This window comes from Limnothrix sp. FACHB-881, assembly GCF_014698135.1.
GTDB lineage: Bacteria > Cyanobacteriota > Cyanobacteriia > CACIAM-69d > CACIAM-69d > CACIAM-69d.
Genome location: NZ_JACJSN010000007.1, coordinates 57,672 through 173,014, shown reverse-complemented (window position 1 = coordinate 173,014; position 115,343 = coordinate 57,672). Strand labels below are relative to the sequence as shown.

Annotated in this window: 96 protein-coding genes, 2 tRNA genes and 1 pseudogene (2 of these 99 cut by a window edge); 56 read left to right on the top strand and 43 right to left on the bottom strand. The window is 55.7% G+C overall.

All coding sequences use genetic code 11. The features are described 5' to 3' along the window. Nucleotides 1-2,268, bottom strand: partial view of an excinuclease ABC subunit UvrA gene (gene uvrA / locus H6G52_RS09075; protein ID WP_190527847.1) — the 5' portion only. The gene continues 735 nt to the left of window position 1, outside the view; 2,268 of the gene's 3,003 nt are visible here — the first part of the coding sequence; the start codon lies at nucleotides 2,266-2,268; its stop codon lies off the left edge, out of view. On the opposite strand from uvrA, the gene H6G52_RS09070 reads away from it, so the two are divergent. The 10 genes from H6G52_RS09070 to H6G52_RS09025 all read left to right on the top strand — a co-directional run bounded on the left by H6G52_RS09070 (nucleotide 2,239) and on the right by H6G52_RS09025 (nucleotide 6,060). Further along, nucleotides 2,239-2,739 carry a hypothetical protein gene (locus tag H6G52_RS09070; RefSeq protein WP_190527845.1) on the top strand — a complete coding sequence of 167 codons (501 nt, stop codon included), beginning with the start codon at nucleotides 2,239-2,241 and terminating at the stop codon, nucleotides 2,737-2,739. The genes uvrA and H6G52_RS09070 overlap by 30 nt on opposite strands. Nucleotides 2,740-2,742: 3 nt before the next feature. Further along, on the top strand, nucleotides 2,743-3,156 hold the full coding sequence (locus H6G52_RS09065; protein WP_190353785.1) for a XisH family protein: 414 nt from the start codon (nucleotides 2,743-2,745) through the stop codon (nucleotides 3,154-3,156). Then, a complete protein-coding gene (locus tag H6G52_RS09060; protein ID WP_099532830.1) occupies nucleotides 3,144-3,479 on the top strand; it encodes a XisI protein in 336 nt (111 codons plus the stop codon). The genes H6G52_RS09065 and H6G52_RS09060 overlap by 13 nt, the downstream gene beginning before the upstream one ends. Nucleotides 3,480-3,578: 99 nt before the next feature. Continuing rightward, on the top strand, nucleotides 3,579-4,025 hold the full coding sequence (locus H6G52_RS09055; protein WP_190527843.1) for a hypothetical protein: 447 nt from the start codon (nucleotides 3,579-3,581) through the stop codon (nucleotides 4,023-4,025). Nucleotides 4,026-4,051: 26 nt separating this feature from the next. After that, nucleotides 4,052-4,375 (top strand): nucleotidyltransferase family protein, encoded by a 324-nt coding sequence (locus H6G52_RS09050; RefSeq protein ID WP_190527841.1) that lies wholly within the window; start codon nucleotides 4,052-4,054, stop codon nucleotides 4,373-4,375. Then, entirely contained in the window at nucleotides 4,372-4,719 is a 348-nt protein-coding gene (locus H6G52_RS09045) for a DUF86 domain-containing protein (protein WP_190527839.1), read from the top strand. Before H6G52_RS09050 ends, H6G52_RS09045 begins: the two co-directional genes overlap by 4 nt. A gap of 6 nt (nucleotides 4,720-4,725) precedes the next feature. Next, complete coding sequence (locus H6G52_RS09040; protein ID WP_190353781.1) at nucleotides 4,726-5,040, top strand: nucleotidyltransferase family protein; 315 nt, start codon at nucleotides 4,726-4,728, stop codon at nucleotides 5,038-5,040. Further along, on the top strand, nucleotides 5,033-5,380 hold the full coding sequence (locus tag H6G52_RS09035; protein WP_190527837.1) for a DUF86 domain-containing protein: 348 nt from the start codon (nucleotides 5,033-5,035) through the stop codon (nucleotides 5,378-5,380). Before H6G52_RS09040 ends, H6G52_RS09035 begins: the two co-directional genes overlap by 8 nt. Before the next feature lie 43 nt (nucleotides 5,381-5,423). Further along, on the top strand, nucleotides 5,424-5,756 hold the full coding sequence (locus H6G52_RS09030) for a nucleotidyltransferase family protein (protein ID WP_190527835.1): 333 nt from the start codon (nucleotides 5,424-5,426) through the stop codon (nucleotides 5,754-5,756). After that, nucleotides 5,740-6,060 (top strand): DUF86 domain-containing protein, encoded by a 321-nt coding sequence (locus H6G52_RS09025; protein WP_347343115.1) that lies wholly within the window; start codon nucleotides 5,740-5,742, stop codon nucleotides 6,058-6,060. The genes H6G52_RS09030 and H6G52_RS09025 overlap by 17 nt, the downstream gene beginning before the upstream one ends. A gap of 99 nt (nucleotides 6,061-6,159) precedes the next feature. Here H6G52_RS09025 and H6G52_RS09020 read toward each other — a convergent pair whose 3' ends face one another. After that, the gene (locus H6G52_RS09020) at nucleotides 6,160-6,351 is read right to left on the bottom strand and encodes a hypothetical protein (RefSeq protein ID WP_190527831.1); all 192 of its coding nucleotides are present in this window, start codon (nucleotides 6,349-6,351) and stop codon (nucleotides 6,160-6,162) included. On the opposite strand from H6G52_RS09020, the gene H6G52_RS09015 reads away from it, so the two are divergent. From H6G52_RS09015 to H6G52_RS09005, 3 genes are all read left to right on the top strand, one after another. Further along, entirely contained in the window at nucleotides 6,328-6,978 is a 651-nt protein-coding gene (locus H6G52_RS09015; RefSeq protein ID WP_190527830.1) for a Uma2 family endonuclease, read from the top strand. The two genes, H6G52_RS09020 and H6G52_RS09015, sit on opposite strands and share 24 nt — an antisense overlap. A 226-nt stretch (nucleotides 6,979-7,204) precedes the next feature. After that, complete coding sequence (locus H6G52_RS09010) at nucleotides 7,205-7,657, top strand: hypothetical protein (RefSeq protein WP_190527828.1); 453 nt, start codon at nucleotides 7,205-7,207, stop codon at nucleotides 7,655-7,657. Nucleotides 7,658-7,712: 55 nt separating this feature from the next. Next, complete coding sequence (locus H6G52_RS09005) at nucleotides 7,713-8,537, top strand: peroxiredoxin-like family protein (protein WP_190527826.1); 825 nt, start codon at nucleotides 7,713-7,715, stop codon at nucleotides 8,535-8,537. A 7-nt stretch (nucleotides 8,538-8,544) separates the two neighbouring features. On the opposite strand, the gene H6G52_RS09000 is transcribed toward H6G52_RS09005, so the two are convergent. Beyond that, entirely contained in the window at nucleotides 8,545-9,654 is a 1,110-nt protein-coding gene (locus H6G52_RS09000) for a lipopolysaccharide assembly protein LapB (RefSeq protein WP_099532818.1), read from the bottom strand. Between the two features lie 204 nt (nucleotides 9,655-9,858). Next, entirely contained in the window at nucleotides 9,859-11,307 is a 1,449-nt protein-coding gene (gene gltX / locus H6G52_RS08995; RefSeq protein WP_190527823.1) for a glutamate--tRNA ligase, read from the bottom strand. A 142-nt stretch (nucleotides 11,308-11,449) separates the two neighbouring features. Here gltX and H6G52_RS08990 point away from each other — a divergent pair, with 142 nt between their 5' ends. After that, nucleotides 11,450-12,091: a Uma2 family endonuclease gene (locus tag H6G52_RS08990; protein ID WP_190527822.1), complete on the top strand. Its 642-nt coding sequence runs from the start codon at nucleotides 11,450-11,452 to the stop codon at nucleotides 12,089-12,091. Between the two features lie 40 nt (nucleotides 12,092-12,131). On the opposite strand, the gene H6G52_RS08985 is transcribed toward H6G52_RS08990, so the two are convergent. From H6G52_RS08985 to H6G52_RS08970, 4 genes are all read right to left on the bottom strand, one after another. Next, nucleotides 12,132-12,890, bottom strand: a complete 759-nt coding sequence (locus H6G52_RS08985) for an energy-coupling factor ABC transporter ATP-binding protein (protein WP_190527820.1) — start codon at nucleotides 12,888-12,890, stop codon at nucleotides 12,132-12,134. Between the two features lie 130 nt (nucleotides 12,891-13,020). Further along, nucleotides 13,021-13,665 (bottom strand): energy-coupling factor transporter transmembrane protein EcfT, encoded by a 645-nt coding sequence (locus tag H6G52_RS08980; protein ID WP_099532869.1) that lies wholly within the window; start codon nucleotides 13,663-13,665, stop codon nucleotides 13,021-13,023. Between the two features lie 68 nt (nucleotides 13,666-13,733). Continuing rightward, nucleotides 13,734-14,666, bottom strand: coding sequence for an energy-coupling factor ABC transporter permease (locus H6G52_RS08975; RefSeq protein ID WP_099532812.1), 933 nt, complete (start codon nucleotides 14,664-14,666; stop codon nucleotides 13,734-13,736). Between the two features lie 471 nt (nucleotides 14,667-15,137). Further along, the gene (locus H6G52_RS08970; RefSeq protein ID WP_190527818.1) at nucleotides 15,138-16,046 is read right to left on the bottom strand and encodes a fructosamine kinase family protein; all 909 of its coding nucleotides are present in this window, start codon (nucleotides 16,044-16,046) and stop codon (nucleotides 15,138-15,140) included. Nucleotides 16,047-16,192: 146 nt separating this feature from the next. On the opposite strand from H6G52_RS08970, the gene H6G52_RS08965 reads away from it, so the two are divergent. Next, nucleotides 16,193-17,395: a DNA double-strand break repair nuclease NurA gene (locus tag H6G52_RS08965; protein WP_099532809.1), complete on the top strand. Its 1,203-nt coding sequence runs from the start codon at nucleotides 16,193-16,195 to the stop codon at nucleotides 17,393-17,395. A gap of 225 nt (nucleotides 17,396-17,620) precedes the next feature. Here the strand turns inward: H6G52_RS08965 and H6G52_RS18775 are convergent, their stop codons facing one another. Further along, the gene (locus H6G52_RS18775) at nucleotides 17,621-17,743 is read right to left on the bottom strand and encodes a hypothetical protein (protein WP_255508510.1); all 123 of its coding nucleotides are present in this window, start codon (nucleotides 17,741-17,743) and stop codon (nucleotides 17,621-17,623) included. 53 nt (nucleotides 17,744-17,796) lie between these two features. Between H6G52_RS18775 and H6G52_RS08960 the strand changes: the two genes are divergently transcribed. Beyond that, nucleotides 17,797-18,816 carry a DUF1565 domain-containing protein gene (locus tag H6G52_RS08960; protein WP_190527817.1) on the top strand — a complete coding sequence of 340 codons (1,020 nt, stop codon included), beginning with the start codon at nucleotides 17,797-17,799 and terminating at the stop codon, nucleotides 18,814-18,816. Between the two features lie 203 nt (nucleotides 18,817-19,019). Here the strand turns inward: H6G52_RS08960 and H6G52_RS08955 are convergent, their stop codons facing one another. Beyond that, on the bottom strand, nucleotides 19,020-20,129 hold the full coding sequence (locus H6G52_RS08955) for a RuBisCO accumulation factor 1 (RefSeq protein ID WP_190353763.1): 1,110 nt from the start codon (nucleotides 20,127-20,129) through the stop codon (nucleotides 19,020-19,022). A gap of 334 nt (nucleotides 20,130-20,463) precedes the next feature. Between H6G52_RS08955 and nuoH the strand changes: the two genes are divergently transcribed. From nuoH to nuoK, 4 genes are all read left to right on the top strand, one after another. After that, nucleotides 20,464-21,582, top strand: a complete 1,119-nt coding sequence (gene nuoH / locus H6G52_RS08950) for an NADH-quinone oxidoreductase subunit NuoH (protein ID WP_190527815.1) — start codon at nucleotides 20,464-20,466, stop codon at nucleotides 21,580-21,582. Between the two features lie 226 nt (nucleotides 21,583-21,808). Beyond that, a complete protein-coding gene (gene ndhI, locus H6G52_RS08945) occupies nucleotides 21,809-22,408 on the top strand; it encodes an NAD(P)H-quinone oxidoreductase subunit I (RefSeq protein WP_099532804.1) in 600 nt (199 codons plus the stop codon). A gap of 98 nt (nucleotides 22,409-22,506) precedes the next feature. Beyond that, complete coding sequence (locus tag H6G52_RS08940; protein ID WP_099532803.1) at nucleotides 22,507-23,106, top strand: NADH-quinone oxidoreductase subunit J; 600 nt, start codon at nucleotides 22,507-22,509, stop codon at nucleotides 23,104-23,106. 129 nt (nucleotides 23,107-23,235) lie between these two features. Further along, a complete protein-coding gene (nuoK, locus tag H6G52_RS08935; protein WP_099532802.1) occupies nucleotides 23,236-23,541 on the top strand; it encodes an NADH-quinone oxidoreductase subunit NuoK in 306 nt (101 codons plus the stop codon). Between the two features lie 149 nt (nucleotides 23,542-23,690). Here nuoK and H6G52_RS08930 read toward each other — a convergent pair whose 3' ends face one another. Then, nucleotides 23,691-24,806, bottom strand: a complete 1,116-nt coding sequence (locus H6G52_RS08930) for an RluA family pseudouridine synthase (protein ID WP_370567686.1) — start codon at nucleotides 24,804-24,806, stop codon at nucleotides 23,691-23,693. A gap of 236 nt (nucleotides 24,807-25,042) precedes the next feature. Between H6G52_RS08930 and H6G52_RS18905 the strand changes: the two genes are divergently transcribed. From H6G52_RS18905 to H6G52_RS19080, 4 genes and pseudogenes are all read left to right on the top strand, one after another. Beyond that, complete coding sequence (locus tag H6G52_RS18905) at nucleotides 25,043-25,726, top strand: phosphate-starvation-inducible PsiE family protein (protein WP_305068641.1); 684 nt, start codon at nucleotides 25,043-25,045, stop codon at nucleotides 25,724-25,726. Between the two features lie 168 nt (nucleotides 25,727-25,894). Further along, complete coding sequence (gene ffh / locus H6G52_RS08920; protein ID WP_099532867.1) at nucleotides 25,895-27,418, top strand: signal recognition particle protein; 1,524 nt, start codon at nucleotides 25,895-25,897, stop codon at nucleotides 27,416-27,418. 195 nt (nucleotides 27,419-27,613) lie between these two features. After that, a complete protein-coding gene (locus tag H6G52_RS08915; RefSeq protein ID WP_099532798.1) occupies nucleotides 27,614-28,090 on the top strand; it encodes a tellurite resistance TerB family protein in 477 nt (158 codons plus the stop codon). Between the two features lie 435 nt (nucleotides 28,091-28,525). Further along, nucleotides 28,526-28,615: pseudogene (locus H6G52_RS19080) on the top strand (transposase); the annotation flags it as partial. Nucleotides 28,616-28,800: 185 nt separating this feature from the next. Here H6G52_RS19080 and H6G52_RS08910 read toward each other — a convergent pair. After that, entirely contained in the window at nucleotides 28,801-32,121 is a 3,321-nt protein-coding gene (locus H6G52_RS08910) for a DEAD/DEAH box helicase (RefSeq protein ID WP_190527813.1), read from the bottom strand. Nucleotides 32,122-32,466: 345 nt separating this feature from the next. Between H6G52_RS08910 and H6G52_RS08905 the strand changes: the two genes are divergently transcribed. Then, nucleotides 32,467-32,538, top strand: a tRNA-Thr gene (locus H6G52_RS08905). Nucleotides 32,539-32,894: 356 nt separating this feature from the next. Here the strand turns inward: H6G52_RS08905 and H6G52_RS08900 are convergent. Next, complete coding sequence (locus H6G52_RS08900) at nucleotides 32,895-33,260, bottom strand: VOC family protein (RefSeq protein ID WP_099532796.1); 366 nt, start codon at nucleotides 33,258-33,260, stop codon at nucleotides 32,895-32,897. A gap of 1,045 nt (nucleotides 33,261-34,305) precedes the next feature. Between H6G52_RS08900 and H6G52_RS08895 the strand changes: the two genes are divergently transcribed. Then, entirely contained in the window at nucleotides 34,306-35,478 is a 1,173-nt protein-coding gene (locus tag H6G52_RS08895) for a response regulator (protein ID WP_190527811.1), read from the top strand. A 126-nt stretch (nucleotides 35,479-35,604) separates the two neighbouring features. On the opposite strand, the gene H6G52_RS08890 is transcribed toward H6G52_RS08895, so the two are convergent. Beyond that, nucleotides 35,605-35,691 (bottom strand) — tRNA-Ser (locus H6G52_RS08890). A 273-nt stretch (nucleotides 35,692-35,964) separates the two neighbouring features. Between H6G52_RS08890 and H6G52_RS08885 the strand changes: the two genes are divergently transcribed. After that, nucleotides 35,965-37,029 carry an ABC transporter permease gene (locus H6G52_RS08885; RefSeq protein ID WP_099532794.1) on the top strand — a complete coding sequence of 355 codons (1,065 nt, stop codon included), beginning with the start codon at nucleotides 35,965-35,967 and terminating at the stop codon, nucleotides 37,027-37,029. A 38-nt stretch (nucleotides 37,030-37,067) separates the two neighbouring features. On the opposite strand, the gene H6G52_RS08880 is transcribed toward H6G52_RS08885, so the two are convergent. Then, on the bottom strand, nucleotides 37,068-38,042 hold the full coding sequence (locus tag H6G52_RS08880) for a carboxylesterase (RefSeq protein ID WP_242026299.1): 975 nt from the start codon (nucleotides 38,040-38,042) through the stop codon (nucleotides 37,068-37,070). Between the two features lie 811 nt (nucleotides 38,043-38,853). Here H6G52_RS08880 and H6G52_RS08875 point away from each other — a divergent pair. After that, nucleotides 38,854-40,188: an ammonium transporter gene (locus tag H6G52_RS08875; RefSeq protein WP_190527903.1), complete on the top strand. Its 1,335-nt coding sequence runs from the start codon at nucleotides 38,854-38,856 to the stop codon at nucleotides 40,186-40,188. A 183-nt stretch (nucleotides 40,189-40,371) separates the two neighbouring features. Here the strand turns inward: H6G52_RS08875 and H6G52_RS08870 are convergent, their stop codons facing one another. Further along, nucleotides 40,372-42,633, bottom strand: a complete 2,262-nt coding sequence (locus H6G52_RS08870) for a transglycosylase domain-containing protein (protein ID WP_190527807.1) — start codon at nucleotides 42,631-42,633, stop codon at nucleotides 40,372-40,374. Nucleotides 42,634-42,669: 36 nt separating this feature from the next. Then, the gene (locus H6G52_RS08865; RefSeq protein ID WP_190527805.1) at nucleotides 42,670-42,975 is read right to left on the bottom strand and encodes a hypothetical protein; all 306 of its coding nucleotides are present in this window, start codon (nucleotides 42,973-42,975) and stop codon (nucleotides 42,670-42,672) included. Between the two features lie 81 nt (nucleotides 42,976-43,056). Here H6G52_RS08865 and H6G52_RS08860 point away from each other — a divergent pair, with 81 nt between their 5' ends. Together H6G52_RS08860 and H6G52_RS08855 are read left to right on the top strand one after the other, a co-directional pair. Next, the gene (locus tag H6G52_RS08860; RefSeq protein ID WP_099532790.1) at nucleotides 43,057-43,359 is read left to right on the top strand and encodes a hypothetical protein; all 303 of its coding nucleotides are present in this window, start codon (nucleotides 43,057-43,059) and stop codon (nucleotides 43,357-43,359) included. 20 nt (nucleotides 43,360-43,379) lie between these two features. After that, on the top strand, nucleotides 43,380-45,128 hold the full coding sequence (locus H6G52_RS08855) for a succinate dehydrogenase/fumarate reductase flavoprotein subunit (protein ID WP_190527803.1): 1,749 nt from the start codon (nucleotides 43,380-43,382) through the stop codon (nucleotides 45,126-45,128). Nucleotides 45,129-45,208: 80 nt separating this feature from the next. Here H6G52_RS08855 and H6G52_RS08850 read toward each other — a convergent pair whose 3' ends face one another. Further along, entirely contained in the window at nucleotides 45,209-47,737 is a 2,529-nt protein-coding gene (locus tag H6G52_RS08850; RefSeq protein ID WP_190527801.1) for an amino acid permease, read from the bottom strand. Nucleotides 47,738-49,027: 1,290 nt separating this feature from the next. On the opposite strand from H6G52_RS08850, the gene H6G52_RS08845 reads away from it, so the two are divergent. After that, on the top strand, nucleotides 49,028-49,990 hold the full coding sequence (locus H6G52_RS08845) for a histone deacetylase family protein (RefSeq protein WP_370567685.1): 963 nt from the start codon (nucleotides 49,028-49,030) through the stop codon (nucleotides 49,988-49,990). A gap of 331 nt (nucleotides 49,991-50,321) precedes the next feature. Next, on the top strand, nucleotides 50,322-50,639 hold the full coding sequence (locus tag H6G52_RS08840) for a DUF6679 family protein (RefSeq protein WP_190527797.1): 318 nt from the start codon (nucleotides 50,322-50,324) through the stop codon (nucleotides 50,637-50,639). 333 nt (nucleotides 50,640-50,972) lie between these two features. On the opposite strand, the gene H6G52_RS08835 is transcribed toward H6G52_RS08840, so the two are convergent. Continuing rightward, nucleotides 50,973-52,439, bottom strand: a complete 1,467-nt coding sequence (locus H6G52_RS08835; protein WP_190527795.1) for a DUF697 domain-containing protein — start codon at nucleotides 52,437-52,439, stop codon at nucleotides 50,973-50,975. A gap of 114 nt (nucleotides 52,440-52,553) precedes the next feature. Continuing rightward, nucleotides 52,554-53,348 carry a ComF family protein gene (locus H6G52_RS08830; RefSeq protein WP_190353752.1) on the bottom strand — a complete coding sequence of 265 codons (795 nt, stop codon included), beginning with the start codon at nucleotides 53,346-53,348 and terminating at the stop codon, nucleotides 52,554-52,556. Between the two features lie 370 nt (nucleotides 53,349-53,718). On the opposite strand from H6G52_RS08830, the gene H6G52_RS18770 reads away from it, so the two are divergent. Beyond that, nucleotides 53,719-56,028, top strand: coding sequence for a hypothetical protein (locus tag H6G52_RS18770; protein WP_190527793.1), 2,310 nt, complete (start codon nucleotides 53,719-53,721; stop codon nucleotides 56,026-56,028). 60 nt (nucleotides 56,029-56,088) lie between these two features. Here H6G52_RS18770 and H6G52_RS08820 read toward each other — a convergent pair whose 3' ends face one another. Beyond that, nucleotides 56,089-56,868: a photosystem II S4 domain protein gene (locus H6G52_RS08820; protein WP_190527791.1), complete on the bottom strand. Its 780-nt coding sequence runs from the start codon at nucleotides 56,866-56,868 to the stop codon at nucleotides 56,089-56,091. A 177-nt stretch (nucleotides 56,869-57,045) separates the two neighbouring features. On the opposite strand from H6G52_RS08820, the gene H6G52_RS08815 reads away from it, so the two are divergent. From H6G52_RS08815 to H6G52_RS08805, 3 genes are all read left to right on the top strand, one after another. Then, the gene (locus H6G52_RS08815; protein WP_099532763.1) at nucleotides 57,046-57,564 is read left to right on the top strand and encodes an Npun_F5560 family protein; all 519 of its coding nucleotides are present in this window, start codon (nucleotides 57,046-57,048) and stop codon (nucleotides 57,562-57,564) included. Beyond that, nucleotides 57,561-58,256 carry a hypothetical protein gene (locus tag H6G52_RS08810; RefSeq protein ID WP_099532762.1) on the top strand — a complete coding sequence of 232 codons (696 nt, stop codon included), beginning with the start codon at nucleotides 57,561-57,563 and terminating at the stop codon, nucleotides 58,254-58,256. The genes H6G52_RS08815 and H6G52_RS08810 overlap by 4 nt, the downstream gene beginning before the upstream one ends. 232 nt (nucleotides 58,257-58,488) lie before the next feature. Beyond that, nucleotides 58,489-59,667 carry a bifunctional sterol desaturase/short chain dehydrogenase gene (locus H6G52_RS08805; protein ID WP_190527789.1) on the top strand — a complete coding sequence of 393 codons (1,179 nt, stop codon included), beginning with the start codon at nucleotides 58,489-58,491 and terminating at the stop codon, nucleotides 59,665-59,667. 111 nt (nucleotides 59,668-59,778) lie between these two features. Here the strand turns inward: H6G52_RS08805 and H6G52_RS08800 are convergent, their stop codons facing one another. The 4 genes from H6G52_RS08800 to H6G52_RS08785 all read right to left on the bottom strand — a co-directional run bounded on the left by H6G52_RS08800 (nucleotide 59,779) and on the right by H6G52_RS08785 (nucleotide 64,721). Continuing rightward, entirely contained in the window at nucleotides 59,779-61,626 is a 1,848-nt protein-coding gene (locus tag H6G52_RS08800; protein ID WP_190527787.1) for a hypothetical protein, read from the bottom strand. Continuing rightward, complete coding sequence (locus H6G52_RS08795) at nucleotides 61,623-62,399, bottom strand: hypothetical protein (protein WP_190353748.1); 777 nt, start codon at nucleotides 62,397-62,399, stop codon at nucleotides 61,623-61,625. Before H6G52_RS08795 ends, H6G52_RS08800 begins: the two co-directional genes overlap by 4 nt. A gap of 55 nt (nucleotides 62,400-62,454) precedes the next feature. Beyond that, entirely contained in the window at nucleotides 62,455-63,429 is a 975-nt protein-coding gene (locus H6G52_RS08790; protein ID WP_190527785.1) for a hypothetical protein, read from the bottom strand. A gap of 215 nt (nucleotides 63,430-63,644) precedes the next feature. After that, nucleotides 63,645-64,721 (bottom strand): DMT family transporter, encoded by a 1,077-nt coding sequence (locus H6G52_RS08785; RefSeq protein ID WP_190527784.1) that lies wholly within the window; start codon nucleotides 64,719-64,721, stop codon nucleotides 63,645-63,647. 93 nt (nucleotides 64,722-64,814) lie between these two features. Here H6G52_RS08785 and sppA point away from each other — a divergent pair, with 93 nt between their 5' ends. Then, the gene (gene sppA / locus H6G52_RS08780; protein WP_190527782.1) at nucleotides 64,815-65,657 is read left to right on the top strand and encodes a signal peptide peptidase SppA; all 843 of its coding nucleotides are present in this window, start codon (nucleotides 64,815-64,817) and stop codon (nucleotides 65,655-65,657) included. 147 nt (nucleotides 65,658-65,804) lie between these two features. Here the strand turns inward: sppA and dxr are convergent, their stop codons facing one another. Beyond that, on the bottom strand, nucleotides 65,805-66,977 hold the full coding sequence (gene dxr, locus H6G52_RS08775) for a 1-deoxy-D-xylulose-5-phosphate reductoisomerase (protein ID WP_190527901.1): 1,173 nt from the start codon (nucleotides 66,975-66,977) through the stop codon (nucleotides 65,805-65,807). Between the two features lie 414 nt (nucleotides 66,978-67,391). Between dxr and H6G52_RS08770 the strand changes: the two genes are divergently transcribed. The 6 genes from H6G52_RS08770 to H6G52_RS08745 all read left to right on the top strand — a co-directional run bounded on the left by H6G52_RS08770 (nucleotide 67,392) and on the right by H6G52_RS08745 (nucleotide 75,401). Next, a complete protein-coding gene (locus H6G52_RS08770; RefSeq protein ID WP_190527780.1) occupies nucleotides 67,392-67,991 on the top strand; it encodes a DUF3611 family protein in 600 nt (199 codons plus the stop codon). 334 nt (nucleotides 67,992-68,325) lie between these two features. Further along, nucleotides 68,326-69,738 carry an aspartate ammonia-lyase gene (locus tag H6G52_RS08765; RefSeq protein WP_190527778.1) on the top strand — a complete coding sequence of 471 codons (1,413 nt, stop codon included), beginning with the start codon at nucleotides 68,326-68,328 and terminating at the stop codon, nucleotides 69,736-69,738. A 257-nt stretch (nucleotides 69,739-69,995) separates the two neighbouring features. Next, nucleotides 69,996-71,072, top strand: a complete 1,077-nt coding sequence (locus tag H6G52_RS19075) for a glycosyltransferase (protein ID WP_190527775.1) — start codon at nucleotides 69,996-69,998, stop codon at nucleotides 71,070-71,072. A gap of 79 nt (nucleotides 71,073-71,151) precedes the next feature. Beyond that, nucleotides 71,152-72,120 carry a DUF362 domain-containing protein gene (locus tag H6G52_RS08755; protein ID WP_190527773.1) on the top strand — a complete coding sequence of 323 codons (969 nt, stop codon included), beginning with the start codon at nucleotides 71,152-71,154 and terminating at the stop codon, nucleotides 72,118-72,120. Between the two features lie 221 nt (nucleotides 72,121-72,341). After that, nucleotides 72,342-73,997, top strand: coding sequence for a radical SAM protein (locus H6G52_RS08750; protein WP_190527771.1), 1,656 nt, complete (start codon nucleotides 72,342-72,344; stop codon nucleotides 73,995-73,997). A gap of 180 nt (nucleotides 73,998-74,177) precedes the next feature. Beyond that, nucleotides 74,178-75,401: a Coenzyme F420 hydrogenase/dehydrogenase, beta subunit C-terminal domain gene (locus H6G52_RS08745; protein WP_099535028.1), complete on the top strand. Its 1,224-nt coding sequence runs from the start codon at nucleotides 74,178-74,180 to the stop codon at nucleotides 75,399-75,401. A 63-nt stretch (nucleotides 75,402-75,464) separates the two neighbouring features. On the opposite strand, the gene H6G52_RS08740 is transcribed toward H6G52_RS08745, so the two are convergent. From H6G52_RS08740 to deoC, 6 genes are all read right to left on the bottom strand, one after another. Then, the gene (locus tag H6G52_RS08740) at nucleotides 75,465-76,010 is read right to left on the bottom strand and encodes a hypothetical protein (protein WP_190527769.1); all 546 of its coding nucleotides are present in this window, start codon (nucleotides 76,008-76,010) and stop codon (nucleotides 75,465-75,467) included. A gap of 28 nt (nucleotides 76,011-76,038) precedes the next feature. Then, the gene (locus H6G52_RS08735; RefSeq protein ID WP_099535027.1) at nucleotides 76,039-76,947 is read right to left on the bottom strand and encodes a carbohydrate ABC transporter permease; all 909 of its coding nucleotides are present in this window, start codon (nucleotides 76,945-76,947) and stop codon (nucleotides 76,039-76,041) included. A gap of 134 nt (nucleotides 76,948-77,081) precedes the next feature. Beyond that, the gene (locus tag H6G52_RS08730; RefSeq protein ID WP_190527767.1) at nucleotides 77,082-78,227 is read right to left on the bottom strand and encodes a glycosyltransferase family 4 protein; all 1,146 of its coding nucleotides are present in this window, start codon (nucleotides 78,225-78,227) and stop codon (nucleotides 77,082-77,084) included. Nucleotides 78,228-78,441: 214 nt separating this feature from the next. After that, entirely contained in the window at nucleotides 78,442-79,950 is a 1,509-nt protein-coding gene (locus tag H6G52_RS08725) for an MFS transporter (protein ID WP_190527764.1), read from the bottom strand. A 74-nt stretch (nucleotides 79,951-80,024) separates the two neighbouring features. Then, nucleotides 80,025-80,927, bottom strand: coding sequence for a DNA repair protein RecO (recO, locus tag H6G52_RS08720; protein WP_190527762.1), 903 nt, complete (start codon nucleotides 80,925-80,927; stop codon nucleotides 80,025-80,027). Further along, nucleotides 80,924-81,661, bottom strand: a complete 738-nt coding sequence (gene deoC / locus H6G52_RS08715) for a deoxyribose-phosphate aldolase (RefSeq protein WP_190527760.1) — start codon at nucleotides 81,659-81,661, stop codon at nucleotides 80,924-80,926. Before deoC ends, recO begins: the two co-directional genes overlap by 4 nt. Nucleotides 81,662-82,549: 888 nt before the next feature. On the opposite strand from deoC, the gene H6G52_RS08710 reads away from it, so the two are divergent. Then, a complete protein-coding gene (locus H6G52_RS08710) occupies nucleotides 82,550-84,313 on the top strand; it encodes an ATP-binding protein (protein ID WP_190527758.1) in 1,764 nt (587 codons plus the stop codon). Between the two features lie 76 nt (nucleotides 84,314-84,389). Here the strand turns inward: H6G52_RS08710 and H6G52_RS08705 are convergent, their stop codons facing one another. Beyond that, the gene (locus H6G52_RS08705; protein ID WP_190527756.1) at nucleotides 84,390-85,025 is read right to left on the bottom strand and encodes an ABC transporter ATP-binding protein; all 636 of its coding nucleotides are present in this window, start codon (nucleotides 85,023-85,025) and stop codon (nucleotides 84,390-84,392) included. 126 nt (nucleotides 85,026-85,151) lie between these two features. Here H6G52_RS08705 and H6G52_RS08700 point away from each other — a divergent pair, with 126 nt between their 5' ends. Beyond that, the gene (locus H6G52_RS08700; protein ID WP_190527755.1) at nucleotides 85,152-86,144 is read left to right on the top strand and encodes a Sll0314/Alr1548 family TPR repeat-containing protein; all 993 of its coding nucleotides are present in this window, start codon (nucleotides 85,152-85,154) and stop codon (nucleotides 86,142-86,144) included. A 342-nt stretch (nucleotides 86,145-86,486) separates the two neighbouring features. On the opposite strand, the gene H6G52_RS08695 is transcribed toward H6G52_RS08700, so the two are convergent. Then, nucleotides 86,487-86,885: a hypothetical protein gene (locus H6G52_RS08695; RefSeq protein WP_099535019.1), complete on the bottom strand. Its 399-nt coding sequence runs from the start codon at nucleotides 86,883-86,885 to the stop codon at nucleotides 86,487-86,489. A 372-nt stretch (nucleotides 86,886-87,257) separates the two neighbouring features. After that, on the bottom strand, nucleotides 87,258-88,745 hold the full coding sequence (pap, locus tag H6G52_RS08690; RefSeq protein ID WP_099535018.1) for a polyphosphate:AMP phosphotransferase: 1,488 nt from the start codon (nucleotides 88,743-88,745) through the stop codon (nucleotides 87,258-87,260). Between the two features lie 742 nt (nucleotides 88,746-89,487). Here pap and H6G52_RS08685 point away from each other — a divergent pair. Together H6G52_RS08685 and H6G52_RS08680 are read left to right on the top strand one after the other, a co-directional pair. After that, nucleotides 89,488-90,423, top strand: a complete 936-nt coding sequence (locus tag H6G52_RS08685) for a hypothetical protein (RefSeq protein ID WP_190527753.1) — start codon at nucleotides 89,488-89,490, stop codon at nucleotides 90,421-90,423. A gap of 491 nt (nucleotides 90,424-90,914) precedes the next feature. Then, on the top strand, nucleotides 90,915-92,804 hold the full coding sequence (locus H6G52_RS08680; protein WP_190527751.1) for a hypothetical protein: 1,890 nt from the start codon (nucleotides 90,915-90,917) through the stop codon (nucleotides 92,802-92,804). A 61-nt stretch (nucleotides 92,805-92,865) separates the two neighbouring features. Here the strand turns inward: H6G52_RS08680 and H6G52_RS08675 are convergent, their stop codons facing one another. The 3 genes from H6G52_RS08675 to H6G52_RS08665 all read right to left on the bottom strand — a co-directional run bounded on the left by H6G52_RS08675 (nucleotide 92,866) and on the right by H6G52_RS08665 (nucleotide 97,286). Then, nucleotides 92,866-94,797 (bottom strand): ABC transporter ATP-binding protein, encoded by a 1,932-nt coding sequence (locus tag H6G52_RS08675; protein WP_190527749.1) that lies wholly within the window; start codon nucleotides 94,795-94,797, stop codon nucleotides 92,866-92,868. A 134-nt stretch (nucleotides 94,798-94,931) separates the two neighbouring features. Beyond that, a complete protein-coding gene (locus H6G52_RS08670; protein ID WP_143473169.1) occupies nucleotides 94,932-96,032 on the bottom strand; it encodes a hypothetical protein in 1,101 nt (366 codons plus the stop codon). A gap of 486 nt (nucleotides 96,033-96,518) precedes the next feature. After that, complete coding sequence (locus tag H6G52_RS08665; RefSeq protein ID WP_190353727.1) at nucleotides 96,519-97,286, bottom strand: Crp/Fnr family transcriptional regulator; 768 nt, start codon at nucleotides 97,284-97,286, stop codon at nucleotides 96,519-96,521. Between the two features lie 445 nt (nucleotides 97,287-97,731). On the opposite strand from H6G52_RS08665, the gene H6G52_RS08660 reads away from it, so the two are divergent. Together H6G52_RS08660 and H6G52_RS08655 are read left to right on the top strand one after the other, a co-directional pair. Continuing rightward, the gene (locus H6G52_RS08660; RefSeq protein ID WP_190527747.1) at nucleotides 97,732-97,881 is read left to right on the top strand and encodes a hypothetical protein; all 150 of its coding nucleotides are present in this window, start codon (nucleotides 97,732-97,734) and stop codon (nucleotides 97,879-97,881) included. A 941-nt stretch (nucleotides 97,882-98,822) separates the two neighbouring features. Continuing rightward, entirely contained in the window at nucleotides 98,823-98,984 is a 162-nt protein-coding gene (locus H6G52_RS08655; RefSeq protein WP_190353726.1) for a hypothetical protein, read from the top strand. Nucleotides 98,985-99,321: 337 nt separating this feature from the next. Here H6G52_RS08655 and H6G52_RS08650 read toward each other — a convergent pair whose 3' ends face one another. Then, entirely contained in the window at nucleotides 99,322-100,104 is a 783-nt protein-coding gene (locus H6G52_RS08650; RefSeq protein ID WP_099535011.1) for a TerC family protein, read from the bottom strand. A gap of 146 nt (nucleotides 100,105-100,250) precedes the next feature. On the opposite strand from H6G52_RS08650, the gene psaM reads away from it, so the two are divergent. Further along, on the top strand, nucleotides 100,251-100,343 hold the full coding sequence (gene psaM / locus H6G52_RS08645) for a photosystem I reaction center subunit XII (protein WP_099535010.1): 93 nt from the start codon (nucleotides 100,251-100,253) through the stop codon (nucleotides 100,341-100,343). Nucleotides 100,344-100,709: 366 nt separating this feature from the next. Further along, a complete protein-coding gene (locus tag H6G52_RS08640; RefSeq protein WP_190527745.1) occupies nucleotides 100,710-101,345 on the top strand; it encodes a hypothetical protein in 636 nt (211 codons plus the stop codon). A gap of 72 nt (nucleotides 101,346-101,417) precedes the next feature. Here H6G52_RS08640 and H6G52_RS08635 read toward each other — a convergent pair whose 3' ends face one another. After that, entirely contained in the window at nucleotides 101,418-102,041 is a 624-nt protein-coding gene (locus tag H6G52_RS08635) for a TetR/AcrR family transcriptional regulator (protein WP_199312280.1), read from the bottom strand. Nucleotides 102,042-102,473: 432 nt separating this feature from the next. On the opposite strand from H6G52_RS08635, the gene H6G52_RS08630 reads away from it, so the two are divergent. Together H6G52_RS08630 and H6G52_RS08625 are read left to right on the top strand one after the other, a co-directional pair. Next, complete coding sequence (locus tag H6G52_RS08630; RefSeq protein WP_242026284.1) at nucleotides 102,474-104,279, top strand: pitrilysin family protein; 1,806 nt, start codon at nucleotides 102,474-102,476, stop codon at nucleotides 104,277-104,279. Nucleotides 104,280-104,523: 244 nt separating this feature from the next. After that, complete coding sequence (locus H6G52_RS08625; protein WP_190527743.1) at nucleotides 104,524-106,050, top strand: pitrilysin family protein; 1,527 nt, start codon at nucleotides 104,524-104,526, stop codon at nucleotides 106,048-106,050. Nucleotides 106,051-106,252: 202 nt separating this feature from the next. Here H6G52_RS08625 and H6G52_RS08620 read toward each other — a convergent pair whose 3' ends face one another. The 3 genes from H6G52_RS08620 to H6G52_RS08610 form a co-directional block, all read right to left on the bottom strand. Beyond that, nucleotides 106,253-107,074, bottom strand: a complete 822-nt coding sequence (locus H6G52_RS08620; protein WP_190527741.1) for an HAD family hydrolase — start codon at nucleotides 107,072-107,074, stop codon at nucleotides 106,253-106,255. 112 nt (nucleotides 107,075-107,186) lie between these two features. Continuing rightward, nucleotides 107,187-108,056: an ion transporter gene (locus tag H6G52_RS08615; RefSeq protein WP_242026283.1), complete on the bottom strand. Its 870-nt coding sequence runs from the start codon at nucleotides 108,054-108,056 to the stop codon at nucleotides 107,187-107,189. Beyond that, nucleotides 108,022-108,450: a hypothetical protein gene (locus tag H6G52_RS08610; protein WP_099533944.1), complete on the bottom strand. Its 429-nt coding sequence runs from the start codon at nucleotides 108,448-108,450 to the stop codon at nucleotides 108,022-108,024. The genes H6G52_RS08615 and H6G52_RS08610 overlap by 35 nt, the downstream gene beginning before the upstream one ends. Before the next feature lie 301 nt (nucleotides 108,451-108,751). On the opposite strand from H6G52_RS08610, the gene H6G52_RS08605 reads away from it, so the two are divergent. The 3 genes from H6G52_RS08605 to hpsA all read left to right on the top strand — a co-directional run. Continuing rightward, nucleotides 108,752-110,149, top strand: a complete 1,398-nt coding sequence (locus H6G52_RS08605) for a TldD/PmbA family protein (RefSeq protein WP_190527739.1) — start codon at nucleotides 108,752-108,754, stop codon at nucleotides 110,147-110,149. A 307-nt stretch (nucleotides 110,150-110,456) separates the two neighbouring features. Continuing rightward, complete coding sequence (locus H6G52_RS08600; RefSeq protein WP_190527895.1) at nucleotides 110,457-111,809, top strand: aminopeptidase P N-terminal domain-containing protein; 1,353 nt, start codon at nucleotides 110,457-110,459, stop codon at nucleotides 111,807-111,809. Nucleotides 111,810-112,281: 472 nt separating this feature from the next. Then, on the top strand, nucleotides 112,282-115,343 hold the 5' portion of the coding sequence (gene hpsA, locus H6G52_RS08595; RefSeq protein WP_190527737.1) for a hormogonium polysaccharide biosynthesis protein HpsA. Its footprint extends 2,131 nt past the window's final position; only the first 3,062 of its 5,193 coding nucleotides appear in the window; its start codon is at nucleotides 112,282-112,284; its stop codon lies off the right edge, out of view.

Below are 115,343 nucleotides of genomic sequence, written 5' to 3'. Positions count from 1 at the left end.
ATAGGTGGCGGGGTTGGAGCGGGGCGTGCGCCCGATCGGGGATTGGTCGATCGCGATCGCCTTGTCGATATGTTGCAGGCCGCGAATGTCGCCCAAATCCGCCGGAAACGGAATTTTGTGACCCAGGTGGTGATAAAGCGCAGGCAACAGCAGCTCATTTACCAAGGTGGACTTGCCGGAACCAGATACCCCCGTCACGCAAACAAATTTGCCCAGGGGCACTTCCACGCTCACGTGCTGCAAATTATTGCGGTAGGCATCCAAAATCTTCAGACTCAGGCCATTGCCCGATCGACGCTCGGCCGGGGTGCAAATTTGCCGCCGCCCGGACAGATAGGCCCCCGTTAAGGAGGTTTCCGCCTTCAGCAAATCCGCCAGGGAACCTTGGGCCACAATTTCGCCTCCATGGATGCCCGCGCCGGGGCCAATGTCCACCAAGTGATCCGCCGCCCGAATCGTGTCTTCATCGTGCTCCACCACAATCAGCGTGTTGCCCAAGTCCCGCAACCGGGTGAGGGTGGCCAACAGCCGATCGTTATCCCGCTGGTGCAGACCAATGCTCGGTTCATCCAACACATAGAGCACCCCCGTCAAACCTGCACCGATTTGGGTGGCTAGGCGGATCCGCTGGGCCTCGCCGCCGGAAAGGGTCGCCGCCGATCGATCCAAGGTCAAATAATCCAACCCCACATCGATCAAAAACTTCAACCGCGATTCCACCTCCTTCAGCGCCAAGGCCCCGATCGCCTGTTGCCGTTCTGACAGGAGCGATCGGCCATCAACGCTGCCCGTGAGTTGTTGCACCCGCGCCAAGGCTTCCCGTACCGACACATTGGTTAAATCAATAATTCGGTAGGGGCCCAAACGCACGGCCAGCGCCTCCGGTTTTAACCGTTGACCCTGGCAAACCTCGCAAGCTTGATCGACTAAATATTGCTCTAGCTTTTGTTTGTATTGATCAGAGGTGGATTCGCGATATTGTCGATCCAAAATCGGCAAAATCCCTTCATACTTTCGGTGATAGCCCTGGCGTTCTCGGAATCGGGAATCCGTTTCAATCCAAATTGGTTTATCCGTGCCGTACAGCAAGATTTGTTGCTGTTCTTCGCTGAGCTGGTTCCAAGGCGTTTGAATTTCAAACCCAAAGGCCTGCCCCACACTGTGCAGCAAGGATAGGTAATAGGTGCTGTCCTTATCCGACCAAGGGGCCACCGCCGCATAGACCGGCAACTTGGGATCAGGAATCACCAATTCTGGGGAAAAGGTGCGTAAAAATCCCAATCCATGACAAGCGGGACAAGCCCCATAGGGCGAATTAAACGAAAAGAGTCGCGGCGACAATTCCTCCATCACCGCGCCGTGTTCTGGGCAAGCAAAATTCTCAGAAAAAACCAAAGATTGGGGCAATTCTGTTGCCGTTTCGGAATTCGCTTCCCCATTGGTCGAATCCGCAGCCGTTGTGCCATTGGCTCCGGAATCCGGTGCATGGGCAGCGGGCAAAATATCCACCACAGCCACCCCGCCCGCATGTTTGAGGCAAGTTTGCAAGGAGTCAACTAGGCGCTCTTGGATGCCTTCTTTTTTAATTAGGCGATCGACCACAATTTCAATGTCGTGAAATTTGTTTTTATCCAGTTCGATCGCATCACTCAGTTCGCGCACTTCCCCATCAATTCGCACCCGCGCAAAGCCTTCGGATACCAAACTCGATAGCAATTTTTTGTGGGTTCCTTTTTTGCCGCGCACCACCGGGGCCAAAATCTGAAACCGAGTCCGATCGGGCAGTTCCATCACCCGATCGCACATTTGATCGATCGCTTGGGGCGCAATTCCTCGATCGCAAACGGGACAATGGGGTTCACCGGCCCGCCCATAGAGCAACCGCAAATAGTCATAGATTTCCGTCACCGTGCCCACGGTCGATCGGGGGTTGTGGCTGGTGGATTTTTGGTCGATCGAAATGGCCGGACTCAGCCCCTCGATCGCGTCCACATCGGGCTTATCCACCTGTCCCAAAAACTGCCTTGCATAGGCGCTCAGGGACTCCACATAGCGCCGCTGACCCTCTGCAAAAATCGTGTCAAACGCCAACGAAGATTTTCCCGATCCCGACACCCCCGTAAACACAATTAATTGGTTGCGGGGCAGCTCCAAATCAAGATTTTTCAGGTTGTGTTGCCTTGCGCCGCGCACATGGATCCGCTCGCGGACTTCGGGAGACTGCGGCTGGCGATCGGGATGGGGACGGGAATTAGCAGAACTAGCCATGGGGGCAACCACCGCAACAAACGCCAGCAAATCGAAAATAGCGCTCTTTATCCTAGCGTTCGATCGGGGTGGGCGGCGGCGCAACGGTCAAGGGGCGCGTGCAAAATTGAACGATGGGAAGCGGGATTCGTTGGCGCTGTCGCCGAAGCAGCTCAAGATTTTGGCTATTTTCCGAGCGATCGCCCCGGGGTGTGGGTGGAGTGTGAGCCGGACAGTCAGTTACGGGATCCGGAATCAATCCCGTTGGCGGATCCAATGCGCGGCTATGTTTTGCGGGAGGTGAAACCGCATGTGGAGGATACGTCGATCAATTTGAGCAAGACTACAATTGGCTATGGGATTAGCTTTAACAAGTATTTTTACAAGTGCCAGTCGTTGCGATCGTCGGCAGAGGCAATGGCGGAGATTCTCCAACTTGAGGCAGAAACGGAGGGCTTACTCAAAAATCTGGTGAATTTTGCGGGGTTATGAGGAATGGCTAGAGATATGTTTCATGATCTGGTCAGGGCTGGATTGGAGGCAGAGGGATGGGTGATTACGGCCGATCCGTTATATCTATCGTTTGGTCGCGTTAATTTTGAGGTGGATTTAGCGGCGGAGCGGGTTATCGCAGCGGAACGGGAAAATCGGAAAATCGCAGTCGAGATCAAAAGCTTTTTAAAGTCATCATTCGTAACCGATTTTTATGGTGCATTGGGTCAATTTCTAAGTTATCGCTTGGCACTTCAAAGAGTTCAGCCAGATCGAGAGTTATTCTTGGCAGTGCCGCTGGAAACTTACGAACGCTTTTTTTCATTGGAATTTACGCAATCAGCAATCCAAGAATATTCACTACGGCTAATTATTTATGATTCTGAGCAGGGAGGTTTAGTTCGATGGATCGATTAATCATGTATCGCAATGCAATTAAACAATTATTGTCTGAGTACCACTCTGGGGAGCGTGTGGGAAATGCATACGAGTCTCAGTTGATTTTGGATGAGGTTCGCGATCACTATCTTTGGTTAGATTTAGGTTGGGAGGGGTCGAAGCGTATTTACCATCCGATTATGCATTTCGATATCAAGGATGGGCGGGTCTGGATTCAGGAAAATATGACGGATCAAGATCCGGCGGAAGATTTGATCGAGTTGGGGGTTGAGCGATCGGATATTGTTCTGGGGCTACAGCCGCCGTTCAAGCGTCCATTTACTAATTATGGAGTGGCATAGTGATGAATTTTCTGAAACATAAGCGATCAGAAGAGCTGAATGAACTAAATTAAGTTTTGATTGTTGAAGCTGTAACCGGAAAAACCAAGGTCTAAAACCATGCCAAAATCAAGAAAATACCAATGGGTTTATTCTCCCTCGAAGCAAAACAAACCCAAAGTCCCCGAAGCCGAAAAACAAGCCATTACCCAACAGGTGCAAGCGCTAATCGACACTGACCTAGCCCCCCGCTATCTCCACCAAGACCAACACGCCTACTTCCAAATTGAAAGCCTATTCACCAAATGGCATCGCAGCTTTATTTATCTCTGCTATACCTGCCGCCTGAAAAACTCGGAAGCCGTTGAAGCTGCGATCGCAGAATTCAAAGACAGCGTGATCAGAGAGGCGATCGAAGAGCGATTCACCCGCCTCGAGTACGTCGCCCCCGATCAATTTAATCTCGCCTACTTCCGCCACACTGGTAAATGGTGGACAACCCACGAAAACATCACCCTTGATGCTGCCCTCACCACCATTCGCGAATACGAAATCTATCACCCCTAATCCGCGCCACCCAGGGCGATCGGCCCATGACCCAAGACACCAAAGCCCAACCCCTCACCGCCGAAACCGTCCTTGCAACCCTGCGCCAACTTTTCCCAACGCTTCAACAACAATACAACATCAAAAAACTCGGACTCTTTGGTTCCTACAGCCGCAACCAAGCCACCGCAGAAAGCGACATTGATCTACTTATCGAACTTGATTCCGACATCACCTTCGGTCTCATCACCTTTTGCCACATCGAAAATACCCTAAGCGAAAAACTCGGCAAAAAAGTTGATCTCGTGATTTCTGAAAACCTGAAACCCAGCCTGAAACAAAATATCTTAGACGACGTAATTTATCTATGACTCCCAGAAAAATTAGAGACTTTCTCAACGATATGATTTCCTCGATCGACCTTACTCAGGAATTTATAGCCGGTCTAACCTTTAAAACATTTGAGGATGATCAGAAGACCATTTTTGCCGTAAGTCGAGCCGTTGAAATCATTGGTGAAGCCTCCAAACAGATTCCAAAAGAGATTTGCGAACAATATCCAGCGATTCCATGGAAAGCGATCGCAGGCATGAGAGACAAAATGATTCATCACTACTTTGGTGTGAACTTAAAAATACTCTGGAATACTGTTAATAATGATCTACCAGTCCTCAAACCAGAATTACTCAAAATCCTCAACAACCTAAAAGACTAGAAAATTATGCTCAATGAACCAAAGCCAACAACCCTCACCGCTGAAACCGTTCTTGCAACCCTGCGCCAACAACCGAACCTTTTTGAACAATACAACATCAAAACCTTGGCCCTCTTCGGTTCCACTGCTCGCAACCAAGCTACCGAACACAGCGACCTCGATTTCTTAGTCGAATTTGTCGGAAATCCCACTTTTAAAGGATATATGAAACTAAAGTTCTATCTAGAAGAGTTGTTTCATAAGCCCGTCGATCTAGTGACTCAAAGATCAATCAAATTAATAATTCGAGACCAAATTCTAAGTGAAGCAATCTATGTCTAGAAATATTCGGCTTTATATTCAAGATATTCTCGAAAGCATCTCTAAAATCCAAAAAGCAACCAGGGAGTATCAAAAGGCAGATCTACTAAAAAACGATATCGTTTTTGATGGTGCTATCTTGAATCTGCAAATCATTGGAGAATCAGTCAAGCAAATTCCGCTATCTATTCGAGAAAAATATCCACAAATTGACTGGAACAGCATCATTGGCCTGCGAAATATCATCGCCCATACTTACTTTTCACTAGATCCAGAAATTATTTGGGACATCACTCAAACTGAACTTAATCCGCTCAAGAGCTGCATCGAAACCATTGAACAGAATGAAGCCCTCGGTTAAATTCAGTCTGACTTAAAAAGTACTATCATGATCAACACAAAAAATGACAAACCTCACCGCCGAAACCGTCCTTGAAACCCTACGCCAACAACCGAACCTCTTTGAGCAGTACAACATCAAAACCTTGGCCCTCTTCGGTTCCACTGCCCGCAACCAAGCCACCGAGCACAGCGACCTCGATTTCTTGGTTGAATTTGCTGGCGATCCAACCTTGAATTTATATATGAGTCTGAAATTTTTTCTCGAAGACTTATTTCAGAAAAAAATAGACTTAGTAATCCAAGAAGATATTAAACCCCAGATCAAAGAAAGCATTATCAAAAAGGCGATCTATGTCACGCAACCTCAAACTGTATCTAGTGGATATTCTCAATAGCATTGACAACATTCAAAGCGATACTACAAACATAAGCTATGAGGAATTTGTACAAGATCGACGGACAAAAGATGCAGTGATTCTCAACCTGCTCATTATTGGAGAAGCAACAAAACAAATTCCGCAAGACATTCGTGATCAACATCCAGAAATTCAATGGAAACAAATTGCAGGCATGAGAGATATGATCGCCCACGCCTATTTCAGTATCAACAATAAAATTGTCTGGAATATTATCGAAAATGATCTAGATTTTCTAAAAACCTGTATCAAAAATATTCAAAGTAATGAAGAAGACCGTTGAAATGTTAGAAATAAGGATACTTAGCATGGTCAGCCAAGCGAACACACATATTCTAACCGCCGAAATCGTCCTCGAAACCCTACGCCAACAATTAGTGGATTAGTCGATCGCAACTACCACCAAAGTGGTAACCCCAGTGACCATGATTCCAACCTCGCGATCGAGGCGGGCGGCGGCGCGGCTGAGACCGAAACGGTAGGATGGAAAGTGACGGGGCGATCGACTCAAGCCAATTTGCCCCAGTTCCCCGGCCAGGAGATTTTGCCCATGATCGCCCAACTGGACAAGCACCCCCAAAGCCTCGTTGTCTACAGCCCGGAAGCGTATCTTGATCGGGAAGTCAACAGCGATCAGCGTCACGAATACCGAGATGGAGTCATCATACCCATGACTGGCGGAACCCCGAATCACAACGACATTACAGGGAATCTCTATATTGTCCTCAAGCTGGCACTCCGACATCGGAACTATCGTGTTTTCCAGGCTGATCAGCGGCTGTGGATTCCTGAGCGGCGGATGTATACCTATCCCGATGTGATGGTGTTGCCCAAGCCGATCGAACTGCAAGCGGGTCGCAAAGATACGGTAACGAATCCCTTGCTGATTGCAGAAGTGTTGTCCAAATCTACTCGCAACTATGATGGGGGCGAAAAATTCGCCGCCTATCGCACCATTCCCAGCTTTCAGGAATATCTCCTAATTGACCAATACGAAATGCGCGTTGAGCAATTCATCAAATTAGAAGATTGTGAGTGGCGATTTTTGGAATATCGCAAGCCTGAATCTACCCTTCAGCTCAAAACCGTTGAATTAACTTTGCAATTAACTGATCTTTATAGCAACATTGATTTTTCGGAAATGGATTCATCGACTGATGAGCTGGCGATGAATCAGCCGGAAGATCAACAGAATATTTGAAACGTCAAAACTGAGAGGCTGCGGATTTTAACAATTGATGCGGACAAAATGCTTAAGCAGCTTGCGCCGCAATCGTCTTTACTTTGTTAGTCCCCAAAGATCTTTTTCAGATACCCTCTTAAGCACTGAGATTCAATTGAAAACCAAATTAACAGGCATGATTCAAAAATTCCAGAAAAACACTGCTCAAGAGCCAAGTGAGCAGCCCAAAGCCCAGCCCAAAATCTTGAAGAATAGGCTCATCAATCGTGGAGCTTGGCTCGGCTCTGGGGCGATCGCGATCGGGCTAATTCTGATGGCTAATCCTTTGCGGGCCCAGCTCCCCAGCAACAGCAATGATCCAAATAATGCGCCCGATCGACAGCCAACTATGGCCCTGATTTTGGAAAACCGCACCAAAGATGCTTTTATTCGGCGGTTTGTGATCCGAGAACGGCGCAATCGCCCTGGAACCGATTTATTAGCAGATTCCATTGGCATTTATCCCAACGAAGCTCGCCTCATGACCGGTAATTATCCGCGTCGGCTTTTGAGTTGTGTGGAAGTGGTTCCCGTCGGAGGGGGCGAGCCAGTTCGCCACATTGATATGGGACGGGTGCAAGTTGTAGGCAATCGAATTCGATTCAGCATTGAAGGAAATTGGAAAGAACCACCCTTTGCACCGGGCCCTTGCCCCTAGACAATGTCCGCAAAATTCTAGCCTTGCCAATAGTCTTGGAAAGATCTTGAATGCCATGGATTCTTGCTACCCAATTTTGCAAAATTGCCAGCGTGAACGTGTGAGCGATGGTGCGATCGTTCCTGTTTTGGATGGGTGCGATCGGGCAGCTAAAATTCTGTTTATCGCTCTGCCCCAATTGGGGGATTTTGATAGCTTGGAATATGCCTGGTGGTTGCGTCGGGAGGCCGATCGCCTGCGTGATCACGAAATTGTGCTGCGGGCTGTGGGGATTGGCGATCGCTCCTCGGGGGAAAAATTTTGTGATTACACGGGGTTTCCCGCCGAAGCGCTGTCGATCGATCCCACGGCGGATCTCCATCGAGAATTGGGGTTGTATGGCGGCTTGACCCGATCGTGGCTGGGTTTGCGATCGGGTCAAAGTGCTTGGGTGAATTTGATGTTGATGTGTGCGGGGCTGGGCAGTCCGGGCACGCTGGCGGAGGTGTTTCGGGGTTACCGGGGCGATCGCGCTGCGCCGCAGTTGATCGCTGACGACGAAACGATCGACACGAAATTACTGCCCCCGATCAAGGGTGAATTTTTTGCCCTGGCCGGTGGGCGCGGGTTTCAGCGTCCCTTTGAGCTGGCTACCTTGCGACTGCGAAATATGGTGGAAGTGTTGAGCCACTGGAATCGCTACGTTCCCGATGCTCAATACATGACCCAACGGGGGGGAACCTTTGTGTTCGATCGCGCCGGGACGTTGCTTTATGAACACCGCGATCGGGGAATTCTGGGCTTTGCCGCGAACATGGCTAATCCTTTGGCTTTCCTAGATCAGTTGGAACCGCCGAATTTGAACCCATCCCAGGCCGCGACGGTTGGCGACCCGGCTTAACCGCCCATCACTTGGGCAGAGCATCACGGGCGGCGATCGCATCGGGAACCCCCAAGGCGGCCGCGCGATCGAACGCTTCCCGGGCCTCAAAATTTCGCCCTTGCTTGGCCAACGCGCGACCTAATTTGAAGTGAGCCATGCCCGTGTTGGGCTGCAACTCCACCAGTCGCCGGTAGCCAATAATCGCCACCAGCACATCGCCCGATTCCAAACTCAGATCCGCCAGAGCCTCTTGGGCATCGTAGGAATCGCCATCGGCCGACACCGCCCGTTGATAGGCGGCGAGCGCTCCAGGAATATCGCCCTGTTCCCGCAGAATTTTGCCAATTTGCAGATGAACGGTCGGATTTCGTGGATTCAGTCGAGCTGCCTGGGCAAAAGCCGCCGTGGCCTCCGTGCTGTTGCCGGCCGCCAACCAGGCCACCCCGAGCGAAACATAGGTGCTGTCGCGGCGGGGGTTCAGCTTTTGGGCCGCTTGCAACGCCGCGATCGCCTGTTGCACTTCGCCGGTCTTCAGTAGAGTTAGCCCCACAAACTCCTGGGCGGTCGCATTCCGGGGATCCAGATTCAGAACTTGACGGTAGGCTTGCAGTGCGCCGCTGTAGTTGGCCTGGCGATAGAGCACGGCTCCCAGCCCCAAATGGGCATTCAGGTGGCGCTCATCCAACTGCACCGCACGGTAGTAGGCGGCTAAGGCTGGTTCCAGGTCGTTCGTGTTGGCGAAGCTGAACCCAAGGGCATAGAAAAATTCAGCATTACGCGGATCAAGTACCGTTGCCTGTTGATAGGCCCGGGCCGCTTCTGCGAAGTTGCCGCGCATGGCTTGCACATAGCCAATGCCGGAATAGATGCGGGCGTTGTCTCGATCGAGCTGGGCCGCCCGTTCATAGATCACCAGGGCCGATTCCCAATCGCGCCGCTGCACAAACTGCTCGCCCCGCTCGATCAGATCCTGAAGTTGGGGATTATTGCTGCTGTTGCTGACTTGGGCCAGGGTGAGGGGACTGGCTTGGGCTAACTCGGGGGCCAGCCCGATCGCCCCGAACCAAACCAGTAACCCCAGCGATCGCCCAATCAGCCGACGGTGGCGGGGTTGAAACAGGGATTGAATGGCCATAGTTGCGGTTTCGATCCTTGTGCGATCGAGCGAGTGGAAGCGTTGCAGGAGATCTCTTGCCAAAGATTTATTGCTGAAGATCTCTTGCCAAAGATTTATTGCCAAAAATCTCTTGCTGAAGATCTTAGGGCTTGCGGGGCCATCCCATCTGTGGACAGGCAACCAAAGACAAGGGGCTTCAGCCCCTTGCCATCCTGCTGGGATCTACCCTTGGGCGATCGCCTGGCCCGCCGCAATCCGGGCGCGATCGAACCCGCGTTGGTTCAGGATCTGCCAAGTGGGAACCATCTCCGGCCCCTGCATTGCCCCCATCAAGGTGGCCCGCAGAGTCCGCATCACCTGGCCCTTCTTCGTGCCCGTGGACTTCACCACCTGATTAATCAGTGCCATGGCCGCGTCGTGATCCAAGGGCTGGTCGCTCAAGCCGGCCGCCAGCGCCGCCAAAATCTCCGCGCCGCCGGACTGGGCCAGTTGTGCCTTGGCTTCGTCGGTATAGTCCACCGTTTCGCTAAAGAACAGCTTGGCCGCCTCAGGCGCTTGATCCAACCGGACGATCGCCGTGGCCAGCAGACCCGCCAAAGCCTCCAACCAGGGGCGATCGGCTACGGGGTCGAAGCTGTAGCCCGCGCCTTGCCAGTAGGGAATTAGGCGATCGAGCAGCTCGGCTGGCGGCATCTTGTGCAGATATTGGGCGTTCAGCCAGTTCAGCTTGTCCCAATCGAACTTCGCGCCCGCCTTGTTGACGCGATCGATCTCAAATTGGGCCGCCGCTTGCTCCAGCGAAAACACCTCATCCATCCCCTCCGGCGGGGCCCAGCCCAGCAGGGTCATGTAGTTGGCGATCGCCTCGGACAGATAGCCCATATTGCGGAATTCCGAGACCGAAGTGGCCCCGTCCCGCTTCGAGAGCTTGCGCCCTTCCCGGTTCAGGATCAGCGGCGTGTGGGCAAATTCGGGAACCGTTGCGCCCAGGGCTTCGTAGAGCAAAATTTGCTTGGCGGTGTTGGCGATGTGGTCTTCACCCCGGATCACGTGGGTGATTTGCATATCAATGTCATCGACCACCACGGCCAGGTTATAGAGCGGTTGCCCCACATCATTAGTGCCAGCCGCGCGGGCCACCACCATGTCGCCACCCAGGTCAAAGCCTTTCCACGTCACCGTGCCGCGCACCCGATCATTCCAGGCGATCGTCCGCTTGTCGTCAATTTTGAATCGAATCACCGGCTGGCGACCTTCGGCGATGAAGGCGGCTTCCTGCTCAGGGGTCAGGTTGCGGTGGCGGTTGTCGTAGCGGGGCGCTTCGTTGCGGGCTTTTTGACCCTCGCGCAGTTGCTCCAGTTCTTCCGGGGTGGTGTAGCAGCGGTAGGCCAAGCCCTTGTCGAGCAGAGTTTGAATCGCTTGCTTGTAAAACTCATTGCGCTTGGACTGGTAGAACGGGCCTTCATCCCAGTTCATGCCCAGCCATTGCAGGCCTTCGAGGATGTTGGCTTCAAATTCGGGGCGCGATCGCTCGGTGTCGGTGTCTTCAATCCGCAGCACAAAGGTGCCACCCGTGCGACGAGCATAAAGCCAGTTAAAAACGGCGGTGCGGGCCGTGCCGATGTGGAGATTTCCGGTGGGGCTAGGAGCGAGGCGAACGCGAACGGACACGATGGTGTTGGGGGCTAAAGGATTGTCATAAAGCGGCTTTGATTGTAGCGGGTTGCGGCCCTGACGGGGGGCGATCGGGTGACTGCCCTGGCTCGATCGATTGCGATAGTTTGGAAAGGTGTTCGATCTGAGGATCAACCCCATGACCCAAGTTTGCACGCCCATCGAACCGGCAATTCAACCCATTCAGCCAGAACCACCCCAGTCGATCGCCCTTAGTCAGCCCTATCGTTTCACGGTGACGGAATACCAGCGAATTTATGAGGCCGGTGCGCTCGCGCCGGACGCTCGCACGGAACTCATTGAAGGAATCATTGTCAAAATGTCGCCCATTGGATTTCGTCACCAGGCTTGTGTTAGTCGCCTGACTCGTAAGTTCTGTGCCTTGATCCAAAATCGGGCGATCGTCAGTGTGCAGAATTCCGTTGTCCTAGGTGATTCGCAGCCTCAGCCGGATCTGATGCTTTTGCAAGAAACGGAGAATTTCTACGAGGATCGATCGCCCACAACTGCCGAAGTTCTACTGCTGATTGAAGTGGCGGATAGCACGCTGAAATCTGATCGCGAGGTCAAAGGGCCGCTCTACGCACGATCGGGCATTGGCGAGTTTTGGTTGGTGGATTTGGAGCACGAAAAACTCGAGGTCTATCGCGATCCGAGTTCCGAGGGCTATCAAACCAAATTCACTCTCACCGCTGCCGATCGCGCCGCTTGCTTGGCCTTTCCCGACGAATCGATCACCCTGTCGGATCTGTTTGGCAACCCAGCAGAATCATCCGCATAATTCGAGATATTGGTTGCTCGCCATTGCGCCAAGAATTTTGCTAATAATCCAGCGGTAAATCGTAGGATTCCAACAGCGCCCGATCGCCCAATAATTCCGCCGTAGGTCGATCTTCTCGGATCCGCCCATGGGACAAAATCAAAGCTCGATGGGTGGTTTTGCCAATCCATTGCAAGTCATGGGAAGCCACAATCAGCGATTGAATGGGCAAGGTTTCCAAAACCTGAGCGAGCGATCGTCGCCACCGAGGATCGAGGCCCGTGGTTGGCTCATCCAACACCAAAATGGCCGGCTCCAGGGCCAGCACGGCCGCCAAGGCCGCCAACCGCCGCTGACCCCCCGAAAGTTCATGGGCCGATCGCCCCTCAAAGGCCAACAGATCAAAACGGGCTAGGAGTTCCCTGGCTTGGTTTTTGGCCTGGGCGATCGGGATGCCATAGTTCAGCGGCCCAAACATCACATCTTCCAAGATGGTCGGCATAAACAATTGGTCGTTGGCATCTTGGAAACAAAAGCCCAAGCGGCGGCGAATGGTGGGCAAGGTGCGCGGCTCCACCCGGGTTTCCCCAATCCACACAGCGCCTCGGCTCGGTTGCTTCAGGCCAATCAGTTGCTCCAAGAGGGTGCTTTTGCCACAACCGGTGGGCCCCAACAGGGCCACCCGATCGCCCGGCTCCAAAGCAAAGGAAATTCCCTGCAAAACCGGCGGCTGTTGGGGATAGGCAAAGTGCAAATCTTGCACCAAAACGGCGGCCGACACTTCAGCGCGATCAAGCTCGCATTTAGAAAAAAGGGTCATGAAACTGTTGCGGCGGCCATGCGATCGAACTTTATTCCTGCTTGCTCAACCTTAAAGGGATTAGGGCGACAGCGCCAAACCAGCACCCGTTGGCATCGTCCCAAAGGGGGGCAAACCTGCGCCAAAATCCCTACTCGAAACCGTAGGAGCCAATCGCCAGACCAGCAGCCCCCACCGCCGCCCCCCACAACCACCAGCGATGGTGTGGCGGGCTGGGGTGCAATAGGGGCAAGGCTCCCCCATAGCCCCGAACCACCATGGCCGCGTAGACCCGCTCAGCGCGATCGAGACTGCGCAAATACAGAGAGCCGATGGTGGCGGCGCTGACATAGCGCAACCAACTGCCCGGCCCCGACAGCCCCCGACAGGCGGCCGCCCGCTGCATCCGTTGCACCTCGTCGATCACAATTTCCAGGTATTGCCCCGCCAAGAGGGCCGTTTCTCGCAAAGCGGCCGGCAGCGGCAAACTTTTCAAGGCGATCGCCAAACTATGGGGCGGCAGGGTCAACAACACCCCATTCATCAGCAACAGGCAAACCAGCGATCGCGCCATCAGGAAGCTGGCCCGTTCCCAACCGTGGGGCAAGGCCGCCAGGCTCAGAAACACCAGTTCCGCTCCCAACAGGCCCAGGAGCGATCGCGCCGGAACCCGCAACCAGCAAACCCAGGCGATCGCCAAACTGCCATAGACCGCCAACGGGGCCCAAGCACCCACCCGCAAGCAAGCAGCCCCCAATACCCAAATCAGAGCCAACCGCAACCGCAACACCACCAGGGCCGGGCCCGGAGTCGATCGCTCCGAACCCCATGTTGATTGGCGATTGGCATTCAGGCTGATTTCAATCACGACTCTTCAGCTCGCTTGGGTTGCACCAACTTGGCGATCCCGAAGGCTGCACCAAAGGAAACCACACTGCCCAATAACCCCGTAATGGTCGTGCCCAAGGGCCCTAAGCCTTCAATGCCATAGTCCGCAAAGGGTGTAGGCACGGTAATTCGCACCTCTTCCGCCAGCCGAATAAAGCCCAAATCTTCTGCCACCTTTTCCAAGCCATCGGGCCAGGAAGATGCCAACAAAGACAGTACCCCCGCCACCAACAGCACGCCGATCACCGGCCCTTGCCACTGTTCCAAACGCGGCTTGGCTCCCGGCAGCAGGTCGGGGCGAGCCTTGGTCAAATAGCCAATGACACCAGCGGTGATGATCCCTTCGCCCAAGCCAATCAGGATATGGACTCCGGCCATGGCGGGCACGGCGAGCTGAAAGGCCGCCGTCCCGGATAACACCAGCTCGATCGCACAGGCGATCGCCGCCACCACCACACTCAACCCCGCTGCAATTCCGGCCGCGAGCGGTAACCGTCGCTGGGATCCCCCGAGTAGGCGCTGAATCACCTGGGTCAAAATCCAGCCCGTCCAGACCCCAAAGACGGCCATATTCAGAATGTTGGCTCCCAGGGCCGTGATGCCGCCATCGGCAAACAACACCGCCTGAATCAGCAGGACTGTGGCGATCGAGAGGGTTCCCGCCCAGGGGTTACCCATCAACACGGCTGCTAGCGTTCCCCCCAGCAGGTGGCCGCTTGTGCCGCCAGCGACGGGGAAGTTCACCATCTGAGCTGCAAAGACGAAGGCTGTGGTTAGCCCCAAAATTGGCCCCTGTTTGAGGCCATAGGTCGATCGGGTTCGCGCCAGGGATAGGGCGATCGCCCCGATTGTGGCCGCCGATGTGACCGTTGCCACGGGCACTGAAACAAAACCGTCAGGAATATGCATGAAACCAGCCAGCGTTAATCACACAACAGATTGCCATTCCAAAAAAACAAGTTCAGCCCCAAAAAACAATCCCTACCGAGGGGATATGAATCGCCCGATGAAGTGGTGGGGTTGCTGCCCTTGGAGTTCTCAAATACCCATCTTCCAAACTTGCTCAATTGGCTTTTCAGAGCGATGCAGAAATCGGTCAAAAACCATCTGCCAATTCAATTTTTCCTGACTGAACCGATTGATTCTCGCTATTGATTTCTCAGCGAAATTATCCTTCTGCTCGAAAAATGAAGCGTTGGGAGGATGCTCAATTCAATGCATTGAGTCTTGATCAAGTCGTGATTGAGCCTTGATTGGGGTTACCTAGCGTGAAGTGATCTGGGTTTAGATTTGTTCGCAATGCCGCTTGAGGATTGCCACTGATCCATAGTGATGGATTGCATCCCTATCATGGCCCAGATTTTTCAAACCCCTCAAGAATTAACAATCTTTTAAAAGCCGATGAATCATCCCATTGGCTTGGCTACCATAGCCGCCGCCAAATAGATTAAAGTGATTCAAGATATGGTAAAGATTGTAAAGGTCTTTGCGGATTTCATAACCTGATTCCAGGGGATTCACTTCACCATAACCTTGATAAAAGCTGTTGGGAAAGCCGCCAAATAATTCAGTCATGGCCAAATCTGCCTCCCGATCGCCCCAATAGGTTGCCGGGTCAAAGATCACGGGTGTGCCATCCACCATCACCGCCGCATTACCCGACCACAAATCCCCATGGAGCAGGGCGGGTTGGGGCCGATGTCCCTTCAGCAAGCTGGGAATGGCGGCCAACAGGCGATCGGCCTCGGGGAAATGGCCGCCACGCCGCTGAGCCAACTGCAACTGAAACCCAATGCGCCGCTCTGTCCAAAAGGTGACCCAATCATCGGCCCAATCGTTGGGTTGGGGGGTGGAGCCGATCGTGTTGCCTCGCCACCACCCAAAAGCCCGCTGACCGGAGGCCGGCTGCCAACGGTGCAACTGCGCTAAATTTCGCCCCAATTGGGCCCAGGCTTCATGGTTGCCACGGCCCAACTCCAGCCACTCCAAAACCAAATAGGCGCGATCGCCCGCTTGGCCATAGCAGAGGGGTTGGGGCACTTTTATGGCTTGGGCGGCGGCTAGGTCTCGGAGGGCTGCGGCCTCGGCCGCGAACATTTCCAGACCGCTGGCCTGATTCAGCTTGACAAAGTAAACGGGAGCGTTGGCAGCGTCGCCAAAACTCAGGCGATAGGTTTGGTTAATGCAACCGCCACCGACCGATCGGGCCGTGGGCGACTCCGCTGAACCACCGCCCTGTTCCCGAATGGCTCGGGCGATCGTTGACCATAGTGCTGACAGGTTTTCCATCACAATGACCTAATTTAATGACTCAATTTTTAATGACCCAATTTGTAGTGCGTCGCTTGATTTGTAATTTGCAATTCTTGCGGGATTCAACCATTGTTTAAATAGCATTCAAATCAATAGCATTCAAACGAAATTGAGAGCGGGCTGTGCTGGATCTGGTAAAGCTTTCAAAACAAATGCAGGGCATGGGCCAACAGCTCACCCAGGAGTCGCGGGCGGCGCGCCAACGGTTGACGATCGCCCAAGAATTGCTGGCTCAAGTGCAACCGGAACAGGACTATTGGGTGGGGCAGCTTCACCAATGGCGCGATCGCCTGGAGTTTGTGGCGGCCGAGCCGATCGAACCCTTGGACAAGCGCGAACCCATTGGCTCCGCCCCGATCGCCCACAGCTTGATCGCCACCGATGGTTCCCAAATTGCCCCCAGCCACCACGAAATCGCCTACTGCTATTTGATCAACACCGGGCGCGTGGCCCTGCACTACGGCCAAAAGCGCTATCCCATGCTGGATAGTTTGCCGGAAATTTTTTACAAACCCGAAGACCTCTACATTTCCCGCCAGTGGGGAATCAGCACCGAAGATTGGATGGGCCATCGGCGCACCGTGGCCGAGGCGGAAGCCCTGGCGGATTTGGGCACAGACTTAGCCCACAGCATCACCACTGGCAACAGCAAGGACGCACCGCCCACGCTGGCCATGGTGGATGGCTCGCTGATCTATTGGTTTCTCGATCGAATGCCGAGCACAGCAGTCGATCGGATTTTGCCGCCGATCTTGGCCGCCTGGGAACGGTTGCGGTTATCGGGCATTCCCCTGGTCAGCTATCTAAGCGCTCCCCGCAGTGGCGAGGCGGCTAACTTTTTTCGGCTCAAAACCTGCAACCAAATCACGCCCGATTGCAAAACCCACTGTCCTGGGCGAGCTGATGAGGCCCCTTGCAACCGGCTGAAACCGCTGCGGGATGCGGCCCTCTGGTCGGTGTTGCTGGAGTCGGGTGAGCGAGGGCCCCTGTGGCGATCGAATGCTCGTGTACTGGAGGACTATGGCCGCCACCGAATCTATTTCTGTTACCTGCATGTGGGAACTGAGGTGGCGCGGGTCGAAATGCCGGAGTGGGTGGCGACCGATCGCGCCTTGTTGAACCAGTCCTTGAGTTTGATTCTCAGTCAAGTACAAAAGGGCTATGGTTACCCGATCGCCCTGGCCGAGGCCCACAACCAGGCGGTGGTGCGTGGGAGCGATCGCAGCCGGTTTTTCTCGTTGCTGGAGCGGGAAATGGTGAAGGCCGGCCTCAGCAACATTGGCACTTCCTACAAAGAAGCCCGCAAACGCAACAGCATCGCCTGAGGAATCCAAGAGCGATCCAAGAATGATCCAAGGCTGTCGCTCCTTGGCCATCGATCAATTAATCTCTCTGGCGTTCTGGATTTGGCGATCTCTAGACTTGGCGATTTCTGGATTTGGCGATTTGTTGATTAACCCTCATCTTTCTGGATTGCCAGGGAAAATCCGGAACCGCTTGGGGCATTTTTTGAAGGGGCCGGGCGATCGGGCGGGGACGGGATTGCCCAATCACGCTGGCACGGGGATCGATCGCCGCGCCAATTGGGCGAGTGGAATAGGGGAACTGTGGCGATCGCACCACTGGCCAAGGGCTTCCGGAATTTGGCAATTGCTCAGGGAATCTGAACCCAAGAGACGAGATTCAAATCCAATCGCTCCTTTCACACCCCCATCAGAGACGACCTATGGCTATGCTGCGCCCCCAAGGTATCTACCAATCCCGTTCGGCTCAAACCATTCTGGCTCTGCTGTTGGCTCTGCCGATGGTGCAAGGTGTTGCAACTCCGCTGATGGCCGCTGAAGCGGTGCGAGCCGCCGGCCCCGAGCCGATCGCCAGCACCCTGCCCAGCAATGCCCGCATCTTGCATGTGAACCCTGCCATGGGCACGGACACGGCCCCCAGCGGTAGCCAGCGGGCCCCCTTCCGCACCATCGCCTACGCCCTCAGCCAAGCTCAGCCGGGTGATGTGGTGCAGTTGGCCCCGGGAACCTATAGCGCCGCCACGGGTGAAACGTTTCCGCTGATGGTTCCGGAAGGGGTGACTCTGCGGGGTGACGAAGCTGCCGAGGGCAAAAACACGGTCATTCAAGGGGGCGGTAGCTTCATTAGCCCCAGCTTTGCTCGCCAGAACGCAGCGGTGCGGGTGCAACGCAATACTGTGCTGAGTGGCATCACCGTCACCAATGGCAACACGCGCGGCACGGGCGTTTGGGTGGAGTCTGCCAACCCAGTGATTCGCCGCAGTGTGTTTAAGGGCAATCACCGCGATGGCATTTTTGTGACCGGGAACGCTGCGCCGACGATTCAAAACTGCCTGTTCCATGAGAACAAGGGGAATGGCATTGCGCTGACGCGGGCGGCCGGTGGGGAAATTCGTGATAGCTGGTTCCAAGCAACGGGCTTTGGCCTGGCGATTGGGGGAACGGCCAATCCGTTGGTGGTGAACAACACGATCGTCAATAACCAGGATGGCGTGGTGATTTCTGACCAAGCGCGGCCGGTGTTGCGCAATAACTCGATCGAGAACAACGGGCGGGACGGCATTGTGGCGATTTTGCGCGCTCGCCCCGATCTGGGAACCAGCGCGGCTCCGGGCAACAACCGAATTATGGGGAATGGTCGCTTTGCGGTGAATAACGCCACGGGGAACGCCTTCAGCTCGATCGGCAACCAAATGGGCCGTAGTCGTGTCTTTGGCCTCTAGGCGATCGCGGCAAGACCGTTAATGCACTGAATATCAGCGTTCTGTGCTCAGGGGGTCTGCACTTAGCATTCGCTTTCGTTGCTTCCTTACACCGAACTGAGTCCGTAGCATGGCTGTTGAGGCTGGCTACGGACTTTTTGCGTGAATTCTTGTGGCGTGTCTTTGTGAAACAACTGAACAAAATGAGTCGTTGCTAAAAACCGCTACTCATCCACTTGCCAGAGTTCTTTGGCGTAGTCCTGATCGAGACCCTTCTTGGGCCGCAAGACGAGAATCAGCTTACCCAGGAGCGATCGCTCGGGTTCCGCGTCAAACCATTCAAAGGCTAAGTTCTCGTCACCATCAGCCACCGCAAAAAAGGCATCATCCCGCCAGGTGCGATCGGCTCGATCGATCACCAGCATCACTGATTCCGGGCGATCGTCCGGTAGGGCGGCCGGCAACTGTTCTGGCAAGGCCAACAGGGCGATCGGGTCTTCGGCATTGCGCAACACCTGCCAATTGGGCAGCGCCACCCAAGCCCCCTCACCCGAAAACCGCACCATGCCGAAGGGCCCTTCCGACTCAATCAGGGGCACGGCTCGCAAGGCCGCCACGGGCATTGGCAACTGGCCCGCCACCGCCAGCAGGCGCGGCTCTTCTTCGTCGGAATCAATCCGATAAACCGGCATTCGGGGGGCACTCTTGGGAGCCACCACCGTGAAGTCCATCAACAGCTTTTCCAGTTGGGCCCGGGCTTCCGGCGTTTGGGCAAACCGCAACCCCTTGGCAATCAGGCGCGATCGACTTTGCAGATCCGTTTGCTGCCGGGCCGATCTCCAACATTGCCAGGCCAGCGCATCCCCCGGCAATTCCGCAAATCCTTCCGGCTGCTGTTTCAGGTAGGTCAATTCCTTGAAGGCTTTCACCACCTCGCGGGCCTCATCAAAATCCAACCCCCGCTCCACTACCAGGGCCGCCGTCGAAAGGCGATCGTCTTCGGACAAAACCCGCATTTCATACAGAATGTCGCTGCCCTTGCGCCCAAAGTGCTCTTGCACCGGCTCCGGCGCATCCAGTTTCAGCAGGGTTTGGTAAACCTGGGATCCGACAATCACTTGGTTTTGTTGGATTGGCTCAAAGCCCGTGTCTTCAAAGATTTTTTGGGGCCCCAGGCCGCTTTGTTGCAGCTTTTGGCAGGCTTGGCCCCACTCGACCCACGATCCTTCCTTGCGCCGCAGTTGCAACAACAGGCGATCAACCTCCTCTGGAGCCAGGCCTGCCTTGGCCGCTTGAAAGGGTTGGGAGGGGTTGCGATGAAACGAATCAGTCATTCTGGAAACCTACAAGACAAACCTGGCCCTATGGGCCAGGTGGCGAGCGTCGGGCGGCCATGGACAGGGCGATCGCGCTGATGCCCATGCTAGGCCAATCGGGCGTATCAGCAGAACCAATCAGCCCCAGCCGATCGAAGACGGGGCCCGTTCTCGTACAACGATATACTAGGCACGGAAAGCCCGCTGAACATCTATGCCTAGCCTCTATCACTAGCGTATTTCGGGTGATTTTGAGCAATTTCTCTTGGAAATTTTGGCTCAATTTCCCCCACTGGCTTGCCGCGATCGCGCGGCCCGGCTTTCCTCCAGACCCGCTCATCGCGCTGAAGCTATGAACCAAGGAATCGACCTCCAAAGCAGCTTCGTGCAAGCGCTCGCCGACTTCGGACTGCCTGGCGATTTCGCCCGCGCCGTGTGGATTCCGCTGCCGCTGCTCCTGATGCTGATTACTGCCACCGTCGGCGTGCTCGTCGTCGTGTGGCTTGAACGGAAAATTTCCGCCGCTGCCCAACAGCGGATTGGTCCCGAATATGCGGGGCCCCTCGGCGTGTTGCAACCGGCCGCCGATGGTCTGAAATTGCTATTTAAAGAAGACATCGTGCCGGCCAAGGCGGATCCTTGGCTGTTCACGATCGGGCCGGCGCTGGTGGTGGTTCCCGTCTTTTTGTCTTACATCATTGTGCCCTTTGGCCAAAACGTGAACATCACCGACCTGGGGTTGGGGGTGTTCCTGTGGATTGCCCTCTCCAGCATTGCCCCGATCGGGTTGTTGATGTCGGGCTATTCATCCAACAACAAGTACTCCCTGCTGGGGGGCTTGCGGGCCGCTGCCCAATCGATTAGCTACGAAATTCCCCTGGCCTTGGCCGTGTTGGCGATCGTGATGATGTCCAACTCCCTGAGCACCGTAGACATCGTGGATCAGCAATCGGGCTACGGCATCCTGGGTTGGAACGTCTGGCGGCAACCGCTGGGCTTCCTGATCTTCTGGATCGCCGCCTTGGCGGAATGCGAACGGTTGCCCTTCGACTTGCCAGAAGCAGAAGAAGAACTGGTGGCCGGCTACCAAACCGAATATGCCGGGATGCGATTTGCCCTGTTCTATTTGGGGTCTTACGTGAACCTCACCCTGTCGGCGCTGCTGGTGGCAGTGTTGTACCTGGGGGGTTGGGAATCGCCCGTCTCGATCGAATGGTTGGCCGGAACCCTGGGCTTGGATCTGAGTGCCGCTTGGGTGCAAATCATCGCCGCCGCCCTCGGCATCGTGATGGTGCTGTTCAAGACCTATCTGCTGGTGTTCTTGGCGGTGTTGCTGCGCTGGACGGTTCCCCGGGTGCGGATTGACCAACTGTTGAACCTGGGTTGGAAGTTCCTGCTGCCGGTCGCTCTGGCTAACTTGCTGCTGACGGCGGCCCTGAAACTCAGCTTCCCGGACTTCTTCGGCGGCTAACGGGGCCCAAAACCCCAGCCCCGTCCGCTTTGCTTCGCCCCTTGCACCCGAACCGTTCCGAGATCCCCGAAGGGTTCGGATGGGGGCGATCGGGAAGCACCGCGCAACCGCAAAACGCGCAACAGCGAAATGATCCGGCGGGCTCGCCGCCCGCCCCAAGGTTGGACTGACTGAACGCGAACCAACGTTTGTTACCCGCAATCTTGTTAACAGAGAGGCAAACACCATGCTGAACTTCCTCAAGAAAGTCAGCGACTATGCTGGCGAGGCAGTCCAAGCGGCCAAATACATCGGCCAAGGCCTGTCGGTGACGTTCGACCACATGCAGCGCCGCCCCGTGACGGTGCAATATCCCTACGAAAAGCTCGTGCCCTCGGAGCGTTACCGGGGTCGAATTCACTACGAATTTGACAAGTGCATTGCCTGCGAAGTTTGCGTGCGGGTTTGCCCAATTAACCTGCCCGTGGTGGACTACGAATTTAATAAAGCCACCAAGAAGAAAGAACTGAAGAGCTACAGCATTGATTTCGGGGTTTGCATTTTCTGCGGTAATTGCGTGGAATATTGCCCCACCAATTGCCTGTCGATGACGGAAGAATACGAACTGGCGAGTTTCGATCGCCACGATTTGAACTTCGACAGCGTGGCCCTGGGTCGCTTGCCCTACAAGGTGACGAACGATCCGATGGTTACGCCGCTACGGGAGTTTGCCTACTTGCCTTCTGGGGTGATTGATCCCCACGATTTGCCCGCCGGATCCCAACGGGCCGGCAGTCGCCCGGAAGAAATTCTGGCCACCCTGGAAAAGGACAAGCCCGAGTCGTAAGACCCATCCAGTAGGGGCGCAACGCTTGCGCCCTCAGCCTTGGGATAAGTCCATCGATCGCGATTGAGAAGTAGGGAAATTACGGAGCGGAGGTAACGGTGAATTTAGGCGAAAGCGTACAACTGGGGTCGTTCGCAATTTTGGCCCTGATGATGTTGGGTTCGGCCCTGGGTGTGGTGCTGGCTGGCAACATCGTCTACTCGGCCTTTTTGCTGGGGCTAACCTTCATCAGCATGGCCGGTTTGTATTTGCTGCTAAATGCGGATTTCGTGGCGGCGGCGCAAATTCTGGTCTATGTGGGTGCGGTGAACGTGCTGATCCTGTTTGGGGTGATGCTCGTGAACAAGCGCGAAGACTACGTACCGGCGGCCGGGGCCCTGCTGCGGCAGGTGGTGACGGCGCTGGTTTGCGCGGGGTTGTTTGCCCTGTTGGCGGCGGTGGTGCTGACCAGTCCTTGGCAGTTGGCCACGGATTTCCAAACGGTGGAATCCTCGATCGTCACCTTGGCCAAGCATTTCTTTAGCGATTATCTGTTGCCCTTTGAAGTGGCTTCGGTGTTGCTGCTGATGGCGATGATTGGGGCGATCGTCCTGGCGCGTCGCGATCTGCTGGTGGATGACCCCACCACGGGCCAACCGACTGAAACGGAATTGGCGTTGCCGGAGCGGCCGAAAGAATTGGCCGCCACCGATCGCTAGTTGCCCACCCCCATCAGGCAAGGGCTGCCAACAGATCGCTAATCGATCGCTAGTTGCCCACTCAAACTAGACAAGGGGCTTAAGCCCCTTGCCCCAGCACTTCAAGGCAGTTTTCAGCAGGAGCGAGCAATGCAACTGGAATATTTTTTGCTATTAGCGGCGGCGCTATTTTGCACCGGAATTTTTGGCCTGGTCACCAGCCGAAACGCAATTCGGGTGTTGATGTCGATCGAGCTGATGCTCAACGCCGTGAATTTGAACCTGATGGCCTTTTCTAACTATCTCGATCCCCAAGGGATCAAGGGTCAGGTGTTCGCGGTGTTTGTGATTACGATCGCGGCGGCCGAAGCGGCTGTGGGTTTGGCGATCGTCCTGTCGATTTACCGCAACCGCGACACGATCGACATGGAGCAATTCAACCTTTTGAAGTGGTAAATCCAGTTGAATTGGTCACGATTGGTCAGTATTTGCAAGTATTTTCAAGTATTTTCAAGGGCTTGCCAATACTGGCAAATTTGCAAAGCAGCAGGGGCGCGATCGAGTCGTGTCCCTGTTGTTGTATGGAGCATGGCCTCAGCAGAACTCTAAAACACCGGCCCCGATCGACGACGCAGCACCTCCAGCAGCGTTTGGAAATGTTCCGGTAAGGGCGCTTCCGTATCAATCCATTCGTAGTTCAAGGGATGCTGAAACCGGAGTTTCCAAGCATGGAGCGCCTGCCCCGGTAAATTAACCCCAATGCTGCGGCCCGAGCCATAGACCGGATCCCCGACGATCGGGTGGCCCAGTTCGGCACTGTGGACACGGATTTGGTGGGTGCGACCCGTTTGCAGCTCAAAGCGAATTAGGGTGTAGTTGCCCAAGCGTTCTTCGATAAACCAATGGGTAATCGCCTTGCGGCCGCCCTTTTCAACGGGGACGATCGCCTGTTTTTTGCGATCAACCGGATGCCGCCCGATCGGCAGATCCACCACCCCCCGATCGTCCCGAGGCGCACCATAGACAATCCCCAAATAGGTGCGTTGGGCCACCTTGTAGCGCAACTGGGCTTGTAGGTGTTGATTGGCCAAGTCGGTTTTGGCAAACATAATTGCACCCGTCGTGTCCCGATCGAGCCGATGCACCACCCCCGGCCGCTGCACGCCATTAATCGACGGCATTTCCATTCCCGGCAGGGTTTTGCAGTGGGCCAAGAGCGCATTCACCATCGTGCCGTCCGGATGCCCCGGAGCCGGATGCACCACCATGCCCGCCGGTTTGTTAATCACAATCACCTGCGAGTCTTCATACAAAATATCCAGCGGGATCGCCTGGGGTTCCAAGCTCAGGGGCCGATCGGGCGGAATGGTCACCACAATGCGATCGCCCGATTTCACCTCCCCATGCTTGTTGGTGCAGGACGCATCATTCACCTGCACTTGGCCCGCTTCAATCAGCTTTTGAAAGCGCGATCGAGACAAATTGGGCCACTGAGCCGCCAGGAAGCGATCGAGCCGCTCCGAGCGATCGGCTGTGCAAGCATAGGTCGCCAAGTTGCTTTCGTCCGCCGCTTCCAGTTCCGTGAAATCCATTCCAGGGTCTACTGACGGATCGAGCAACGGATCGAGCGATGAGTCTCGCGCTGGATTTCGCGCTGGATTTCGCGATAAATCCAGGGGATGATCCGTTTCGTCTGTTTCGTCCGTCCAAGGTTCACTCACCGGACTCGGAACGGGGGATGATGATTCTGATGGGCAGCCCAATGGTTCAACTCCGCAGCGCGATCGCGCTTGGCATTCTACTGCAAACGGTTGATCAAACAGTTTGCAAATCTATTTTTGGGTGATTGCCAGGTCATGACTGAGCCTGACATTTAACTCAACTTCTGAGCCATTGCCAGACGATTACTGAGCCTGACGCTCAACTTAACTTTCAACCTGACTTTTTGAGATTTCCCATGCGCCGTTCTGCTAAATCTTTTTCTCTCAATCGATTGGTACGTTGGATGATTCGGGCCAGCTATCACGATCGGGAATTTTTGAAACTGGCCGATGGCATTGAAGGGATCATCTCTCGGGCCCTGTCCCTAGCCACGATCATGGTGATCATCGTGGCAACAGTGGATTTAATTCTGTTGCTTTCTGGGCAATTATTCCGATCGCCCCTGGGCTTTTTTAACTCATCCCTGCAAGAGATCTTTGGCTCACTGCTCAGTATCCTCATTGCCCTAGAAATTCTAGAAAACATCACCGCCTATTTGCGCAAACATGTGGTGCAAGTGGAGTTGGTGGTGGCGACTTCTCTTACCGCCGTCGCCCGAAAAATCATCATCCTGGATCTATCCAAAATTGACGGTCTAGAGCTAATTGGGCTGGGTTTGGCCATCGTGGCCCTTTCCGCCAGCTATTGGCTCATTCGACAGGCCAACCAGCAACCGCCATCCATTAATCCCTATCATGCCGGCGATCACGATCCTGATGAATTCTTAGATGAACCAACCGATCGCCTACCCATCACAGATCGCCCCGCGCCGGCCGCCATGGTGGTAGATCAGATGGTTGCGGATCCGGTGACTCCCGACTTGGGCCCCGATGCACGTCCCGATCGCCCCGCAGACCCCTCCAGTCCGCCGCCGCCCTAGGTCTAAGGAGGCGTTTGATCGGTCGTGCCGGCCGCGAGCGATCGCCCACCGCGCTATCATCAATACGCATTAAATCCCTCGCTGAAAAACTCCGCGCCGATCGGGGCAGGTCTTGCCCATTTCCCGACCCGGCGCGATCGACCCGACTCACCCGAACGCGCCCTGCCCATGTTTGACGCTCTTGCCGAACGCTTTGAATCCGCCTGGAAAAAACTTCGTGGCCAGGACAAAATTTCCAGTGCCAACATCCAAGACGCGCTCAAGGACGTGCGGCGGGCACTGCTAGAAGCCGACGTGAACTTGCAAGTGGTCAAGCAGTTCATTGCCGATGTGGAAACCCGGGCCCAAGGGGCCGAAGTGGTTTCCGGCGTGAACCCCGGCCAGCAGTTCATCAAGGTGGTTTACGACGAACTAGCCGCTTTGATGGGTGAAAGCAACGAACCCCTCACCCAAGCGGAAACGGCCCCCACGATCGTGCTGATGGCTGGCTTGCAAGGGGCCGGGAAAACCACCGCCACCGCCAAGCTAGCCCTGCACCTGCGCAAGGAGAAGCGATCGACCCTGATGGTGGCCGCCGACGTGTACCGGCCCGCCGCGATCGACCAGCTCAAAACCCTCGGCAAACAAATCGACATCCCCGTTTTCGATCTGGGAGCCGAGATCAGCCCCGTGGAAATTGCCCGCCAAGGGGTCGAAAAAGCCAAGGCCGAAGGCTTTGACACCGTGTTGATTGACACCGCCGGTCGCCTGCAAATCGACGAGGCGATGATGGGCGAGCTGGTGCAAATCAAAGACACCGTGCAACCCCACGAAATCCTGTTGGTGGTGGATGCCATGATCGGTCAGGAAGCCGCCAACCTGACCAAAGCCTTTAATGATGCGGTGGGGATCACAGGTGCGATCCTGACCAAAATGGACGGCGACGCGCGGGGTGGGGCCGCCCTTTCGATTCGGCAAATTTCTGGCCAGCCGATCAAATTCATCGGAACCGGCGAGAAGGTCGAAGCCCTGCAACCGTTCTATCCCGATCGGATGGCCTCCCGCATTTTGGGCATGGGCGACGTGCTGACCCTGGTGGAAAAAGCCCAGGAAGCCGTGGACTTGTCCGATGCGGTCAAGATGCAGGAAAAAATCCTCACGGCCCAATTCGACTTTGACGATTTCCTGAAGCAAACCCGCCTAATGAAGAGCATGGGATCGCTCGCAGGCATGGTGAAGCTGATCCCCGGTTTGGGCGGCAAAATCAAAGCCGAACACCTGGAGGAAGGGGAGGCCCGCCTCAAGGTGGCCGAATCAGCCATTAAATCCATGACCTTGGAAGAGCGCCGCAACCCAGATTTGTTGGCCAGCACCCCCAGCCGCCGCCGCCGGATTGCTCGCGGTTCCGGCCTCAAGGAAGAGGACGTGAGCAGCCTGGTGTCCGACTTCCAAAAGATGCGCACCCTAATGCAGCAGTTGGGGTCGGGGCAAATGGGCTTCCCGGGCATGGGCGGCATGAACCCCTTTGGGGGCATGAATCCCTTTGGCGGTATGGGCGGTGGCATGGGCGGCATGGGTGGCGGTAACCCCATGGGCCTGGGTAATCCGATGGGGCAAATGCCTGCACCGGGTTTCCGAGGCTATAACAATCCCAATGCGGCCAAGAAAAAGAAAAAGCCCGGCAAGAAAAAGAAGGGGTTCTCGGATCTTTAGGCCTTGCCCGATCGGCCTAGGGCGATCGCCCCCCATTGCAACTGACCAAACCCCAACGGTGCTTACCTTCGGGGATGATTCACAATTTGCTTGACATCCCCAAGCAGAAAAATTAGCTTGGGGCTGTGGTTGCCGGCCAAAGCCGCTCGATTGCGCCTCAGTATTTCCAAACTTTTGAGAGACTAGGACGTTTTTATGCCTCGTCATCTGCCTGCGAAAGCGGATTCCGATCTGATTGATTTAACACCTGAAGAGGCAATCATTGCGATCGGGTTAATCACCATGATCGTTGATGAGTCCGTCGAAGACATCGAGGCCGAATTGCTGGCCGATGTTGCAGCGGAATTTGAACTGTTTGAAGACTATTCCGATGACGAACTCGTCGAGATAGTCGATAAAGTGGTTGCAGCCTCGGAAGCCTCCGATGTGCAGACCCTCCTGGGCAGTGCCTTAACAGTGGTCACCCAAAATGAAGATTTGGCAGAAATTGCCCTAATCACCGCCATTCTGATCGTGGCCGCCGATGGCGAAGTCCCCGAATCAGAAGAAGACTACTTGAACGAGTTGCAAACGGCGCTGGGCGTTTCTGACGAGCGTGCCAACGAAATCGTCGAGGCTCTCTTCAGCGATGAAGAGGACTTTGAGGAAGACGAGGAGGAAGAGGAAGCCTAGGGATTGGTTCCCCTCAGCTAGCCTTCCAACTCATCTCAACCCCTGCCTAGCAAAACTGGATGAACCGGGCCTGCTCTTCCCTCAGGGCAGGCTTTTTGCAATTTAGATGAAGACAAAGTTGATACCAGTTGCCTGAATTTCGGGAAATTCGCTGGGCTGAAGGGGTTGCCCCGAGGGCGGTTCAGGGAATTTTAAAGAAAAGTTGAGGAACTTCCCCAGTGACCCCACTTTATGGAAAACTGGTTTTCAGATAAAAAGGGGTCACCCAAATAAAGGCCCTTGTTCATTCAACCTGTGGGGATTTTGCCCCGTTAGGTATCAGCTCAATGGGGTTAATCGGCAGTAACCGGTTTGCTAACATTTGCCGATGTATGCTAGTACTCGCATGTAGCCTATTCAGCCCGAAAACCAAGGGGAATTGGCTTCATTGGACTCCGGTCAATGAATCGGGATCTAAATAGTGCTCGTGGGACTTTCCTGCGGGCATTGGTTGATACGCCTTGGTTGAGAGACCATCTCGACTGATGTATTTGTTAGCGTTTGCTAGCAAAAAAGTATCGGTCTAGCTCGTACTGTTTAAAGACCCTTCACCAATAGACTTCGCTCTCGGGCAAGCAGGGAATTATTCATACAAATAAATCCCGCCCTAAGTTTGAACAGGAGCGCTGCCCGGATGGGTGGCGCTCTCGTTTTGACTGGGATTTTGGAATTTAGCGATCTTCGATGATGGCCGCTCGATCGAGCAGCAGCAGATCCCGCAGGGCATCGGTGTCCAAATCTCCGAGCCAGGTTTCGCCGGTTCCCACAATCTGCTCCGCGAGGACTTTTTTGCTTTCGAGCAGGTCGTGAATTTTCTCTTCCAGTGTGCCGGTGCAGATGAATTTGTGAACCTGAACGTTGCGGGTTTGCCCAATCCGGAAGGCGCGATCGGTTGCTTGGTTTTCCACGGCGGGATTCCACCAGCGATCGAAGTGAAACACGTGGTTAGCCCGAGTCAGGTTCAAGCCCGTGCCGCCGGCCTTGAGAGACAGGATAAAGATGGGCGGTGATTGGGGATCGTTTTGGAAGCGTTCAACCATGGTGTCGCGCTGTTTTTGGGGAGTGCCACCATGCAGGAACAGCACGTCCCGTCCCAAATGCTGTTGCAAATAGGCTTGCATCCAATGGCCCCAACGGGCAAATTGGGTGAAAATCAAGGCCCGATCGCCCTCGGCCACCACTTCTTCGAGCATTTCGCCCAACCGCTGCAATTTGGGCGATTCGGTGGGAACCAGCTTCGGGGCCCGATCGCTCGGTTCCGGTTCCCCTTCGCCCCCCACCAGGGCGGGGTAGTTGCAGACCTGCTTCAGCTTCACCAACAGGGCCAAAATTTGCCCCCTTCGCTGGATCCCTTCGCTGGATTCGATCGCGGCTAGGGCTTCGTCCACCAAGGCTTGGTAGCGTTCCGCTTGGCTGGCGGAAAGGCCACAGAACAGGTTGAATTCTTGCTTTTCGGGCAGATCTTGAATGATGGTTTTGTCGGTTTTGAGGCGACGCAAAATAAAGGGCTGAACGAGCGATCGCAGGGTTTGCAGGGAAGCGCCATCCCCAAACCGCTCGATCGGGGTGGCAAACCGGCGCTGAAAGAAGGTCTGGGTTCCCAAATAGCCTGGATTCAGGAAGTCCATGATTGACCACAGTTCCGCCAGGCGGTTTTCCACGGGAGTTCCGGTCAGGGCAATGCGGAAGGGTACGGGACGCGGTTCCTCGCTGCTGTCGTCGTCGGCAACGGCCGCCAAGCGCTTCACGGCTTGGGATTGCTTGGATTCCGCATTCTTAATGTTTTGGGCTTCGTCCAGCACAATGCCACACCAAGGCACGGCCTGGAGGGTCATTTCATCCCGAAACACCAGGGAATAGCTGATCAGCACCACGTCCAGGTCTTCGGCGGCCCGTGCCAGGGCCTTGCCCTTCAAGCGGCGATCGCCATGGTGCAGCAACACACGCAAATCGGGGGCAAATTTCGCCAATTCCCGTTGCCAGTTCCCCAAAACGGAGGTGGGACAAACCAACAGGACGGGCCCAACCAGGGCCGCGCGATCGCGCAAATGCAACAGAAAGGCGATCGTGCTGGGGGTTTTACCCAAGCCCATGTCGTCCGCCAAACAGGCCCCCAGACCCCAACGCTCCAAAAAGGACAACCAAGCTACGCCGCGCTCTTGGTAGGGGCGCAGTTGACCTTGGAATTTCGGGGGCGTGATCACAGGTTCGATGGCCGCGCGATCGCCCAAGGCGTTCATTAACTCCGCCACTGCGCCCGAGGATTCAAATTGCACCACGGGCAACTTATCGATCGTGGCGTTCTCGCCGGTCGTGATCCGCAGGGCCTCATCTAGCGTGAGGTTTAGGTTTCCCTGGCGCTTGGCCAAAAAGTCCCGGGCAGCGCGTACTTCATGCGGCCGTAGTTCCACCCACTCGCCCCCAATTTCCACTAGGGGCATGGTGTCGAGGTCTGTCTTCGCCAGCAGGGTTTCAAAGTCCTGGGCACTGAGGGCCCGATCGCCCAAGGACAGTTCCCAGCGAAAGTTCAGCAAATTGCGCAGACCCAAGTTGGGGCGATCGGTGGCGAGGGGGTCGCCGGCCAGCAACCGCACTCCCAGGCGGTAACTGGTTTGATTCTGTAGGCTGGCGGGCAACAGGGCCCCCAAGCCGTTGTCTTGGAATCGTTGGGCATAGAGCCGCACGAATTGATAGGCTTCCACGGCCGATAGCTCGCAGCCGCTGGGCATGGGTAAATCCAAGGTGGCTTCCAGGGCAGGAAAAAGGCGCGCCGCCAACCCTAAACCCCGCAACAGGGTTTCCTGGGGCCGATTCACCACCCGATCGCCCGATCGCAGCCGCTCCACCGGGAATCGCCACACTTGCTGGGCTGGAATCCAAACCCCGGCTTGGTCGATCGACTGGAGGCCATATTCCAAATACCAGCGATCGGCCGAGGGTTGGGGCGGGTGCAACCGAAAAGCCGCACAGAACCCGGCAATGGTGGCCGGATCGATCGCCAGGGGAGTTAACCAGGTTTGCAAACTCCGCGCCAAGGGCACCAACTCTGTCAGGGCGCTTTGGCAAGTGCCATTGGCTTGGCCCAATGCGCTCAACCAATCGCGGGCCACGGGCGGCAACCCGATCGCGGTGGTCAGGCCACCTCGGGCCGCTCCCCGTCCCCCCACGCGCCGCTCACCGGGCAAGGGCAGCGTGGCCGCCGTGGCCCGCAGTCGAGCATCGACCATTTCGCCCAAAAAGTCCGACAGCAGCGCCGCTGGCACGGCCGGTAGTTGCATCGAAATGGGCTGAAACGTGCTGATCCGCACGGGGCCGCTAGAGCCTCGGAGCGATCGGGCATTACTGGCCGTGGCCCGCTGCTCCACCGGTCGCTCCAGGGTTTGGAAAAATCGGCAACTACTGGGCATCTGTTGCGTGAAGTGCTCCAGGCGCGATCGATCCACCGCCCCTTCCAACAGCGGTTGCCAGCGCGATCGGGCAACTCCCTCCGCCGTTGGTGCAAGGGTGGGCACTGCCTTGGCCCGGGCCACCAAATCCAGCCCCCAGCGGGCCGCATGGCTCCAAAAGCGCAAATCGCCCGCGATCGGCGTTTCATCGGCCGCCAAGGGCAACCCCTGCAACAAATCAGGCACCAGCGCCGCCGGAACCCAAAGCCCTTCCACCCACCAAAGATTAATTTCCAGGCGATCAAACTGTTCTGGCTCCACCGTCGCTCCCGCCAGCAGGGGAGTCCCATTGCCGCGCAATGTGGGCAGCCCGATCGCCCGCCACTTGGCAGACCAATCCTTCAACCGCTCGATCGCCCCCGGCTTCAAGCAACCGCTTTCCACCAATGTGGGCAACCAAGCTTTCAATTCCTTTGCCGAGAGCGATCGGGGGTGATCCGGCACCTGCCACTGGGTCGGCGGCTTCCCAACCGTCGGTTTCCAGGCCTCTGCCCACAGAAACAAAGCCTGCTCTCCCAGTTGCCAGCTACCATGTAAAACCGCCATGAGCGCCTCATCACCCCCGACTTAACAGAACAAAATCGCCATCAGCCCATTGCCTAACCCTCCCCGCTGAGCTGCAACAGGGAGTTCAAAACGTTAACGGAAAAGGCAGTGCTTAATTGTCGGATAAATTGGGGCCGATGCCGCATTTCGGGCGATCGGGAGTCTCATCGAGCGATCGGGCAATCGGGTTAATTCACCCCCACGACCCAACCCCTAGCACCGCGCGATCGCCCGGTTCACCAGAGCCGTTGCAGCCAGCACCCTGGGAAACCAGAAAAATTCTTCTTGCGATTTGTAGCCATTTGGGCCAATGCTGCTATACTCTTTAAGCGCCTTTTGGGGCAAGCCGGTGTAGCTCAGTGGTAGAGCACTCGATTCGTAATCGAGCGGTCAGGGGTTCAAATCCCCTCACCGGCTTTCAAATGTCAGCAAGCGTTAGGTTTAAAGAGTCTTTCAAGCAGTAGCTGAAATTTGCCGCTGTCCAAATCTTTGAGCTGTCAAGTTAGAGGAACCCTGCCCCGATCGCGCAGCTAGTAGCGTAGCTGCCTTAATTCGCTGGGTTAAATTATATGGCTGTTACCGCCACTATATGGCTGTTACCGCCACCAAATCGTTAGGCAGCAAGGGGCTTAAGCCCCTTGTTACTACGACTGGCTCCGCAACTTTGACCCAATGTATTAAGCCTGTCACGCAACTAGAAACACGGGAGAGATGGGCAGATTCAGTACAACGCCCATCTCCCCCGCCGCCATCACGATCGCGCAACCTGCGAACTAGACTGCCGCTGGCACTGGCGCTGGCTCATAGAGATACTCAAACCAGTTGCCGTCCAAATCACGACCGTAAAATGAAGCCGTGCCGTCCCGGTGTTCATGCACCTGCGTCACATAGACTCCCTTCGCTTGCAATTCCTCGTAGGCCGTTTCCATCTCAGCACGTTGGTCAAAAATGAAACCAAAGTGCGGCCCCGCTTGGTCATATTCCGGACTCAGCAGCGCCAACCCATCTTCACCCGCCTTCAGATAGGCCCAATCTCGATCTTGCCAGGCCACCTCCATTCCCAAGTCCTTGTAGAATTCCACGGCCTTGGCAATGTCCTGAACACAGATCGCCACATGTCCTAAGCGTTTCAGTTGCATCGTTCTGTTACCCACAATTTTTCAGGGGAAATTTTTTCAGTGAAATCACGCAAATCATCACGCAAATTAGGCCGCCACTGCTCCATAGCAGCCCATGACATCAGCACCAGGTTAATTTGACGTGGTGTTAATTTAGGGACGTTATTGAGCGAATTTGGCAACTTTGGGGCTGAATTAATTGAAAAATCCAAACCGCCACAATCACGGTTTGAATGACAGCCGTTTAGCATTTTGCTCTAGGATGGGGTGAGTCGTACCAACGCACCGATCGCTCATGAGATCATTCTCCAAAATACTCAGTGACTGCGAGGAATTTTCTTGGGCTGTGCTTTTTCCCCTGAAGCCAACCAGCCACCAGACAATTGACCTCAAGGGCTGGAAGTTTTGAGAGACAATCTCCAAGGTTGATAGGAAACTGGTAACGGATTCGGCGCAAGACATCAGGGAGTGCAAAGATTGATTAGTCATTGGTTACCCACAAGCCAGTTGCCCAATGGAGCATTGTTGTTGGGTTGATAAAAACCATGAGTAACGCAATCGTTCAGCCTGAATGAGCCAGCATGATCCAGAACTGGCTGAAATGATCTGGCTGAGGTTGAGGACTGAAACTTGGGATTGGAACAGTGTTGTTGATGGCTTTCACGACTAACTTAGTCTTCTGCTTTGCCATCTACAGACTATTGTAGCGGCGATCACTGGAGATGTTGTCAACCATGATCGACAACTCATTATGAGTATGACCAAAATCAAGATCTGAGTCATAACGAAATTAATGGATGAGTTGTGTAAGATTGCCCAGCGCCGTGAGCCAGATTGTGCCAATTGAAAGAAGAGGATCAGCCAAGATGGGGCTAATTCGCGGAGCTAATTCAAGGCTGTTCAGACTTACCCCTAGAGCAGGCTAGAAAATTCTCGAATGTTGTGAAATGATCATGATTTGATCATTTTCGTTTGATAACTTCAGTGTTTTTATAAGAGTACTCACTAAAAAGCTTGCCAGCGGGGTTTCCGTATTCACCAAGTTGGAGATTGATCCCTCAGGGCCATGCCAGAAAATTTCCTCAAGGCCATGCCAGAAAACTTCCATGACTCGCAATTGCGTTCATTTCTACTGCTGGCCTATCGACAACAGGCAACAGGTTACCTGAACGTGGAGCTGGATCACCATCGTTGGCAAATTTGGCTCTATCGTGGGCGGCTGGCCTGGTGTACGGGCAATCGCCATCGGTTGCGACGGTTGCAGCGGGCAATCAAGCTGCGCACGGAGTCGCAGGCGCGTGAGGGATGGAATGGGCTGGTGGCAGCCACAAAGCAGAATTTGAGTGATCCCCTTTGGGAGGTGCGCTGCCTGGAGCAGGCGCTGGTGGAGGAGTTGTTGGCGATCGAGCGGGCCCAAGCGATCGTGATGCAAGCGGCGATCGAGGTGTTTTTTGTGGTTGACCAACCCTCCGCGCGTTTTCAGTGGATTGCCCAGCCGATCGATCCCATTCACCCTAACCTGCCCCTCTCCTCTGCCTTGATGGGCGAAGCCCTCACCCGCGCCTACAATCTGCAGCGCCATTGGCAACGATTGCCCTTCAATCCACTGTGGGCCGATCGGGGCTGGATCTATCTCCCGGGCAATGAAACCGCCGCCGACACCTCCACCACCATGACCCTGGCTCCCCTGTTGGATGGTAAGCGCACCTTCTGGGACATTGTGGCCAAGCTGGATCCTAACTATGCCAACTTGGGGGGCGTGCTCAAGGTGTTTCAGCTCCTTTGGCAACGCAAACAGTTAGCCGTGATTGAGTTACCGGACTTGGAAATGAGCCACCAAGCGCCGCAGGCTAGTTTTTCCCTAAAGGTGGCTTGTGTGGATGATGATCCCAAAATCTGCGAAAAGATCGAAAAAATAGTGATTGGCAATGGTCACCAGTTTTTAGGCTGTTTTGAACCCTTGGCGGCGCTGCCCAAGGTGATTGAGGCCAAGCCCGATGTGGTGTTTTTGGATGTGGTGATGCCGGTGATCAATGGGCACGAGCTTTGTGCTCAGTTGCGGCGCGTGCAACAGCTTAGCCACACGTCGATCGTGATGCTGACGAGTGCGGATGGGTTGTTCGATCGGGCAAGGGCCAAACTTTCGGGCGCAAGCAGCTTTGTCAGCAAGCCGGTCACTCCTGACAAGGTGCTCGCCGCCCTCAAGCGCCATCAACACAACCAAGTGGTGGCCCACTAGCGCTCGACATGGCCGTTGGTTAACCCTTGGCTTCTGCCCAGAGTCAAGTTTCAGAATTGGGAAGCATTGGGAAACGACAAAAAAACGATCGCTCGGTCTTAATTTGCGATCGTTTCCTGTCTCCGACGGAGAGGGGGGGATTCGAACCCCCGTTGACGTTGCCGCCAAACTTGATTTCGAGTCAAGCGCATTCAACCGCTCTGCCACCTCTCCAGGTAAGCGAAGTTAATATTAGCAGCAATGCCGCAATTTGCAAATTGTTTTGCGCTGGTCTGCCGAAAGCTCTGATTGCGCTGGGGTTGGGTCTTTGGAAGATGTCGTTGATTAGCCCACGAACTCCCAGGCCCCAGCGGAGGACGGATCGTTGATTCTTGGGTATCCTGTTGTCCAGACCATCGATTGACAGCGATCGGGGTGGGCCCCAGGGCCGGCCCCTGTCGAGCCGTCATTGGGGCCACGCCACGGGGCTAATCCACCACAAATGCCATGCCGGTTTCAAAGCGGGTTTCACAACCAGACGATTACCTCGCACAGTTGCTTCAGCGGCTTTGGGCGATCGCCACAGGAGACACCAGCACCTACATTCTCAAGCGCACGTTGCAAGCCCTCTTAACCTTGCTGTTGGCTTCGGCCCTGTGCTTTGTGATTGTGGATCTGGCTCCCGGCAGCTATTTGGACACGATCGCCCAAAATCCGCAAATCAGCCGCGACACCCTCGCCCTCTACACCAAGCAATTTGGTTTGGATCGCCCCGCCCTTGAGCAATATTTGCGCTGGTTGGGTCAGGTGGTGTCCCAAGGGAACTTCGGCACGAGTTTTGTCTATCAACGATCGGTCACATCCCTGCTGGCGGAACGAATTCCCGCCACTCTCTACATGGCGGTGCTGTCGCTGCTGGCCACCTGGGCGATCGCCCTGCCGCTTGGGATTGTGGCCGCCATTCACCACAACCGCTGGGTCGATCGCGCCTTGCAGGTGATTAGCTATCTGGGGCAAGGCTTCCCCAGCTTCATCACGGCCCTGCTGTTGCTGTTTGTGGCCCAAAATCTCTCGCCCCTGTTGCCCGTGGGGGGCATGACCAGCCTGAATTTCAGTGAACTGTCCCCGATCGAGCAACTCTTAGACATTGGTTGGCATTCCATCTTGCCCACCATTGCCCTCAGCATCACTGGTTTTGCCGGTTTGCAGCGGTTGATGCGCGGTCAGCTTCTGGATGTGTTGCGCCAAGACTATATCCGCACTGCCCGGGCCAAGGGATTGCCCGAAGACCGCGTGATCTATGTCCATGCGCTGCGCAATGCGGTGAACCCGTTGATTACGCTCTTGGGCTTTGAATTTTCCAGCCTGCTGGGCGGTGCGTTCATCACGGAATATTTCTTCAACTGGCCGGGCTTGGGTCGGCTGATTTTGCAGGCGGTTCAAGTCCAAGACTTGTACTTAACGATGGCGAGTTTGATGATGGGTGCAGTGATGTTGATTTTGGGAAATTTGTTGGCGGATTTGTTGCTGAAATTTGTGGATCCACGGATCAATTTGCAATCCATGCAATAGGTTGGCAAACCATTGCCCAAAGCACGAATTGATTGCAGCTAGCTAAAAGCAAAATCAATGGCGGTGGTCTCCGGCCCGCCAGACCAAGGCCGATCGCCCAATCGGTATTTCGACTCAAGCTGTTTGAGCTTGGCGGTTATTAGGGATTGGGGGGTTGGGCTTTCGAGGGGGCGAAAAAACTGCTGCTGAAAAAATTGAGAAATGGCCGTTGCCACCGCTGGCCCCTCCACATCCAGGGGCAACACATGGCCCGATCGATCAAACCATTGCAATTCCACCGGGCCCGCCACCCGATCGCGCACCCACTCCGCCGCCTGGTAAGCAATGGTGCGATCGGCGTGGGAATGGGCCACAAACACCGGACAGGTGATCTGCTCCAGTCCTGCCTTGGCCCGTCGCGACAAGCGCCAGAGCACCCGCCCCGCCCGCGCATTTTCAAACTCATAGCAGGGGGCATAGAACCGGCGATTCAGACGCTTGGGAATTGAAAAATTAAGCCAGCCCAAATATCGCGCCAAGACGGCTCCTCGGAAGGGCAGTTGCAGCGCCGGAGCCGTTACCGCACAGGCATCGAGCAAACCTTCCGCCGCCAGAATCAGGGCGATCGCGCCGCCCATGGAATCACCGTACATGGCCACAAAGTCATATTGCTCCCGGGCCCGGCGCACTTCGTCTCGGGCCGCCGCCAACAGTCGATCGGGCGTGATCTTTGCAATTTCCCGTTCCTGAACGGGGCGATCGCGCCAGCCATGGCCCGGCAGCAAAGGCGCAACCACATCCAACCCCTGCTGGGCGATCGCCCGGGCCACAGGCCCCACCCCGTAGGGCATGGCAGTGAACCCATGGAGACAAATCACCACCCCGCGCGATCGGCCCTTGGTCGTCTCCTTGGCCGTGGTTAAAGCAGCCGCTAGCTGAAAAGGAACCGCATCCGGGTGCAATTGAGCGCGTTCTTGGGCCGACAGGGCCTCGAAACCGGAGAGGTAAGGACGGGCAGACAGGGGGGTGGCCATGGCAGTCACGGGCGATCAACAGCGGTTGAAAAACAGCGGTCAGCCATTGCACCAGCGGCGGGCAAGCCACCTTCAGCAAATTCACTGACTCTGGGTTCAACCTATCCTGTCCCTGCTCCCCGGCTCAAACCCCCACCAACCGCTTTCTGAAGCGCCCCGATCGCCCTCAACCAATCTTCCCCGCGCGATCGGGCAAATCACCCAGAATTCCTTTATTCACGGGCCATCGGACGGCGAGCGGCTAGCCCCCGCAGGCAAATACTCAAGGACAGTTTGGGAAATGGCACAGCTTCCTAGGATTGGGATCAGCCCAATTTTTCTAGGCCGATTATTGCCGCCTGCCACAAAAAACCGTTGCAAACCCGGTTGTTTGGCTGCCTTGGAGTCCACTGCCCATGGCTTTGGTTGCAACCCGTGAATATTAGTGGTGTTTCGTGAAAATCATCAAATATCGTTGCGAGATTGGGCAATTAGTGACTTTCTATACAGTTTCTAGGGTTTAGTCGCGCAATATGGTTTGAACCTTAAATAACTTCCCATCCAAGAAACGGATTCGAGGCCATTTTTTCTCGAATCCGCAGATTCGTTTATGGGTTTGTTGTGCATAAGGCAACGGCAACGAACAATAACGAACAATTCTGAATACCTTGCTATACCTATGGCTGACTTGTACTCACCTCGATCGGACGCAGACAAATCCCCCCATTCCCACTCCTGGTTAGCCAAGATTGGACGGCTTTCGCCCCCGCCGCGCCCCCATGTGCAGCGGGCAAGGCTGAAGTTGTTGGTGGCCTTTGGAATTCCTGTGTTGATGTCGATCGGGGCTGGCTTGTTGGTGGGCTGGTTTGCCGACCCGGCCGCGGCCCAAGGAGCCGCCGAAGCACCCAAAATCGACACGGGCGATACGGCTTGGATGCTGGTTTCCACGGCCTTGGTGCTGTTGATGACTCCGGGGCTAGCGTTTTTCTATGGGGGCTTGGTGCGATCGCGCAATGTGCTCAACACCATGATGATGAGCCTGATTGCGATGGCCGTGGTGGGCGTGACCTGGGTGCTGTGGGGATATAGCCTGAGTTTTGCACCCACGGTGATCAACCCCGGCGGGATACCTGCCTTTGAAGCTAATGCCTTGATTGGCAGCTTGAAATGGTTTGGCTTCCAAGGCGTGGGTCTCGATCCGGATCCGGTGGGCTACGGGGCAACGATCCCTCACCAGGTGTTTGCCCTCTATCAAATGATGTTCGCCATCATTACGGTGGCGCTGGTCTCTGGCTCGATCGCGGAGCGCTTGAGCTTCAAGGCCTATTTCTGGTTTGTGGTGTTGTGGTCAACGTTAATCTATTGCCCTTTGGCGCACTGGGTTTGGGGCAAAGGTTGGCTGGGCAACATGGGGGCCCTGGACTTCGCTGGGGGAACGGTGGTTCACATCAGCTCCGGTGTTTCGGCCCTGGTGGCGGCTTGGATGCTGGGTCCGCGTAAGGATTGGCAAATCAAGGCGATCGTGCCCCATAATGTGCCTTTTGTGCTGTTGGGAACAGGGTTGCTGTGGTTTGGTTGGTTTGGGTTTAATGCCGGCAGCGCCATTGCTGCTAACGGTCTCGCGGCGACGGCATTCACGGCCACCATGGTTTCCACGGCGGCGGCGGGGTTGACCTGGACGGTGGTGGAGTGGTTGTTGGGTCGCAAGCCAACGGCGATCGGGATTGCCAGTGGCTTTGTGGCAGGTTTGGTGGGTATTACGCCAGCGGCGGGTTTCGTTGATCCCCTGTCTGCCATGGCGATCGGGGTGATTACGGCCCTGTGCTGTTTAGGAGCCGTCACCCTGAAGGTGCGGCTGGGATTTGATGATGCTTTGGACACCTTCCCGGTGCATGGTGTGGGTGGCACGGTTGGAGCAATTCTGACGGGGGTGTTTGCCTCAAAGTCCGTGAACTCAGCCATCGACAGCGGATTGCTGTATGGCGGAACGAAAACCTTCACGGCTGGCGTGGTGGGAGTGCTGGCGGCCTATGCCACGGCTGCGATCGGGACATTTTTGATTCTGAAGGGCCTGTCTTGGGTGATGGATTTGCGGGTATCTCCAGAGGTGGAAGATCAGGGCTTGGATGTGCCTGAGCATGGCGAAGATGCCTACGGAGAGCCATAGGACGAGTGTTGAGCCAGCCCGACTGATATCAATGATCAATGGGCGATCGATCAGCATCGATCAGCGCAGAATCGATCAGCGCAGACAAGGGGCTTCAGCCCCTTGCCCCCGCGACGAGCTAGTAATGGGTGGAGGCTTCAAACCCCTTGGCAGATCCCCTCTTAAGTCTTGCGGTTCATTCAGTTATGGCAGCAGACGGCTGACGAAATTGCCCCAGACCGCTGCTGCTTGGCCGCTGTTGCCATCGGTGGGTTTGCGGGTGTCGTTGCCCAACCAAACCCCAGCCGTTAGGTTGCGGCCAGGCACATAGCCAATAAACCAAAGGTCGGCGCTGTCGTCCGTTGTGCCGGTTTTGCCCACGGCTCCGGGCACCTTGGCGGCCGATCGCCCCGTTCCTTGCACCACAACCCCCCGCAGCAGATCCGTCATGGTCTGGGCCACTTGGGGCGAGAGCACCGGTTGGTTAGCACCGGGCTGATCTGCTTGGGCATCGTACATGACGCGGCAGGTTTGTAGGTTTTGCGGGTCGGTGCAATCGCTGGTGTCCAGAACGCGAGTGATCGCCTTAGCGTGGTTAAAGCGGCCATTGTTGGCCACGGCCGCAAAGGCTCCGGTCATTTGCAGCAAGGTGGCTTCGCTTTCCCCCAGCACGAGGCCGGGAGTTTTGCGCAGGGGGCTGGTGACTCCCAAGCGCTGGGCCAAGCCAATCACCTCATCCAGCCCCACCGCTTCGGCCACCCGCAGGGCGATCGGGTTTTCGGACAGGGCCACGCCGCTGACCATGTTCAGGGAACCACTGCCCGATCGACAGCCTCGAAACCGTTGCCCCATCCAATTCACGGGGGCGCAACTGTAGGCGGTGTTGGGGCTGATGCCTTTTTCCAGGGCGGCCGCATAGGCAAATAGCTTGAAGGTGGAGCCGGGCTGGCGCAGGCCGTTGGCGGCGCGGTTAAATTGGCTGTCTTCAAAGCTGCGGCCGCCACTCATGGCCAGAATGGCCCCATCGGTGGGGTCGATCGCCACGATCGCCCCTTGACTGACTCCGGCCCGGCCGCCCTGGGTATCAATGAACTGTTGCAGGGCCCGATCGGCTTCGGTCTGGGCTGCTAAGTTCAAGCGGGTTTCAATTAAGAAATTGCCTTCGCGGGCCACGCCGGAACCAAAAAGCTGCTCCAATTCCTCAAAAACGTAGTTGAAAAAGTAGGGCGCACGGGTCGATCGCAAAATTTCCCGTGCTCGGGGACTCACCTCCACGCGCGATCGCCGGGCCCGCTTGAACTCCTCCAGGGTGACAGCGCCCTGATCCAACATCCGCTGCAAGACTAAATCTCGCCGTTGCACCGCTGTTTTGTAATTGCGGGCTGGGTTCCAGCGATTGGGGGCCGGCAAAATGCCCACCAACATCGCCGCTTCGCCCAGGTCTAGATCCCGCGCAGATTTTTCAAAATAAAATCGAGCGGCATCCTCAAAGCCGGCCAAGTTGCCGCCCAGGAACACTTGGTTCATGTAGGCCAGCAGCAGCCGATCTTTACCATAGAAACTTTCCAGCTTCAGGGCCACGATCGCCTCTTTGATTTTGCGACCGGCGGAATTATCTGACCCCACATAATCCCGGTAAAGGGTGCGGGCCAGTTGCTGGGAAAGGGTGCTGGCTCCCTGTTGCAATTCCCCTTCCCGCGCGTTCACCACCAAGGCCCGCAAAATCCCGATCGGGTCAACGCCAAAGTGCCAGTAGTAGCGTGCATCCTCCGAAGCCAGCAATGCTTTTTTGAGGTAGGGCGAAAATTCCCCCAGGTTCTTGGCTTCCTGGTGGGCCCGCCGCTCGATCGCCTGGAGCGGTTGCCCATCCCCCGCCACCACAATCACCGGGCCGCGCTGGGCCTGGGGCAGGGGCAAAATCTGAATGCCCTGCCATTGCCAAATCACCGCCAAACTCACCAGCCCGATCGCCCCGGCTAACCCCGACAGTCCATAGCGCAGGACTTGCACCAGCGGCGTTGGCGGATCCACATATTGCAGCCGCACCGAGTCCGCCAGCTCCGGCGGCCCCAACACGACCATTTCCCGGTGGCGCAAAATTTGCCCATTGATCCGTTTTTTGCCGCTGAATGTGCCGTTGGTGGAGTCGCGGTCTTCAATGGCAAAGGTGCTGCCCAAAAAACTGGGAACCCGCCGCAAGCCTGCGTGGGTGGTGCTGACCACGGGGCTGTTGAGGGGGATGTCGTTGGCCTTGCTCGATCGCCCCAAAAGGTAATAGTCCCCCAACAGGGGATAGTCTCGGGGGGCGCTGCCCGCCTCATAGATCACGATGCGGGGCGGGTTGGCATTAGCCGCCAATTTCAGCCGGGCCAATTGCACCCGCGAAAGCTGGGTCACCGTTTGGCGCAGGCGGCCCAGGATGGTTTTGGCGGGTTGAGGCGGAGGCGGCGTAGGATTTGGGCCCATAGGGCGATCGGGATCAAAACGACAGAATGGCCATCATTATTTCAACACGATCCTAGGAAAGCGCGTAGCGATCGCCGGCCACTGTTCACCCATCCTCGGGTCGATCGAGATCATTCCCAGCACCAACGTCCCAACACCCGATCCCAAACGCCAGATCCCAAACGCCAGATCCCAAACATTTCGGAAACTCTCAAAAACTTCCAAAGTTTTCAGAACATTCGGAATTTTCAGCTTTTCGAGAAATTCAAGGTTTTTTAGAGTTGCCGAAATCTTGTCAAGAGAACTTGAGAAACGCAAGGATTTGAAACGAATTCGAGAAAAATTGTTGAGAAACATCGACAACTATGGACGCTCCGATTTAGCCCCCCTTAGGCTGGGGAGATAGTGTTCAATCTGGCAATCCGCAGGCCATCGAATCGAACCATGAACCCACAACGCTATCAGTTTCGCTGCACCCTGACCTTTGGGGACATCTACGGCCAGATCATGGCTTGGTTGATCGTGATTTTCCTGAGCCTGGCCAGCGCGCTCGCCCTGTTGGGAGCCAGCAAGCCCCTGTACGCCCTGTCCATGGTTGGGTTGATTTTGGTGCTATCCTTGCCTTTCCTGTTGTTCGCCTTTGTCACCACCCTGCTGAACCACATTGAATTTGTGGCGGTGGACGCGGCGGCGGACTTGGCCACTGGTGGCGGCTACGAACCCACCCAACCGGCCCAGGCTCTTTAGGACAATTGGGGGGCCTGCCCATGAATGAGTCGCTAAACGAGTTAATTCACGATGTTCTGATCGTGGGGGGCGGGCTGGCCGGCTGTCGGGCAGCCCTGGAAATTGCCCGCCAAAATCCCAAACTCAGCATCGGATTGGTGGCCAAAACCCACCCGATTCGATCGCACTCGGTGGCCGCCCAAGGGGGAATGGCCGCCGTGTTGAACAACGTGGATCCCGAAGACACCTGGCAAGCCCACGCCTTCGATACGGTAAAGGGATCCGACTACCTCGCGGATCAAGACGCGGTGGCCATCCTCACCCAAGAAGCCCCGGAAGTGGTGGTGGACTTGGAACGTTTGGGGGTGTTGTTCTCGCGCCTGGAAGATGGGCGCGTTGCCCAGCGGGCCTTCGGGGGCCATTCCCACCGGCGCACTTGCTACGCGGCTGACAAAACGGGCCATGCCATCTTGCATGAGCTGGTAATGAATCTGAAGCGAATGGGGGTCACGCTCTACGAAGAGTGGTATGTGATGCGCCTGATCGTGGAAGAGGGCGAGGCCAAGGGCCTGGTGATGTTTAATCTGCGGGATTCCCAGCCAGTGCTGGCCCGGGCCCGGGCTGTGATGTTGGCCACGGGGGGCTATGGCCGCGCCTTCAACACCACCTCTAACGATTACGCCTCCACGGGAGACGGGCTGGCCATGGCTGCTCGGGCGGGCATTCCCCTGGAGGATATGGAGTTTGTGCAGTTTCACCCCACGGGGCTTTATCCGGTGGGGGTGTTGGTGTCGGAGGCGGTGCGGGGTGAGGGGGCTTACCTGCGCAATGCGGCGGGCGATCGATTCATGGCGGACTATGCCCCCAGCCGCATGGAGTTGGCTCCTCGGGATATCACTTCCCGGGCGATCGTTAAGGAACTGCTAGCGGGGCGAGGCATTCATCTCGATGGCAGCGCGGGTGGCCCCTTTGTGCATCTGGACTTGCGACATTTGGGCGAAGCAACGATCATGAGCCGCGTTCCCTTTTGTTGGGAAGAGGCCCATCGCCTGCTGGGGGTGAATGCGGTGGAGGAACCGATTCCGGTGCGCCCAACGATTCATTACTCCATGGGCGGTATTCCCACCGATGTGAATGGGCGGGTTCGCAGCAGTAGCACCGGGTTTGTGGAAGCTTGTTTTGCGGCGGGCGAGGCGGCCTGCGTATCGGTGCATGGGGCCAATCGCCTGGGCAGTAATTCCCTATTGGAATGCATTGTGTTTGGCCGGCGCACGGGCCGGGCGATCGCCCAATATTTAGACAGCGGGCGCAAGTTGCCATCCTTGGACGGATCGCGCTACCTGGCGGAAGCCCGGGCCCAACTCCAGACTCTGTTGGGGCATTCAGGGCCAGAGCGGATCGCCCAAGTGCGCCAAGATTTCCAAGACACCATGACCCAATATTGCGGGGTGTTTCGGACAGCGGACTTGATGCAAACGGGGCTGGAAAAGCTGCGGGAAATTGCCCAGCGCATCGAAAATACGAGGCTGGACGATCGGGGAACCTGTTGGAATACGGAACTGATTGAGGCGCTGGAGCTGCGATCGCTCTTTACGGTGGGGCAAACCATTTTGACCGCTGCTGAACGTCGCCAAGAAAGTCGTGGGGCCCACTGCCGTGAGGACTACCCCGATCGCAATGATCAGGACTATCTCAAACATACGCTGGCCTATTGGTCGCCCTCGGGCATTGATTTGCAATATATGCCGGTGACCTTAGGCCTGTTTGAACCCCAGGCTCGCCAGTATTAATCTCCCAATTCATCTCCCAACTCAACCCCTGCTGGGTTCAGTGGCCTTGAAATAATCTGGTTTTGGGTTGGAATTCGCCCCTAGGATTTACATTTGGCTCCTAGGTTGAGGGGAATTTGAATCAAAAACTCAGTTCCTTCACCCACCTGCGAAAAGCATTCCAGTCTGCCCTGGTGTTTTTCCACAACAATTTGGTAACTGATGGACATGCCCATCCCGGTTCCTTTCCCGATCGGCTTGGTGGTGAAAAAGGGGTCAAAAATGCGCCGTTGGATGTCTAGGGGAATGCCGGGGCCATTATCAGCAATGCCTACCACTAGCCATTTAGATCGAGTGCTGGACTTGCTATCACTTAGCGAAGATCCGGTGGGATTGGTGGAGGGCAGTTCTATTTCTTGAATTCGAGTCCGAATCCGAATCCACTGACGCTGGACTTGCAAGTCTTGATAATCGCGGTTAGCGGTGGCTTCCTCAAGGGCATCAATGGCATTGCTCAGAATGTTCATGATCACTTGATTGAATTGACCGGGATAGCACTCGATCGGGGGCAGGTTTCCATATTCGCGAAGGATATCGATCGCGGGGCGATTAGCCTTGGCTTTTAAACGGTGCTTAAGGATTGTGATTGTGCTGTCGATGCCTTCGTGCAAATCTACGGCCTTTAATTCCGCTTCATCCAACCGTGAAAAATTGCGCAGTGATAACACAATCTCGCGAATGCGATCGCTCCCCACTTTCATGGAAGCCAAAATTTTCGTCAAATCTTCCTCTAAAAAATCCAGTTCGATCGCCTCTTGTTCCTCCTGAATTTCTACAACTGGCTCGGGATAGTACTTCGCGTATAACTGCAATAGTCTCAACAAATCCTGAGCGTAGGTACGTACATGCTCCAGATTGCCGTAGATAAAATTCACCGGGTTATTAATTTCATGGGCAACCCCCGCCACTAATTGACCCAAACTGGACATTTTTTCGGACTGCACCAGTTGCAATTGGGTTCTTTGTAATTCACTCAGAGTGCGTTCCAGGCGATCGCGGGCTTCTGTCATGGCGGCCATTTGGGACAGGCTCGTCCAACAGGCGATCGCCACCCCCAAAAATGCCACCGTAATTAACACAATGCTGAACACGGCTCCGTGGCTGCCGAAGGAAAATCGATCCAACCCAGCCCGCGCGAACCAACCAATGCTGACCGCGCCACAAAGCAGCAGAATCAGCACCGTGACCTGAAACACCACCCAATCGCGTTGGATGTTGATGGGCCTTGGGCGGTAGCGGTGACTCCACCAGGCCGGCTGACAGAGGGCGATCGGGCAATTTCCCACCCCCTGGGCCGCCACGCCGACCGCTATGGGCAACAGCAAGCCAATCAGCCAATCTTGCCAGCCCCAAGCCAAGCCACCCACCACAAACACGATCGCCTCCATGACCAAAAACAGCAGCGACCATCGGGGCCAGCGCACTTCCGGGCGTTTCCGTTGCAGCCACAGCCCCAAATGGATGCCCATCATGGCGCTGAGGTAACCCGTCCCGGTAACCATCACCACCCGCGACACATTGCCCCAAGCCAAACAGAGCAAACTCACCCCCAAGGTGAACAACAGGCCCGGCTCCAAAACTCCGCGCGGCGAAACCACCGAAAACAGGGCCGGGAGATGGCGGTCTTGGGCTAACTGGTAAAGCACCCGGGGACAGTTGGAAACGGCCGTGGCGGAACTCAGCAGGCAACCGGAAGCAATCAAAAACGTCACCAGCCCGGGCGTGAGGCTGCCCCAAAATGGCCCCGCCGCCGCCATTAGGTGCAAATAGGCGCTGTCACCTAGCCGGGGAGAAATGGCCAACCGCGCCAACAACCACGACCCCAGGACATAAACAATGGGTAGCGCGATCGCAGCGGCCACCAAGCAATCCAGAGTGCGGCGGGGTTTGCGACTGTCAGCCACAAAAGAGGAAGCCGTTTCACAGCCATAGACCGCATAAATGGCCACAAAAAACCATTTGGCCCAATCTGTGAAATCTAGGTTGAAAGGAATCGGTGCAAACAGCCCTGGACTTTGAGGCGAAAAACTCAACCAACTAAAGCCTTGAAGGCAAAAAACTAATAAGCAGCTAATAGCAGGAATGACAAAAAAGGCATGTAAAATTCCGACGGTTCGGGAGTTGCTGAAGGTGACAATATAAGGCAGCAGGGTGAATAAAATCCGGAAAGCGGTGACTGGACAATCCACCCCCAGCGGTTCCAAGCTGACCTGAATTAGGTCAGTCAAAATGATGGCATTCATGGGCGGAACCGAGACCCAACCCAGCCAATAGCCGATCGCGCTGTAGCGGGCTAAAAATGGGAACTTATGGAGTAACTGAGTGGCATAGTTTGGCGTTCCGCCCGATCGATCTTGGTCATGAACTCCGAGTTGCCTGACTTGCAAATTCAGCAAAGTACCAATCACGGCTCCCGGAATCCAAACCCACAGGGAGCCAATCCCCAAGGCCGCATTCATTGCCGGTGCGGTTCCCAGCCAAAGCAACAAACCGCTGAAACCAAAACCCCAAGTTTCAATGGAACCCAAAGTGCGGGGCAATTTAAATGCAAACCGGGAGGACTGAGACATGGATCACAAAAATTCCGTAGACACTGAAAGTTTTCGCCATTGCAAAAACTGACAAAAGTGAATAAAAGGCGATTTTTAATGCCCTAAATGAAGAATAGTTTATGAACTAATGTGAGCCTTGTGATGTCCCTTTAATGGTAATTAAAAATTAAAAGTGGCTAAAAAATTGTGACTATGGTAACCAAAAAGGTTTATCCAACAGTTCATAAAATAATTTAACTACTCCTTAGTTTAACGCTAATAGATGATTTACTGACAATCAAAGTTTAAACAAAGCTCCAAAATCAGGCCTTAAGTTGATTGAAATCCTCAGCCTTCAAGAGCTTGCTTTGAATCTCCGTATTTTTTGAGACCTGTTTGGTGGTAAAACGCACCTGAATCAGAGAACTGAATTTGAAATGAAGCATTGGTTGAAAGACTGATTAATGGTTCAGTGGTAGTGATGGATAAATGCAAGGGCGCTAGATGTCAACATAAAAAAATGAGGATGAATATCAAAATCACCAATTCTCTACGTTGATGTTTTGGAGCTAATCGCAATCTGTAAAACCTCAATTATTTTAGATATAAATATGATTAGAAGTTGTTTTCTGAAAAATGATTAGTGAGCTGAACATGATCTTAAGATTAGTCAAAATTCATTTTGATTGATGCTTAAGCTGATTGATGTCTTGAGACTCGCTATCAAAACAAAGATTGATTAAAGAAAGAGCTAAATGGGGGGCAACTTGACCTGCCAAGGGAGTTAATCGGCTTAAGACCTCGTAATCAATCGAAAATTGATCACTAATTCGTGATTTGGATTGAATATTCCTAAAAATCTCTGAATTTGTTGAATTTTTGATAGATTTTTGAGAATTTCTATGGATCAATCATCTTGAAAACTCAGTAGCCTTGACTGGGTAACGTCAAAATGATTGTCTGATCGAGGCTATTAGAAAACAAATATTGAGTATCAACCTGCTGGAGCGAGCTGTGCGGCTGAGATGTTGAAACTTTGATATGAGAAATAGAGCTGTGAAATTAGTTAATGATGAAATAGGGTATTGAAAATCTGATCGGTCTGACCTTGTTTTGGGTATTTTTAAGTCAAGTTAACGTAGCGAGTGAATGGTGTTTGAGCCACGACCAATTGCGTTGGCTAGGCTGTGAGAAAAATAGGCATGGAAAACCAAAAGGTTGCCGTGAAATTACTGGGTTATGGGGAGATGGTGAATGCTGAATGAGCAAACCCCAAATACTGAGGTTCGGGCCGAGGGGCGCACAGAAGCAGGCGCGGAGGCACAACCAGTGACAGCAGGGCCGATCGACAATGGGACGGTCACGATCGTGTACAGCGATGAGTTTTTGCTACATGACACGGGCTGGGGCCACCCGGAACGGCCCGATCGCCTGAGGGCAATTGTGGCGGCCTTGCAAACGGCTCCCTTTGCCGATCGGCTCCGTTGGCACAGTCCCCAGTTAGTGCCCGCCAGCGATGCTCCGATCGACCCGCTCACCCAAGCCCTGCGCCGGGCCCACGAACCGGACTATATCAATCACGTGCGATTGCTGGCCAATCGGGGGGGTGGGCAACTGGAGGTTGACACGCCCATTTCTGCCCGGAGCTACGAGGTGGCTCGCTTGGCTGTGCAGGCTTGGTTGGATGGCATGGACGAGGCGATCGCAACGGGACAACCCGTGTTTGTGGCGGCGCGACCACCGGGTCACCATGCCCTGCGCCATCGGGGGATGGGGTTTTGCTTGTTTGCGAATGCGGCGATCACGGCCTTGACGGCCTTGGAGGCGGGCCAGGCACAGCGGGTGGCGATCGTGGATTGGGATGTGCATCACGGCAACGGCACTGAGGCGATCGTGCGAGACCATTCCCAAATTGCCTACTGTTCCATTCACCAATCACCGGCCTATCCGGGCACGGGTCGCCCCGGAGTTGCCGATCAAGATCATCAACTGTTGAATTTGCCCGTGCCCCCGGGAGCCGACGGCAGCACCTATCAGGCCTTGGTTGAGGCGCAATTGTTGCCGTTCTTGCGGAACTTTGATCCCGATTTGTTGATCATTAGCGCGGGGTACGATGCCAATCGAGACGATCCGTTGGCGCAAATCCATCTCCAACCGGAGGATTATGGATGGCTGACGCGATCGCTCCTGGGTATTAGCCGCCGAACGGTGCTGGGGTTGGAGGGTGGCTACGATCTCAACAGTCTGGCGCGATCGGTCTATGAAACGATCCTGGCCTGTCTCTCGTCCTAACGAACAGCCAAGCGCTAGGATATGGCGTAGGGATGCTTGGCCACCCGGAGCGCTGAAAGCTAACCCCGTAGCCTAGAATGGGGGAAGCAGTCGAGCAATCTTGACCCGCTTGCTCGATCGTCAGCCGACAACTCAAGCAAATTGCCATCATGGCCAGCATGGAAGTTGGATTGGGGATCGACTGGGCCAAATTCCCCCGATCCTGTGGTTGTCATTAGCGCTGAATGGTTGCTTGGCAGCGCCAGTGAAGCCACTGCCCCCCAATCAAACTTTGAAACTGCAACTCCACTCAATTGCAGGGGCCAGTTCACCACCTTAGAAGAGGCAAGCTATGCTACACCGCAAGATTTATCAGCTCTGCTGTGACGGACAGGAAGTGTGCATATTCCTGCGCGATCAGCAGCGCTGGATCGAGCGCGCACAAATCCTTGACATTGAAGGCGACCTCGTGACCCTGCGCTACGAAACCGAAGAGGACGACGAAACCTGTGCTTGGGAAGAAATGGTGCGCCTCGAAAGTATCGGTTCGGTGACGCGCAAGCTTGCTTCGGTGTCTCGGCGCAGTGTCTTAGATCTGCCCGTAGCGGAAGAATGCCCGGAAGCGGAGCAAATTCGCAATCACTTGGATAAGAAGGACGCGGACAAGTAGCAGGGCGGGGAGGAAATTGTCTGGGAAATTTCCCGGTTTTTCTGTCCACAGCTAGCCCTAACAATGGGGTTCGATTCCGGTAATTGAATCCAGCCCAATCAAGCTGAGTATCAAGCTGAATAACGAAATGGGAACGGCTGCTAACCAGTCGTTCCCATTTTTTGGGCCCCTCAATTGGTCAGCAAATGGGGGCCTAGTGGGCCGGGCGGGTTTCAGCCGGTGTTTTTGAATGCTGATTTCTGAATGCTGATTTCTGAATGCTGGTTTCTGGTCTGCTCAGTTTCCAGGTCGTGCGGTCAAAAAGACTCTAAGCAAAGGTCATCGGCCTAGGTGTTAGTTGGGAGCAGCACTGGTTGCAGCATTGGGAAACAGTCGATCGCGCCCTTGGTCGATCAGGGTTTGGATGATGGTGCTTTGGCGGGTTTGCTCGAAGACGCGCCGCAGAATGGTGCTCAGGCGATCGGGACTGAGCCAGTTTTCGCCCTCCGGTTGGCCGGCCCATTCCGCTTCCACATGGGCTTGAAACAGTTCCACTAGGCTCAGACCCGCCACTCGGGTTAGGTAGGCCGCACTGAGACCCTGAATTGCACCGCCGGCCAGGTAGGTGAGGGCGCTGGTTTTGAGGGCGGTGGCGATCGCCTGGCTGCCCAGTTCCACCAACCCGAGCTTGAGCATGACTTCCCCGAGGGTTTGGGCGATCGCCTGGGCCCGATCGAGGGAAAACCGTTGCTGATAAATCTGGCCCAAGTCCATCACCAATTGGCCATTAATTGCCGCCGTGGCCAGCAAGTCTAGGCCGGGCAGCGGATTGGCAAAGGCCGTGGCAGCGGCAATCCATTGACTTTGCTCGATCGCTCCGATGGCGCGATCGCGTCGATCGGCTTTGAGGGTGGTTTGCCACTGCTGCGTCATTTGCCGAGTTCGCCGCAGGGTGGTGCGCCACCGCCAGTGATCGCCCTCTGCCATGAGCGTGTTTTGCAAGCCGGTGACCAAGGCTCCCAAGTCCGGCTCCGGCTGCTCCAAGAATTCTTGCACCGTACCATCGGCCGCATGTTTCCGGACTTTGATCGCGGCTGGTGCGGCGGCGGTGGGGATGATGGCGGTGGGGGCTAGTTGCCCATGGAGCCGATGTTGAATGGTGGTTAACACGGTGTCGCGATCGGCGGGCAGGTAGCGATCGGCCTTGTTGAAGACCACGATCGGGGCCTGCTCGTGGGCCAACAGCCATTCCAAAATTTCGTATTCCGTTTCGGTAATGTCGCCCGCTGTCACAAACAGGGCCCGATCGGCCTGGAGGGCCAAGTCCAGCGTGATCGGATCTTGGGTTTCGCCCCCCACAAACAGGCTGGGCAGTTCTCGGTAGTCGATCGCCAGGGCCGCCGCGCCCAAGCTGTTGGCCAACGCCGATTTGCCAACGGCGGGGCCCCCCAGAATCGCCAGGGCCAGGCGCGATCGATCTAAATCTTGGGTCAGGCGATCGAGTTGGGCTTGCCAATCTTGAGCTGCAAAAGTGGGTAGTTCTGCCGCCACCAAATTCAATAGACCCTGGGCCCGCGCGATCGCCCGTTCCGCAGCAGCTCGATCAAGGGTGCTCGGCTCCGTCACCGGGGCCACCGGGAGCGGTCGTCGTCGCGTTAACCACAGGCCCGCGCCCACGGCCACGGCTCCGGCCGGCAGCCAACTGCCCAGCCCATGGAGCGCTTGGTTCAGCACCTCCAGCGCCAACCACACCCCGGCAACCCCCGCACCCAGCAGCCAAAGGGGTTTATCAGTCAGGGATTTGGAGAGGGGCAGCGCCATGAATCTGGCTCCTTTGAAGAAGTAGGCAAGGGGGGAAGGACGGCGGCCATGGCGATCGCGCGGCGGCCGTGCAACCGAATTTTAGCGGACGAGTTTTCCGGTCGTTGCGATCAATTAAGAATCTCTACGTTTCGGGCGCGTTGGGGCCGATCGGGTCGGTGGGTGGGTTCCGGGAGCGGGACGCTGGGCCGATCGGGCCACCACCACCACCGCCGCCACCGTCCAGCCGCCCGCCCGCAGGCTGTTGCTGGCCGCTTGAACCGTGGCCCCGGAGGTGTAGATATCATCCAGCAAAATCACCGATCGGGGGCGTTGTTGCCCCAAACCCGGCCCCAAGGCAAAGGCCCCCTGCACATTGGCTGCCCGATCGCCCTGGCCTAAGCCAAATTGCGCTTGGGTATCCCGAATCCGTTGCAGGCCATTGGGGATCAGACGATGGCCGGTTACATCACAAAAGTGCTTGGCCAACAATTCCGCCTGATTAAAGCCGCGTTTTTGCAGTCGAGCTTCATGGAGCGGAATCGGGATCACCCAAGGGGCCGCTCGATCGAGCTGTTGCCAAGGGGTTGCCATTGCCCGATCGGTTCCTGGTTCCAACCACAGACGACCCAAACCCTGGCCCAAGGTTGCGGCCAGCTTGGGATGACCTTCGTATTTCAGGGCCGCGATCGCCCGTTTTAGGGAGCCGTCATAAAGCCCCCAAGCCAGGAACAGGGGAGCCGACGAAACAAGGGCAGAGGGCAAGCGGCCCCACCGTTGCTCAAGGGGCAGTTGACTGGTGAGCAGGCGACGATCGCAGGCGAGACAGAGGCCTTGATGCTTGGCCGGGCGATCGCATAGCTCACAGGATTGCTGCCAAACCAAATCCGACAGGGCTTCAATCGATCGGCTCACCCAAGATTTCGCCACAGACCACCCCAAACGTTACCCTTGAAATCGGTTTTGAAATCGGTTAATGAATCCATCATCTCGCATAAACATGAAAAGCGTTAATTTCATGATGATCCCAGCCCTTGAATCGATAGCCATCCCGTAGCGATTTCGATCGTTTTCCAGAGCGCCGGACGGCCGTGATATGGTTTGGGCAACTTTTTCGATGGGTTCGATCGCTTGGCTTGGGTTCTGCCCTCGAGCAAAATGCTCTCAAGATGTGCTCAACATCCGGGGCGACGGAATTCGGGGCGGCAAAATTGAAGACAATTCAAGACGATCGAGCAGGGCCACAACAACCAGCCCAACCCAAGCACAGTAGACAAACGCATTGCACGAAGGGGTTTTGATGGTGACGAGTTCCAGTGCAACCCAGGGCAAAACCCACTGGGCGATCGCGATCGGGATTGGTCAATATCCTCTGTTGCCGCCGCTGCCCGAAGCGGAGACCCGTGTGGTCACCGTGGCCCAGGCTTGGCAGAGCCAAACGAGCGGCTCGGCGGGAACCCAATATCGAACCGTGATCTTGAGCGATCGCTCCTTGCCCCTGCTCGATCGCCCCACCTATCCCAATCGCGAAAATCTGGAATATTGGCTGGATTTTGCCGCCACGGAATTGGTGAACCCCGGTGATACCCTTTGGTGTTTGTTCAGTGGCTATGGGGCGAGCCATCGCGATCGGGATTATTTGCTACCCATCGAAGCCAGCCTTGATCGGACGGCAACGGCGGGGATTCCCCTGCGGCGAGTTTGTGAATATTTGAAATTGGCCAGCGATCGGGTTGGCCCTGGTGGGCAAGTGCTGCTGGTTTTGGACTTGAGCCGGCCACCCACCGAAAACCTGGCTCCGGTGGGCGGTGAAATTCCTCTCTTGGCCCAAGAAATGGGGTTGTCGATTTTGTTGGCAGAACCGGGGGCGGGTCGCCAAAGCAGTGGCCTGTTGGCTCCGGCCCTGGCGGCGGCCCTGGGCCAATCCCAGGGGATGAATCTCTATGCCCTCTCGCGGTTTTTGCGGGAAACGACCCGCGCCTTAGCCCAGGAGCAGGGCCAGGTTGCGCCCCAGGTGCAGGTATTTGCCCATCCCCACGAGCGGCTCTATGAAACGGTGGTGGGGCGGATGATGCCAGAGCCGCCGCTCCCGATCGAGTCCTTTGTGGTGTTTCCGGCCAGCGCGCCGGCCTTGGCTGTGGAACCTCCGATCGCCCCCTTGGGAAATGGGTTGCCCAGTGATTCACCGCTTGATCCCCAGCTCGATTACCCAGTCAATCAACCCAACTCACAGCCCAATTCGCAACCTAATTCACAACCCGACCAACCGCCAGAACTGGGCGTGTTTGGGTCAGATCAGGTGCAAAGTCCGGCTTTGGATGATGAGGCGCTCGATCGATTCGCGTCCGCCGCCAATTTGCCTGATGCTTGGGCCACGGAACCCAGTGCCTTTGAGGCGCTGTTTGCCAATGATTGGGTTCCAACGGAAGAGGCACAACCGGGACTGGCCACGCCGAATCCCTTCACATCGGCTGTGGGCGATCGCCCGGCGGAGTCGGCCAACTTGCGGCCCCCAAGTGCGATCGCGCCCGTGCTCCCGATCGAGGCGACGCATTCCAACAGTTCCCCCCCGCCCAACGCCCTGCCGCCGGAACCGATTCCCGAGTCCCAGCGAGATTTGGCCCTGATTGGCCCGCTCACGGCTGGTCTTAGCGCCAGTGACTTGGCCTTTGCACGCCAGTTGGTGACTTGGTTGGGAATTTTGGGAATTGTGCTGTTGGCGGCCGTGGTGGCCCGCAACTATGCGGCCCTGTTTGGAGCCAGCATCACGGCCCCAACGCCCAGCCCGGCCGCCCCTTTTGGAGCGAATATACCCCCCGCTACCCCGCTGCCCGCGCCGGCCAATGGGGCATCGCCCCCCACCGGCTCCCGGACGTTGCCGCCGCCGGAACCTAGCCCTTTGGCGAGTCCCCAGCCCACTCCCGTTGCTCAGTCGGGGTTGCCTAGCCCCAAACCCAGCCCCCCAGTCAGTCCTAGCCCCAGTCCCGCGCCGCCGGCCGCCAGCCCTGCCGGGGTGAACCAATTGAACTTGGCACGGATCCCGATCGGGACGAATCAGGCTTCGGAATTTGGCAAAGCAATTTTGCGGGCCCGAGAAATCAAACCGGGAGATCCGGGCTACGGTCAAGCCCAGCAGGCGATCGACCGCTGGAGCCGGGTCATTTTGGATTTGGCCAAGGGGCGGGCCCTCAATGGCGACTTTGGCGGGGCGATCGCGGCGGCCAAAATTGTTGCGCCCGATCGGGGTGAGGTGTACCAAGAGGCGCGTAGCTCGATCGCCCAATGGCAAACCCTCCAGCAGCAACAGGCCAACAACCGCGCAATTTTGCAAAAAGCCGCCGGCCAAATTCAGCTTAATCAAGCCTCCAGCTATAATCGGGCGATCGACCTGGCCCGCAGCGTGCCCGTGAACCAGCCGGGATATCCCGCCGCCCGCGACCAAATCAATCTTTGGAGCCAAGAAATTCTCAAAATTGCCCAAGGTCGCGCCAATGCCAACCAACTGCCCGCCGCCATCCAAACGGCCAGCCTAGTGCCGCCCAACACGGCGGCCTATGCCAGCGCCCAACAGGCGATCGCCCAATGGAAAAAACGCGCTCCCGCACGCTAATGGATGTTTGGAAGATGCCCTAAAAATATGAAATCGGGAAGGCAGCGATCGCGATACCCCCTAAACAAATCGCGTGAGCTGTACCCGATAGCGATCTTTCTTGGTGGTGGCAATTTCCCCGATCGAGAGGCGGCCCTTGCCCGCCAACACCACCAAATCCCCCGATTTCAGCAAATGGCTGGGACTGGTGATGTCTTTCCAGTTCACCCGCACATCGCCCCCGGAAATTGCTTCCGCCATTTTGCTGCGGGAGATGCCAAACCCGGCGGAGGCGATCGCGTCTAGGCGTAAAGAAGCCTCCACCGTCGTCATTTCCTTTCTCTTGGGTTCACGAACCTTCAGTTCACTGAGGGGAATGGCGCGGGTTTTTACCGGCACTGATCGCACCTGAGTGAGGTTCAGTTCCAAAAACTCCACCACCTCCGGCGCAACCAGGGCTTGGGCCCCGCGTTCCCCCTGCACCAACAAATCGCCCACCTTGTCGCGCACCAGCCCCGTCCCCAACAGGGCCCCCAAAAAGTCCCGATGGGTGGCCGGGTCAAACAAAAAATTCCCGGCAATTTCCAAGGCCGCCACCTCGATCGCGTCTGTGATCAGCGGCAGTTCCGATCGGGCAAAGGCCACCCGCTGCCGTTCCGCTTGGGGATAGCCCCCCCAAGGCATGAACACCACTTCCGCCAAGCCACTGAAGACGGTTTGGATATCGGCAATTTCCGGCGGTGACAGAAAATCGCTCACGGCCGGTTCCCAGGTTTTTAGGCTCTGGTCTGCCAGGTCGATCGCCCGGGCGATCGTTTCTCGGTGGGTTGCACGTTTCAGCAGAGTTTCGCGAGGTAGCACGGTCTTTTTGAAGTCAGCGTTGGAGTCAGCGGATGCGGCAAAAACAGCAAAAACAGCGAATCAAAACCAGCGCAGCCAAGACCGCCTGTTGATTAGCCCTAGCTGTTCAAGCCAATCTTGGGTTAAAAAATACGGTAGCGTTGTCCATACGATTATTAACCCCATCCCATTGCCGTGATGCAAGCCGACGGATTGAACGGTCAAGCAGCCCCAGCGGAAATTGCCCGCTTGCGTGATGAACTGCAAATGCGCGATCGCTTGGTACAGCAGCTTTCGCAGGAACTGTTCCGCTTGGTGAAGGGCAATGCGGGCCTGGTGCCCACCTCCGACCAGCCAGAGCGCCATCAGGCGGAATTGCAGGCCCTGCGCGATCGGGTGCGGGAAGTGGAAGAACAGGTGGGTTTTTATCAAGATCAATTGGCCGATCGAGACGCGGAAATCTACCAATTACGCCAGTCAGTGCAAGAACTGGGCGATCGCAGCCGAATGCTGGAGCAAACGATTCAGGAATTGCCCAACGTCTATCGCTCCAAGTTTGAAGACCGCCTGAGCGCCATCAAAGAGCGCGTGAGCCAACTGCAACAGGAAAACCGCAACCTACAGGCAGAATTGCAAAGCGTCAGCTATCGACTCGCGGTCAGCAGTCGTCGCCCCGGCAGTCTTGACCTCCCCGAATTTGCTGGCGAAACTCCATGACCTGTTTAAGAGTTTGGATCGATCGGGCGGATTTGCTGGCCGCTGGGGATTGGTTGTCGGTGGCGCTCGATCGATTGAAGTCCGTGGCGGTTGACCTACGGCTTGACCCGCAGATCGTTGTGGTGGGTGATGAAACTCCTTTGCCCGGCGGCCCGGGGGCGATCGATTGTCCCCTAACGTTACGAATCCTGGAGGACGATCGCTTTCCGGCGGACTGGGTTCACCGTTCCACCTGGGTGACCTGTGCGGCGGCCGAGAGCTTGCGATCGCGGGTGACGGCGGAATTAGATTGGCCCAACGGCGAGGGTCAGTTGTGGCTACCCCTGATCGTGACCGCCAAGGGGCCTCTGTATGGTGAAGCGATCGCCCTCGATGCGGAATCTGGCTCAGCGGAATCTGGCTCAACGGGTCAGTTCCTTCAGCCCCATCACCTGTCCGATCGCGATCGACAGGCGGCCTATCGGCTGGGCTTTGAGCTAATGAATTGGCTCCGGCTTCCGCCCGGTTTGTATTTGATGCAATTTGGGTTCGATCGCCCGGACAAAGATCCAAATCCCGTCTATTTTGATCGGCTGTTACCTTTCCCGGCGGCCCCCGCGATCGCCAGCATTGGAGTCCAAACGCCCGACCTGTTTGAGTGCCATCTCCGTTGTTTGCTGCATCAGCCGCTCCGGGAAGTCGCTATTCTATAGCCATTGTCGTTAGCTGATTGACGCTTGGGCTGATTGACGATTGGTGCAATTCAGTTCAATTCAATGCAGCTCAATTCAACTCAATTCAACAAACTGCGTCCTAGCCCCGCGAACTGGGCGATCGAGTCCTTCCCAATTCTGGGCAATCGATCGCCAGGTTGAACCTGATCCCATGGCAATTCAACTTTGAACCGTTTTGAGCATCTGTAGCTGGGCTAAGTAGAAACAAATCATGAACGCAGAGGGATTCGTACAACTGAGTTGGGCGATCGGCTCGATCGTCCTGGCCGAAATCGTGCGCGATTTTTATCATGTGGCCGGCCACTATTGGGAACCGCTCCAACGGGCCCACAACATGCACCACAAGGTCTATCGCCGTGACCTAACCATCAGCAGCCTTGATGCCTATTACAAAGCTCAATTGGCCAACGATGCGCCCGAAGCGGCCACCATGGCTTCGGTGGTGGGGCTAACGGCGGCGGTGTCGGGTCAGTGGGGAATGTGGCTGGGTTGCATCTATTCCCTGGGTTTTTTGGCCACGGCGATCGCCCGATCGCGTGGCTACCTGATGGAAACCGACCTAACCCACAAGGCAGGCGACCTGGATAGCAACCCCTCCGTCTGGACGGTGAATCGCACCTACCATTGGCGACACCATTTTGATTCGGGCAATGCCTATTACTGTGGGTCTTTGACGTTTGTGGATAAGCTGCTGGGCACAGCCCTGTCCCTGAAGGGCAAAACAATCGCGATTACCGGGGCATCGGGCAGCATGGGCCGGGCCCTAATTGCCGTGTTGCAAAGCCGAGGGGCGAGGTTGGTGGCCCTGACAACGCGCGAGGGAACCACCTTTGAGGGCAATGTGCGGGTGGTTACTTGGCGATTGGGCGAAGAGGCGGCCCTGCGCGAAACCCTGGCCAATGTGGATATTTTGATCATCAACCATGGGGTGAATCAAGGCGATCGCTCGGCGGCGGCCGTGGCCCAAGCGCTGGAGGTGAACACCCTGTCCGCTTGGCGGTTGATGGAACTATTTTTTGAGACGGTCACCAAGTCGGAACACCGGGCCCTGAAGGAAGTTTGGGTCAACACCTCCGAAGCGGAAGTGAACCCGGCGTTTAGCCCCCTGTATGAGCTATCGAAACGGGCGATCGGGGATTTGATCACCCTGCGGCGCTTGGATGCGCCCTGTGTGGTGCGGAAGCTGATTCTTGGCCCGTTCAAGAGCGATCTCAACCCGATCGGGATTATGTCGGCGGGGTGGGTTGCACGGGCGATCGTGGCCCTGGCGGAACGGGATGTGCGCAACATCATCGTGACGATCAATCCCTTGACCTATCTGCTCTTTCCGATCAAAGAGTTGGCAAAATCGCTCTACTTCCGTGCCTTCGCCAAGCCCGATCGCGCCTAGGTTGCTGCTTGAAAACCCCCATCTAGCCTGATCGCCAACTGATGGCCAAATGCTGGCCGGGTCGATCGCCCCCGTTCACCCAATCGGCATGATTGGGGCTAAAGGGTAGGGTCAGGAAGCCGCTTTGGTGCATTGGTAGTGGCGTAAACGATAGCCTGTGGGTCGGCGGCGTTCCTTCGCTCGCTTGCACCCATAGGCTTCCAAGTCCAAGGCGGGCGACAGGTCAACTGTCCACAGGTCGAAGGGGCGGGCCTGCTGCTGAATCACTTGGGCTAAGGGAGCCTGGGCATCGGCCCGATCGCTCGCCTCTTGCAGCATTAAAAATTGCGGGGCGAATTTGGGCGAATTTGGGGACTGGGCCGGGCGCTGATGGGTTGGTGGAGCTTGTCGTCGTTGCCACTCGTAGGCGATCGCCACCGTGCCGCGAATTTCGGCATAGGTTTCAATGTGACTGACGAGCAAGGGGGTATGGGTCGATCGCCCTTCGATTTGATCCCACAGCCGATCGACCTGCCGCGACTTCAAAAAGCCCCAATTGTTGGCCACCGCCAAGCTCCCCAACAGACTGACGACCAGGATCGCGACCATGGCCGATCGCCCCGACCCCTGCCACCGCCCGATCGAAAGGGGAGCGCGATCGGCCGATCGCTGACCCAGGGCCAACCCCACCCCCAAAACCACCAGTGGGAAATGCACGAACTGGTATCGGGGAGCAACGCTGAGGTCACCCCGATCGCTGTAAATCGACAGCAGCATGAGCACCAACGGCCCCACGATCCCAATGCTGATTGCCCACCACAGCGGCGCAGGACGGGCCAAACCCGATCGCCAAATGGGCCCAATCATCCGCAGCAGCAATCCCAAAACGGCCAACAGGGCGATCGCGCTGCCCAGGATTACCGGCAGGGGCTGCTGTTCCACCGGCAGCAACACCACCATGGTTGCCAACCAAGCCAGTAACCGCAGGGGCGGCAAGAACCATTCCGCCGGACTCAGATCCTCCCGAATCCAAGCGGTGAGTTCACTTTCGGAGGCTCCCGCCATGGCCGGCAACCAAGCGGCCGCCAGGGCGATTTGGGCCAGCGCAATCACCCCCATCACCCGCCAGGGCCGTCCCCGAAGGATTGACCACCCCTGTGATCGCCCTTGGCTCCAAGCTAACCAACCGATCGCCAGCCCCTGGGCCGCAATCCCCAACAGACAAAAATAGTGAGTGGCCAGGCTGAGGCCATTCCCCAGCACCCAGGCAATTCCCAAGCCCCAACCGGGCGATCGCCCCTGCTGCAACCGATGAACGGCTCCGAAGGTGGCGGCCCAAGTGCCGATCGCCCACAGAATCGCTAGGGTGTAGTGCCGGGCCTCTTGGGCCATGGCCACCCCATAGGGCGACAGGGCTAACAGGGCCGCCACCCCGTGGGCCATCCAAAGGGCAGACACAGGCCGATCGGTGGGCTGTGGGGTTGCTGCGCCGTCTTGGGGGGGAACCAGGTGACCCGCCAGCCATTGGGCAAGCCAGAATCCGGCGGGAATTGCCAAACAACCCAACAGGGCACTGAGCGATCGCGCCGTGGCCAAGTCCACCAAACCACCTGCCGGGGTGAGCGCCCTCAGCCAGCCATGCATCAACCCAAAAAAGAGGGGCGGATGGGTGCTTTGGGCCGCTAAACGGGCGATCGTTTCATCCAGCCCCACGGTGGGCTGCACTCGCAAGGGTTCCAAGAGTTCCGCCAAGCTGACCAGCCGATCGAGCGGCAAATGATCAAACCCGTTGCCCAGCCCGAACCCGATCGAGGCCACTTCAATGCTGGATGGCGGTTTGCCCCCCAAATTCCAAAACCGCACCAGGGCCCCCAGCAATGTCCATCCCAGGACGGCCCAACCCGATCGCCAAAAAGCAACCTGTCCGATCGCCCCGAGCCTGGTTGAGGAGCCTTGCGGGCCGCGCCATTTGCCAATCATGGCTGCTGAGGATCCTGGGGATCCCGTCGATCGCTCAAGTTTTGATTGCTCAGGGTTCGATCGCCCAGAGTTCGATCGCCCAAATCGAGCAGCAAGGAAAATTTCCCCGACCAGGATCCCAAATGCACCAACAACGCCCACAAAAACAGGGTGGTTCCCAGCATTTCCGCCACCTCTTCCACCACCGTCAGTAGGGCATAGGTCAGGTTTTGTTGCCCCTGATCGGCGGAATAGGCTCCGCCCACCATCTCCATCAGCAACGCCCCCGAAACATACAAACAGCCCGCCAACAGCGATCGACCGCGTAACTTGGGGGGGAGCTGTCGCCAAAAGGGCCAAAATCGCCAAGCCCCCCAACCCACGGCGATCGCCGCCGGAATCACCCAAATTTGCTTCAAAAAGCCCGGTAACCCTGCCCATTTCGCCAAATCGGGCAAGATCAAAATTTCATGGATGCTGAACCACTCATCCAGGGCCAAAAAGGTGAAAATGCCACCCAACAGCCGCCAGGAGGGGGCCCAGCGATCGCCCAAGGCGGCCGCTCGCTGGCCGATCGCCCGGAGCAACAGGGCACAGCCCCCTAACAAACCCGTGGAAAACAACGAGGGCAGGTTGTATTCCCGATCGAGGTTAAACAGCCTTGTCCAGCCTTCGCGATAGCCAAAGGCATATTTCGCCACCTGCACCGCCGTTCCCGCCAGGGTCAACAGCACCACCGCGACCAACAACCAACCCAGCACCCGCCGCGCCGACAGGGCAACTTTCAACTCCATTACCGCATATCGCCCGATCGCGACCAGAGAGGGCCCCCAATTATAGGCAAGTGCGTTATGGTTGCGGCTCCAGGGTCATTTCTAAGTTACCGGTCATCAGGGCCGTGCCCACGCCGGGTAACCCTTCCATTTCCGATCGCACCTTCAGGGACAAATTCGATTGGGTGGGAACCACGCGGTTGAAGTTCATCTGAATTTGACCCGAACCATTGGCCTGATACGACCGTAGGGAAGGGGCTTGCTCCGGGGCCAGGCCGGGAATGGTGAGTTTTTGGGGTGGAGCCGTCTGCTCAGCGGTCACGTTCAACACCACCCGATCGGGCGTGATTTCCACCACCTGATAAACCGCTCGCTGCTGAATTCGCAGCCCCCCGGATTCAATTTCCGTGACACTTTGCCAGCGCCCTCCCACCCCGATCGGTTCGGCGGGAAATTCGATGTTGCTGTTGCGAATCGATTCGGTCATTTGGCCAAGGCTGGCCTGCAAAGGGGCCGAAAGCTCGCCGTCCGCCAGCACATTCACCTTCGACAGTTTTCCCCGATCGTCCCCCTCCACCTGAATTTGAATTCGCTCCAGTTCTCGGGCGGTGCTGTCCATGGCCTGCTGCACGAAGGACATTTCCGGCGGCGCAATCATTTCGATCTTGGGATAGCGCAGGGTGTAGCTCACTTGGCCATCGCTGGCCACCTGGTTGATGGTGATTTCCGTCAGCAGGCGCATTTCCGGTACGGGCATCGGCATCGGCTGTTGGCCCGCCAGGGTCAGTTGCATTTGGCTTTTCATCACCAATAACGATCGCTGCTGATCGCCCTGTTGAAGGCGCAATCGCAAGGACTGCCGATCGCCCTGACCCGTTTCTAGCAGGGTGATTTGCGGTGGGGCAATTTGTGTTTGCAGCGTCATTTCCGAGCGAGCGGAGCCGGTGCTCTCTGGGGCGGTGGGGGTGTTTGCCCAGGTGGCGGGAGCGGTGATCGGCGCGATCGCCATCAACAATCCCAGCGCACGTCCTTGCCAGCGCGATCGAGCCATGGTGTTTTTCCTGGTGTGAAATTTTGATTGGAATGATTTGAAGTCAGGGCGCGAGATTTCGATCTCAACGGCGGGGATGGGCACGACTCTGAAACCCGTTTCCACCATAGCAACCGACTTCAGGGAACAGTTGGCGGTTCCGGTGGCTCGCTATTCTTTGTCTATTCGTGGCGTTGATTTTCCTGAATGCTTGGATTCTTGTTGATTCGAGGCGATCAAGGGGACTCTTTGGACGAAACCTCGATCGGGATGGGAGCCAACTTGGGATGAATTGATCGCAATTTCTGGGCAATCACCGCCCGCTGATTCACCAGGTAAATGCTAACCAGCGTCAGCAAAACACTCGCCGTTTGCACCGTGCTGAGCACTTCCCCCAAAAACCAATTGCCAAACAGGAGGGCAAACACCGGCGTGAGAAAGGTCAAAGCGCTGAGGCTGGTGAGGTTCCCCTTGGAGGCAAAAAAGAAAAAGACCCCATAGGAAACCGCGCTGCCAAAGAGGGTGGAATAGCCGATCGACCCCCAATCGGCCAGGGTCAAGCCTTGCCATTGGTTCACCTCAAATGCTGCCGACAGCCCAAACAGGGGCATTCCGCCAAAGACCATGTGCCAACCCGTGGCCACCACCGGATCCACATACTGGCTCATCGGCCGCACCATCACCGTCCCGATCGCCATGGACAGGGCCGCCAACAGCATCCACCAAAAGCCACTGCCCCAGAGGTTATTCAGCAAGGCCGCTAGCCCCTGCCCGATCGCCCCGGAATCCCAGCCGATCGCCCCGTTTTGCCAGAGCGCTTGCCAGGCCGTGCCGTTCAACAACTGCAAAATCCATTCATCGGGCAGCCCCACACCGGCAATGCCCACCACCCCCAACAGCAGCCCCAACCAACCGAGGGGCCCGATCTGCTCCCGATAGAGCCAGCGGGCCATTAGGGCCACCGCCAGGGGCTGTGAGTCAATGGTCACCGAGCCTAGCCCAGCTCCCGTGCGGGCCAGCCCTTGGGCCAAGAATCCTTGGAACAGGGCCCCATCCACCAGGGCAAAGGCCGCCACCCAGGCCCACCCGACCCAACTGATCGGTTTGAGGCGATCGGTCAGGGCCGCCACCCCCAAAATCAACAACCCCGCTGGCACCAGCCGCAACCCCGCCAGGAAGAAGGGTGTGGTGTGGTCAAGGGTGCCTTTCATGGCCACCATGGCTGTGCCCCAAAAGAAAAAGGGCGAAATCAGCAGCAGCCACCCCCACCAGGATTGCAGCGATGATTGGGGATTGACGGGTTGGGCGGTCATGGCTGGGATCAATCACTTGATCAATAACTTTAAGAAATATTAACTAAACCCTAGAATTGTATCCACTCCTTTGGTGTCGAGACGGCAATTCCCATGTGGCCTTTCAAGCCCAATACTCGTAAACAACTCGCGCGCATTGAAATCTCCGGGGCGATCGCCGGGGGCACTCGTCAACGGGTGCTGAAGGCCCTGAAGGTGGTGAAAGAGCGCAAATATCCCGGTTTGCTGCTGCGGATCGATAGCCCTGGCGGTACGGTGGGAGATTCTCAGGAAATCTACAGCGCTCTGAAAGAATTGGGCGAAACCACCAAGATCGTGGCCAGTTTTGGCAATATTTCCGCGTCCGGTGGGGTCTACATCGGCATGGGGGCGCACCAGATTGTGGCGAACCCCGGCACTATCACCGGCAGCATCGGCGTAATTATCCGAGGCAACAACATTGAATCCTTGCTGGATAAGGTGGGGGTTTCCTTCAAGGTGATTAAGTCCGGGCCCTATAAGGACATCCTGGCGTTCGATCGCCCCATGAGCGACGAAGAACGCCAAATCCTGCAATCCCTGATTGACAGTAGCTATCACCAGTTTGTGCAGACCGTGGCCCAATCGCGAAATTTGCCGCCGGAAACGGTGCGCAGCTTTGCCGATGGGCGAATTTTTACCGGAGAGCAGGCGAAGGAATTGGGCTTAATCGATCGCCTGGGCACGGAAGAGGATGCCCGCCGCTGGTTGGCAGACTTGACCAAGCTGGATCCGGAGAAGGTGGTGGTGCAAACGATCGAGGAGCGCAAACCCCCCTTAGCCCGGTTGCTGAATTCCGATGGCCGGGCCCAGGGGCCGATCGGCCCCTGGGCCCGGCCTCAGGTTGATCGGGCCCTCAGCACCCTGGACTTTGAGCTGGCCACGAACGGTGTTCCCCTCTGGCTCTATCGCCCCTAGACGCACGGCATCCTGGGCGCACAATCGTGCATCCTCCATGCCAAATCGCAATCCGGGTATGGGCGCACCCGCACCGCCTTGCGCCCTCCGGTTACGTCCCAATTACGCCCCAAGTCATTACCGAAAGTCATTACCGAAAAAAGCGGGTTAGGCGATCGCCGCCGTTTGCAAATCCAACACCGTTTGGCGGGCCCAGCGATCGGCCTCCAGGATGTCTTCCAAGGTCGGCTGGGTTCGATTGTCCGCCCGGTGGCGATCGCAAGCCTTTTCAATCAGCTTCGGAATATCCAGGAAATGCACCTTTTCCTCCAGGAACAGGGCCACCGCCTGTTCATTGGCCGCATTCAACACCGCTGGCATGGATCCCCCGGCTCGACCCGCCGCATAGGCCAAATCCATGCAGGGATATTTCGCGCGATCGGGCGCACGGAACGTTAAATCGCCCGCCTTCACCAAATCCAACGTTTCCCAATCCGTATAAATCCGCTCCGGGTAGGACAAGGCATAGAGCAACGGCAGCCGCATATCTGGCCAACCCAACTGAGCCAACACCGATGTATCTTGCAGCTCAATCAGCGAGTGAATAATGCTTTGGGGATGAATCACGATGTCAATGCCGTCATAGTCCATCCCAAACAGGAAATGGGCCTCAATCACCTCCAAGCCCTTGTTCATCAGGGTGGCTGAATCCACCGTGATCTTGCGGCCCATCGACCAGTTGGGATGCTTCAGCGCATCGGCCACCGTCACTTGCGCCAGCCGCTCCACCGGCCAATCCCGGAAGGCCCCACCCGAAGCCGTCAGCAAAATGCGACGGAGGCCCCCCTGAGGTACGCCTTGCAGGCATTGGAAAATGGCGGAATGCTCAGAATCGGCCGGCAACAACTTCACCCCGTGCTTTTGCACCAGGGGCAACACCACCGGGCCACCCGCAATCAGGGTTTCCTTATTCGCCAAGGCGATATCTTTCCCCGCTTCGATCGCCGCGATCGTGGGCAACAGCCCGGCACAGCCCACAATCCCCGTGACCACCACCTCCGAATCCCCGTAGCCTGCCACCTCCACGATGCCCGCTTCTCCGGTCACCAGTTGGGGTTGGGGATCTAAATCCGCGATCGCCCCTTGCAGTTCCGCCAACTTGCTCCCATCCCGCAACGCCACAATTTCGGGCCGAAACTGTCGCACCTGTTCCGCCAATAGGGTCACATTGCTGCCCGCCGCCAGACCCACCACCCGGAATCGATCGGGATATTGGGACACAATATCCAGGGTTTGGGTTCCAATCGAGCCGGTGGAACCCAGAAGAGTAATTGCTTTCACGGTTTCTAAACCCATTTCTTTGAAACTCATTTCTTTGAAACTCATTGATTTTGGAATGGCCCGTTGCGGTGGATGGCTGTTATTTTGAATGGCTGCGGGTGGGTTACTGTGGGGGCTGCTGTGGCGTTGAGCAGATTCCTCCCAATATTAGGATGGTGTGCGCCAGGGGCGATCGCTCGTGTTCTCACGCCCGATAGATGTCCCCGATCTATGTCAAAAAAGGGGGGAATCGATCGCAAAATTCATCCCTCTGTGATCCATCCTCAACGGCGCGAGAGGCTCGGCAATATGCCACTCTTTAGGGGCAAGCCCAACCCGTAACCTCGATGCTGGGCCTTGCTGTTTTTGTGCCATTGCCCGCCTTGTCGCTCGTTTTATCAAACTCCGCATCTTCACAACCCTGCCCTTGTTGCCATGTTGAGCCGTCCCGATTCCAACCCCACGCCCCCACCCCCACCATCAAGGGGGCCGCGGCCATCCCTCCAGCGCATTGCCGCCACCCTGCAACTGGGCGGTTGGATTGGGTTTTGGGTGCAATTAGCCCTCGGGTTAGCCGCCATTTTGTTGTTGCTGATTGCCGTGCCGGGGCTGGCGGGTCAAGGGGCGGCCCAAGGGGTCAGCATCGGCATTTTTTGGGCCACCTGTGGCGTAATTGTGGCGGCATTCAACACGGTTTTATCCTTTCGATATACCCGAATTGCCAAGGGATTAATTCATAAAACCAACGAACCGCAACCCCGCAAAACCGAAACCGTTCAATTGTTGAGAATGGGCATTTATGCGGGCATGATCGGGGTGGTTTTAACCCTGATTGGCTCCGGTGTGGCAGTCTATGTTTTGGTCTCGAAGGCAGTATCCCAGCCGGCCGGGGTAGCCATTACCGACCCCACTAAAATTGTCCGGCCCTTGGATGTGTTTGTGGTGGTGGCTAATTTGGCGGGAATTTCTGCCAACTTTATGGGCATGGTGATTTCCCTGTGGCTCTATGACCGAATTGATCGCCCTTCCAGCTAAGAAACTGATCCATCGAGTAGACGAACAAAAACACTGATTTCATTGAGAAGATTTTTATGGAAAGTGGCATGAATTTGGATTGGCTGTTGGGTGCTTTGGCCGGTGGAATTGTTTTGGGTGGGCTTTGGATGTTGGCCAGTGGAATGAAAGCGATGAATGATGAGCAAAATAAAAAATCCAAATAATCAAGAAGAGTGATCAAGAAGAGTGATCAAGAGGAACGGTTGAGAACAGCAATTCTGAGAAATTGCTGAAAAGTATCCATTTCAATCAATCATTCACTCTAGTCATCAATCTCAGTAAAATTAACACTGACAATCAACAACCCAAAACCATGAGCAACGCTGACAACTTTCGGATTGAGAAGGATTCGATGGGGGAATGGCAAATCCCCGATACGGTCTATTACGGGATTCAAACTTGCCGGGCGATCGAGAATTTCCCCATTAGCGGCCTTAAACCGTTGCCCACCTATGTTGATGCCTGCTTGCTGATCAAAAAAGCCACCGCGATCGCCAATGCAGAGTTGGGCTGTATTTCGGAAGAATTAGGCCAAGCGATCGTGCAAGCGGCCGATGAAATTTTGCAAGGTCAATTGCGCGATCAATTTGTGGTGGATGTTTACCAAGCGGGGGCCGGCACTTCCCATCACATGAATGTGAATGAAGTTTTGGCCAATCGAGCCTTGGAACTGTTGGGCGATCGCAAGGGCAACTATAGCCGCGTCAGTCCTAATGATCATGTGAATTATGGGCAGTCAACCAATGATGTGATTCCGACAGCCATTCGGATTGGGGGGCTGTTAGCGCTCGATCGCACCTTGTTTCCAGCCCTCAAAAAGGCGATCGCTGCCATGGAAGCCAAGGCGATCGCTTTCCAAGAAATTGTTAAATCTGGCCGCACCCACTTGCAGGACGCAGTGCCCGTGCGATTGGGCGAAAGCTTCCGGGCTTGGGCTTATATTTTGCGCGATCATGAGCGACGAATTACCACAGCAGCGGAAGATTTGCGCGTCTTGGGATTGGGCGGCAGCGCTGCGGGAACCGGGATGAACACCCATCCGCAATATCGCTTCCGAGTCGCTGAATTACTCTCAGAATTGATTGGGCAACCCTTGCGATCGGCTCCCCATTTGATGGCGGCCATGCAAAGTATGGCTCCTTTTGTGAATGTGTCCGGTTCGATTCGGAATTTGGCTCAGGATTTGGCCAAGATTTCCCATGATTTGCGCTTGATGGATTCGGGGCCCAAAACCGGATTTAAGGAAATTCAATTGCCGCCTGTGCAGCCAGGATCGTCAATCATGCCGGGTAAATATAATCCGGTGATGGCGGAGATGACTTCAATGGTTTGTTTCCAAGTGATGGGCTACGACCAGGCGATCGCCCTAGCAGCCCAGGCGGGGCAACTGGAATTGAATGTGATGATGCCGTTGATTGCCTACAATCTGATTCAAAGTATTGAGATTTTGGGCAACACGATCGCCGCTTTGAGCGATCGCTGTTTGGTGGGCATTGAAGCCAATCCCGATCGCTGTTTGCACTATGCCGAGGGAAGCTTGGCCCTGGTGACGGCGCTGAATACGCACATTGGCTATTTGAATGCCGCTGCGATCGCCAAAGAATCCCTAGAAACGGGTAAATCTCTGCGCCAATTGGTTTTGGAAAAAGGGCTAATGGATGAGGCCCAGTTGGCGGAAGTGTTGGATTTGGAAACCATGAGCCAAATGCCGAATCCAACGGCCTAGGGTTTGAACGGCTCGATCGCCCAAATTGTGCTAATTGTGCTTTGGGTGGCACAATTGGCAGCCCAGTTTTGAGCAAAGTTGCTAGCGGTGCGATCGAGCCGTTTAGATGATTATCCTGGATGATTACCAAGGCTAAGTTACCTCGGCCCTGATTGACAAATTCTGGTGATTCCGGTGATCAACTGCGGTGATCAACTTCGGTGATCAATGTAGGTTTTGAGTCATGCTTCTAGTTTCTAAAATTAGGTAGATTAACCGTGGATCCAAAGGCGATCGAGATTTATTTTCCCTGCCGACAATTTACAAAACCAACCGGCGGCGTACAGATGATCTATCGCCAGGTAGATTTGTTGAATCAGTCGGGATTTTCCGCAGCGGTTTTGCACAGAGAAGCGGAATTTCGTTGTCAGTGGTTTCCCAATGAAACACGCATCCTCGGTGGAATTTTGACCATTAACCCCGATCGCAGCATTGTGGTTGTGCCCGAGGTCTATGAACAGGCGGAATATGCCAAGCTGCCCAAAGATATTCCCTTTGTGATTTTTAATCAAAATGTCTATTACACATTTGATAAATTTTCAGTGAATTTTGAAGAAGAATATTTGCCCTATGCTGATCCGAATTTATTAGGCGTGATTGTTGTTTCTGAAGACAGCAAAAACTATATTCAAACGGCTTTCCCGCAAGTTAAGGTTTACCGAGTTCGGTGTAGCGTTGATCCGGAGCTGTTTTATTTTCCTGAGCGAAAGACCAATCAAATTTGCTTCCTGGCGCGCAAAAATTTCATGGATGTTCAGCAGGTTTGCCAAATCTTGCGCCATCGCGATCGGCTCCAGGGATTTCAATTGGTGCGAGTGTTGGATTTGCCGCAGGCGAAATTAGCAGAAATGATGCGAAATTCGGCAATTTTTATGAGTTTTGGTGATCCAGAAGGGTTCGGCTTACCGGCGGCGGAAGCGATGGCGGCGGGCTGTCTCACGGTGGGTTATCACGGCCGCGGCGGGCGGGAATTTTTCAAGCCGGAGTTTTCTTACCCGATCGAGCGGGGCGATATTTTAGGATTTGTCCAGGCGGTTGAGCAGGCGATCGATGATTGGGTTAACCGTCCCGAGGCCACAATCGCCAAGGTCAAACAAGCATCGGCCTATATTCGCAACACCTATTCTTTGGCTAATCAAACGGATGATGTGGTGGCAGCTTGGTCAGCCATCCTAGGGCGTTTTCCGGGGCAATCTTTACCCAAGCCCCCTAATGTCAGTCAACCAACCCAGGATTCCAGTCAACCAACCTATGATTTAAATCAGGCGATTGCTCCGCCCTCGATTATTTTCTAACCCCATTTCGACCCTTAATTTCGATCATTTCGATCCCTCTTTTCAACCATTGCCCCCCAAAACACCAGGAGAAACGCCGATGGTTCCCGTTAGCTTGCTCAGTGCCACTAGCTATGATTTGGATCTGTTGCGCGAAAAAGTTGTGGCCCTGTTGGAACCCTTGGGCGGGATGGCGGCCTTTGTGCAGCCGGGCGATCGGGTGCTGTTGAAACCCAACCTCCTGACCGGATCGCGACCCGCCAAAGAATGCACGACCCGCCCCGAGTTGGTGCAGGTGGTGGCGGAGTTGGTGTTGGCGGCCGGTGGGCAACCCTTTTTGGGCGACAGTCCCGCCTTTGGCAGCGCGGCCGGCGTGGCCAAGGCCAACGGCCTGGCCCCGATCGCCCAACGCTTGAACATCCCGATCGTGGAATTTCGGGGCCAACGCTACGACAGCCTCAGCGGCGAATTTGGTCACTTGCGCTTGAGCAAGGAAGCGATGGATGCAGATGTGGTGATTAATTTGCCCAAGGTGAAATCCCACTGCCAATTGACGATTACGCTGGGGGTGAAGAATCTGTTTGGCTGCGTGCCGGGCAAGCTGAAGGCCTGGTGGCATTTGGACGCGGGGAAAGACGTGGCTCGGTTTGGGCGCATGTTGGTGGAAACGGCGCGGACAATCGACCCCGACTTGACGATCATGGATGGAATCATTGGCCATGAGGGCGACGGCCCCAGCAACGGTGAACCGCGCCTGTTGGGGGTGTTGGGTGCATCGGCTAATGTGTTTGCGCTCGATCGAGCCTTGGCGGACATCTTGCAGGTGGATCCGGCAACCGTGCCCACCTTGGCGGCGGCGGGAGCCTTGGGTGTTTGTCCGGCCCCGGAACAGGTGACCTATCCTTTGCAGCGGCCGGCGGACTTGGCGATCGAAGATTGGCGCTTATCCAGCTTCCTGATGCCGATCGATTTTGGGTTGCCTCGGGTGATTCGTTCTACCTTCAAGCACCTTTACATCAAGCTGTTTAAGGAACGCTTTGCCCCGGCGGAAACTTCGGTGCGATCCTAAGCTATTCCTAGTAGCCTGGCTGCCTTAATTCGCTGGGTTAAATGACATGGCTGTCACCGCCACCTGATCGTTAAGCAGCAAGATGCTCAAGCCCCTTGTTACCACGACTGACTCCGCAACTTTGACCCAATGTATTAAGCCTGTCATGCTACTAGCCGTCCTTTAACACCGCTAGTTTTTGGTTGTTTTCTGGTTTTTCTCTGGTCTTTGCCAGTTGTTGCATGGCTCCTTTTGCTGACGAAACCCTGCTGTTTGAACCCGCTGAACCGTTGCCCCAGGCCCTGCCCACGGTGTTTGCCTTTCCGAACACCTATTCCGTCGGCATCACCAGCTTGGGCTATCAGGTGGTCTGGGCGATGTTGGCGGCGCGGCCAGAGTTGGCCGTGGCACGGTTGTTTACGGATGCACGGGAGCCATTGCCCCGATCGCCCGCCCTGGTGGGGTTTTCCATGTCCTGGGAACTGGATTACGTCAATGTGATGGCGTTGCTGGAGGATTTGGACTTGCCGCTCCATGCGGTCGATCGCACCGACGAGCACCCGATCGTGTTTGGGGGCGGGCCGGTGCTGACGGCGAATCCCGAACCCTTTGCGGCCTATTTTGACGTGGTGCTGTTGGGTGATGGAGAAATTTTGATCGATGCCCTGGTGAATAGGCTGCTGGAACAGCGCGATCGCCCCCGGGCCGATCGATTGGAAGCCCTGGCCCAAGTGCCGGGTCTGTATGTGCCGCAACTGTACGCCGTGGAGTATCACGACCCCACGGGCCCGATCGCCGCCATTCGCCCCCTGAGCGATCGGATTCCCGCCACCGTCAGCAAGCAAACCTATCGCGGCAACGCCCTTTCGGTGTCCACGGTGGTGACTCCGCGTGCCGCCTGGGAAAACATCTTCATGGTGGAAACGGTGCGCAGTTGCCCGGAACTGTGCCGGTTTTGCTTGGCCAGCTATCTCACCCTGCCCTTTCGGACGGCGGACTTGGAAGGCTCCTTGCTGCCGGCCATCGATCGGGGACTGCAAGCCACCAACCGAATCGGTCTGCTTGGCGCTTCGGTGACCCAACATCCTGAATTTGACAGTCTGCTCGATCGCCTGGCCGGAACCGCCTACGAACAAGTGCGGCTCAGTGTGGCTTCGGTGCGCACCAACACGGTCACGGAAAAGCTGGCCCGCGTTTTGGCCAGCCGCGATTGCAAATCGATCACCGTGGCCGTGGAAAGCGGTTCGGAAACGGTGCGACAAATCATCAACAAAAAGTTGGCCACTGAAGCGATCGAACAGGCCGCCGTGAACGCCAAAGCGGGCGGCCTCAGCGCCCTCAAGCTTTATGGCATGGCCGGCATTCCCGGAGAAATCCCCGACGACATCGAAGCCACCGCGGCCATGATGCTGCGGCTCAAAAAAGCTGCCCCGGGCCTGAAATTAACCCTTGGTTGCAGTACCTTTGTGCCCAAAGCCCACACTCCCTTTCAGTGGTTTGGGGTGAATCGGGATGCGGAAAAGCGATTGAAATTGCTGCAAAAGCGCCTGCGTTCCAATGGCATTGACTTCCGCCCCGAGAGCTATAACTGGTCAATTATTCAGACGCTGATTTCCCGGGGCGATCGCCGGTTAACCCCCCTGTTGGAACTGGTGCGAGCCTATGGGGCGGGCGACACGGACAACCCCGATCGGGTATCCCTGGGCAGTTACCGGCGAGCCTTCAAGGAACTGCGCGATCGAGTGCCCCCGCTGGATCATTATGTGTTTCGCAACTGGGATTTAGGGGAAGTGCTGCCCTGGGAACATCTCCATGGGCCCTTGCCCGCCGCCACCCTGAAAAAACACCGAGCGGAAGCCGTGGCCCTAATGCCCGATGCTGCCGTGATTTCGCCGTGATTTCGCCGTGATCGTCCTTGCCTGGATTTTGTTTGGACTAGCGATCAATCAACGATGGGATCACGACTCCCTTGCTGCTTCGTTGCCGAACATTGCGGGTTGTTGATTTTCCGTTACCGGGAGCGATCGCCCATGAAACAATAAAAACCGCACGTCAATGCTCAACGCCCGCCTGTTGCCATGACCCTCGCCTCATCACCCTCCGAATCCGGTCAAGCACCCCTCGGCCACAAAAAAGCTCGCGCCCTCAAGCCCGGTAGCCGTCGCCCCGCCAAGGATTTGTGCAGTGAATGCGGTCTGTGCGACACCTACTATGTGCATTACGTCAAAGAGGCCTGCGCCTTCATTAATCAACAGATTGCCGAGCTGGAAACCCAGGCCCACGGCCGCAGCCGCAATCTGGAAGTCGAAGATGACATCTACTTCGGCGTGCATCAGGAAATGATGGCCGCGCGCAAAACCGAGCCGATCGAGGGGGCCCAATGGACTGGCATTGTTAGCTCGATCGCGATCGCCATGCTCACCAGCGGCAAAGTGGAGGGGGTCGTCTGTGTGCAAAACACCCCGGAAGACCGCTTCCAACCCCAACCGGTGATTGCCACCACCCCCGAAGAAATCTTGGCCGCCCGGGTGAACAAACCCACCCTTTCGCCCAACCTGTCCGTTTTGGAACAGATTGAACAATCGGGCATGAAGCGGTTGTTGGTGATTGGGGTGGGCTGCCAAATCCAAGCCCTGCGAGCTGTCCAAGACAAGCTAGGCCTCGAAAAGCTCTATGTGCTCGGCACGCCCTGCGTGGACAACGTGACCCGGGCCGGCCTGCAAAAATTCCTCGACACCACCAGCCGATCGCCCGACACCGTGGTCTATTACGAGTTCATGCAGGATTTCCGCGTGCATTTCAAGCACGAAGACGGTTCCACGGAAACAGTGCCCTTTTTTGGCCTGAAAACCGATCAATTAAAGGACGTGTTTGCCCCCTCCTGCATGACCTGTTTTGATTACGTCAACTCCCTCGCGGATTTGGTGGTGGGCTATATGGGTGCGCCCTTTGGTTGGCAGTGGCTGGTGGTGCGCAATGAAACGGGCCGCGAACTGTTGGAAATGGTGCGCGACCAAATTGAAACCCAACCGGTGATGTCCCAAGGGGAGCGTCGGGCCGCCGTCCAAAACAGCATTCCCGCCTACGACAAGGGGGTCACGATTCCCATGTGGGCGGCTAAGTTGATGGGTTTGGTGATTGAGCGGGTGGGGCCCAAGGGTCTGGAATATGCTCGTTTCTCGATCGACTCCCACTTCACGCGCAACTATCTCTATGTCAAGCGCCACTACCCTGAAAAGCTAGCGGAGCATGTGCCCGCCTATGCCCAAAAAATTGTGGAGCAATACCAATTACCGGACTAGAACCGATCATCGGATAGTCTGAAATCCTGATTCCACCCTGACGTGATCGCGAGAACAAGGGACTTAAGAGCCGGTGCGCAAATTTCTATCCAACTTGGGGGATGGAGACGACGAACCCGTGTTGTGGGCAGCTCTGCTTCGATATGGAGACGACGAACCCGTGTGTTTCTGGGTTGTGGGCAGCTCTGCTTCGATGCGGTGGATCGATCGCCTGAACCAGCGCCACTTGGGAGCCACCAACACCCGATAGCGATTGCCCACCTTCAGCCGATCGAACGGGGTTTCGAGCGGCAGCCAATCCCCACGCTTGGGCCCCTCAACCCACAGCTTTTCGCCCGTCTCGATCGTCACCCGATATCGATATCGGTATTCAGTCACCCGGCGCGATCGCTTCACGGTTTTGCCGTTTTCTTCAACGGTTTCCTGCTTCGAGGTGCGATACCGCTTCAGCAATCGTTCTTTGGCCACCACGGCGATCGGGATGGTTTCCCCGGCCAGTGCGAAATAGCTGAACTGCAACCCCCCCAGCAGCACACTGAGCAGGATAAGCGCGATCATGCCGCGCCCATATTTGCGAATGAAGGGATGGTCGGTCAGCCAGGCGATCATGGTTAATCCCAGAGTGAGGGGGACTGGCTCAGGGGTTGGTGGGTGCTTGGTTCGGAATCAACAGCCGCAGGGTTGAAAAGCCCAAAACCAGCAGGAATAACACTAGCCCGATCGCGCAGGCATAGCTCATTTCTAGGTTTTCAAAGGCCTGTTCATAGAGGTAATAGACCACGGTTTTGGAGCTGCTGCGGGGGCCGCCTTGGGTCATGATGAACACCTCTTCAAAGACCTTGGTGGCGGAAATGGCGGAAATGGTGGCCACCAACAGCCAGTAAGGGCGCATCAACGGAACTGTAATATCCCAATGTTTGCGCCAACCATCGGAGCCATCGAGGGCGGCAGCTTCGTAAAGGTCGGCGGGAATGGCTTGCAGTCCGGCTAAATAAACCACCATGTAATAGCCGAGGCCTTTCCAGACCGTGACGGCCATCACGCTCCAAAGGGCCCATTGGGGACTGGTCAGCCAGGGAATGGGACGAGAAACAAGGCCAAGGCCGGTGAGCAGTTGGTTCAGCAGGCCATTTTCCGCATACATCCAATTCCAGGCAATGCCGGCCACCACGCTCGACACAATCACGGGCACATAATAGGCGGCACGAAACCAACGGATCCCCGCTAATTTTTGGTTCACCAAAATGGCCAAACCCAAGGGGGCGATCGTCAGGATGGGGACGACGGTTAATAGGTAGACGATCGTTTGGCCCAGGGTTTTCCAAAACAGCCGATCGCCCCACAGGCGCAGGAAGTTAGCCCCGCCCACCCAGCGCGGCGCTTCGGTCAGGTCGTAGTCATAGCGCGTGAAGCTGAGGTAAAAGGCTTGCAAGGCCGGGTAGAAGGTGGTGATGGTCAAGACGACCAAGGCCGGCAGCAGGAATAGATAGGGCGTGAGCAGGGCCCATTGGCGATCGCTCAGGGATTTGCGGGGTAACTGGAACATGGGCAAGGTTCCCAGTATGTGGACTGTTGAATTGAACTGAATTGAACTTCTAATTTTTCGTTTTTACCAACTGCTTGCCTTTTACCTTTTGCCTTTTACCTTGTGTTCTTTGCCTTGTGTTCTTCGCTTGTTAACTAACGCACCAAAGGCGATCGCTTCCGTTTCAAAATTTCCCCATAGAGGGCTTCGAGTTGGTTGAGGTTGCGATCGAGGGTGTAGCGTTCCAAAACACGCTCCCGGGCCCGCTGGCCCAGCAAGGCGGTGATTTCCTCATGTTCTGCCAGCATGGGCAGCAAGGTTCGCAATTGTCCATAGACTTTTTGCGGATTGAGGCGAATTCCGGCTCCCTGTTCGATCGCCTCGCCATCGGCCCCCACCTCCGTGGCCAGGCAAGCAACCCCGCAGGCCATCGCCTCCAACAACGAGAGGGACAACCCTTCCACTAACGAGGGCAGCACAAACACATCGGCGGCCCGCAAGATGTCGATCCGGCGACTTTCGTTAGCCACATAGCCCATCCATTCCACCCCATGCTCGGGGCCGTAGAACGTTTGGAGGGAGGCTTTCAGGGGGCCGCTGCCAACAATCGCCAGTTTGCAATGGCTGGGCATTTTCGCTTTTTTCCAAGCCTTCAGCAGGGGTTCAACGTTTTTCTCTTGCGCCAGACGGCCCACATAAACAAACAGGCGATCGCACCCCAATTCCCGTTTCACAGGCGAGGGGCCGGGGGCATATTTGAGCACATCAACTCCATTGGGAATCACCGCCACTCGATCGCCCTCAACCCCCAACTTAATCAGCATGTCGCGCTGAATTTGAGAGAAGACGATCGTGCAGTCATAGCTAGCTAAAAAGGGTGCATAGAGTTGATAGGTTAATTGTTGAGTGCCGGAGGTGAAATTACGCAGTTTTTGATCGAAAGCAGGGTGAAAGGTGGAAATTAGCGGCAATTGTAATTCGTCGCAAATTTCTGGCAACACAAAATCCAACGGCGAAAGGGTCAAGGATGCATGGAGCAAATGGGGACGCAACCGGCTGAGAGATTGCGTCAAAACTTTGCTGGCCCCAAAGGTGGGCAACGTATAAATTTGGGATTTATAGAGATAGGGAAGCGGGACTTCTTTCACATCCCGCTGCGCTTCGTCTTCGGTTTCTTCTTCTTGGGCAAAGTGTAAAAAGCTCACCTCATGGCCCCGATCGCGTAATGCGTTCGTGATCTCTCGGCTGTAGGTGACGTTGCCGCAAAATGGAGATCGTTTACCCAACCAAGCGACGTGCATGGAATCCGAAAACCTGAATTAGCGAAAATGATTGGGCTAATGAATTGGTGAATTCACCCAATCAAGAGGAACTCAACAACGGAAATTTAACAGCAGAGATTTAAAAACAAGAGTTCAACAGCAAGAATTCAGCAACACAAATTCAACAACACAAATTCAACAACACAAACTCAGCAACACAAATTCAACAACAAGATGCATACCGGGAGAATGCTTAGGTCGATCGCGGCAAACTCGTAACGGAAATATACCAGGTTGCTACGCCGCCTGCGATTGCCAGAACGGCCAACAACAGCAACACCGCAGGCAACCCCCAATAGGCTTCGGCCACGCTGGAGAGGGCCAGGGGCAAACTGAGGGCCACGTTCACGGCGTTGTTTTGTAAGCCAAAGACTTTGCCGCGCATTTCCTCGGGGGTTTCGTGCTGGATGGTGGTTTGCATGGGGATGCCCACGAAGGCGGCGGCGGCTCCCAAACAGACGATCGCGGTCACTGCGCCCCAAAGATGGGTGGTGGTGCTGGCGAGGGCTACGAGGGCCGCTCCCATGCCAAAGGAACCGAAGAGGGCCGATCGGGTGTAGGGCCAGCGGCTGCCAAATTGACCCAGCAGCAAGGCTCCCACCCCCAAGCCCGCACTCCCAGCCGCCAACAGCAGCCCAAATTGGGAGGCTTTGATGTTGGGGATCACTTCCGCCATCCGCACGGCCAAAACCGCCAGGGCCGCGAAGATCGAAAACAGGATCGTGAGTTGAATCAGGGCGTTGCGGATCACGGGGCGATCGAGCAGGTAGCGAAACCCATCGCGCAAATCTTCCAGGACGTGGGGACGTTCGATCGTGTGGTCTTCGGGGGCTTCGCCGGTTTTCATCCACAGCAACAGAGCACCCGCGATCGCGTAGCTGCCGCCAATTAGCAGTTCTTGGCCCAGGTTTTCCCCCAGCCCCCAACGGGCAACCAGATGATTAGCCAGGGCCAGCAGCGGTTCCCCCACGGCAAACCCGACGATCGTGGAGGCCATCATGGTGGTGGTGTAGAGGGAGTTGGCCGACAGCAGGTGTTGCGGCGGCACGATCAGGGGAATGGTGGCTTGCTCGGCGGGGGCAAAGTATTGGGTGAGGGTGGAAACGCAAAAGGTCATGGCCAACAGGGCCCCAAAGCCGATCGGGATGCCCATCACCTCCGGGCCGTCGGCCGTCAGGGCCAACACCACCGGCAAGGCCAACACCAACAGCCCGCGCACCACATTGGTGACCACCAGCACGGTTTGTTTTTGCCATCGATCGACATAAATTCCCGCCAGGGAACCGAACAACACCGCCGGAATCGTGAAGGCGATCGTGATGGCGGAAACCCAGCCGCTGATGGTTTGGCCGGGTTCTTGGAACCGGGCAGCCACGATCGCGATCGCCATGATCAGATAAACCTTATCCGCCAGTTGCGAAAACACCTGCCCACTCCACAGGGCCAGGAAGTTGCGATTTTTCAGCACCGGCAAGAATCCCGTTTCTTCGGAATCGGCGGGGGCGGGTTCGAGTCCTTTTTCCTTGGCCAGGCGAGCTGCCTCGATCGCTGCCTGGTCATGGCCCGCCCCATGCAGCACCAGTTCAGCCAACTCGTCCACCTCTTCCGTGAGCCGTTTTTTCAGGGGCAACGGTTGGGGGGCCGGCTGGCTCTTGTGCAGTTCCGCTGGGGGCGTGTCGGGTTGGGACGAAGTGGGGGACATGGGCGATCGGGGAAAAGATGGCAAGCGATGGAATCGAGTCGGCAACGGGCCCTAAACCGGTGGTTTGTGGAGAGTTACACCAAAGCAGGCGGGGCCAGGGCCGTGTTCAGGTAGGTTTCCAGGGATTTGGCCGATCGAATCCCCTGTCCAAAATGATATTGGGCATAGTGCCGTAACAGACGCTCCAGCCGCTGCCAATGGCGCAGGGGATCGGCCAAGGTTGTCCGATCGCCCGGTGGTGACGCTGCAAATAAATCATTTAGGCTTTGCCACTCGGTGGCCGTTAAGCGCAAGGGCGAAAACTTGACCGAGACTCCCGAACTGGGCAGCACTCGTGTGGGTTGTCGCGCCGCCAACCAGGCCATCGCCTCCGGATTGTCCAGGGCTGCCAGGTCGATCGCCCCGCCCGCAGCGGCACTGAATCCCACCCGCCAATGGGGATCTGTCCAATCGGGGGCGATCGGGCGTTCCGTTAGATTGCATTGGCCCAACTGCGGAGCCACCCCCGCCACCGCCAACAGGCGACCAATCCCGGCGCAGAGGATTGGCAACAACTGACCCAAGGCCACCACCCGATCGCTCGGTAAAGGCAGCGCCTCCAATGCATGAAGATCCTCATTCAGGGTGGTGAACAGATCCGGTTGGGGATGGCCATCCAACGCCTGAGCCAAGGCCAACTCGGCCCAATATTGAGCCGTCATCAGCTTCCCCAAATCCCTTGTTAGGCCCGCATAGGCCGTGATCGATTGGGCTTGGGCAATGCGATCGAGACTGCGCCCTCGGCCCACCAACAGCTCATTCACCACAAACAAATTGCTGCGGCCCCCAATTTTCGATTTTGGCTTGCGTGCGCCGGGGGCCACCGCCCGAATTAACCCAAATTCCAAGGTCAAAATTGTGAGCAACAGATCCGACTCCCCCAAAGGCACGCCCTTGAGGTTAATGCCCGTCGCCTGGTAGGTGCGGGAATGGTTCATGCGGTGGGCGGCTCCTCCGTTTCAGCAGCCCAACCGGCCGAGCGATCGCGTCGCAAGAAGTCCACCCCGCGTGATGTGCCCAAACGAGTGGCCCCGGCTTCAATTAGGGCGATCGCCTGATCCGTGGTGTGGATGCCGCCGGCCGCCTTAATCCCAATCCGGCCCCGGGTCCAATCCTTCAGCAACCGCACATCCTCGATCGACACGCCCCCATTCCAGCCCGTGTGGGTTTTCAGGAATGCCGCCCCCGCATCCATGGCAATTTCCACCGCCAATTGTCGCTCTGCCGACTCCAGCAGCGACCACTCCAAAATTACCTTCACCAACGCGCTGGCGCTGGCCATCTCCACAATTTCCGCAATTTCCCGATGCACCGCGTCAGCCGCACCGGCCTTCAGCCAACCCAAATTCAGCATCACCTCCAACTCCCGCGCCCCCTGCTCCAGGGCTTCTTCCGCCTCTGTGCATTTGGTTCGGGTGGTGGTGGCTCCGGATGGAAACCCGATCGGGCAAATCACCACCGGTCGCCGATTGTGCAACAACGACACCGCCTGGCGCACGTGGGTGGGCATCACACAAACGCCCGCAAAACCGAAGCGATCGGCCTCTGCGCACCACTGCTCCACATGCTGCGGCCCCGCCGCCGGGTGCAACAGCGCATGGTCAATGTGTTGGGCCAGGTCAATGGTTTCAGCCAGACGCTGATTCGTCTGTTCGTCAAAAGCGAGGGTCATCAAGGTTAATCCACGTTAATCCACTGGATCCACCGATCCAAAGGTAGGGCCACAACGGTCAGGATTTCCCTATTTTGTCGCAGATTTGGTGCGATCGGGCCGCCCCAGCCCCATCACCCGCTGGCCTCATCCTGATCGGGCGATCATTCAACCTACATTTCGGATTCAGTTGGTTTGCTCCTCAGCAAGGGGTTAAATCCCAATCGATAAGGTCACAATTCCTAGTGATCTCGATCAATATCCCAAGCGGTCGCAATTCCCTATACTTCTCAGACCTCATTAAAACTCGAAGTTGACGCGTGAATCGGCACTCAAAAATATCAACACTGACAATGACTTGACCGTTCACTAATCAGCCTTGTCAACTGCTCGATCGCGCTTATCCTCTTGGCCAGATCAGTCCAAGATTGACTGATCAATCATTCACAGATCAGCAATTCACGGATCAATCGCCACGGATCATCCTGAATTCTCATGCTAGCTGATGAACAACCAAGAAACCCAAGGTAGCTTTCGATCACAGCCCTGGCTGGCTGCTGAATGATCGCTCAAGTTATCGTTGCCCAAAAAATAATTTGAACCCAGAATTCAAATCATTAACAACAGCAACTCTAATGATTGCCAAAATATTAGTCTAGGTTTAATTCGAGATAAAAATCTTAAAAATTTTCTTGTAGATTTTTATTGCTTCGCTTTTTGTGCAAGAAGGTCGATTTTTATACATTGTCCGTGTATTCTTGTATATTGAATATGTTTCTACACGTAGTTTGTGATCTGCATCTCTTCTCATTCTGGATATTGACTGACAAATTTTTGCTGCCTGTTGAAGTGAATTGGCTACGGACGTTGATTGTTTAAGCCCCTACCGACAGAATCAAGCCCCTAACCATGATTCATCTGTCAACGCTTTTTCGAGTTTCCCAGGCGATCGCTCGCACCATTGAAATCAACGAGCTGCTACAAGTGTTGTCCAGCCATGTTCTGGAATATTCAGGAGCAGAAAAATGCGCTCTCCTTCTATTGCAAGACGGTGAGTGGGAACTGCGAGCCTTGGCAGATTCTCGAGGGGTGCAGCTAACAACGCTGCCTCTTGTATATAGTCAAGATGTGCCCAGTAAGCTCATTCAATACGCAGAAACGCACCTAAAACCAATTGCCATTGAAAACCTTTGCACTGATTTGCCTGTAATTGGCAATTATTTAAAAATTCATCGCCCTCAAAGTTTGCTTTGCTTGCCATTGCTGAACCAAGAGACTCTGTTGGGCATTTTATATCTGGAACATCGATCGGCTCAGGGACTCTTTACGGACGATCGGTTCATGGTTTTGGATTGCTTGGCGAACCAAGCCGCGATTGCCCTAGATCATGCAAGGCTTTACCAAACCGTGCAACGCAATGAATCTCGTTTGCGTGCCGTGTATGAGTCTAATAATGATGCAATTATGCTCCTGAGCGAAAAGTGCTTTGTGGATTGTAATTCGGCAACATTGGCTATCTTTAAGTGCCCAGCAAAATCAGAATTTTGTGGTAAGCATCCTTCGCAAATTTCTCCGGAATATCAACCCAACGGGCGCTTATCGAGCGAGGCCGCGACTGATCATATTGTGACGGCACTCACCCGGGGCTATGACCGTTTTGAGTGGCAACATTGCCGCTGGGATGGCTCGGAATTTATTGCCGAAGTGCAGCTCTGCCGAATGGAAATAGATGATCAGGCAATTTTGCAAGCGATCGTCCGGGATATTAGCGATCGAAAGGCCGTGGAGGCGGCCATTCGCCAAAAATCTGCAGAACTGGAGCAGGCACTCTTGCAACTGCAAAAGACACAATTGCAACTGGTGCAAATTGAAAAAATGTCGGTTTTGGGAAATTTGGTAGCAGGGGTAGCCCACGAGATTAATAACCCGATCGGGTGCATTGTGGGCAATGTTAGCGTTATGCAGAATTACGTCATCGACTTGATGGAAACTTTGAATCTCTATCAAACGAATTTCCCTGAGCCGGGCATCACGATTGAACAGCAATTAGATGCGATCGACCTGGACTATTTGCGGCAAGACGCGCCGGATGTGATGCAAGCCATTAAGGATTCGGGCGATCGAATTGCTGCCATTAGCCAGAGTTTGAGAATATTTTCGCGGACAGATGGGGCTGAAAAGCAACCTTTTAATGTGCATGATGGGCTTGATAGTACGGTCTTGATCTTGCGACATCGGCTCAAGTCCAATGAGCAACGACCGAAAATTGAAGTAGTGACCCACTATGGCCAATTGCCGGAAATTAACTGCTTTCCGGGGCAGCTCAACCAGGTTTTTATGAATATTTTGGCCAATGCAATTGACGCGATCGATGAATTGAGCGAAGGCAAAAGTTTTCAAGAATTAGCCCAATCGCCGCACCAAATTACGATTAGCACAAGGGCGATCGAGTCGGGGATTCAAATTATGATTGCGGATGATGGGCCGGGGATGCCCCCTGAGGTTCAACGGCGCATTTTTGACTATATGTTCACCACCAAAGAAGTGGGCAAAGGAACCGGCCTAGGGTTGGCTATTGCCCATCAAATTGTGGTGGAAACCCATGGCGGGGCGATCGATTTGCAATCCCAAGTGGGCGAAGGCAGCACATTCACGCTCACTTTGCCCTGTTGAACGCCGGGCAAAAGGCTCGATCGAGAACTGAAGAGAATGCCTGAATGGGTCTGAGCTGCGGGGCGATCGGCAGAGGCTAAGCCGCAGGGGCGGGGGTGAGTTGCCCTTGCTGAAGCTGCCAACAGCGATCAGCCACATCCAAAAGATCACTGGGATCATGGGTGACCACCAACAAAGTCCAATGGGCCTTCAATCGCGACAGCAAACCGGCCAACTGTTGTCGCATGGACCAATCCAACCCGGCGGTGGGTTCGTCCAACAGCAAAATGCTGGGTTGGCGAATCAGTTGCACCGCCAGAGCCAAGCGCCGTTGCTGGCCACCACTGAGGGTGTAGGGCGAGATATTCAGGGCCAACTGTTCCAACCCCACAGCGATCAGAGCCTCGTGAATTTGCTCTGAATTAATTTCCGGGTGACCTAGCCGCAATTCTTCGAGCACGGTGGAGCCGCAAAAATGCCGCTCAGGAAATTGAAACACCAACCCCGCTAACTGTTGCAGGGACTCGGGAAATAGGGGGCGATCGCGCCACAGCACTTGTCCGCTGGTTTGGCTGGCCAAGCCGGCCAAGATTTCCAACAGGGTGCTCTTGCCGGAACCGCTGGGGCCAATCACCAGGGTCAGTTGTTGGGGAACCAATTCCAGATTCACTTGGTGCAAAATGGCCTTGGCGGCGGCGGCGGGGTGATAGCTAACGGAGTCCAAACGCAGCATGGAAGAAAGGGGGCGCGGAGGTGGATCGGGCCCTATTGTAGGGGGCTAATCAACGGCTCGAATGAATGATTCAACGCATGTTCGATTGTTCGATCCGATATTTCGATACGTTCAGGAGTGATGGTTATGGATCTCGGCCGCTTTGTTGCTCAAGGGCGATCTCCTGTGGTGGCCGATCGCGCTCGAAAGCGATCGACTCGGCCCCGCCTGTCCCGATCGCTGTCAATATCAATGGCTTGGCTGGCTGGGGCGATCGGGCTGTTCTGGGGCTGGTGGGCTTTGCCGGCCGGGGCGGATCCGTTCCGATCCCAGAATCCTCGCCCCGTGGGCGATCGGGCTGAGGCGGCCTTCGTCATGCTGTTCAAAAATGGTAATTACCCCGCGGCCCGCCGTTTAGCCCAAGAGGCGATCGCCCAAGAACCCCAAGAGCCTTTGGGCTATGCCTTAGCCGGTGCATTGGCCTATCTCGATGGCCAGTGGGATCAGGTGCAAACCGCCGCCAATCAGACCCTTGCCGCTGCCAACACCCTCAAAACCACTGATGCCCTGCGCGGTAACCTCTACATCGGCGTGGGACATTTTCTGGAAGGGGCGTTTATTGTGTCCGAAGGTGGTCGCGGCCCCCTCCAAGGTGCACCAGAAGCCTTGGCCAAACTGTCCCAGGTTAACGAAGCTTTGGATGCAGCGGCGGCCATCAGTCCCAACGATCCGGAACTGAACTTGATTCGGGGATCGCTGGATGTGTTGTTGGCGGATAATTTGCCCTTTGGCAATGTGGATGGGGCTGTGAACTCCCTCCAGCGGGGCAGCCCTGACTATGTGGTCGATCGCCTGTTGGCGGCCATTTACCGCCGTCGCAAAAACTTTTCCCAGGCGATCGCCTCAGTCGATCGCGCCTTGGCCAAGAGTCCCCAAAATCCCGACCTTTGGCATTTAAAAGGGCAAATTCTCTACGAACAAGGACGCAGCAGCCAAAATCTTGATTTGCTGAAGCAATCGGAAGCCCTGTTTTTGCAGGTGTTGGCCCAGCGGGAGCAAATGCCCCGCGCCGTGATTCGGCACTTGGAAAAAAACGAGTTGCGGCGAGTGCAGCGGGAAATTCGCAACCTGCGCGGCTAATTTGGGCCCCTGATTGGAATCAGTAAACCTCTTTCACGAAAACCCCTTTCTTCCAGATCGGCTGATCAACGATCATCTTGTAGGTTGAGTTGAGGCACGAAACCCAACAGCAACAAGGCTTGCAGTGATCGAGTTGGGTTTCGCAAAGCTCAACCCAACCTACTGGAGAACTTCGGTGGTTTGGTTAGGGCTGGAATCCCCATGCCTTTAGAGAGGATGTCAAAAAAAGAAGGGGCCGAAGCCCCCTGCTGAATGGGTACTGAAGCCTGAATCTTGCTGAAATCTTGCTGAATTGATGATTTGCACCAGATCGATCGACCTGTTTGGGCGATCGAATCAGCCTTAGCGGCGACCCATATCCCTGGCCATATCTTTGAAGCCATTCAGGCTGGGGCCCGGACGACGACGCGGCGTGTTGCTGGGCACAAACTTCGATGCAAAAGCCGTTTCCGGCGGCAGGGTTACCGGGGCCGGAGCGGGCTTAGGTGGCTCGGGCGGCTTGGCCGGGGCTGCGGGGGCTGCGGCCTTGGCTGCTTTAATGCTGGTTTTGGTGCTCTTGGGAGCTGGGGCCGGAGCTTCCGGAGCGGCGGCCACGGGGGCTGCCGGTTCCGCAACCACAGCGGGGGCTTGGGGAGCCGGGGCGGCCGGGGTGCTGTCCCCCGTACCTTGTGCATCACCAATTTCCAAGAAGAAAGCGTCTTTTTGGGAACCGAAGAGGTTCTTCAGGGGGCCGATCGGCATGGTTTCGTCGTCAGGTGAGTGGTGGGGTTTTAGCCGTTGCGAGAACCGTTGCGGGATTGATGAGGCGATCTCAAGTGAGACCTCGCCCTGACGCTCCACACAGGAAGTGGCTCTGGGGCAAGGTTCAGGGTTGATCGCCAAGACAGCAATTGGGCCGGCTGCTCATTCACCGGTAAAGGCGGTCTTTACAGACTAGGTACAATTGCTTACAAAATGCAATGTTTCGCAACACTTGTTCTCAGCATTGTATCTGTCCTCGGTTCGATCGACGAGGGGCCGTGGATGATTGTCTGGAATTGATGTTTTGATCGCTGGTGTTTTTACGTTTCGGATCTTTTGGATTTTTGGGATCTCGACGTTCACGGAGCGTCGCTAGCGAGTGAGGCGACGTTCGATCGCGTCGGCCACCGCCGTGGCCACCGCAACCCGCGCAAAGTACTTATCCTCTGCGGCAATCAAAGTCCAAGGGGCCAAGGGCGTGTGGGTTCGTTGCACCATTTGGTTCACTGCCACCGAATACAGGGGCCACCGCTCCCGATTGCGCCAATCCTCGTCAGTGAGTTTGTATTGCTTGAAGGGATTGTCTTTGCGTTCCTGGAACCGGCGCAGTTGTTCTTCTGGGCTGATGTGCAACCAAACTTTCACCAGCACCATGCCACTGGACATTAGTTGGCTTTCAAATTCATTAATTTCCTGATAGGCCCGTCGCCACTCCGTTTCGGTGGCAAATCCTTCAATTCGTTCCACCAAAACCCGCCCGTACCACGATCGATCAAAAATCCCGATCGTGCCCGCCGCCGGTAACCAGCGCCAAAATCGCCATAGGTAGTGGTGCGCGCGTTCCTCCGCCGTGGGGGCCGCAAAGGCATGAACCCCATAGCTGCGGGGATCCAACATGCCCGTTAACCGCGAGATGGCTCCCCCCTTGCCCGCCGCGTCCCAACCTTCAAACAACACCAACACGGGTAACCGTTGGCGATGGATTTGCATTTGCAGCGATCGCAGCCGGGCCTGCTGTTCCGCCAGTTTCCGTTCATATTTACTGCGAGACAGGGCTTGACTGAGGTTCACCCGTGCCAGCAAGTCCGGTTCACCGGGATGCAACTCCGCTTGGGCCGGCAGGGCGGGCGGGGGAGAAGCCTGGCTGCGTTGGCGATCGAGTGCTCCGGCAATGGTGGCAATGGTTTCGCTCAACACTTTGATCACCGCCCAGCGGCGGCTGTTGCCTTCCACCAAAGTCCAAGGAGCTGCTCCCGTGCTGGTTTCCGCCAGCATCGCTTCCGCCAAGTCCCGATATTGGCGATAGTGCTTGGCCTGTTGCCAATCTTCCGGTCGCACCCGCCAAGCCTGAAAAGGATCCGCTTGGTATTTTTTCAGGCGCTTTTTCAGCTCATCACGGCCGAGATGAATAAAAAATTTGGCGATCGCCGCGCCTTCATCCGCCAACTGTCGCTCAAAGGCATTCACTTCCCGGGTGGCTTCGGGAAACTGTGGATCCGGCAGCCGGCCAAACAGGCGATCTTCCAGCAGGTGGCTATACCAACTGTGATAGAACAGCCCGATCGTGCCCGCTTCCGGCAACCGCAACCAAAAACGCCGCAACCAGGGAAATCCCAGCTCATGGGGTTCTGGCGGAAAAATTGGATGTACTTGAAAGCCGCGTGGATCCAAGGAGTCGCGCAATTCCTTGACGATCGCCCCCTTGCCCGCCGCCGCCCAGCCTTCCAGGGCAATAATCACCGGTAATTGGGCTTCCCGACAGTCCGCTTGGAGCGATCGCAACTGAAGAGCCAAGCGATCGCGCTCTGCGACATAGGTGGCCTTATCCAGCTTCAGGCTGAGATCCAACATGTCCAGCATGGCTTGTCCTCCAGGCGAGCAGTGGCACGAAGCAACGGCAGCAATCACGGTGCATGGCGGGCAGTAACGGAGCCTGATGCACAATCACCTCCATCGCCAACCCCAGCAGCGCGGCCTTGCGCTTACGGCCATCAATTGCCACAACCTTAGCGATTGCTGTTCCGGTCTGCTGCAAAACGTAAAGAAGACTTTAGTCGAGCAACTCCTCAGCCCGATTGTCATCCATCCAAATTGCCGCGAAAACGGCCGCAATTTGCCGAAAACAGCCCGATCGACAAGAGTTCGATCGGCCCACTTGGCAGGGTGTGATTGACGAAATTTGGAGGTCTTGCCCGCAGGTTCCATTAAGTTTCAATCAAGTTTCAAAGGAGTTTTGCTGAATTGCGATTCAAAAAATATTAAATCTTGATCAATGTTTTTGATTATTGGGAATTTGGTCATTTTCGATTTCGATTTCGATTTCGATTTTGATTTTGATTTTGATCAATACCCTATGAATGCTTGATGTTGGTCAGGATTTAATGATTTTGCTTGTAATCTATGCTCTATCTACGCCTTGAAACCTTGATTGAAATTTCTTAGCTGGACAATTCAGACCATCCAACTCACTCTTAGCCAGTTTAATCAAAGCTGTTGCCTTTGATTATTCGTTGCTTGGATTTGAGATCAAGGATTTCCAAATCGAAATTCAGGGCTAGGGGGGTGCTCATTGCGATTATTACTCCCTGAGTTGGTAATGGGTATGACTGATTCTTGGCGCGATCAGATGCAGTCGGTGGTTTTGGAGCTAGGGCAAATCTCGCTACGGACAGCAGAAGCGGTTCAATGCCTCTCCAGTCAGCTCGATCGGCTGAGTCAATGCTTGGAACAGCAGGGTGAATTTTTGCAAAAAACTTTGCAGCAACAGGGACAACAAATCGAAGAAAAGATCGAGCGCCAGATCGAACAACAACTTGAATTGCAAAGTTGGCAAATTCAGCAACAATCGAAAGAGATTCATCAACAGGTGAATCAGCAAGTTAATCAGCAAATTGGAAAACAAATCGAACAGCAGATTAGCCAGCAAATTGAGCGACAAATTCAGCAGCAAATTGTGCTGCAAAATCAGCAGATGCAGCAAATTCAGCAACAGGGGCAACAATTGCAACAGGTTCTAGAGCAATTCTGCCAACGCAATCTTGAACAACAGGCCCAACATTGGGAACAGCAGGGGCAGTTATTGGCCCAACAGAATCAACATTTGCAACAGCAAGGACAGCAAATTAAACAGCAGGAATATCAGGTATTTGCCCTTTGCGATGTGTTGCAAGCTCTGGTGAGTCAGCAAACGGCTACGCATCAAGCGATGGCTCAACTGATAGACCGGTGGGCGATCGATCTGCCATCGCCCGCACCGACTGAGCCATTGCGTACCCTGTCGCCCTGGGTAACGGCCGGAACAACGGGGGATGATGGATTGGCCAAGGTCGATCGCGCCGATCGACTGGACAACGCCCAAGGAGCCGCGAATTCCGGTCACCCTGCGGAATCTGATCGCTCCGTGGCCCTTGCTGCTCCGCCAGGTCTCTGGCCCATTTCAGAGTCGATCGCCCCTCAGACCTTTGGGGAGAGTCCGCCTTTAGGGCCAACCCTCCCCTATGAAGATGTATCCTTTGCTACTGGCTACTCGGTTGGATAGTTCGCTGCGATATGATGGGCACAAAAGCGCTCAAGGTGTTCTTAATTCGCCGTTTGAACCGAATATTTCCCGGATTGTTCACTGCCTTGAGGAATAGTGGATTTTACGGTGGGCCTTTTTTGATGGAGGCCGATCGCGCCTGAAGACCCTCGCGCCTGAAGACCCTCGCGCCTGAAGATCACAGCCATGGACTGAGAAGTGGAATTCAGACGCTGCGATTCAGACATTGCGATCCAGACATTGCGATCCAGACGTTACGATTCAAACGTTCGGAAGTACGGTATCCCTAACCCCCTGGCAGAGCGATCGCGCCATGTGTTCTGAAGTTGCTGCCGTAGTTGCCGCCGTACAATGGCCATGGGGTTTTTCGGCCCCATGGGGTTCATCCAAGGCGATCGACATCCTGCGCCATTCGGTGGCAGGCCGTTGATCCATGTCAATGGTTGTCGTGAAATATCGATGTTTTGTATTGCCTGAGGTTAGCACCGCCGGTGTCTGCCCAAGAGTCGTTACCATCCCCGATCGATCCCCTCGTTCAGCCCGACCCTGAGCGAGTCTTTGCGCTGATCGATCGCATCTTGCCGTTTGAAGTTTGCCTCTATCACCAAGTCTTGCCCCTAGACCGGCAAGACAATCAAATCATTTTGGGCGTGGTGAATCGCGACGCGGACTTGAGCTATGTCCAGCGGATGCTCGCTCACCTGAATGATCAGTTGGTCTACCGCCCGATCGCCCTGGAAACCCAACAGGAGCTGCTTTCCGCATTTTTGAGCTACGACTGTCAGCGAAAGTCTGAGGGTTATGTAGAACCCAGCCATTCTGAATCCTGGCAACCCTCCTTGGGCAACTCCCAACCGAACGCCGCTCCAGATTCGCCAGCGGCCTCGTTGGGCCATGGCACCTTGGGCGCGGGAACGGATTCCGGGCCGTTGGATCCGGAGCTGCGTCCCCTGGTGGAAGTCAGCGATTGTCTGTCGGATTTGCAACCGGCCTTGCCACCGATCGAGCATGGTTTTGTTGTCGATGATTTGATGGACGATTGGGACGATGAGGAGCTAGATGAGTTGGGAGAAACCATCAGCGCTCCCGCAGACTTTGCGCACTGGAATCAGCTTGGTGCTCTGTCGCCCCCAGGCGAGCCAGATCCAGACGAAGACATGGAAACCCAACCGGTTGGTCGGTTTCAAAACCATGACAACCCCGAACCATTTGACCCTTGGGCCAGTCCCCAGAATTGGTTAAGCGCTGGCAGTTCCGAGGAACATCAGTTGCATCACCTGGCGGCACATCCCTCGCTGCTGGATCCTGGGTCATTGGATCCCGGATCAATGGATTTGGGAGCGGTGGATTTGGGAGCGGTGGATGTGACCGAAACCCTGGTGACGGCGGCCCAAAGTACCCCAGATCCTGATTGGCAACAATTGCACCGGAAGGGGGAGTTAGCGGAAGCCTGCGGCTCCCCTTCGCTGACACCGGATGATATTCCGGATCTACCTATGGATACCCTTACAAACCATGCAGTGGTGACTGCCAGTGACCTAGGCACAGGGCAGGGCGCGGCCCCTTCCCTGTTGCCCGTCGATTTATCAACTGAGCGACCGATCAATGGCCCCGTAGATTTACCGGCGGAGTTGGCGGAGTTGGAGCAAGCTTTGGTGCAGGCGTTGGAGCGATCGACTCCGCCGGCCCAAACCGCTGTTCCGAGTGCTTCGGAGGTGGAGGCCGCTTGGATTCATCCCACGGTGTCCGTCCCGATCGAGTGGGCCGACTTAAATCCCAGTCCTCTGGTGTTGCACACTCGCTATGCCGATCGCCCGCTGTCGGAATTGGGAGATTTGCCGCCTCGGGCCCTGATGCAGGAGTTATTGCAACGGGCGATTGAAGGAGGGATTGGCCGGCTATATTTTGATCGCCCTGAGATCGATCGCACCCGAATTCTCTGTAGCCGCGATGGGATTATGCAAGCGGCCCTGGATCCGTTGCTCCCTTCCACCTTTCAAGGGGTGATCGATGAGCTAAAGTTGCTGGCTAATTTGCCCCTGTTGCCTCCCGTGGGGAAACCGCGCCAGGTCGAGATCGAGCGCATCTATCGCAGTGAGTTATTGCTCCTGCGGTTGCGAATTGCGCCGGGCCGGTTGGGCGAAGAAGCCACGTTGCAGGTTTTGCGAGGAGCGGCCTTGAAGTTTCATCAGCGCCAACAGCTCTCGAAACTGAGCCAAGACGCGATCGACCTGACCCGCCAACTGCAAAAGAAGCTGGCGGAGATGCAGGTGCGGGCTTCCCTGTCTCAAGACTTCAACCCCCGATCGCAGGAGTTGACGCAACTGATGGGAGTGGTGCAGCGGTTAATTGAGCGGCTGGGCAACTGGCGATCGATTTAGCGGCTTGTTAGCCGCTGGCCGCCTTGTTGGTCTTTTCAGGCTGGTTTTGTTTGGTATCGGCTCAAGAAGCCTGGCGATCGGGTTGGGGTTGCGCCATGGCGCGATCGAACCGGCCCTTGGGAATGGCCGCGATCAGTTGGCGCGTGTAATCTTCCCGAGGGTGGTCATAGACCTGATCAGCGGGGCCCAATTCCTCAAACCGGCCTTGGTTCATCACGGCGATGCGATCGCTCATGAACTTCACCACGCCCAAGTCATGGGAGATGAAAATGTAAGTCAAACTAAATTCGCTCTGCAATTCCTTCAGCAAATTCAGCACCTGCGCTTGCACCGACACATCCAACGCCGACACGGACTCATCACAGATGAGAAACTTGGGATTCAAGGCCAGCGCCCGGGCAATGCAAATCCGTTGGCGCTGACCGCCAGAGAACTCGTGGGGATAGCGGTTCATCCAGTCGGGCTTGAGACCCACCCGCTCCAGGAGGTAGGCCGCCTGCTCGCGATACATTTTGCGGGCGGGTAGGGGGTGGTTGGTTTTGCCTTGGGCATGGATCAGCATCGGTTCCATGACCGCGGCCCCGATGGTCATTCGCGGATTCAGGGAACTGAAGGGATCTTGGAAAATAATTTGCATTTCGCGCCGCAGGGCCCGTAGCGCTTTGCCCTTGAGCTGCAAAATATTTTGGTCATCAAAGCGAATTTGGCCACCCATGGGTTCAATCAACCGCAGGAGCGATCGCGCCAGGGTGCTTTTGCCGCAACCACTTTCACCCACCAGGCCCAAGGTCTCCCCAGGAAACACCTCAAAGGACACACCATTCACAGCCAAGGCGTGCCGTTGGGCCATGCCCAGCCAGCCCTTGACCGCGTAGGCCACGCGCAAATCCCGCACGGACAGCAGGGGCGGCAATGCTTGGAGTTTGGTGAGTCGATCGCTCGTTTCGTCCGGTGGAATGGCCAGGGTGATCGGGGCCTGGGGCGCAAGGGATGTGGCAGATGAGCCGGCAGATGAACCCGGTTCGATCGGGGCTGAATCTCGCGCTGCTGCACTCAAAAAGTCCGCCACCGTGGGCAAATAGCGCAGCCGCAATTCTGGCCGCGGCCGGCAGGCCAGCAGCCCTTGGGTATAGGGATGTTGGGGGGCGGTAAAAATTTGCTCCACGGATCCCTGCTCCACCAACTGCCCCTGGTACATGACCGCCACATCGTCCGCCAGTTCGGCAATTAGCCCCAAATCGTGGGTGATGAACAGGATGGACATGGCGCGGTGGCGTTGCAACTCCCGCAGCAGTTCCAAGATCCGCGCCTGCACGGTCACATCCAAGGCGGTGGTGGGTTCGTCGGCAATCAAAATCGCCGGGTCGCCGGCCAGGGCGATCGCGATCGTCACCCGCTGGAGCTGACCACCGGACATTTGGTGGGGGTAGCGATCGAGCATGGCCTGTTGGCGTTGGGTCACAGCCTGTTGCAATTCCCGATCGCTGGGGTTGCCGTTGCGCCACTGATCGCGAATTTGGGCCCGCAGTTCCAGCTCCGGCGGCAATAACTTGACCTCCTGCAACAGGGCGATCGCCTGTTGTCGGGCCGCTGCCTCCGACAGGCCCCGGTGCAATCGAATCGCCTCAATAATCTGAAACCCACAGGTATAGACCGGATTCAGGGCGCTCATGGGTTCCTGAAAAATCATGCCAATCCGTCGCCCTCGGTAACGCCGCAGAGCTTCCGGTGAAAGCTTCAGCAAATTCACCGCCTCCTCGGCATTGGGTTCTCGATACCAAATGCCATCCCCCCTGACGCAACCCAATTCGGGCAGCAACCCCGTGATCGCCAAGGCCGTGACGGATTTTCCCGAGCCGGATTCCCCCACCAGTCCCAGGGTTTGACCGGGCTGTAACTGCAAGGACAACCCATCCACCGCTCGCATGGCCGACTCACCGGCACCAAATTCCACTTGCAAATTGCGAATGTCAAGGACGGGGGAGAGGGTCATAGGTTGCCAAAGGGTGCGTTGCCAAAGGGTGCGATCGAGCGGGCGACAGTGAGACTATCCACCCAGGAAATTTGCCCTGATTCTACCAACTGAATTTCTGAATCTCTTTCCGAACGATTGATCGGCTGATCGGCCTAGCGCCAGCCAAACCAACGCCACCCGTAGCGCAAGCCCTGTTGGAAGTGGGTCAAGGTGGTGAGCACGGCCAACAGGAGATAAAAACCCCGCACGCCCCAAGTGCAACCTTCCAACAGTTGCTCAATGGATTTGGTTTGCCAGCGCAGCAAATTGGCCAGGGTGGCTTTCACCTGTCGATCGATGGTGGGAATTTCCCGCATGGCATCCGGAGCCAAGGGCAATTCTGGATAGCGAGCTGAGTAGGTATAAAACCCCCAAAGGCCGCTTTGTCCCACCTGCTTGCTCAAAAAGCGCTCAACTTGAATTTTGGCTTGCTCGGGCGTGATCCGTTGATGGTCGGCGGCGCGGTTAATCCAGGCCTGTTGCCGCACGGCCGGAGCAATGGCAAACAGACCGGGCACGGCCACGGCCAACACGAGTGCGGTGAGTTGTTGGCCCCGAGGAGGCGGCAACACACCGGCCGCGATGCCTGCGCCCATGCCCAACACGGCAAACACCAATAGATTCAGCAGTTCCAAAATTTCCAAACTGCGGAGGAAATGGCCCACGTAGGCCACTTCGTAAATGTTGGTTTCTCCGAGCCAAGCGATGGCCCAGCGGGCCGCCGCCGTGGCCCCGATCGCCAGGGCTAGAATGCTCACCCAACCGATGACCCGTGGTGTGGACAGGGTGGCATCCGTGGCGGCCACGGTATGAACAACCGATCGCTCCGAGGGTTGCCCAGAACGTGCCCCTCCGGCCCGGCGCGATCGACTCGAAGGCTGGGTCACCAATGGGCGAGGCGCGATCGTCCCGGCCTCTTGCAGATCAATGCCCATTTGCCAACTGGGAGCCGCCGCCCCGGGCGCATAGCCCTGCACCACCACCCGCCGCACCACGGGCGCAGCCAGCCCCAGCATTCCCCGCCGCACAAAATCCACCAAAAAGTCCTGATCCGGCGGCCCCAACTCGCCCGCCGCCATCACCGTCAGGCAATCCTGGATCAGATCCGTGCGGACTTGTACCCCGGCAGGCTCAAGGGATTGATTCATCAACCGGGCGATCGCCATGGGATCTCCCTGGCGAGCAAGATCAAGAACCGAAGATTGCGCCGTCATAGGCCCTGGTGCAGCAGTACCAAAAAAGAGCAACAGCAATCGTCCTGGTTTGGCATTTCCCCCCTCCCAGCGACGATGCGAACCAAAGTTCTGAACCGAAAGCGAACTCACGGGAAAGCGATCGAAACCGGACCCTGAATCCATGGTTCAGAATCCGGCCCATTGATTTTCGTTTCCGTCACTTTCAACCAGAACCGTCTCTATTTTGCTTCAGCGGTGTAGGTTTGCCGTAGGCTGCTGCTCCCTCAACCGAGGATCCTTGGGAATGACCAACAGTTAGGGCAGTGAATGAGACAGTGAATAGGGCAGTGATGAGAACAGCGAAAATGCCCACATGGCCTCGCCATAGCCCCGCTATCGTCCCGATCGGGTCATCTCTCCTACACAGCCGCAGCCAGGGGCAGAGACTCGGTAATCAGGGTTGCTTTGAAAATGCCCACATGGCCTCGCCATAGCCCCGCTATCGTCCCGATCGGGTCATCTCTCCTACACAGCCGCAGCCAGGGGCAGAGACTCGGTAATCAGGGTTGCTTTGGGGCTGACATCTCGCAAGGATTTACCCATCACTTCCGCTGGCAAGCAAATCAAACCATCGCCGTGGGTGCTAATCAGACCGCGCTTCCGCAGTTTCCCCATCAGGCGGGTCACGGTCACTCGCGTTGAGCCGATCGCGCTGCCAATCTGGGCATGGGTCAGTGTCCAGGGCAAGTAATAGCCATCGTCACAGGTTTGACCAAACTCCTCAATCAGGAGGGTCAGATAACCCAACAGGCGATCGATCGTGCGGCGTTGGCCCAAGGTGCTCAACCAAAGCAGCTTCCGTTGGTGCTGTTGACGGAACGCATCCAGCACTTCGCGGCGGAAGTGGGGCCAGTTTTCCAAGTCGTTCCAATACATCCACAGCACACTGGTGCGATCCACATGGGCGTAGCTTTGGAGCGCGAAGGGCGACTGGGCAATGATTTCAAAGGGCTGCCCAGGCCCCACAAACCCCAGAAAAGCCTCATCCATTGCGGGATCGAGTCCGTCCTCGTCTTCATCTTGATCCTGAATGGCAGCCGTGGCGGTCATGACCGACGAGCCAACCAGTCGCACCGCACCGCGCTCTACGAGATACAAGAGGCCCGGGCGAGTGGGAATCTTTTCATCTTTGCCGAAAGTGCGGCAGCGGTAGTGATCCTGGGCCCAATCCAGCACACGCTGCCAAGTCAGGAAGGGGCGATCAAATTCGGACTGCGTCAGAGGCGAATACATGACAGGAAACCCAGTGCAAAAGGGACAGCGATCGAACGTAGATAGCCCAAGGGATCACCCGTATCATAACCGTGAAAATACGGAGGGCCCATTCCTGAAACAGCTCGTTTACAGTGCACCCAAAATCTCATGGGTTCTAGTTTCGGGCTGCTGGTTTCGATTTGGGATGGAGGATGTATCAAAGTTCCATTGCTGCCCAGTATATTCAAAACTCGGGAAAAACTCGGGTAGATATCTGCCCAATTTTTTCACAGTTTTCCTGGGCTTGGTCAAACAAGCCACAATCCCTGATCTGGGTGGCATGAACTGCTCGATCGGCCGGTTGGGTTTGCTGATTTGACATTGACTTGGCCAATTTCATCTCGATTTATTTCATCGGTTTATATCGATGAGTAGATGTTTTGGGTAATATTTTGAGAAAACCGCCTTAGTTCAGTTGGTTCCTTTGGTTCCTTGGATCGATACAACGCGATCGGGGGGCGATCCACAGGATTTGCGCCGACTCAGCCCCAAAATCATGACGCGCGAAAAAATTTCTCAAATGCCCCAACCCTTGATGGGGAAGGGTTTCCATGACAAGGACGTGAATTTCTGATGGATTTTGGGTGGCGATGGGGTGACAGATTCAAATTCCTCGGCTATCATTCTGGTGGTGTGTGAGGAGCGAACCAGTAAGAGTGCCGAGACGAAACACGGACAGTCGTCGGCACTCTTTCTGATCAAGGGGTATGTTCAACCCACCGAAGCCGGCCACCAAAACCGATCGAGATGCAGTCGATCGAGACAAAATTAATCGAAAAAAATCAATAATGCTGATTTTGTCGTCTCAGCCTTCAGCACTTCAGGAAAAAGGCGGTTTGCGACAAAGCACTTTGACGGCTGATCCATCGTGATTCAGCCTCTGAAGATTGATTTCCTGAAAATCATTTTCCTGAGCGTACTTTTCCTGCGAATAATTTCCTGAAAACGCTGAATGCCTGGAGGCTTCGGCGATTTTCTGTGGCGATCTTTCAACGGGGCGATCGGCTTAATCAGGCAATTGGTTTAGATCACTATAACCCTTGCTGTTGTTGGGTTTTGTGCCTCAATCCAATCTACAAGGTGATCGTTGATCAGTCGATCTGGAGGAAAGGGGTTTTCGTGAACGAGGTCTGGTGAATTCAATTAGGCAATTGGTCTAGCGATTAGCTGATCTTGACTATTCGATTAGTTGATCAAATTAAGCAATGGGTTGAGGACGTGGAGTTGAGCCACAGAATGAGAAACCGGCCCGTGCAAAATGACCGCGGCCCCTGGCAACAGGTTAACGATCCCCCGAGGACTTGGTGGGGGTGAGGTTCCGGATCGGAAACCCACACCCGAAGCACGGGAAATGGGGCGATCGGCCCGCACTGTGGGTCATAGAGTCTCGATCGGGGTCTGTCTCAGACGGGGTTAATTCGTAACGAGGGGTGGACAATTGTAAACTTCGCGTTAGAATTGCGCCAAAATACTTGCTTCAAACCACCACGATCTTCATTTTTCTTCAATAAACCTATGGCTAGTGCGTCTTCTGTGGTAAGTAAACCGGCGGCGGCAGAGGCAGTGCAGTTGCCCTTCGATGTCAAGCAACAAATTGAGTTCCTGCACCTGCAAGCGGATATCGAGTCCCTGTTGCAACAGTTGCAAGCCCTTTCGCGGCAGCGTCTCGACTCCTAAGGTTCTTTAGCTCCGTTAGGTTGGTTATCCGCCTAGTTCAGTCCATCCTGCGATCGCGGCTTTGGTTCGTTCAATACCCAACTGTGGGTCTGCCATGCCTGCTCAACGCTTGAGCGATCGCCCTGGAATACTGTGCTAGGCGGTTTATTTTTTCACCTATGCAAATTGGAGTCCACCTCCAAACAGCAAATCCGAAAGATCCGGCGGAGCAGCTCGGAATCCTTCGGATTTTGGGAATGATTTTGGATCTGTTTAGATCTCTATTTGGATCTAAATAGATCTATTTAGATCTGTCCAGATTTGCTTGGCTCTACTGAGAATTTCTGAGCCAGAAGCCCTAGCGCTGGTCGATCGGCTCTGGCGCTGGTTGGTCTGGGGCTTCGGAGTTGGGGGCGATCGACTCTGCGGTAACCGTTTCCGTTTGCACGGACTCCTTGCGCACCGAGAATCCCCAAATGAAGGTGATGGCGATGAAACTGATCGTCATCCAATCGGGTGGAACCCAAAGATCGACCCCCAAAGCTCCCTCGATCGCCTTCAAAAACAGACGCGCACCGACAAACCCAACGGTGACGTAGCCAGCGGCCGCCAGGTTTTCATACTCATCCAACCAACGGATAAACAGCCCTGCCATGAAGCGCAGGGTGATGATTCCCAGGGTTCCCCCCGTCAGCACCAGCCAGGTGTGGTCAGAAATGGCGATCGCGGTGGTGACGCTATCCAGGGAAAAGGCCAGGTCGGTGAAGGCAATGGTGGGAACGGCTTGCCAAAGATTTTGGAACCGAAATGCCTTGTGGCCCTCGCCATCGTCGTCATTTTCCCCCGTGAAAAACTTGAAGCTGAGCCACAGGAGATAGAGGGCCCCCACCATTTCAATTTGCCAATAGCGGATCACCCAAGTGGCGAGCAAAATCAGGGCAATGCGCAGAATGAAAGCTGCCACTAGCCCAAAATTTAAGGCCCGGGTGCGTTGTTGGGGATCCTGCAATCCTTGGGCGATCGCAGCGAGGGCGATTGCGTTGTCTGCCGAGAGCACGGCCTCCAACGCCACCAACACCAATAACAACAGCGCGGTGTCAACGCCAAAGCTGGGGTAAAAGTCGAGGAACTGATCGAGCATTTCGGGCCAATGGTCTGATGGCAAATTTTGCAACTCCTACTAGCCTAACGCTGTTATTACGCCTTGTAACGAACCTATTCCTGAATTGAGCCGGGTGGTTGAAAGTAGTGAAGTCAGTCCCTTTAACATCTGGAGTCTTTAGAGCGATGCTTTCGGATACGCAAGTTTACGTCGCCCTAGTTATTGCCATCATCCCCGGCATTCTGGCTTTCCGCCTTTCGACCGAACTGTACAAGTAAGTTCGAGTCCGTTCGAGTCCGTTCGAGTCTGTTGATCGGCAGCTAATCGACAGCTCTCGATCATTGAGTTCTTGGTCTTGGGGGGTCGCGATCGCGAGCCTGTTCAAGATCGGTTGAGCAAACCCCCAGTGGCGATCGCGACCGGGGGTTTATCATGTTTGGCGGTTGATCCCTGGCGGGCGATTGGGTGGCTGATGGGTTCTGAGCAAAACGTTTTTGAAGAAAGCACTCATCAAGAAAGCGCCCATGAACAAACCGCCCATGAACAAACCGCTAGTGGGGTGAAAATACTGAGGGCGATCGAGCCAGCGCGTTACCCTAGAGGCGAAAACCATCAAGAATCGTGAAGCCTGAGGAGTTTGCTGGATGTCTTCGCCACCTCCGAACTCGATCGCCCCGTCCTCGTCCGCAGCGGATCCCCAACCCCCGATCGCCCCAGAACTCCCCCTCCCCAAAACCTACCGAATTTCAATTTTGATTCGGCTCACCCTGGTTTTGCTTTACGGGGCCCTAACCCTTCCGCTGCCTTTTCTGACCCAGGTGAATGGGGCAGCTAACGATCCGAGCATTTCCCCAAGCATTTCGCCCTCGACACTGTGGGTTGGCCTGGCGATCGGGCTGGTGTTGTTGTGGGGGGCCTTGTCTGAGCAGGTGGAGCTAACCACAGAAGGGATCCGCGTCACCTATCCCGTTTGGTTTCGCTGGCTGATTCGCAAGGGTTGGTTTTTGCCCTGGAGCGATATCCAAGCGCTGAAACCCAAAACGACCGGTCAAGGTGGCTTGGTTTACTACTTCCTGAGTCGATCGGGCGAAGGCTATTTGCTGCCCATGCGGGTTGCGGGCTTTTCCCGTTTGGTGAAGCAAGTGCAAGGACAAACGGGCCTTGATATGCGTGATGTCAGGCCCTTAGCGCAACCTTGGATGTACATTGCCCTGCTGGGTTGTGCCCTGTTGCTATTGCTATGCGATGTGTGGGTGATTGCCACCTTGCACCAAGCCTAGGGGCACGGCAGGTCAAAAGGGCCAAGTCAAATTTTCTTTAACTTTTGCCCTGCTGAGCTACTCGCTGAGCTACTAAGTGTTGGTTTTGTCGAGCACCCCGTTGAGGAAAATATCAGCAATGCCTTCAGCCATTTCCTGAAGTTCTCGGGGGGAAATATTCGGCTCCATAATTGTCAACTCGCTGAAGCCGGCGATCGCGAACATGCCCAAAAAGACCCGCGCAATGATGCGGGGATTCATGGGGCGATAAATTCCCCGATCGATCGCAGTTTGGAAAAAGGCTTCGGTCACATCCATCATTTTGGCAATCACCTCCACCTGGATCCGATCGCGCAATTCTGGGTGAAATTGAGCTTCCATGAAACAAACCCGCATCATGTCGGCGTTTTGCTTCAAGTTGCTCATTCGCTTGTGCATCACTTGCGAGATGGCTCGATAGCTGGCCATTTCGCTGAGTTCCATCAACAGGTCTGTTAGGATTTCGACCCAACCTTGGGTGGCAATTTCCACCAAAATCGATTTTTTGTGATCAAAATGCCGAAACAGGGTTCCTTCGGCCACGCCAGCCGCCCGGGCCAGGTCGCGGGTGGTGGTGGCATCGTAACCCTGGCGGGCAAATAGCTGCTGAGCCGCTTGCAGAATGCGGGTGCGGGTTTCAGTTTCAGAAGGGGATGGGCGGTGAGCGATACGCAGCATGGCTAGGACTCCTTGGACGCAAGCCAGTGGGATTAGGGGTGCAAAAAGGGGTGATCGACCATTAGGAAAAAAGATGGGTGAACAACAGAAGGTCAAGAGAAAATGGCAAGGGGCTAATTGATCGCTATTGTCAACGGGGCCAGGGGCTACTGGGTCTGGGATTAAGGGAACGTTATAAAACTGATCCTTTGCCTACCGAAGTTCATGATTCCGTAAGTTTCGGCCGATGGCTTTGAATTACCCATGAAATCCGGCGGCTCGACTATGCTGGAAGCTGCTCGCCAGCTTGGGTCACCAGGCTGGTGTTTCAATCAAGGCAATATTTCTTTAAATTTGCCTGAGGCGGGTGCTGCTGTTCTCCACCTTTAAACGCTCTTTGAACGCGATCGGCACTGTAATTCTCACTTCAACATATACCCACGATTGGCAGGCATGTTGTCAGGCATAAATCACGGCAAATGGCAGCAGTTAGGGCGATCGGGCGATCGCTTGGCATTGGTGCATCATCTGGGACAAGTCCTGCGGGATCAGGGTTTGGGCCTTGTCCGGGCGATCGGGCTGGTGGCCGGTTTGGCGGGTCTCACGGGATCCCTGTGGTTGGGTTCCGGTGTGGTTTCGGCGGCCTGGGCCCTGGACACATCGCCATGGCTCTCTGCGCCATCCATGGCGACTGTTGCCCCCGATGCTGCTGCTAACGTCATTTCTACTTCCCCCACGTCTGAGCCGACGAGCGGCCCGGTGGTTAGCAACGTGATCAGCAAAGACGTAACGACGGCGGGGCTGAATGGCCACTCGGCCACAGCCAAGGCCGCATCGATTAAGCCCTACCTCGATCGGGTGCAACAGCAAATCACTGAATTCACCCTCAAGAACGGGATGAAATTCATTGTGCTGGAGCGTCACCAGGCTCCGGTGGTGTCCTTCATGACCTATGCCAATGTGGGCGGTGCGGAAGAGCCGGACGGCAAAACAGGCGTGGCCCACTTTCTGGAGCATTTGGCTTTCAAGGGATCCAGCCGGATTGGCACAACGGATTTTGAGTCAGAAAAGGCGATTCTCGATCGAATGGATGCCTTGATGGCCCAATACGAAACGGTGCGCGACCAGGGCAAAACCGCCGAAGCCCAACAACTGCGCCAACAGTTGCTGGCCTTGGAACAGCAGGCCCAACCCTTCGTGAAACAAAACGAGTTTGGGCGGTTGGTGGAACAGGCGGGCGGCGTGGGGTTAAATGCCACCACTTCTGCGGATGCCACGCGCTATTTCTATAGCTTTCCAGCCAATAAGCTGGAGTTGTGGATGTCGCTGGAGTCAGAACGCTTCCTGGATCCGGTGTTTCGGGAGTTTTATAAGGAACAGGATGTGATCCTGGAAGAGCGCCGGATGCGCACGGATAACTCCCCGATCGGGAAGGCCGTGGAAGTGTTTTTGGAATCAGCCTTTAAGGTTCATCCCTACCATCGGCCGGTGATTGGCTATGACGAAGACATCCGCAACCTGACCCGGTTGGATGTGCGCCGTTTCTATGAGGCCCATTACCCGCCCAATAATCTGACGGCGGTGGTGGTGGGGGATGTGGTGCCGACGGAGGTGAAGCGGCTGGCGGAAATTTATTTCGGTCGATTCCAACGGCGACCCCTGCCGAATTTGCCAATTCCGGTGGAGCCGCGCCAAACAGCCACTCGATCGGTCAATTTGCAGCTTGAATCTCAGCCTTGGTACTTGGAGGGCTATCACGCACCGGCCAAGACGGATCCCGATTATGTGGTCTATGAGGCGATCGCGAGTTTGCTGTCGGATGGGCGCACTTCTCGCCTTTATCAGTCAGTGGTGCAGGAGAAGCAATTGGCCCTCTCGATCGCGGGTTTATACGGGTTTCCGGGCGATCGCTACCCGACGCTGATGCTGTTTTATGCCCTGAGTGCGCCGGATCATTCTGTGGATGAAATTGCGGTGGAACTGCATCGCCAACTTGATCGCCTGAAAAATGAGCCGGTGAGCGAGGCGGAACTAGAGCGCGTGAAAACCCAAGCCAGGGCCAACCAACTGCGGGCGATCGACTCCAACAGCACCATGGCGGCCCTGCTGGCGGAATATCAAGCCAAAACGGGCAATTGGCGCAATTTGTTTGCGGAGCTAGATCGAATTGGTTCGATCTCGCCGGCCGATGTGCAACGGGTGGCTCGCAAGACCTTCACCCCTGAAAATCGCACGGTGCTGAAGCTATTGCCCAAATAGCCTTTGGGGCGATCGGTTGAGGAGGCTGAATGGCGCAAAAGTTGCCCATTCAGTCACGATTCAAGAGCGCCTAGCCAGCAGCGGCGATTCAACAAGTGGCGATCTACAAAGCGGCGATCCAAACGCTGTCGCCCAATAGCCAGCATTCCAACATCCAGGATCCAGAATTCAAGATCCAGAATTCAAGATCCAGAATCGAGAACAAAACGCAAGGCGCAAGGTTCATTGAGGGTACAGAGTAGCCATGAAGGTTTTTCGTTCGATCGGAGCGCGCCGTTCCCCGCACCAGTTCGCAGCCCAGCCTCGGCGTGATCGGCGTTGGCGCTGGCTAGCCATTGCCCTTTTGGTGGGGGTGTTGGTGTTGGGAGTGCGACAGCCGGCCGTGGCTGATACCCCCAGGCACTACACGGAGTTGCAATTACCGCCGCCGCCGGAGGTGAAGCTGCCGGATTACGATCGCTTCCAATTGCCCAACGGCCTGACGGTCTATCTGGTGGAAGACCATGAACTGCCCTTGGTTGGGGGCCGGGCCATTGTGCGGACGGGATCCCGGTGGGAACCGGAAGACCTGGCCGGCTTGGCCGACGTGGTGGGAGATGTGTTGCGATCGGGGGGTACTCAGCAGCATGATGCCGCCACGTTGGATCAACTCCTGGAAGACCGGGCCGCCTCGATCGAGTCCGGCATTGGCATTGCTTCCGGTAGTGTCAGCTTCAGCGCCCTCAGCGAGGATCTGGAATCGGTCTTCGGCTGGTTCACGGAAGTGTTGCGATCGCCCGCCTTTGCCCCGGAAAAAATTGCCCTCGCCAAAACCCAACTGCGGGGGAACATTGCCCGGCGCAACGACGACCCCGACAGCATCGCCAGCCGTGAATTTGACAAATTGCTCTACGGAGCCAACAGCCCCTACGCCCGCACGGTGGAATATGCCACGCTCGATCGGATCGATCGCCCGGCCGTGGAGTCGTTCTATCGGCGCTATTTCGTTCCCCAGAACATCATCTTGGGCATTTCCGGGGACTTCGATCGCACAGCCATGCGCCGCCTGATCGAAGCCCGCCTGGGCGACTGGCAGCCGGGCCCCAACCGTGAAAATCCGCTACCCGCCGTCAGCCAAGTGCAGACCAGCGGCGTGTTTGTGGTCGATCGGCCCCAGCTCACCCAAAGCTCCGTTGTTCTGGGTCACCTGGGCGGCCTCGTCAGCAACACCGATTACCCCGCCATGGCCGTCCTCAATGATGTGCTGAATGGCTTTGGGGGTCGCCTGTTTAACGAACTGCGATCGCGCCAGGGTCTTGCTTACTCGGTCTATGGCTACTGGAGTCCGAATTATGACTTTCCTGGCACTTTCCAAGCCGGTGGCCAAACTCGCTCCGAAGGAACTGTGCCCCTAATTCAAGGCTTAAAGGCAGAAATTGCCAAAGTTCGTAGCCAACCAATTAGTAATCAAGAGTTGAATTTTGCCAAGGAATCAGCCCTCAATTCCTTCATTTTCAACTTTGCTGACCCGTCTCAAACCCTCGGCCGATTGATGACCTACGATTACTACGGCTATCCTTCTGATTTTATTTTCCGCTACCAAAAAGCCGTTCAAGCTACCACCATTGAGGATGTGCAGCGGGCAGCACAGACTTATCTAAAACCTGATCAATTGGTGACCTTGGTGGTGGGAAATCAGAAGTCAATTCAGCCACCACTCAATCAATTAGGACAGCCGGTAACCGCTTTGGATGTCGCAATTCCCGGTGTACCAACTGGCCGCAATTCTTGACCTATTTAGTACCGCAGGGACAAGGGGCTTAAGCCCCTTGTCTGGTTAGGTCGATCTGGCCGCAATTCTTGACCTATTTAGTACCACAGGGGCAAGGGGCTTAAGCCCCTTGTTTGGTTAGGCTGCCTTGAGTTGGTAACGTATCAAGTTTGATTGCTCAAGTTCGATCGCTCAGGTTTGGTTCTTCAGAACTTTCTGAGAGTTAACGAGCTGCATTGGTTGCGGTTAACCATTGGGAAAACGGTTGGGCAAATTGCTCAAGGCTGAGGCAATGAATCCGATCACTCTGGGTTGCCTGGGCGCGATCGCCCTCGGTGTTATAGCCCCAATTGGCTAGGAATAATTCCACTTGATCCAAGGCCGGCTCTTGGATCACTTTATTCAGGGTTGGCAGCATATCTTCCACAAACCAAATATTAGACTTTTGCCCAATCCACTGCTTTAAGGTGCTGGCTTTCGGTTGCCGGGTTGCCTTGCCAAAGATTGCCAAGGATTGATGATGAACCCCTGCCCGATCGAGCAGTTGCCGCACAAACCGCTCTTCCTTGGTGGTAATAATCACAACCTCTAAAGAAGAGTAGGCATTAGCTGGATTAAGCCAGGTTTTTAATTGCTCAATCACCCCTGGAAAAAAGCGATGCAACGCCAACCAGCCGTCCAAATCTTCCCGAATCCATCGATCGCGGTTGCTGTCTAATTGTTGTGAAAGTTGGGCCGCTGTTAATTGATCGCGTTGCACAATGGTCTCTGCAATCGATCTCCAATGGGATTGAATGTCCGCGATTGAATGCCCATCCACCAAGGCTTGAATTAAAACGGGCATTTCCCAACCTGTTTCGATTACGGGCCGGAGCCGATAAAACGATTCCGCTAGCTCTGGGGCGATCGGGTCAGCGAATTGCCACAGTTCCTGATGGGTTTTGCGAGCAATTTCAAAATATTCCAACAGTCCATCACAGAGCACCCCATCAAAGTCCAAAGCTAATAAATCGGGTGACAGGATGGGTTCAGAACTAGAGATCATAGGTTGATTGGCTTAATGCTAACTGGGGCAAGACTAAACTGAAAATCTGGGGTTGATGGGCTTAATGGTAATGAAAGCAAGACTATTTGAATTAATACCAAGAGATCGTGATTTATAAATCAGCAATATCATCAGCAGAACTGGGCAAAGCTGCTCCACAACGACGGCAATAGCTGGCATCTGGGTCATGAAAAATCAGGCCGCAGCGATCGCAAGCATTCCGAATTTTATCGTTGGTGTTCACAAAGCTCTTGATCAAGTCACTAATTTGCCAAGGAATAATGGCAATTCCTGACAAAATCATCAAAACAGTGACCAATTTTCCCACCTTGGAAACGGGTGTAATATCGCCATAGCCCACGGTGGTCATGGTCACCACCGCAAAATAAAAGGCATCTAGGAAATTTTCAATGACGGTAGGATTTTTGGGATGTTCAACCTGATAAATCAAGCCAGAATAAATAAAAACAATGGAAAAAAGAGTAAACAAAATACGAGTGATAATCAGGCGATCGTCCGCCGCCAGCCATTGGGGAAGGTAGCGGCGATCGAGAAAGCGCACCAGGCGCAACACTCGAAACCACCGCAACAACCGCAAAAACCGCACATCCCAAAACCCAATCAGCAGCGGCGCGATCGCGATCGCATCAATGATCGCGTAAGGACTGAAAACATAACGCCACTTCTGTTCTGCGCACCACAGCCGCAGGGCATATTCCACCGCAAACACCCCGGCTAACATGCGGTTGCCTACGGTCAAAACCATCCGCAATTGATCATCAATTGTGAAGGTTTCAATCACGAAGGTCACGGCCGACAACAGAATTGAAACGGCAATGGCCCCGTTAACCCAACGGCTCAGGGGCGTTTCCAAATCATCCAGAACTGCGATCACTCGCTGTTGAACGGGAGTGCGCGATCGCCCTGCTTCTACTGCCGTCATGGGGCTAGTTGGCGGCGGCGGAATCACTATTTCCGCCATTCCCACCGCCTTTGGTCAAGTCCTCAAGGGTGTTCAAAATCAACCGCTTGGCTTGCAAACGCCATCCCCACTTTTGCACCGTCCAGGCGGCCAAGGTTCCGGCAATCACAAACACAAAGGCGGCCGGCTGTTCCATGGACACACCAATCAGCAACCCAAGACCCGTCACCCCCCAAAAGGGCAGGGCGATCGACTGGCGCTGTTTTTCCACAAACTCCGCCAATTGTCCCCCTTCAGCCAACTCTGCTTTTAATTGCTCCTTGGCTTGGCGTTGTTCGGTAACCGAGAGGGTCAGACCAATTTTGCGGCGCAACTTTTCGACCTTGCGGGCATCGGTGCTGAACTCAGTGAGTTCGTCTTCGGCCATCACAATCAAACGTTCAACGGAATTCATGATCGGGGGTGGAATTTAAATCTGGGGTGGAATTTAAGGAGTTGGCAGCCTGGGGGAGCCATGGGAACTGAAAGCCAGCAACATAACCCAAGCCGTAGGATCGACAATAGTGCAACTTGCGTGCAATTGGCGGGCAATTGACTGGCCGCCAGCGGGCAACCAAGCCACCTTTGGGCAAGCTTTGGGCGATCGGGCCCGGTTCCGGCCCGGAAGGCCCCAGCCAAGCCATAATAGAAGCCACTGCCCAAAGTGAGTGCTCGCAAGCGTTCCAGCGAACTGAATCCGCAACCGCAACCGCGTTATGACTGACTGGCTGACCGATGCTCGTAACCGACTGACTGAGGCGATCGCCCGCTACCGCGATCGGGTGGACTTTTTGGCCATCCGCCTCGAAGAATCTCAGGGAACCGATATTCTGCTGCGTGGGGGTCGCCTGGAAACCCTCAGCGAAAGCGTGGCGATCGGGGGGCAAGTGCGGGCTTGCCACAAGGGCGGTTGGGGCTTTGCCAGCTTTAACCGACTGGATACCCTTCTGGAACGATTGGAAGAGGCGATCGCGGCGGCCCATCTGGTGGGGGATGATGAAACCCTCCTGGCTTCGGTCGCGCCGGTTCAGGCCACCTGCACCCTGCCCTTGGCCGGCACTGATCCCCGGCAGGTGTCCCTCTCGGACAAAAAGGCCCTCTGCGACCACTATGCAGAAATTTTGCGCGCCGTTGATGGTCGCATTGCCACCACGATGGTGCGCTACGGCGACAGCACCCAACGCACCTTGCTAGCCACCTCCGAAGGCACAATGCTGGAGCAATCCTGGGTGGATATGGAGATGCGGTTTGCGGCCACGGCCCGCAATGGCGAAACGGTGCAAACGGGCCGGGAAACCACCGGCTCCCGCAACGGCTATGAAGACCTGACTCAATTAGATGACCAGGTGCGCGGGGCGGCCCGGCGGGCGGTGGATGCCCTGTCGCTCCCTTCGGTGAAGGCCGGAACCTATACGGTGGTAATTGACCCAATCTTGACGGGGTTGTTTGTGCATGAGGCGTTTGGGCATTTGTCCGAAGCCGATATGGCCTACGAAAATCCCGATTTGCTGGAAACCATGAGCCTGGGTCGCCGCTTTGGCCCCGAAAATCTGCAGATTTTTGATGGCGCTGCACCTGCGGGCCATCGGGGCAGCTATGCCTACGATGACGAGGGCACACCGGCCAGCACCACCCAACTGATCACCAACGGCGTGTTGACCGGGCGGCTCCATTCCCGGGAAACGGCAGGCCGACTGGAGGAACAACCCACGGGGAATGCCCGCTGCTTGAACTATCACTACGCCCCGATCGTCCGAATGACCAACACTTGGATCGAACGCGGCGAAACCCCGGCCGCAGAGTTGATCGCCGGGATCGAAGAGGGGGTTTATGCGCGCAACTGGTTGGGCGGCATGACCAACGGCGAAATGTTCACCTTCACGGCCGGCGAGGCTTGGATGGTGCGCAACGGCGAATTGACCGAGCCGGTGCGGGATGTCACCCTGTCGGGCAATGCCTTCAAGACCCTGGCGGACATTGAGGCGATCGGGGACGACTTCTATTGGGATGAGTCCGGCGGTTGCGGCAAGGGCGGCCAAAGTGGATTACCGGTTGGTTGCGGTGGCCCCAGCCTGCGGATTCGCAATGTGGTTGTGGGTGGTGAAGCGGCCTAGGGGCTGTCGTTATCGCCTAGAGGCAGGCTGAAGCGGCTGATTTTTCATGCCTCGATCACATCGTAGACAAGGGGCTTAAGCCCCTTGCTGCTCACGGTCTCTCAACGGCAACATCAGGATTTTGGGGATTTGGCGACGGTTCCAAGGCCTTTGGGTTGCCAAAACGGCTCTCCAAACCTGATTGAACGTTTTAGATTTGTCGTGCCACCACTGCCTATCAGTTTTGGCTTGAGTTAGGAATCGCTTAAGGATGCAATCGCCGATGGTCGCCACAGCAAGGGTTAGCAGCGGATCGCCCACGGGTTACATGGCTCCCGGTTGGGCAGAGGAATATCGATCGCGCCGGGCCCGGTTGCTGGAAAAAATCGGCTCCGGGGTGGCCATTTTCCGCAGTGCGCCCCACGCGGTGATGCACAACGATGTGGAATATAACTACCGCCAGGACAGCGATTTTTATTACGTGACGGGGTTTGATGAACCAGCGGCCGTAGCAGTGCTGGCCCCTAACCATGAGGAACATCAATTCATCTTATTTGTGCGTCCTAAGGATCGGCTGGCGGAAACTTGGTCGGGTCGGCGGCTGGGGGTGGAAGCGGCCAAAGAGGCGATCGGGGCAGACGTGGTTTACCCGATCGAAGAGTTAACCGCCAAGCTGCCGCAATACCTGCAAACGGGCGATCGCATCTTTTACAGTCTGGGTCATGATCCCCAGTTCGATGCGCAGATTCTGGATCTGTGGAAACAGCAGCGCCGGAGCTATTTCCGCAAAGGGCGCGGCCCGGTAGCCCTCGAAGACCCGATCGCCCGCCTGCACCAACTGCGAAACATCAAGTCCCCGTTGGAACTGGCGGCTATGCGCCAAGCGGTGGACATCGCCGCTGAGGCCCACCAGCGGGCTATGGAGATGGCCCGGCCCGGCGTTTGGGAATATGAGGTGCAAGCGGAACTCGATCGGCTTTGTCGATCGCGTGGTGGTTGGGGGCCGGCTTACCCGGCGATCGTCGCTGCCGGGGAAAACGCCTGCATCTTGCATTACGTGGAAAACAACTGCCAACTGCAAGATGGCGATCTGTTGCTGATCGATGCCGGTTGCGCCTACGGCTACTACAACAGCGACATCACCCGCACCTTTCCGGTGAATGGCCGCTTCAGCCCCGAGCAACAAACCCTCTACGAGCTAGTGTTGGCGGCCCAGATGGCGGCGATCACAGCGGTCAAACCTGGTGATCCCTACAGCAACGTCCATGACGCGGCCCTGAAAGTTCTGGTTGAAGGGCTACTAGACTTAGGGCTGATGGTCGGCAGCGTAGAACAAATTATTGAAAAAGAACTCTATCGCCCCTTCTATCCCCACCGCACCAGTCATTGGTTGGGCTTAGATGTGCATGACGTGGGGGTCTATACCTATGGTGATGATCCCTGCTATCTCCAGCCGGGCCAGGTGCTGACGGTGGAGCCAGGCCTCTACATTGCCCCGGACATCGAACCGAAGCAGCCCGGCGAGGACGATGATTGGCCCGCTCAACCGGAAGTGCCGGAACAGTGGCGCGGCATTGGGATTCGGATTGAGGATGATGTATTGGTGACCGAGGGTGGCCATGACGTGCTGACGGCCGCTGTGCCTAAACAGGTTGCTGATCTGACTTGGGGCAATGGCTAGGCGGGAGCCAATCAGGCTGGACGGGCTGATCGCTCCAGTGAGGTAGCCGGCCCGTTCGACTTGGAATCTGTCAAGCCCTAAGATGTAAAGAATTAAGAAAAACTTCTGATTTCCCGATCGATCCAGAATCGCGGATGGGTACGTTTGGGCTAAGTGCTTAGATCTTCCCTCAAGCCCTAGGCGATGCTCCGGTTTGGTTGCTCCCCTGAAGCGCGACACTTCAAGGCTGCAAGCCGATAATTTTTGGGCGGTTCAACCACAGCCACCTGGCGTGGTTGGGATGGAACCGATTCGGAGCGCCGCCGGTCTAGGGACAGTGAGTCATGTTGGGGTAGCGAGAAACCGTTCTGAGATTGACGGTCACTCTCCAACGCCCCGCCCTTTGCTGTAATGGGTGTGTTTCGGGTCAGTTTTTCAAGAACTCTCAGGCCAAGTTGGTAGAGCCAATATGATGATCCTGCGGCGGCTAGTTTTGGCTATTTCGTTCCAATTGGGACGAACGATCGCGCAGTTCCAGCGACTGTTGCATCGTCGAGGGCGATCGGGCGATCGACCCCAAATTCTGGCTTCTAATCCCTATTGGCGACGGCTGCGATCGCAAGCGGGCTTCGTGTTGCCAACCACGGCCCTGTTGCTGGTGGTGGTGGCCCTCACGATTACTGCCCTGTCGTTGCGCACCCTCAACCGCACGGATCAAGTCGCAGCCGATCGGGCCCAAAAGGTGATCTACAACGCCGCCACCCCCGCAATCGATCGCGCCAAAGCCAAACTTGAAAAACTCTTTACCCAAGACCCTCGCCTAACATCCAACGGCGCACCCTCCGAGAAGTATTTGCTCAGTATGTTGCTGAACAAAAACTTAACCGGTAGTAGCTCATTCGATGAAGTATTTAACCCCGCCCGTAACCAGTCCTACACCTTTCCCGGTGAGCAACAAATTGACATGAACGGGGACGGACAACCGGATCCAGCTTGGAAATTTCCAGTCGATACAAACGGGGACGGGGAAGAAGATGCAGACGTTGCATATTCTCTAATCTTCAATACACCGTCTCCCAACTCTTCGGGAAGGCTAGAGTTTAATATGAGCAAGGCTGCCCTGCAAGAGCGGGTTGCAGCGCTGCGAACTCGTACGGGGCCTTTGATTCAACAGGAATCGGACGAAAGTCCTTGTAACCTCGCGGGTCGTCTGAGTGCCGAAATTCTGCCTCCTATTGAAGCGGGCTGGTATCAAGACCAAAAGAAAACATCTACCCTTCGGAAGAACTTCCAGGTGGATGCTGTTGTAATTCCAAAGCGCAATACTGCTCGGTCAGGGGCTGGAACCAACACCATTGCAACCCTTGAATTCCAGCAAGACCGGATTGTGGAAAAAGGCAATAAATGGGGAGCTTGGTTCCGTAATGATCTGGAGCTGTTTTCAGGTGCTGCCTTCAACTGGAATGGTGCGATGCACACGGAAGGCTCGATGTTTTTGGCTGGGGCTAACAACCCGACGCGCCTATTCTGGGTGAGCGCCCCTTCATCTTGCCTCTACCAGGATCCCGAAGCTTCCAGCATTAGCGCCTCGCCGGAAAATCCTGAAGGCAATGCTTCAGTAGAAACCTGCAAAAACTACACTGGCGAGGGAATTTGCAAAAACTTCAAAGGAGATCTAATTTCCAGTGCTGTTTCGGGCCCCCGCAGCAACTTTGGAGGTAATCCAAGGGTCTCGATCGACTATCGAGAAACTAGCGGCCGTGTGACCCCAGGCAATCTCAATTTCACGACCGAAACGGATTCCGTGAACTTTGGAGGGAAAGCGATCGATCTCGCCTTAGACCCACTCTTGCTCTACACCCAAGATGCCAGTGTTCGGCGCAGATCGGGCAAGGTACGCGCTGATGGCTGGAACACGGCTGAGGGAGCGGAATATTCAACCAGATTCAGCGGACAGGCTGTTCCTAAACCTTACCTAGACGACTTCTATCGGGCCGACAATCGCTATGGCCCTCGGCCAACCTACGGTCGAACCTCAGAATTGAGGATACCCGGCACCAAGAAGGTGGGTGACAACATTACTGACAGTCAACGTGACCGCTTAACCCGCAACACCAACACGGAACAACCGGCAGAAGTGGGAGCAGATGGCTATTGGGAACGTCGCGCCATCAATGAGGGGACTCGAATCATCACCAGTCAGCGCCTAGAGCTGGAAAATCCCCTGGAAAATCCTCTGGGCTATCCCTCTCAAGCGGATGAATTTGATGCAGCAACGCCGCTTCAGGCCTTACAGCGTCGTAGCTATAAAGATAATCCGGCCGCCGTTCAAGGCACGTTGCTTTTTCACAAGGGTGTTGGGCAAGGGGTAAAGCCGGTGGCTGCCTTGACGAGTACTGTTCACCCGGGGACTCCCGACACCCTGAAACAGTCGGCAACCTTTGAGAAACTCCCTGTCACGGCTGGTGTCAAGACCAAACCGGAATGGACAGCCTTTGGGGAGCGCTTTGGAGACGAATCAGAGGAACTTGCGATCGACTTTTTCCATGGCCGCGGCACGAACGGTTGGGAAATGGATGTGGATCGGCTCAATGAGCTGGTCAGTGTTAGCACTGGCCCCACCAGCACCCCGGTCAACTTAAACGCGACCTTGCGGAAAGCTTTGGAAAACCTGGCGACCTTTGCAGGGGACAAAGATGGTGCATTTCCCGCCAAGCAGGAAGCAGGCAAAACTCACCCGCTCCCGCAGTTGGTGAAGTGGGGCGACTTTAGTAATTTGCGTCGGGCCCTCTATGACACCAACAACAGTCCGGCTGATGCGACCACCCAGCAGACTGCGGCTTTGAGTACTGGAATGTTGGCTTACAACATTGCCTATTTGGATGCGATCGACTACAGCGATCCGGACTTCCAAACCACCGTTCTCGATAAGCTGGCGGAAGCCCTCGGCAAAATTGGGGACAACGATCCAGCCTGGAATAAAAAGGAAGACCCCTCCCGTGCGGATTGGCTCTCGGGAGCACGCACCGACAGCGCCAATGACCGCAAGTTGGGACGGGTTGACATTTTTCGCCCCGGAGACACCACGGGGCCCTTCTCTGTGCGGGTTTATCCAGGAAACTCCGGGCTGCGCAGTCCCTCTGACTTCAATAGCCGTAATCAGGAGGGTGCAGATTTTGTGGAAGTGCAGTTGGCTAGCCTCAAAACCCAGGGCGGTCAACCCCTGGCTAGTCCGCCCCTGCTGAAGCGGATTCCAGCTGCGGATCCGGCCCTGAAACCTGGTGAGAATCCGTTCGCGGCGACCACGGCTTCCACTGATTTGGTGACACCACTGGTTCCTCCGGAAGCCTATGTGGCGGCCTTGGCAGATAAGAGCACGAGCGGAGCGGCCCTCAACCGTTTGGACAGTAACCCCCTGAAACCCACTGAGTTGCAACAATGGGCCAGGTTAATTGCACTCCGAGAGCAAATCCAGCGCGATCGCACCTTTGGCTTTGCCACCCACTTCGGCCGGGTCAAAAACACCGCTGGCAGCATCCCTGCGGAAACCGCCAA

Coding starts and splice junctions, on each gene's coding strand:
- H6G52_RS09070 (WP_190527845.1), top strand. CDS start 2,239: ATGGGGACGGGAATTAGCAGAACTAGCCATGGGGGCAACCACCGCAAC.
- H6G52_RS09065 (WP_190353785.1), top strand. CDS start 2,743: ATGGCTAGAGATATGTTTCATGATCTGGTCAGGGCTGGATTGGAGGCA.
- H6G52_RS09060 (WP_099532830.1), top strand. CDS start 3,144: ATGGATCGATTAATCATGTATCGCAATGCAATTAAACAATTATTGTCT.
- H6G52_RS09055 (WP_190527843.1), top strand. CDS start 3,579: ATGCCAAAATCAAGAAAATACCAATGGGTTTATTCTCCCTCGAAGCAA.
- H6G52_RS09050 (WP_190527841.1), top strand. CDS start 4,052: ATGACCCAAGACACCAAAGCCCAACCCCTCACCGCCGAAACCGTCCTT.
- H6G52_RS09045 (WP_190527839.1), top strand. CDS start 4,372: ATGACTCCCAGAAAAATTAGAGACTTTCTCAACGATATGATTTCCTCG.
- H6G52_RS09040 (WP_190353781.1), top strand. CDS start 4,726: ATGCTCAATGAACCAAAGCCAACAACCCTCACCGCTGAAACCGTTCTT.
- H6G52_RS09035 (WP_190527837.1), top strand. CDS start 5,033: ATGTCTAGAAATATTCGGCTTTATATTCAAGATATTCTCGAAAGCATC.
- H6G52_RS09030 (WP_190527835.1), top strand. CDS start 5,424: ATGACAAACCTCACCGCCGAAACCGTCCTTGAAACCCTACGCCAACAA.
- H6G52_RS09015 (WP_190527830.1), top strand. CDS start 6,328: ATGATCGCCCAACTGGACAAGCACCCCCAAAGCCTCGTTGTCTACAGC.
- H6G52_RS09005 (WP_190527826.1), top strand. CDS start 7,713: ATGGATTCTTGCTACCCAATTTTGCAAAATTGCCAGCGTGAACGTGTG.
- H6G52_RS09000 (WP_099532818.1), bottom strand. CDS start 9,654: ATGGCCATTCAATCCCTGTTTCAACCCCGCCACCGTCGGCTGATTGGG.
- H6G52_RS08990 (WP_190527822.1), top strand. CDS start 11,450: ATGACCCAAGTTTGCACGCCCATCGAACCGGCAATTCAACCCATTCAG.
- H6G52_RS08985 (WP_190527820.1), bottom strand. CDS start 12,890: ATGACCCTTTTTTCTAAATGCGAGCTTGATCGCGCTGAAGTGTCGGCC.
- H6G52_RS08975 (WP_099532812.1), bottom strand. CDS start 14,666: ATGCATATTCCTGACGGTTTTGTTTCAGTGCCCGTGGCAACGGTCACA.
- H6G52_RS08970 (WP_190527818.1), bottom strand. CDS start 16,046: ATGGAAAACCTGTCAGCACTATGGTCAACGATCGCCCGAGCCATTCGG.
- H6G52_RS08960 (WP_190527817.1), top strand. CDS start 17,797: ATGGCTATGCTGCGCCCCCAAGGTATCTACCAATCCCGTTCGGCTCAA.
- H6G52_RS08955 (WP_190353763.1), bottom strand. CDS start 20,129: ATGACTGATTCGTTTCATCGCAACCCCTCCCAACCCTTTCAAGCGGCC.
- nuoH (WP_190527815.1), top strand. CDS start 20,464: ATGAACCAAGGAATCGACCTCCAAAGCAGCTTCGTGCAAGCGCTCGCC.
- ndhI (WP_099532804.1), top strand. CDS start 21,809: ATGCTGAACTTCCTCAAGAAAGTCAGCGACTATGCTGGCGAGGCAGTC.
- nuoK (WP_099532802.1), top strand. CDS start 23,236: ATGCAACTGGAATATTTTTTGCTATTAGCGGCGGCGCTATTTTGCACC.
- H6G52_RS18905 (WP_305068641.1), top strand. CDS start 25,043: ATGCGCCGTTCTGCTAAATCTTTTTCTCTCAATCGATTGGTACGTTGG.
- ffh (WP_099532867.1), top strand. CDS start 25,895: ATGTTTGACGCTCTTGCCGAACGCTTTGAATCCGCCTGGAAAAAACTT.
- H6G52_RS08915 (WP_099532798.1), top strand. CDS start 27,614: ATGCCTCGTCATCTGCCTGCGAAAGCGGATTCCGATCTGATTGATTTA.
- H6G52_RS08910 (WP_190527813.1), bottom strand. CDS start 32,121: ATGGCGGTTTTACATGGTAGCTGGCAACTGGGAGAGCAGGCTTTGTTT.
- H6G52_RS08900 (WP_099532796.1), bottom strand. CDS start 33,260: ATGCAACTGAAACGCTTAGGACATGTGGCGATCTGTGTTCAGGACATT.
- H6G52_RS08895 (WP_190527811.1), top strand. CDS start 34,306: ATGCCAGAAAATTTCCTCAAGGCCATGCCAGAAAACTTCCATGACTCG.
- H6G52_RS08885 (WP_099532794.1), top strand. CDS start 35,965: ATGCCGGTTTCAAAGCGGGTTTCACAACCAGACGATTACCTCGCACAG.
- H6G52_RS08880 (WP_242026299.1), bottom strand. CDS start 38,042: ATGGCCACCCCCCTGTCTGCCCGTCCTTACCTCTCCGGTTTCGAGGCC.
- H6G52_RS08875 (WP_190527903.1), top strand. CDS start 38,854: ATGTCGATCGGGGCTGGCTTGTTGGTGGGCTGGTTTGCCGACCCGGCC.
- H6G52_RS08870 (WP_190527807.1), bottom strand. CDS start 42,633: ATGGGCCCAAATCCTACGCCGCCTCCGCCTCAACCCGCCAAAACCATC.
- H6G52_RS08860 (WP_099532790.1), top strand. CDS start 43,057: ATGAACCCACAACGCTATCAGTTTCGCTGCACCCTGACCTTTGGGGAC.
- H6G52_RS08855 (WP_190527803.1), top strand. CDS start 43,380: ATGAATGAGTCGCTAAACGAGTTAATTCACGATGTTCTGATCGTGGGG.
- H6G52_RS08850 (WP_190527801.1), bottom strand. CDS start 47,737: ATGTCTCAGTCCTCCCGGTTTGCATTTAAATTGCCCCGCACTTTGGGT.
- H6G52_RS08840 (WP_190527797.1), top strand. CDS start 50,322: ATGCTACACCGCAAGATTTATCAGCTCTGCTGTGACGGACAGGAAGTG.
- H6G52_RS08835 (WP_190527795.1), bottom strand. CDS start 52,439: ATGGCGCTGCCCCTCTCCAAATCCCTGACTGATAAACCCCTTTGGCTG.
- H6G52_RS18770 (WP_190527793.1), top strand. CDS start 53,719: ATGGTGACGAGTTCCAGTGCAACCCAGGGCAAAACCCACTGGGCGATC.
- H6G52_RS08815 (WP_099532763.1), top strand. CDS start 57,046: ATGCAAGCCGACGGATTGAACGGTCAAGCAGCCCCAGCGGAAATTGCC.
- H6G52_RS08810 (WP_099532762.1), top strand. CDS start 57,561: ATGACCTGTTTAAGAGTTTGGATCGATCGGGCGGATTTGCTGGCCGCT.
- H6G52_RS08805 (WP_190527789.1), top strand. CDS start 58,489: ATGAACGCAGAGGGATTCGTACAACTGAGTTGGGCGATCGGCTCGATC.
- H6G52_RS08800 (WP_190527787.1), bottom strand. CDS start 61,626: ATGATTGGCAAATGGCGCGGCCCGCAAGGCTCCTCAACCAGGCTCGGG.
- H6G52_RS08795 (WP_190353748.1), bottom strand. CDS start 62,399: ATGGAGTTGAAAGTTGCCCTGTCGGCGCGGCGGGTGCTGGGTTGGTTG.
- H6G52_RS08790 (WP_190527785.1), bottom strand. CDS start 63,429: ATGGCTCGATCGCGCTGGCAAGGACGTGCGCTGGGATTGTTGATGGCG.
- H6G52_RS08785 (WP_190527784.1), bottom strand. CDS start 64,721: ATGACCGCCCAACCCGTCAATCCCCAATCATCGCTGCAATCCTGGTGG.
- sppA (WP_190527782.1), top strand. CDS start 64,815: ATGTGGCCTTTCAAGCCCAATACTCGTAAACAACTCGCGCGCATTGAA.
- H6G52_RS08770 (WP_190527780.1), top strand. CDS start 67,392: ATGTTGAGCCGTCCCGATTCCAACCCCACGCCCCCACCCCCACCATCA.
- H6G52_RS08765 (WP_190527778.1), top strand. CDS start 68,326: ATGAGCAACGCTGACAACTTTCGGATTGAGAAGGATTCGATGGGGGAA.
- H6G52_RS08755 (WP_190527773.1), top strand. CDS start 71,152: ATGGTTCCCGTTAGCTTGCTCAGTGCCACTAGCTATGATTTGGATCTG.
- H6G52_RS08750 (WP_190527771.1), top strand. CDS start 72,342: ATGGCTCCTTTTGCTGACGAAACCCTGCTGTTTGAACCCGCTGAACCG.
- H6G52_RS08745 (WP_099535028.1), top strand. CDS start 74,178: ATGACCCTCGCCTCATCACCCTCCGAATCCGGTCAAGCACCCCTCGGC.
- H6G52_RS08740 (WP_190527769.1), bottom strand. CDS start 76,010: ATGATCGCCTGGCTGACCGACCATCCCTTCATTCGCAAATATGGGCGC.
- H6G52_RS08735 (WP_099535027.1), bottom strand. CDS start 76,947: ATGTTCCAGTTACCCCGCAAATCCCTGAGCGATCGCCAATGGGCCCTG.
- H6G52_RS08730 (WP_190527767.1), bottom strand. CDS start 78,227: ATGCACGTCGCTTGGTTGGGTAAACGATCTCCATTTTGCGGCAACGTC.
- H6G52_RS08725 (WP_190527764.1), bottom strand. CDS start 79,950: ATGTCCCCCACTTCGTCCCAACCCGACACGCCCCCAGCGGAACTGCAC.
- recO (WP_190527762.1), bottom strand. CDS start 80,927: ATGAACCATTCCCGCACCTACCAGGCGACGGGCATTAACCTCAAGGGC.
- deoC (WP_190527760.1), bottom strand. CDS start 81,661: ATGACCCTCGCTTTTGACGAACAGACGAATCAGCGTCTGGCTGAAACC.
- H6G52_RS08710 (WP_190527758.1), top strand. CDS start 82,550: ATGATTCATCTGTCAACGCTTTTTCGAGTTTCCCAGGCGATCGCTCGC.
- H6G52_RS08705 (WP_190527756.1), bottom strand. CDS start 85,025: ATGCTGCGTTTGGACTCCGTTAGCTATCACCCCGCCGCCGCCGCCAAG.
- H6G52_RS08700 (WP_190527755.1), top strand. CDS start 85,152: ATGGATCTCGGCCGCTTTGTTGCTCAAGGGCGATCTCCTGTGGTGGCC.
- H6G52_RS08695 (WP_099535019.1), bottom strand. CDS start 86,885: ATGCCGATCGGCCCCCTGAAGAACCTCTTCGGTTCCCAAAAAGACGCT.
- pap (WP_099535018.1), bottom strand. CDS start 88,745: ATGCTGGACATGTTGGATCTCAGCCTGAAGCTGGATAAGGCCACCTAT.
- H6G52_RS08685 (WP_190527753.1), top strand. CDS start 89,488: ATGACTGATTCTTGGCGCGATCAGATGCAGTCGGTGGTTTTGGAGCTA.
- H6G52_RS08675 (WP_190527749.1), bottom strand. CDS start 94,797: ATGACCCTCTCCCCCGTCCTTGACATTCGCAATTTGCAAGTGGAATTT.
- H6G52_RS08670 (WP_143473169.1), bottom strand. CDS start 96,032: ATGACGGCGCAATCTTCGGTTCTTGATCTTGCTCGCCAGGGAGATCCC.
- H6G52_RS08665 (WP_190353727.1), bottom strand. CDS start 97,286: ATGTATTCGCCTCTGACGCAGTCCGAATTTGATCGCCCCTTCCTGACT.
- H6G52_RS08655 (WP_190353726.1), top strand. CDS start 98,823: ATGGCTAGTGCGTCTTCTGTGGTAAGTAAACCGGCGGCGGCAGAGGCA.
- H6G52_RS08650 (WP_099535011.1), bottom strand. CDS start 100,104: ATGCTCGATCAGTTCCTCGACTTTTACCCCAGCTTTGGCGTTGACACC.
- psaM (WP_099535010.1), top strand. CDS start 100,251: ATGCTTTCGGATACGCAAGTTTACGTCGCCCTAGTTATTGCCATCATC.
- H6G52_RS08640 (WP_190527745.1), top strand. CDS start 100,710: ATGTCTTCGCCACCTCCGAACTCGATCGCCCCGTCCTCGTCCGCAGCG.
- H6G52_RS08635 (WP_199312280.1), bottom strand. CDS start 102,041: ATGCTGCGTATCGCTCACCGCCCATCCCCTTCTGAAACTGAAACCCGC.
- H6G52_RS08630 (WP_242026284.1), top strand. CDS start 102,474: ATGTTGTCAGGCATAAATCACGGCAAATGGCAGCAGTTAGGGCGATCG.
- H6G52_RS08625 (WP_190527743.1), top strand. CDS start 104,524: ATGAAGGTTTTTCGTTCGATCGGAGCGCGCCGTTCCCCGCACCAGTTC.
- H6G52_RS08620 (WP_190527741.1), bottom strand. CDS start 107,074: ATGATCTCTAGTTCTGAACCCATCCTGTCACCCGATTTATTAGCTTTG.
- H6G52_RS08615 (WP_242026283.1), bottom strand. CDS start 108,056: ATGGCGGAAATAGTGATTCCGCCGCCGCCAACTAGCCCCATGACGGCA.
- H6G52_RS08610 (WP_099533944.1), bottom strand. CDS start 108,450: ATGAATTCCGTTGAACGTTTGATTGTGATGGCCGAAGACGAACTCACT.
- H6G52_RS08605 (WP_190527739.1), top strand. CDS start 108,752: ATGACTGACTGGCTGACCGATGCTCGTAACCGACTGACTGAGGCGATC.
- H6G52_RS08600 (WP_190527895.1), top strand. CDS start 110,457: ATGGCTCCCGGTTGGGCAGAGGAATATCGATCGCGCCGGGCCCGGTTG.